This window comes from Paenibacillus sp. G2S3 (assembly GCF_030123105.1).
Taxonomy (GTDB): Bacteria; Bacillota; Bacilli; order Paenibacillales; family Paenibacillaceae; genus Paenibacillus_AQ.
The window spans coordinates 288,358-403,700 of sequence record NZ_CP126095.1; the positions used below are offsets into that span (position 1 = coordinate 288,358).

Below are 115,343 nucleotides of genomic sequence, written 5' to 3' on the forward strand. Positions count from 1 at the left end.
AACTTCGGCTTGAATTTAGTAATGGAAGATAATGCTCGATCCACATATTCAGGATTCCGAGTGGTATGTGCCAGAGGCGTGATGCAGAATGCAAAATACTCGCGCCACTCCGTGATGCCTCCGTCAGCGATCCGGCTGACATGCTCTTTTAGCTGCTGTTGTTGCTTTCCATCGGTTCCGACAGGTGAACTAATTGATGTTTTTGGGAGAAAAGATGCGGCCTTGGCGTTAGCTAGAACTTGTACAGACCTATTCTGTTGTTCAGCAAAACTGAGCAGCACGGCAGCCATATGCTTGCAATGACCTGAAACCGGGCAGTTACAATGACACCGAGTGAAGCTGTCCAGATCAATCGTAACGCGGTAATCCTCTCTACCTTCAACAAGTGCAGTTATCTTAGACGGCTCTGTCATGGTGAACGAGCGAATACGGCTTTGCTTATAATATTGGAACCCTCGCTTGAGGGTGAGGTCATCGAAATAATAGGCGACATTCTGGATGAGCTTACTCCACTGCGTATCATCCATAGGATAGGTTGGTTGCATACAATTGGTCTCCCGTAAGAAAAATAGTCGTTATTTGACTTTCATTATATCATTTCTTTTTGAGTAGGATGTTTTGGGTTGTAATGAATGTGAAGTTACAGGCTTGTATGGAACGTAAGAGCAAAACATATACTAATCGTACTGAATTTTGAAGTATAGATCAAACAAAGGTCAAAAAAGGTCAAAACATTAAAAATATTAAAATTTGTAGCATTAAATCAGCCGATTTGCCTGATTTTGACCGAAATTTGGCTTAAATCGGTTTTGTTATTCCTCTGGCAGAGGACTATAATAAGGTCATAGGTCAAATAAAGTCAAAGTCAATGAGAGGAGAATGGATAATGTTTGATTTGGTTCCTTTTGGTAAACGTAGAGATGATGCTTTTGGTATGCTGGCTAAGTCTTTGAATGATGTTTTTAATGATGATTTTTTTGCACCGATCAAGAGCTCCACGATGTCCTTCAGAACGGATATTCGCGAGAGTGAGCAGGCTTACCTGATTGAAGCTGAACTTCCTGGCTTTAAAAAAGAAGAAATCGACATTGATTACGCCAGCCCTTACTTGACGATTAAAGCGGTGCGGAAGGAAGAGAATGCGGAGGAGAACAAGGATCATCAAATTGTACGTAGAGAACGTCGATATGGTGAATATGTTCGCAGATTCTATGTTCAGGATATTGCAGTGGAAGAGATTCGCGCGTCTTTGAAAGACGGATTACTAAAGCTGGAAGTTCCAAAACAGCAAAAACCGCAAGGGAAACGCATTGAGATTCAAGACGGAGATTCTAGCGCTTCGCAGTCTGAATAAGCATAATTTAGGCGGTAATAGTTTCCGCTCAGCATCTTAGAAATAGGCAGCGAGCTTTTAATATAGTGTTATGAACAAAAGGCGCATTGTAGTGGAGGATTCCGGCTATGGTGCGTCTTTTCTCGGAATCGTACGATGAGTTGTATTTAATAAAGCGTTGAAGGGAGGAATCCGAGTGGCTAACAAAAGCTATTATGATGCTTTGGGCGTGAGCAAAACAGCAACTAAACAGGAAATTAAAAAGGCTTATCAAAAGCTAGCCAAAAAGTGGCATCCCGATGTGAACAAAGCCCCTGAGGCAGAGGTGAAATTCAAAGAAGCGGCTGAAGCCTATGAAGTGCTGGGTAATGAGGAGAAGCGGAAGCTTTACGATGAGGAGCTGCTTTATGGGGCTCAGCGCGGTAGAGCTGGTGGAGGTGCGTCGAGCGGAGCCTCTTCGTGGGATTCGAACTTTGGTGGAAGCTGGGGCGGCGGAACTTATTCTGCAGGAGGTTCTGGCATTTCGGAGGAAGATTTGTTCGGAATGTTTTTTGGGAATCGGGGATCGGCGGATCGCGCCGGCTTTGATTTCTTTTCTAGTAGTGGCAGTGGGCGGTCGAGCGGCAATCCATGGGGTGAGGCGCGTAGTTCGACGCAGGCGCAGCTGGATATTACGTTGGAGCAGGCCTATAAGGGAGCAACTGTAAGAGTTCAGATCGGTGATAAAACTGTGGACGTTCAAGTTCCGCGGGGATCTAGTGAAGGCACGATTTTAAAAATCGCAGGAACCACTCAGAGTGGTATAGCTCCAGGCGGCGATGTACTGCTGGCACTTCATATTCTTCCTCATGATATATACGAGCTTCGAGATGATGATCTATACGGCGTGGTTGAAGTTGCTCCGTGGCAAGCGGTATTGGGTGGAGAGGTGAAGGTTCCATTACCGGGTGGCGGTGCGGTGAAATTGAAGATTCCTGCAGGAATTCAAAGTGGCAAAACACTGCGTATCCCCGGTAAGGGCTTGAAACGTGACAATGGTGCGAACGGTGATATTTTATTTGGAATTGAGATTGTTGTCCCTGAGCCAACTAGTGAAGCGGAGAAGAACCTCTATCGTAAGCTGGCTGATTCCAGCCCTTTCGAAGCGAGACCTAAACGTCAAAGCGCTGGTGCGCAGCGCCCGAAGGCAAAAGTGGGTAATTAATAGGTAGGTAGAGGTAATTTTGTATGTTCGAGATCGACTTTGGCTGGTGAATATGGTGAATGGAATGCTAGTTGTAGAAAAGTAACTTGATTAGAAACTAACTATAGAAGTGACTTGTGCTGAAACGAAGAGTGTCGGGGGAAAAAGAAGGGCAAAAATGTTCTAAAGGTGCTGAATTCGGCTCGATGAGCGAAAAGAGGGGTAAAAATACCCTTGAATGAGCCGAATTCGGCTGATCACTCGAAATGTACGGTATTAATCCCGCTAAATTAACCTATCCCGGCCAAAACAGCCGATCCCATATATCATTCTTGAATAGAAAGGTGAGAGAGCTATGGATTTCAATAAACTTACTCAAAAGCTGCAGGAAGCAGTGGCTGCGGCGCAGTCGCTGGCTTCGGACAGCGGACATCAGGAGATCGATAATCTCCATCTGTTAAAAGCGTTACTTCAGCAGCAAGAAGGCTTGCTGCCAAGATTGCTGCAAAAGATGAATGTCCCCGTAGCTGAGATGCTGCGCAGCACGGATGAACTGCTTCAGCGCAAGCCGAGCATAAGCGGATCAGGAGCAAGCACGGTACGGCGTTATGCCTCGCAGTCGCTGATCCATCTACTGGAGCAGGCGGAGAAGGAAGCGGCGAAAATGCAAGACGAGTTTGTTTCGGTAGAGCATGGCGTGCTGGCCATGGTGTCGGATTCGAGCAGCGATAATCGTGAGCTGCGTGATCTTTTTGTTAGTCGTGGATTAACACGCGAGAAGCTGATGTCTATACTTGCTGAGATTCGTGGACATCAGCGTGTAACGAGTCGGGAGCCGGAGGCTACTTATGAGGTGCTGGAGAAATACGGACGTGATCTTGTAGCAGAGGTTCGCGCGGGCAAGATCGATCCAGTCATCGGACGTGACGCAGAGATACGCCGCGTGATCCGAATTCTGTCCCGTAAAACGAAGAATAACCCTGTGCTGATCGGTGAGCCAGGTGTAGGTAAAACAGCGATTGTGGAAGGCTTGGCCCACCGGATTGTACGCAAAGACGTACCGGAGGGGCTGAAGGATAAGACGATTTTCTCACTGGATATGAGTTCCCTTGTAGCAGGCGCGAAGTTCCGTGGTGAATTTGAAGAACGTCTGCAGGCGGTACTTAGGGAGGTTCGTGAAAGTAACGGCCGAATTATTCTTTTTATCGATGAGCTGCATACGATTGTAGGCGCAGGTAAAACCGAAGGCTCGATGGATGCGGGCAATATGCTGAAGCCGATGCTGGCTCGGGGCGAGCTGCACTGTATCGGTGCTACAACGCTCGATGAATATCGCAAGTATATTGAGAAGGACCCTGCGCTGGAGCGCCGTTTCCAACAGGTACTGGTCAGTGAACCGGATGTAGAGGATACGATCTCGATTTTGCGTGGATTGAAGGAGCGTTTCGAAGTCCATCACGGGGTCAAAATCCATGACAGCGCCCTCGTCGCTGCAGGCGTTCTATCTAACCGCTACATTACGGATCGTTTTTTACCGGATAAAGCGATCGACTTAGTCGATGAAGCTTGTGCCATGATTCGTACGGAGATTGACTCCATGCCGGGTGAGATGGATGAAGTGACTCGTCGTCTAATGCAGATGGAGATTGAAGAAGCAGCGCTCAAAAAAGAAACGGATGACGCCAGCAAACGCCGTCTGGAAATTTTACAACGTGAGCTCGCCGATCTCAAGGAGAAGCAGCTTGGGATGACGGCGCGCTGGGAGAAGGAAAAGTCTGCGATACAAGGCATCCGCGACCTCAAAAAAGGGCTGGAGCAAGCCCGCAAGGATTTGGTCGATGCACAGGAGGAATACGATCTTAATAAATCAGCCGAATTGAGCTATGGCATCATTCCTGATCTAGAGCGGCAATTGAAAGCAGCGGAAGAAGCGGCACAGCAGGATCAGGATACTAGATTATTGCGTGAAGCTGTAACCGAGGAGGAAATCGCAGATATTGTCTCGCGTTGGACGGGCGTGCCAGTTAGCCGACTGGTTGAAGGCGAACGGGATAAGCTGCTGCGTCTGGAAGAAACGCTGCATGAACGAGTTGTGGGTCAAGATGAAGCTGTCAGCTTGGTGGCTGATGCCGTGCTTCGGGCAAGAGCTGGGATCAAAGATCCGAATCGGCCGATCGGTTCCTTCCTGTTCCTCGGTCCGACTGGGGTAGGGAAAACGGAGCTGGCTAAATCGCTCGCGGTCTCTCTCTTTGATCGCGAAGATGGCATGATTCGTATCGATATGTCGGAGTACATGGAGAAGCATAGTGTTTCTCGCTTGGTCGGTGCGCCTCCGGGATATGTTGGATATGAGGAAGGTGGTCAGCTTACAGAAGCTGTACGGCGTCAGCCTTATACAGTAGTGCTGCTCGATGAAGTGGAGAAGGCCCATCCCGATGTATTTAATATTCTACTGCAGCTGCTTGATGATGGACGGCTGACCGATTCGCAGGGCCGGATGGTCGACTTCAAGAACACGATCATTATTATGACCTCAAATATCGGTTCACCACATCTGATTCAAGGCACCGATGAGAAGGGTCAGCTTACGGAGTCTGCCAAGGATAGCGTAATGAAGGAACTAACTGGTCATTTCCGTCCAGAGTTCCTGAACCGGGTTGACGATATTGTGATGTTCAAGCCGTTGACCCTGGGCGAGATCGAGAAAATCGTGGACAAACTGGTGGACGGATTACGTTTACGTCTTGCTGACCGGGAGATTGCTCTTGAGTTAACTGAACCCGCGGTACGTTTTATCGCTAAGGAAGGTTTTGATCCAGTGTATGGGGCGAGACCGCTGAAACGCTTCATCCAGCGAAGTCTGGAGACCCGTGTGGCACGTGCGATCATTGCTGGTGAAGCCGCAGAAGGTACGGTGATTCAAGTAGACGAATCCGGCGGCGGCCTGACGGTGAGCATTATAAAGCCAGATGTTGATACTATGTAAAAATAAAAGGCGTCCACAAAGCCACTAAGGTTTTGTGGACGTCCTTTTTATGATTACCCTCATTCCACCCAAGGGATTAAATGAGGGTGTTCATCCAGAATGGACAGGTATTGCTCCTTCCAGCCGTATTGGCCATCGGGATCAAGGAGCATGTAACGCAAATATTTTTCTAAACGGAATTCTGCCTTCGACCAGCCTAGATGCTTGAGTCGCAAGTTGCTTAGCTGATGGGGAAGCTCGAAGATATTCTCGGGGAATCGCCCACAGTGTTGTGGGGATTCATTCCATACATAGTTGAAGTCTTCTTTATAGCGAAGCAAAAAAGGACGGTAATTCATATGAGAGCGCCAGTAAATATCTTCTCTGTAATGGGTGGCATTCCATAAATCATAGAGACGGAAGCAGAATAGGTCGACCTCATCAGCGTACAGCAAGGGTTCGATATTTGCCGCAAAGCTCGTTTCAAAGATTTCGTCTGCGTCCAGACTCAGAATCCACTCGGGCTTCGTCTTTAGAACCTCTTCCCACTGCTGTTTTCGCAGCTCGATTTCATTACTGAATTTGGATATAGTATTGTGCACGAGATGAACGGGAATGCCTTCAAGCGCCTCCAGGCAGATAGCCGCTGAGTTATCGGTGCTGCCATCATCAATAATGACGGCCTCGTCGATGTATTTGCGATGCTCCTCCAGAACCTGTCTTAGAAAGCGCCCACTTTCATTTTTCACAACCATGGTCAGGGTTAGCTTGGGCCGCTTTCTGGCTGTGGGGACTGTCTCCTTGGAGATCTCGTTGTCTGGATGGTCTGTTGTGGGTGTCGGCATTAATGATGCAGGTACTTCGTCCGTAGATGAGCTGTTCTCAGTATCAGTGGCTTCAGCTTTGGCCTCCGTAGTTTCTTTGATGAAATCTTCAACTTTACTCAAATCACTGTCTCTATACAAGTGTAGCGCAGGATAATGGGTATCGACGAACAACGGGATGCCAAGGGCTGCGGCACGAATGCAGAAATGACGGTCTTCTCCCCAGTATGAAATGTTGCGAATTTGATTATAGCTAACTCCAGCTTTTATCGCATGCTGGCTAATCAATGTACAAGCCCCGAGTCCGCCTACCTCATAGATTCCGGGATTCCGCATCTTAGCTATGAATTCATGAAATCTGCGATTGATCTCCTCTGGTTGCAGTTTTTCACCGGGCAGCAGCTCCCACTGATTGTATTCGTCGTGCATCCATACCTGCGGCTGAAACATGGTCCCTGGCTGCCATTGCGTCCAGAATACCTCTGAAATAATATCCTTGTTCGTACCTATTAGATGTCTGAGGGTATCAGGATGGAGAATGAGATCAGAGTCAATAAGGAATAAATAATCATAGTTCAAGGTCTGGGCTCGGTTGATCATGAGATTCTTAAAATTGGCTACTTTCCAGACTAAATCGGTATTCCAGAAGTGGGTAGTATCATTGCGAATATACGCATCGTGAAAGCCGGAGCTCTGAAGGTAAATATGATCACCCATGCTTTGGAATTCCTGGAGCAGTCGACTTGACTCCTCATCATCATTATCATCAACTAGATGGAAATCCAGCTCAATATCGGCTATATTCAGACGAAGCAGGGAATTCAGAAATTCTTTCAAAACCATAGGCTTCTGGTGGATTGGACTGCCAAACAATACGCGAATCTTGTTTTCCGTCATTGCCGCCTCCTTGGGGAACGCCCCTCTTTCCTTGGATGATCCTTATGTTCTCAATATATTTACAGGAGAGCGGCAATAATCCTTATTTTTCAAAGTTCTGTAAAGTAAATGAGTGTTAGATGTATTAATTCGTAACGATCTGCTGTACAATAACCGAATAATTAGATACAGATGACAACATGAACAGTAAAGGATGAGCGCTATGGATAAATCACCGATCGATTCCCTCAATATTACATTAATGTGAAATGCTATCCATTGTAATTCCTAGTATTCCGATATAGAATATAAAAAACACAAGCAACGCAGAATATAGATTACGGGGGAGAAACTTATGCGTAGAGGATTATCTGGAGTTATTACTTTGATTTTGTTAACATTTTTGATTAGTGCGTGCTCCGGAGGGAACAACGCCACTTCCACAAATACAAATCAAACACCTGCTACTAATGATGGAACGACAGCAAGCACTGAGATAAAAGATGGAGGCAACTTGATTATTGGGGTCGCTGCTGATCCTGTTATTCTAAATCCGAACTACGCGGGTGACCGTGTCAGTCTTACGATTGACCAAGCGCTTTATGCTCCACTGTTCCAAGTAAATGATGGTAAGAAGACCTTTTACTTGGCAGACAGCCTGACCCTTTCAGAAGATAACCTGACTTATACAATGAAGCTGAAAAGCGGACTAACTTGGCATGACGGAGAAAAGCTTACAGCTGATGATGTTGTCTTCACAATCGACAGTATCCTGGATGAGAAGCAAAACAGCATGTTGAGAGCGAACTTATTTATCGGTGATAAACCCGTTAAAGCAGTTAAAGTGGATGATCTGACCGTAGAGTTCAAGCTTCCGCAGGTCAGCCCAGCTTTTGAAGCTACACTAGTGCAAATATTTCCGATTCCAAAGCATATTTTTGAGAATGAGACGGATCTAGAGAAAAGCACAAAGAATGCTAATCCGGTTGGATCTGGACCATTTAAATTTAAAGAATATAAAGCGGGCGAATATGTTACATTAGAAAGATTTGATAACTACTTCGGCGGCAAGCCACATCTTGATTCCGTAACGTACCGGATTGCTAAAGATACGAATGCTGCGAATCTCGCACTTCAGAGTGGTGAGATCAACATTAAATATCTAGATCCACAGGATGTTGGAACGATTGAAGCTTCGAATAATTTCGAAATCCTTCCTTATAGTGAAGGCCGATTGTCCTACTTGTTGTTCAATGCAAACAGCGATAGAGGTGCACTTGCTAAAAAAGAAGTTCGTCAAGCCGTGTCTCTAGCACTAAGTCGTGATGAAATCATTCAGGCTGCTTATTCCTCTAGCGAGTATGCTGACCCGGCGAAGTCATTCTTGACTCCGGATGCATTGTTCTATACTAATGACGTACCTTCTTTCGATAATGATGTAGAAAAAGCAAAAGAGCTTCTGCAATCGGCAGGGGTTAGCGATCTGAAATTGAGATTGATTGTATCGAGCGGTAATAAAGCTCAGGAAGCCATTTCACTATACGTGCAGCAAAAGCTAAAGGCCATTGGCGCTGAAGTTGAACTGCAAAATATGGATGCCTCGGCATATGGTCAGAAGTTCAGTGATATGAATTCAACAGATTTTGAACTTGCGATTGCAGGTTATATTATGGGTTACGATCCTGATGCTTACAGAATTTTGTATACGTCTACTGCTGACTCTAACTACTCGCATTATAATAATGCTGAAGTCGATAAGCTGTTCAATGAAGGTGCAGGAGAAGCAGATGTGACTAAACGTGGTGAGATCTATAAGAAGATCCAAGAAATCATTGCAGACGATGCACCGATTTATCCAATCGCTAATACTAAGACTATTGTAGCTGTCTCTAAGAACTACGGCGGTCTTGAGGAAGCAGTCTTGAAGCCTGTCGTTATTTTTGAAGATTTATCGAAAATCTACCTTAAATAAAAACGGGAAAAAGTAAGCTGGGTTATCCAGCTTACTTTTTTACCGATACAGAACTGGGAGAATAAACGTATGAGACAACTTATCGTCCGAAGATTACTGCAAACCCTGCCGATGTTGTTTTTTGTTTCGGTTGTGTGCTTTGCGATGATTAAGCTGGCTCCGGGGGATCCGGTATTATCCTTCGTTACGCCGAATATGCACGCAGATGATATTGAGCGCATCCGGCATAACCTTGGGCTGGATAAGCCAGCCTACATTCAATATTTAATCTGGATTAAAGAAATATTGCAGGGGAACTTCGGTTATTCCCTAGTGAATCATCAGCCAGTATTGGATCAAATTCTAGAACGCTTGCCTGCAACGGCAGGTTTGATGGGTTCTGCGATCGGTCTTGCCGTTTTGCTGGCGATTCCACTCGGTCTTATTGCTGGAGCAAACCGGAACCGCTGGGTAGATAAGCTGATTAATTTCTTATCCTATGTCGGAATATCCGTGCCTTTGTTTTGGCTTGCCATCTTACTGATGTATTTATTCGCGATTAAGCTGCATCTGCTCCCCATTATGGGGATGCGAACGATTGGGGTAGAATCGGCGCTTGATGTATTCAAGCACGGTATACTGCCATGCACCGTACTTGCTTTTGGATTCCTCGCTGGTTATGTGCGATATATTCGCTCTAGTACCATTGGACAGCTAAAAGAAGAGTATGTGCAGATTCAATATGCTTTTGGATCTAACAAGACAACGATTCTGTTCCGTCATGTAATGAAGCATGTCTTGCTTCCGGTAATTACATTGCTCGGGATGTCTATGGGTGATCTGGTGGCAGGTGCAATTGTAACAGAAACAGTATTTTCATGGCCAGGTATTGGCTCTTTGGGGATGACTGCAGTTAAAGGGATGGATTACCCCGTGATTATGGGAATTACTCTATTCTCCTCTTTAATGCTGATCATCGGTAATCTGGTCGCGGATATTCTATATAGCTTCGTGGACCCACGAATTAAATTAACGAGGTGACCTCATGAATCGCAGTAAATGGAAAAGTGTTGGAGATGAGCTATTTACGAATAAATTAGGCGCCCTTGCCCTCATTACTTTAATCATCTTCACACTAGGCTCTATATTTGCTTTTTTATCTGGACATGATCCGAATGCGATGGATGTTCTGGCACGTCTGAAATCGCCGGGTGCCGATCACTGGTTCGGGACGGATGACTATGGCCGGGATTATTTTGCCCGCGCATTGTATGGTGGCCGGGTGTCCCTGCTAGTTGGCTTTGCTTCAATGATCATTGCTACAGGCATAGGTGTGACGGTGGGTGTAATCAGTGGATTCTTTGGCGGATGGGTTGATAATCTTCTCATGCGGATGCTTGATGTAGTGCTGTCCATTCCTTCTTTCTTAGTTCTGCTGCTGCTTAGCGTATTTCTGAAGCCGAGTGTTGGGAATATCATCATTATTATTGCCCTATTAATGTGGATGAATATCGCCCGTGTCATTCGGGCAGAGACGATGACGATTAAGGAACGCGAATATGTACTCTATGCAAAAGCCTCCGGACAGAGCAATTTCGGAATTATTTGGCGTCATATTCTTCCGGGGCTAGTGCCTGTTGTCATTGTAGGTGCGACGAATAATATCGCTTCGGCGATAATGATGGAGTCGTCCCTAAGTTTCCTTGGGTTCGGGGTACAGCCTCCGAATGCGACTTGGGGCAGTATGCTTAACAATGCGCAGGGATATATCGCTCAAGCGCCATATCTGGCTTTATTCCCTGGATTATTGATACTATTAACGGTACTGAGCTTTAATGTTTTGGGTGATATTTTGCGGGTAGGCTTTGAACCGAAGCTGATCCGAAGATAGGAGTGTGAAGACATCATGACGGAACGGCTATTGTCTGTCGAGGATTTGAAGGTTTCGTTCCATACAAGGGACGGAGAGAATCAAGCGGTTCGCGGCGTTAGCTTTCATATAGATGCTGGTGAGACGGTAGGAATCGTCGGAGAATCTGGTAGTGGGAAAAGTGTGACTGCCAAGGCGATTATGTCGTTAATTACACCTCCGGGTAAAATTATCGGTGGAAATATTAATTTCCGTGGTGAGAATTTATCGAACCTTTCGGAAAAAGAGTGGAGAAAGCTGCGCGGTAACCGCATAGCAATGGTGTTTCAGGACCCTATGACCTCTCTTAATCCTGTAAAAAAAATCGGCCAGCAGCTTACGGAAGTCATCCGTCGGCATCGGGGTTTAAATAAGCAAGAAGCGCTTAAAGAGGCAGCGAGCATCCTGCGTCAGGTTGGTATTAATAATCCTGAACAACGGCTGCAGCAATACCCGCATGAATTCAGCGGCGGGATGCGTCAGCGAGTCATGATCGCTATGGCACTTTCTTGTAAGCCAGAGCTATTGATTGCGGATGAGCCGACAACTGCGCTCGATGTAACGATACAGGCACAAATTCTGGATCTTTTTAAAGAGTTAAAAAATAATACCAGTACAGCTGTAGCGCTCATTACCCATGACTTGGGTGTGGTCGCACAGGTATGTACACGGGTTATCGTAATGTATGGTGGACTTGTGATGGAGGAAGGCACGGTGGAGGATATCTTTTATCGCCCACAGCATCCTTACACGAAAGGTCTGCTTCGCTCGATTCCGAAGCGTGATGGAAAGTCGCGTGAACGTCTTATTCCTATTGAAGGCACACCTCCAGATTTGCTGAATCCTCCTTCAGGCTGTCCATTTATGGAACGTTGCCCTAATGCTTTTGCTCGCTGCAGCGAACGTCCTCCGGTCATCGAATTATCGCCTGGTCATCGTTCGATGTGCTGGCTAGCAGACGGTGTGCAGGAGACTCCAGCCGTAGCTGGTGTTGAAGGGAGCGGTTCTGTTGAGTAATAATAAGATTCTAGTGGATGTAAATAACCTGAAGAAACATTTCTCCAAAGGCAAGGATATATGGGGACGCGATACATCGGTGCTTAAGGCGGTTGATGGCGTAAGCTTTCAGATTCGTCAGGGGGAGACCTTTGGGTTGGTTGGAGAGTCGGGGAGTGGCAAGTCCACGGTTGGACGCTGCTTGCTGCGATTATATGACTATACAGACGGTGAAGTATCCTTTGACGGGCAGCCGCTGAGCAAGCTTGGAGAGAAGCAGCTTAAGCCTTTTCGCAGACGGATTCAATCGATCTTTCAAGATCCATATTCCTCGCTGAATCCAAGTCTGAATGTTCTTGATTTGATTAGCGAGCCCATGAAAATCCACGGGATCCACGAAGGTGACGAACGTGTAGAAGCTGTTGCGGCACTGCTGGAGAAGGTGGGTTTAAAAAGAGAGCATCTTTATCGCTTTCCCCATGAATTCAGCGGTGGGCAACGCCAGCGGATTTCGATCGCTCGAGCGTTATCTGTGAAGCCTGAATTTGTAGTATGCGATGAACCGATCTCAGCGCTGGATGTATCTGTTCAGGCTCAGGTAGTGAATATGCTGGAGGATTTGCAGTCTGAATTCGGGTTGACCTACCTTTTTGTTGCGCATGATCTGTCGATGGTACGGCATATTTCGGACCGGATTGGCGTGATGTATGGCGGTCGTCTCGTAGAAGTAGCTGAAAGTGATGAACTGTACGAGAATCCTATTCATCCTTATACGAAGGCGTTGTTATCTTCCATTTTGGAGACGGACCCTAAGCGTGCTAATCAGAGAATTATTTTAGACGGATATTCGCAAGAGTACGGCAGAGCTGAGACTTCTACACTACAGGAAGTAAGCCCGGGCCATTATGTTGCTTATGATTTCACGGAATAAGTAGAATCTATATACAGGTATGGGAGGAATCGGGATGTCAGAGAATTTGAACCGAGTGAAGTTATCCCAGTGGGATGCTTTACTGGTAGAATCACTCCGCGCTTTGGGCTGGTCCAATGAGGATATTCTTCGTAAAGTGGCGGAGGGCGATTTGCCCGTTGATGAGAGTGAATACGAATTTGATTATAAGCAGTTGGCCACTTTGCAAGCGGAGCAGCCAGAACTGTTCGAGCAAGCGGTGAAGACAGGCTATCAGATCAAGTACAACACGATTCGTGGCATTCGTAGCTGGATATGGGTTGCTCTTGGTAAAGAGGGAGAACTGGAGCTTGAAGAGGGTAAAGAAGCGGTAGAGGTGGCTTTGACTGTGGCTGAGAAGCAACGTCTGGCAGCTGTATTATCTTTTGGTTGGCAGATCGAAAGCGAGACGAAGTCAGCAGATGGTGATACTTCAGTCTACCGGATTGCCCCGATTGGACGCTAAGCTGATTAACTACAAAAAAACGATTGTTGCGAGGGAGGACTCCCTGTGCACAATCGTTTTTTTAGTGAAAATTCAATATACGTTTACTGCTGTATAAGCAACCTCATATTGTGCAGCTTCAATCCAGGTTCCTGTCTTAAAGTCTCTGCCCCGGACAAGAACTTTATCTCTATACACTTCCACATAGAAGCCTTGGCTGCCTGTCTTATGCTTATCTTCATTTGTCCAAAGGTAGGCGACAGAAGCAGCATTAAACATCGTGGCGATCTCTCCATGGCCAGGGTACATAGTGTTGTCTACCTCTAGCTCCCAATGGGTGTGTCCAGTGAATAACAAGGTCTGGGGGTATCTCGCAAGAATCTCTTTTAATTCCTTATCTTGAGTAACACCATACCAATCTTGTGATTCCAGCGATCCAGCTACTGTATCTTTAAGCGGTTGGTGCAGGAATAGAAAGATCGGTTGATCCGGTGAAGCTTGCTCCCCAAGCTTATGCTCCAGCCAATCAAGCTGCTTAGAGGAAAGATGACAGAATTTAGGCAATCCTTTTTCTGTACCTAGAAAAATAAAATGATAGCCATTAATCCAGTGATCATGATAGGGTCCAGACATTCCAGTCTGTGACGTATACATCCCTAAGCGAGACTTCCAAATCCCGAGGCCTACATCATGATTACCTAAAGTGAAAGTAATATCGGGTAAGTCAGCCTTATGTTGATTAATGATACGAAGCATTTCTTTATATTCAGCAGAAAACCCGTGGTTTGTGACATCACCGATATGCATAATCCCGCTGCTGCCTTCTCCATGTGCGGCTATATCACGGAGCGCCAGCTCAAAGTTAAGATTGTATTCATGATTTCGGTCAGCGGTAACATGCGTATCCGTGATGATCTGAAAGGTAATAACAGGCTTCTCTTCAGGTGTGTTCGCACTCATGTTTAGGCATCCCCCTTCATCGTATGAATCTATGAAACACTCTTGCTGTTCACTAGTGCGTCTTCCCGCTAATGTTCAGTCCTATGATCCCGGTTATGATAACGGCTATCCATAGTAGGGAGGACAGGGTTAGCTTTTCTTCGAAAAATAGGGCTCCTATGAAAGAAATGAGGATGATTCCCGCCCCTGACCATATCGCATAAGCAACGCCTACCTTAATAGAGGTGAGGGCATAATTCAGGGAGGTGAAGCTGGCTCCATAGAACAGGAACATGAGCACGGAAGGCCAGAGCTGAGTGAACCCCTGAGATATTTTCATCGAGATGGTCCCTGAGAGTTCGAACACAATAGCTAGCGTCAGAAACATCCATGCCCATATTCCTTCTATTTTCACAGGGAAGTAACCTCAATGCTGAGCTCAGCATAAGATCGCACAATGAGATCTGCATCCGGGAGAATATGAGACGAAGCAATACTGTCTTCATTTTCAGTGATTCCTATAGCTACCTGTACGCCCGCTGCTTTAGCCATTCGCATATCCCCATTAGTATCGCCGATAACTGCTGTGTGCGCGGGGTCTACAGCCAATCTTTCGCAGGCAAGCTGCACCATGTCGGGAAAAGGTTTACCCTGATCCACAAGGTCTGTTCCAATTACCTCGGAGAAATAATGCCGTATGCCGAGCCATTGGAGATGTTTCTCTGCGGCATCTGTTTCATCTGCGGTCACCACAGCGAGAGGGATGCCTGCACGCATACACTCATCAAGAAAACGATGAACACCTGGAAGTGAGTGAACGGGGCGTTTCTCTTCCAACATAACATCCGCTTCCAGACGACACTGATGGACAAGCTCCATAGACTCAGCCCAAGATAAACCTTGCAGATAAGCCTGCCATGACAGGATGGCATAAAGATCACTCATAGTCCCCATAGCGAGCGGTCCGTTGCGATCATAATCGGTAATGCTTCCTTGGGCATTGTGTATAGTTCCCATTAATGTAGGGAGCTGTTCTTCTGGAATCTGTAGTCCTCTTTGCTTCATATCCTTCGTGAATCGCTCTAAAAAACATTCGCCCCAGCTGCCCCAGAGGGATACGAACTGGAGCAGCGTACCATCCTTGTCGAATAGAATAGCTGCTACAGCGTATCTGCCTTGTGGCGTGATGAGCTCAGACATGAACTCCACCGCCCTTTATTTTAATTTATCAAGCGCTGCTTGCGCCGTTTCCTGTGCTTCCTTAAGTGCCTGTGCTGCAGGAATATTCTCAATTTGCACCTTATCAGCGGCGATTTTCAGCGCATCGTTGATTTTGCCGCCAGTTGGGTCTTGGAATGGTGCAGAACCGTGAGATGCTTGCATCAACGGAACCTTTATCTGTGGATTGCTTTCACTGAATGACACAAACGCCGGATCTTGCAATGCGGATTGGCGCACCGAAATATATCCAGTATTAATGGACCAGAAGGCTGTGTTCTCAGCATTTGTGAAGTAGGTTAGCCATTTCATAGCCGCTTGTTTCTCACTGTCGCTAGCTTTAGATAGAATGCCGGCCATCAGTGCTTGGGCTACGGGTTTACCTTCGCCAATCCCTGCCCAGCCTGGCTGTTCCATGGCAGAAACAATGCTAAAGTCGAGGTCACCCTGATCACCACTGGAGCCGGTGTAGCCTGCGGATTGGCCCTTCATTACATCATCAATTGTCTTGTACCAATACTCCCAGCCTTGACCTCCGGAATGAATCCGCATGATCTTATCTTCGTGAATCCACTTGCGGAACAAATCCCAGGTTTCAATCCACTCTTTAGAGTCAATCATGACTTGTTTGCCATCCTCGCTAAGAATAGTGCCTCCTTTGCTGAGCACGGCATCAATCATGTTCCCTGAACCCCACATAGGCTCCCAACCGAAGAAGGTGGTTTTGCCGCCGTCTTTCACGGTCATTTTCGCAGCTGCGGCAGCTAGGTCTTCCCAAGTCTTTAGCGTGCTCGCATCAATGCCGTTTTTCTCAAAAGCATCTTTGCGGTAGTACATAATCTGCGTTGTTCCATACATCGGCAGGAAGTATTGCTTGCCATCAACCTGGCCCTGATTTAGAAAGGTTTGGACAAAATCCTCTTTATTAAAATCTGGCTGCAATGCCATAAGCTCATCTATCGGAGCGAAATATCCTTTGCGGGCCCAATCTATATTTGAGGAGAGAGCAGCAGCAGGCACTTTTCCTGTAGCAATCGCCGCTTGCAGCTTCTGCTCGGTTTCAGTGTAGTCTGCCTGCGCGATACCTTTGACAATGACCTCTTGCTGAGAGGCATTAAATTTCTGAATCAGTGCCTCCATATTCTCACCAAGCTTACCGCCGAGACCATACCAGAACTCAATCGTTACCGGTGCATTTTGTGTAGGCGCAGCCTCTGCGGAGGGGGAGGAAGAAGCTCCATTTCCCGCTGTAACATTACCTATACTCGCATTTCCTCCACAAGCTGTTAACATTGTAAATCCGGCAACCAAAGATAGGGCGGACAGTCTCTTCAATACGTTCATCATCATTCTCCTCTTATTAAATAGAATAGTTAGCTTATCCTTTGCTGGAACCAGCGGTCATGTTGACGCTTTGCATGATCGTTTTCTGAGCTAGTAGAAATACCAGCAGCAACGGGGCGATGGTGAATGCGCTAGCGGCCATGATCAGCGGCCATTTCAATCCGTAAGCACCTCCTTGAGTGAAGAAACTACGCAGACCGGCCGAGACCAGCTGTAGATTAGGGTCTTTGGTGATGAGCATCGGCCAGAAATAGTTATTGTACTGATCAATGAAGGTGATCAGGGCTAGCACAGCAAAGGAAGAACGTGTAATGGGGACAAGAATGGTCCAGAGAATCCGCATATGCGAGGAGCCATCCACTTCTCCAGCCTCCACCAGCTCATGAGGAACCTGAAGGAAAGCTTGCCGAATTAGAAAGATCGAGAAGACACTTACACAGTTAGATAGAATCAACCCGGCATATGAATCCAGTAGGTGAAACTGGGACAATACCAGATATCCGGGAAGATAAACGGCGGTGGCAGGGACCATATAGCCGAAAAGAATAACACCTGAGAACAGCCCTCTGAAGCGAAATTTCATATGCGTAAGCGCATAGGCCATCATCCCGGAGTTTATCACCTGCAAAATAACAATCGCCACGGCGACAAATACGCTATTGCCCATATATCTGAAGAAAGGGGCTTCGTGCCAGGCGGCTGAAAAGTTACTCCACAGTGGCTCTTTAGGCCAGATCGTGGGCGGAGACTGCCAGATTTCATCATTGGTTTTTAAGGCACTGGTGATCATCCAATAGAAGGGGAAGGCCATGATCATTGCAATAGCTGCAAAAAATAAATGGCGGGCCAGTTTGCCCACTCGAACGGTCGTTGCATTCATCAGTCGTTCTCCTTTACAGCGTAGTTATTGATAATGAGTTGTCCGTTTACTAACCTCTAGTGAGACTACGGAGAGCAGCATACATATAAATACCAGAACCATTGCGACGCTAGAGGCTTCTCCAATCTGAAAGGCTTCAAAGGCAGACTGATAATACATATAGAGCAAGGTACGTGTTGATCCCGACGGTCCACCTTGTGTAAGTACGTTAATCTGGTCGTATGCCTGTAACGCACCGATGATTTGTACGATGAACAGAAACAGTGTCGTCGGCGAGATTAGCGGTAAAGTAATACGGCTGAATTTTTGCACAGCATTTGCTCCATCCAGTTCAGCGGCTTCCAACAGATCGGTAGGGACATTGCGTAGTGCCACCAAATAAAAAATCATCGCCCAGCCTACCGATTTCCATATCGTCACGAGCAGAACGCCGAGCAGTGCCCATTTAGGATCTTGAAGCCAGCCGATTTTTTCTAGACCTAATAGATCAAGTACAGTATTGGCAAGGCCGATTTCAGGTTCATAAATCCAGGACCAGACAATGGAGACCGCCACGGTCGGCGTGACCCAAGGGGAGAAAAGCAGTACCTGATAGAGAGTAGAGCCTTTCAGCTTCCCGTTCATCAGGAGTGCTAGTCCAAGTCCGATCAGAATAACGGGCAGTACACTTCCCGCACAGAATAACAAAGTTACTCTTAGTGCTTTATAGAAAGCGGGATTGCTGAACAGATCCAGATAGTTGGTTAGTCCGACAAAGGTTTTCTCGGGGCTCATGAAGTCCCATTCGGTAAAGCTGAGATAAAACACATAAAGTAATGGCGCAAGCCAAAATACAACGAATGGAATCATTGCCGGCAAGGTGAAGAGCACCGGTTTCAACTCACCTATAAATCTCGAGCGTTTCATTTTTCTGTCGATACCCCATTCCATCTTCTGTTTTTTGCGGTATAATTCTGAGGAAAGCTCCTCCGTTCAAAAAAAATTGTACACTCATCGAGCAGCTGCGTGGTCAAGTGGGCGTAAAGATCGATGCGAGATTATGTAAAAATTTAAGAGATTAGCGAAAGTAGTTGCTATTTTGTGTAAAATAGAAGGATAGATTCTAAGTAGAATGAAGGTGCAGCTATGAAACAGGTAGCCTTTGGTGAAGAGAATAGAGACTTATCTCCACGCGAGCAGCTGCTGCGTCCGATGATTGATGCGATTGCTCAGACGATGGACTTATATGGTGCCAATTACTCATTCGGACAGCTGTATGGCATTATGTTCTTTGAAGACCGACCGATGACGCTTGAAGAAATGAAGAATGTGATGAATATGAGCAAGAGTAATATGAGCTATGGGGTTCGTTCTTTGATGGCTTCCAGGATGGTGACCAAGCTGGAGGAGAAGCGGGAGCGAAAGGATCTGTATGCAGTTGAAACAGATTTCTTTCAGACCTTCAAGAACTTTTTTGGAATGAAGCTGCAACGGGAGATTGATGTCATGAGGCAAGCCTTGGATGTTGTTATTCCTGAGCTGGAGAGATTGGTTCAAGCCGTGGATACACCTGAGGAGGAGCGGCAATTCTGCCTGAAGGATCTGGAGAAGCTGGAGCATGCCATTCAATATTATGATTGGCTGCAGCAGTTTGTGGACGAGCTAGGGGAAGAAAATTACTTTGTAGACAAGAGAAGGTCCTAGACCGTCTACAATTACACATAGATGTACATAATTATAGATAGCTCTCCATTTGAAGGAGGTGTTCCTTAAGCCAGTTCAGGCTTAGGGTTCGCCTCCTATTTTTATGATAAGAAACAAAATTAAGAAGAAAATGTAACCAAAAGTAGGTGGAACTGTCACCAAATATATAGTTACATAGTGAATAAAAGATCTTTTAAGGAGATTCAGAGATTGCATACGAAAAAATATATGATACTTTTAGTCATTGTTCTGCTAATAAGTCTTGCTGCTATTTTCAACAATCAACACGAGTCTTCTGCAGTTACTATAGATGTGAACGGCCAAATCATTAAGACAGTAGCTACATATCCGGGCTCGCCTGATGAGCTAATGATTCCCAAGGCGGCTGCAGAGCAGGCCCTTAATATGCATATCGGCTGGCAGAAGCAGGGGCCACTTCCGAAAGGTATTTATTATAGAGATCATGTAGCTGTGCTGATGTACCATCATCTTTCAGAGAAGCCAATGCCGCAGTTTCCTTGGATCTTATCTGCCGATCGGTTTGATGATCAAATGAACCTGCTGAAGCAGGAAGGGTTTCATGTGATTACGATGGAGCAATATCGAGAATTTATGCTGAATGGTGGCGCGGTTCCAGACAATGCGGTGCTGCTGACTTTTGATGATGGCTATGAGAGCTTTTATGAGTTGGCCTTTCCGATCCTGAAAAAATATGGCTATACGGCAGTGAATTTCGTTATCGTATCTACGATTGATCATCCAGATCCGAATAGTGTGCCGAAACTCAACTGGGAGCAGATGCGGGAAATGAAGCGGGACGGGATGGGATTCTATAGTCATACGTACGATTTACACCATTATGGTATCGTGGATGCTGAGGGTGGGGAGCGTCCAGCTGCCAGTGCCTTGTTATATATCGACGATGAGAACAGAAACGAAATGAATACGGAGTACTACAACAGAGTTACTCGTGATTTGGCCAAGGCGGAGCAAAGGCTGAAGGAAGAGCTGGGGAATACTGACTCAGCGATTGCTTTTCCTTATGGATCATATAATGACCGATTGCTTTCCGCATGTGATTCACTTGGAATTCCGCTGACATTTAAAATCCAGGATGGGATCAATGCGAGAACAGACCGGAACGCCTCCCGAATTAACGGGGGAAGTCAGAATCTAACTGCAGTCCAAACTCTTGAGCAGGTCAAACATATAGATTCGCCCATGGAATTAACCCTGAATAATCAAAGAGTAGCTCTGATAGGAAGTGCACCCGAAATGAGGAAAGGGACCTTGATGGTTCCGTTTATGCAATTATGCAAGGATCTACATATTGATCTCAATTACGATCAGAAGAGTCGAATCGTTAAGTTAAATGCACACAACGGGGGGCTCGTGAAAGACTAAGGAAATCTATGGAATGGATATCATCTTTCCCTATGTTCATTAGGAGTTTACAAAAAGTGAGAAATTTCGCTAATTTGGGCGAATCACTAGTTGCTATAAGTGAATTCCTTACTGTAGACTATAAATAGAGTACTAATTGGTAGGCGAATGGAGAGAACAGATGGAAGTATTTAAGCGTTATTACGCGAATTTAACGGTCCGGCGTTTTTTTATTTTAGGGTTGGTTGCCCTGCTGCTATTCAGTATTAGAGATATGCTCAATTTAGTACTGTTAACATTCCTGATTGCTTATGTAATGAATAGCTTTCAAGTGCTGCTCACGAAGCGGATCAATAAATATGTTGCAGTCAACAGTAAAGTCATCATTATTATTTTATATTTAGCTCTAATTGCTCTGATCGTAGTTACCTTAGTGAATTATTTACCGAAGGTCTTTATTCAGATTAAGCAGCTAACAAATTTCCTGACCAGTTTAACCCCTGCAAACATTCCACAGAACGAAATCGTGCAGTATTTATTTGCCCAGCTTAAGGATTTGAACTACCAGTCTTATGTGAAAGATGGACTTGAATACGTCCTGAAAATAAGTAATTGGGGCACCAGCTTCGTATTATCCACCATTCTGAGCTTTGTCTTTATTCTTGAGAAGAACAGAATTGTCAGTTTCACTGCCCGTCTTAAAGAGAGCAAGATTTCCTGGTTCTATGTTGAGCTTGAGTATTTCGGTAGAAAATTCATCTCATCTTTTGGTAAAGTGATCGAAGCGCAAATTCTGATCGCGCTGTTCAATACATGCTTTACGGTGATTGGGCTCTGGATCTTAGGTTTTCCGTATCTATTCGCCTTATCGATTATGATCTTCCTGCTTAGTTTGATTCCAGTTGTAGGTTTTGTGATCTCCTTAATACCACTTTGTATTATTGGTTACAATATTGGTGGCATACCAATGACGATATATGTATTGGTTATGATCGCCATACTACATTTTGTCGAGGGTTACTTCTTAAATCCAAAACTAATGTCATCCAAAATGAACCTGCCTATGTTCTACACCTTTATCGTACTTCTTTTCTCTGAGCACTATATGGGTGTATGGGGTCTAATTCTCGGTATTCCAATTTTTGTATTCTTCCTGGATATTCTGGAGATCAATAGAGATAACAAGATAGAGACTTAGGAGTTCGGTTAAATAGCTTTGAATATACGAAGAGGGTGATCCGATAGCCATTCAATGGCTATCGGATCACCCTCTTTATTTTGGCGCGGAGAAATGTTGTACGGCCAATGTATGTATCTTTCTTAGCCGAAAGAAGTGAGAACACTCTCCGTAACGATGTCCCTCAGCTCCGCTTTGTGTGCTGTATATTGCTCGGCTGTAATACTTCCAGAAGCTAGTCGTGAATCTAGCTGTTCCGTTAGCTGGGTTACCTGTAGATCGATCACATCTTCAATATCTGTGTTTTGTTCTGATGCAATATCTTGAAGTGACTTCCCGTCATATAAGGCATCGTAAAGATCTTCATCTGTAGGTTGGTTAAGGGCTTTCAATAATAATTCGTCTTTATCCGCAGGATTTACGGTAGACCATTGGGCAGGCGAACTTGCGTTAGCGGTAAGGCTACTCCAAGCATTTCCAAAAGACATTACTATAACTACGGTTCCTACTATAATCACTCTTTTTATATCCATTAGAGTCCTCTTTTCTTGTTATACAAATAACGTTCTATGGGTTTTCGTTGAAAGTGTGCGTGATGGTTGTGGTTTAACTTACTTCTATTATAACCCGGAAAGCTGAGCTGAAGCTTAAACAATATTTAAGATAACCTAAAGATTTAACACTCAAATGATATAGCGATAATATACCCCAAGTATACTTTCCAGATGGTCTAAATTGCATATTTATGCAAAGAGGTCACAATCAAACATATGGGGAGTGTTCGGAGTTTTGAGAATAACAGCCAAAGCTAAACGTTTTCTATCCAGCGTAATTGCAAGTAGTCTGATGTTGGGGATCATGGTTCCAGCAGGATATGCTGAAGAACAGCAGCTGGATTCAGAGAAGACATCTTCCGAATTAGGGGCACATTTTGATGAACAGGTTGAGCTCAACACGCTTTTAAGTCAACCAACTGTAATGACAGATGTATATGCGACACCAACCAATCCAGGAGCACTACTGATTACAGAAGTTGTTCCGGATACTAAAAATGTAAAAGGTTCAGATGGAACCTCTGTGGATGGTTACGAATTTGTTGAGGTCTACAATAATACGGATGATCCGGTTAACTTTAAGGATTATTATTTCTTTTATAATGACCAAAATACTTGGACACCAAATGGTGATGCGGTCATACCGGCGCATGGAAATATTGTCTTCTGGATTATGAACGGCAATAATTTGAGTGTTCCTGCCGAGGATTTCATCAAAAACTTTAATCCTTCAGCATCTCTGCAGGAAGGTGTAAACCTGTTCCGTATTAACGGTGGCGGTGGTATGGCAAACACTTCTCCGCGCAACTTACAAATTAAAAGTAAAGCAGGAGATGCTCTTATTGTCTCTGCTTCTTATGGAAAAGAACAGGTGAAGGAAAATAACGGGATTTTCTATAAGTATTCGCAATCCGATAACTCTACGATGAGTCTCATGGCGATTTCGGGAACGGTTGCGGCTACACCAGGAACCGTAGAGCCAGAACAACTTCCTAAGCCAGTGCCTGGAGATAAACAGCCGGTAATTGAACATCAATCGCAGAGCAATGTTGATCCAGCCGATCTGACTATCAGTGCGAAGATTACGAATCTGGAGATTGGGCCAGATGGAGTATTACCAGTAGTGAAGCTACAGTATGGCTCCCCTTCTCAAGCAAGAGATACGGTAATCACCATGACATCAAAGGGTGAAGGTGAGTATACGGCGGTAATTCCCGCGGCTGCGTTGGAAGAGCCAGAGCTGCACTACAGCATCCGCGTAAATAATGTAACAGAGAGCTATTCTGTTCATGTGAACCTGCCTGCATTCGATTCGAATCATGTGCCGCCGCTGTTAATTACAGAGCTGCTGCCAAATTCGACGAATGTAAAAGGAACGAGCAGCGATGCTTTTGAATTCATTGAGATATATAACAATACTGATGCACCGATTGATTTTAAGAACTACAAGATCTATTATCGTTATCCTGATAAAGGTAACGCTTTCGATGTGAAGTGGCCCTCTACGAAAGAGGGTTTTGTGATTCCGGCACAGCAGTCCGTAGTGTTCTGGGTTATTAATAGTGCTAACAGTACATACACCGCTAGTGATTTTAATGCAGAATTCAACACTAATCTGATGGATGGCACAAATCTCTTTCTAATCAAAAGCGATGGAATGGCGAACTCTGGCCGCCGGGCAGTCGTAATCAAGAGTAACACGGAGAAGGAAATCTCTTCTGCGTATTATGATGCTGACCTTACCTATGATGGTGGAGCTAAAGGTGATGACACCAAAGAAAATAAAGCCCTTCTATACAAGTATCCTGTGAATGGGCAGAGTAAAATGCTCAAGATTAGCACAGGATCAGCGGTTCCGTCACCAGGGCAGGTAGATGTTGCACTGCTTCCTAACACACCGATCCATGTGGATCCGGATACCGAAAATCCGACGGTAAATGATCTGACTGCTGTAACGGAGATTGATCAGTCGATGAGTCTGGATTTGAAGGCTTTCGCGGATGACAATAAAGCCGTTACGTCTGTAGAAGTAAGGGTAGCTTCGGATAAGCAGCCTGATTTTGTCAGCCATAATCTATCCCAAGACTTTAACGATAGCTTGTATCATTATAAATTGTCGTCTGCTGATTTGATTGGCAGAAATGAAATTCAGTATTACTTCGTCGTTTCCGATGGCACAAATGAGACTGAATCTCCGGTAATGAAAGTGAGAATTACAGGTGGTCCAGATCAATCAGCGCTTCGTTTGAATGTGAAGGACGGGCAATTCATTAATGGTTCTATGACGGTAAAAGGAACCTCTGCCACCGCCAAGGCTGACGAAGTGGGCCTGAGCATCGACAATAAGGTACTGGGAAATAACGAGGCATATGCCGCGCTTGAGAATGATGCTTACTTTGTATTTGAAGCGAAGAATGTAGATTATTATTTTAAAAATGGTATCACAATGGGACCAGAAGAATTAGGGGATGCGAGTATTCTATACACCTTTATGGACCCGATTACTACGTATACGACCTTGACCTTCCCGATCTCCTCTGCCGCATTACAAGTGGGCACGGATAATGTGATCTACATTCGGGCGGGCTCTAAATCATCGCCTTTTGACCCTCGTCCCGAGGAGAATAAAGATGATTTTGAAGTAAAAAATGTGCGTCTATTACTTGCAGACGGTACTGAAGTTTGGGACCCTGCTTATGCAGAACGTGATAAAGAAATTAAGATGGGGGACAGCGCAGGTAAGCATGAATCCATCGGCTTCCGGTTCGATCTGAAATCTGATTTGTTCCGTTCGAAGGCTTATAACTGGAATACTACAGAAGTAGCGGACGGAGAACATAAAGTAACAGTGACTGACGGTGGATCAAAGGTATCGTCAAACGTAGTTGTAGACAACACGCCACCATCCATTAAAGCATCGATTGAAGATGGGAAAACTTATCGTGGTAATTTCGTAATTACTGCTGAGATCAAGGATACTTACGCAGGTGTAGATAAAGTTAGCGTGAAACTGGACGGCAATGTTATTGAACTGCCGTATGCTACTTCATCCGGAAAGCTGTCCGGTGGAGACCATACGCTTTCTATCACCGCATTGGATAAGATAGGTAATCAGGTGGAAAAGGTAATTACATTCTATGTACCGAATGAAAATCCATTTGCACCACTCCTGATCTCACCTCAGAACTGGGAGATTGGCGTGGGTACGAATCCAACTTTGAAGGTTAAGGTTGAAGATCCTAACCAGGATAAAATGGATGTTACCTTCTATAGAGGCTTCAAGTACGATGGTAACCATCCAGAACAAGGATTTACTGGATTTAAGAACGCATCCGATACAGAACCGCCGAAGCAATCCGTTCCTGCGGGCGAAGAAGCCCTTAGCAGTGAAGAATACAGCAAAATAAGTGCAGTTGACCGACAGTATTTAATTAACGATGCGGTTGAGCAATTCCCATATCAGCGCTATGAAATTAAGCTGGATGAATCGGTGAAGGCTTCAGATCGTGTGGATATTGAATGGAAGGGTAATTCACTTCCAGGTCGTAAAGTAAGTCTCTACGCGTGGAGCCCTGCTGAAGAGAAGTGGATACAGCTGGATCATTTGATTGCTGGAACTGAGGATTTTGAACTGAAATCTACAGTGACTGTTGGAGAATATGCTAATGCAAAGAGTATAGCAGTTATGGTTCAGGATGAAATTGCGTCCGTGGCTAAGACTGCACCTACAGTTACGCAGGATACGTATGATTTTTCTTTTGTATGGATGTCTGATACGCAATATTATTCTCAAAGCTACCCTTACATCTATCAGAAAAATGTAAAGTGGATTGCCGACAATAAGGATAATTTGAACTTGAAATATGTAATTCATACCGGAGATGTAGTGGACAAATCCTATCAGGAATATGAATGGGAAGAAGCCGATCGGGATATGAAGGTACTCGAGGATGCAGGTATTCCATATGGTGTTCTTGCGGGTAACCATGATGTAGGCCATCAAACCGGAGATTATACGAAATTCTGGCAATACTTTGGGGAATGGAGATTTAAGGACATGCCAACCTTTGGCGGATCCTATGACAACAACCGAGGCCATTATGATTTGGTATCTGCGAACGGAAATGATTTTATTATCGTATATATGGGCTGGGGATTGGCAGAAGAAGAAATTGAATGGATGAATGAGATCGTTGCTCGTTATCCAGAGCGTAAAGCGATTCTTTGTCTTCATGAATACCTGCTCGTATCTAATAACCGAGCACCGATTGCCGATACGATCTTTGAAAAGGTTGTAAAACCTAACAAGAACGTAATCGCAGCATTGTCCGGTCATTATCATGATGCAGAGCTTAAGGTAGATGAGCTGGATGATAATGGAGATGGCGTCGCGGACCGCAGTGTATATCAAATGCTGGCAGACTATCAAGGTGCAGAAGAGGGTGGACTTGGTTATATCCGTCTGCTTCAGTTTGATGTAGCCAACAACAAGCTTCGTGTGAAGACTTATTCGCCTTACTTGGATGATTATAATTATTATGATGAAAATGAATTTCCAGGCAAAGATGAGTTCGTACTAGATCTGGATCTGCAGCCTGTAACCAAACGTGTAGCTACCGATTACATTGGAGTTAAGGTTTACAGTGATCAGACAATCGCGGCCAATCAGCAAGTAGAGAGCGGTGCGGAGACTCAGGTCACTTGGAGTAAGCTGAATCCGGAAAGCTACTACCAATGGTATACAAAGGTCGAGGATGATCACTCCGGGAGTGTGCTTTCAGACATTTGGGGCTTCTATACTGGAAAAGAGGATGTAACACCGACACCGACGCCGGAGGAAACTCCGAAACCAGAAGTAACACCATCCCCAGAGGTGACACCTACACCAGGAGTGACTCCGGCACCAACACCAGGGGTAACAACTGCGCCTCCAGTAGTTTCACCGGTACCTACAGTGTCTCCGATTCCTACAGCTACACCTGGGGCGGCAAAAGGAAGCATTGAACTGACCTTGGGAAGTGAAGGCATTTATACCGCAGATTCAACAGCGTGGAAGAAGCTGATAGAGGAAGCTACGACAGGGGAGAATATCAAGATTAGCGTAGGCGGAGGAGCTTCGACCCAAAATCAGATTAAACTTGCACTTGATGCAGCGAGCATCCAACAGGCTGCCGACAAGAAGCTGAATTTGAATATTGTGTCTTCCAACGTTACATTGAGCGTACCGACAAGCTCTTTACCAGCGATCCCGGCCGGCAGTGACATGCTGCTGCTGAGCGTTGACACAAGTACGCTTGCGTTACAAACCAATGTTGCTGGAATGAGTCCATCCAGATCTACCGTGACGCTGAACCTCAGTACCACAGCAGGCGGTAAAGAAACGGCTATCCACCAGCTTAAAGGTGCTGTTACAATCACCTTGTCGCTGACGAAGGAACAACTCGCTAAGATCAATACAGATTTTGCGGGTGTCTATTATGTAAATGGCAACATCTTGGAGTACTTGGGTGGAGTGTTTAAAGATAATAACGTTACCTTTACAACCGATCATTTCTCTTCCTTCGCAGTGCTGGAATACCATAAGCAGTTTAGTGATACCGCTGGTCACTGGGCGGAGTCGTACATCTCCAAGCTGACGGCTAAGCATGTGATTAAGGGTATCGACGATACGCACTATGGTCCACAAGCAAATGTAACCCGTGCAGATTTTGTTACACTAGCCATTCGTTCACTCGGATTGGATGAGACAAATGACACTACGGGGAATGGTGCTTTTGCAGATGTATCAAAAGATGCTTATTATGCATCAGCGATAGACAAGGCTGTCCAGCTTGGACTCATCCAAGGCAGTGATGGCAAGTTCCGTCCTAAAGATGCGATTACCCGCGAAGAAGCGGCTGTTGTCCTGCAGAAAATGATACAATACAAAGCTGGAGCGCAATCTTCCGTTACTGCTGCTGCAAGCTTTAAGGATATGAGTAGCGTATCAGAGTGGGCGAAGCAAGCGGTAAGTGAATTGAAAGCTAAGGAAATCCTTGACGGCATGGGCGACAATAACTTCGATCCTCGTGGCAAAGTAACCCGTGCTGAAGTTGCAAAACTGTTATATGGAATAATCAATTTATAAGAATAGTATGGCAAAGGCAGGCAGAGGTAACTCTGGCCTGCTTTTTGTCATTTTTTGCACTCTATAATCCTTTTCTTCTAGCAAAGCGGGAAATTCTTACTATTCATATGATTTTTCATATATAATATTTTTGAATAAATTTTTAATAGACATAATCTAGCGGCGGTTCTTAGCGGAGAGGTTCCACCATCTTATTTTGAGAATAGAATTGTACTTATAGGGCCCTATGCTACAGGGTTTAAGGATGACTTCCTAACAGCCATGGGGATTGACTGCTGTATCTGGCAGCAATGATCTCATTATCGTACAGTCCGGAAGCGGTACTATCAGCAAGTGGAGTAATGGTGAGCTGCAGACAGTGGCTGGACAAGGTGCAGAAGGGTATATCGATGGGAAGAGTGCAAAGGCCTTGTTTAATCATCCGACGTATACCGCTGCTGACAGTAAAGGCATTATCTATATCAGTGATACCGACAATCATGTTATTCGTAAAATAAAGAATGGAGAAGTGTATACCCTCGCAGGAACGGGAGTAGCTGGCTATAAAGATGGACAACCCAATACCGCGCAGTTTAACGCGCCGGGTGGATTGGCAATAGACAGCAATGACAACGTATATGTAGCCGATACTTTGAATCATGTGATTCGCAAAGTTACACCGGAAGGTCTTGTGAGTACTTTTGCGGGTCAGCAGGGCAATAATGGCGCTTATTTGGATGGCGCAGTAGCTTCGGCCAAGTTCAATGAGCCCGTAGGTCTTGTGTTCGATGAGACCGGTAATCTCTATGTGGCTGATAGTGGGAATCAGATGATCCGATTGATTAAAGGCAGTAAGGTTGAAACTTTTGCAGGCAAAGCAACGACAGTTGATCCAGTGACTGGATATATGGCTGGAGGGTTCCATAATGGAGATCGTCTGACGGCGCTGTTCAATCGTCCTCGTGGACTGGCCTATGCCAATGGAGTGTTACTGATTGCAGATAGTCTGAATCATCGGATTCGAGCCATTCAAAAGGATGGGAAAGTCATAACAGTCGCAGGGCAGGGAACCTCGGGGGATCAGGTTGGAGCATTGGATAAAGTGATGTTTAATCAGCCTTCCGGTGTTGCGCTTGCCTCCGGGAAGTTGTATGTGACGGATACGCTGAATAACAAGCTGAAGGTATTGAATCTCGATTTGCAAGCCCTTAAGCCGCTGCGTAGCGAGGCTGATCTGCTCGATGCAGTCTCGCTGTTACCAGCGGGTAAGAATATGCAAGTATGGCTGGACGGAGTGCAGGTGAAGTTAAATAGTGCCACTCTACCACTTCAGGAGTCCGATAAAATATATTTACCGGTTAGAATGCTATTCAGCTCATGGGGAGCGGACATTCGTTGGGATGCAGCAACCAAAGAGACTGTGATTAACAAAGGGAAGTGGACACTCTCCCTAAAGCCAGACGCAAGCCTTAATGTGCAAAACATAAAGGGTACTTTGTATGTGGCAGCCGATTATCTGCCGAACATTTCATCTTTTATGCAGGTATACGATGAGGACAGTCACGCAATTGTGCTGGAAAGTGGTCAATAATCATTCAGTATATCCTTTAAATGAGTTTAGGCTGTCGAGAAATTCTCGACAGCCTATTTTTATGACGATAATCCTTCAACAACTTTATCAATATTCCATTTAATCATCTTAATGTATGTGTCGCCTTCTTCGCCTTTCTTAGCTAAAGAATCGGTGAAAATCTTGGAGTGTATCGGTACTCCTGTTTCATTGGAGATGGTCTCCATTGTTTTCGGATTAACGCTCGTTTCCAGATATAAAGCCGGCACTTGATTTTCATCAATGATGTTAATGATGTTTTTCATTTGTTCTGGCGTTCCTTGACTATCGGTATTGATTTCCCAGATAAATGCGGATTCAAATCCGTAGGCTTTTGAAAAATATTTAAATGCCCCTTCGCTTGTAACCAAAATGCGTTTCTCCTGTGGGACTTTTTCTACCGCTTCTTTTGCATATTGATCCAATTCATTAAGCTTCTTAACATATTCTGATTGGTTATTTAGATAAAATTCTTTGTTGTCCGGATCTTTTTCGATTATACGTTTAGTGATGATATCTACATATTTAATAGCATTCTGAACATCGAGCCAGGCATGAGGATCTTCTTGGGTTTCTTTGCCTTTTTCTGTTAGGTACATTGGAGTTACTTCATCTGAGACTGCAAAAGCAACATCCTTTTTATTAGTGACATCAAGAAGGTCTTGGAACCATCCCTTACCTGTTTCCAGGTTCAATCCGTTATAAAAAACTAAATCTGCGCTAGATACTTTACTTGTATCCTTAGGTAGTGGATCGTACATATGCGGGTCTGTTCCGATAGGAACCATGCTATAGACCTCGGCTTTTTCCCCTACAATGTTTTCGGTCATATCCGCGATAATGGAGTATGTGGCAACAATCTTCAACTTGTCATTGTCTGCTTCTCCGTCACTAACATTTGAACATGCGGTAAATAGTAAGATGAACATTGTCAAAGAGAGCATCTTTATTGTTTTTTTCATCCTTGTTTAACCCCTTTTCTTAGAAAATTATTTTTGGGCGAGATAATAAATGATATAGCAAACAAACTTACGCCTACTAGAACAATGGTGGCACTTGTAGGTAAATTGAATTTAAAGCTAATGATCACACCTATAATTCCAGATACAGCGCCGATGGTGGAAGCCAGGATAATCATGTGGATCAGCTTATTCGTCCAAAGATATGATGTAGCTGCTGGAATAACCAGCATTGCAATAACAAGCACAATTCCAACTTGAGATAATGAGGATACGGTAACTACGGATAGTAGCATCATCAATAAATAATGATAAAACCCCGTTTTTAAACCAAATGCCTTAGAGACTACAGGATCAAACGAACTAATTAACAGCTCTTTATACAACAATGAAATGATGGCAATAACAACAAGCATGATAATAAATGATTGCATTAACTCGGACTGCGGGACGGCCAAAATGTTACCAAATAAAATATGAGTTAGATCAAGCCCGCTCTTGGCGAAAGTGATTAAGACAATTCCTAGAGCGAAAAATGAGCTGAGAATAATTCCGATCGAGGTATCACTTTTGATATTGCTGCGACTTGTAATAAATTGAATGAGGATGGCTGCTAAAAGTCCAAACAATGAAGCTCCTACTAGAATGTTGATCCCTAAAATATAAGATAACGCTACACCTGGTAATACAGCATGAGACAAAGCATCTCCCATTAATGACATCTTTCTGAGTACAATAAAACTTCCTAAAACCCCTGAAACAATGCCAAGAATGATAGCAGACAATCCGGCATTTAGCGCATAGATCGGAATGTTTAATAACGATGAGAAATAATCAATCATTTTCGGCGCCTCCCATTCCTTTGATTACTAGGTTACCTAAGGAAGCTCCGTAAGCGTTGAGGATATTGTCGGCTGTAAAGGTATCTTTCACATCGCCAAAAGCAATAAGCTTTTTATTGAGGATGATTACTTTGTCAAAATATTCTTCGACTTCATGTAAATCATGATGGACAATCAGTATCGTTTTCCCTTCTTCACGAAGCTGTTTAAGCAGTTTTACAATGATTTTCTCACTGACTAGATCTATGCCAACAAAAGGTTCATCTAAAAAAAATACATTTGCTTTTTGTGCAAGAGCTCTAGCAATAAAAACCCTTTGAAGCTGCCCCCCAGACAAATTACTAATTTGTTTATTTGCAAGATCACTTATATCTACCATGGCCATACATTCCTCAACGCTTTGCCGCTCTTTTTTTCCCGGACGCTGAAAGATCTTCAAGTTTGGGTAGGTTCCAGTTAGCACTGTATCCTTCACTGTGATTGGAAAAGTAAGATCAATGTCATTTTTTTGCGGTACATATGCAATTTTCCGTTTATATTCAGAAATGTCTCTTCCCTCTACCTTCACCGTTCCGGTTCTCTTCTTGATTACCTCTAACAATGACTTAATGAATGTGGATTTCCCTGCACCGTTTGGCCCGATAATTCCGATGGTGTATCCAAAGGGAATATCTATATTTACATTTTCCAGCGCTGAATTACCGAAGTAATCCACGTTCAGGTTTCTAATTTCGATCATTTAAAAACTCCTCGTCTTGAAATTCATTCATTTGTTTCCTGATGGAAACATTTATTTTAATTATACAATTTGTTTCCCTAGGTAAACATTTATTCTTAGGTACAATATATTTAACAATGGGCAAAATGTCAATGAAAAAGCTTAAAGTTTATTTGATTTTGTATTGAACAAGCATTTGATCTGCGCGATTATGGGCGTAATTTTTTAGTATTAAAAATACATACTTGACAGGTAGGAATAAAGGGGTATATGATATCAGCAATAGTTAAACAGTAATTAAATGAACAGTGAAATAATTCATCCGAGCCGATTGGACCGCCAAAGGCTCCCGCACTTTTCCCTTGCCAGGGAGTTGTGCCGGGAGCCTTTTTTTGTTGACCACTTGGCCGATAGGGAGAGAGATGAGGTAGGCATGAGCGATACGTATTGGAGACAGCTGGAGGAGGCGGATTGGAAATTCCGCAAGGTCGTCCGCAGATTCGTAAAAGAGCGGGATAAGGTCACTGTGGAAGGGATCTCCTTACCAGGCATGCTGATTCTGCACAAAATCATTCGCGAGGGTGAACAGCGGCTTGGGGACCTAGCGGATGAACTGGACTTTACGTCAGGTGCGATCACCGCTTTGAGCGATAAGCTTGAGGCAGGTGGATTTACTGTACGCAGACGTAAGGAAGGCGACCGCAGGACGGTGATGCTGGACATCACAGACAAAGGCCGGGAGATGGCAGAGCTTAACAGCAACATTGGGGAACGATGTATTTCGCTTCTGTTTGAGGGGTTTACGGAAGAGGAATTGGCGCAGCAAAGTCACTTCTATCAGCGAATCATCAGTAATCTCGAAGGATTCTCAGATACCCTGCTGAAGCTGGCGAAGGAGAATGCTGAGGCTGAGGCCTCGCCAAACCTTGAACAGAAGCCACGAGCAGTCACAAAGAAAAGTAATTATCTTAGCTATTAAAATAAATCGAATATAGGAGAGATGAACGATGGGACATTCAACCATATATCCAACTGGAGCAACTGTATATAACCCGAGCAAAGCATGGAGTGGCTATACCGTATTTCAAGCGGGTGAAGAAGGTGTTGTACTGATTGATATGAACGGTAAAGAAGTACATCTGTGGAAAGGGCTGCTCGGGTTTCCCGCTAAAATCTTCCCTGGTGGTTATGTACTAGGCAGCACAGGAAGAAGAGATCCCAAATTTGGCATTCAGGATAATGTAGATCTGGTGCAGGTTGATTGGGACGGTAATATTGTATGGAAATATAACAGCTATGAACATATAGAAGATCCGGGTTATGAACCGCTTTGGTATGCCCGCCAGCATCATGACTATCAGCGGGAAGGCAATCCGGTGGGTTATTTTGCGCCAGGGCTAGAGCCAAAGGTAGACGGTGGAAACACCTTAATCCTCGCTCACAAAAATATCTACAACCACCAAATCTCCGACAAGCAGCTGCTGGATGACACGATTATCGAGGTTGATTGGGAAGGAAATATCGTTTGGGAGTGGGCCCCGAATGAACATTTTGCAGAGCTAGGCTTTGATGAAGCGGCCAAAAACGTCCTATTCCGTGATCCTAACTCACGTTCCTTCGGAAATCTGGGGGGCGGTGTGGGTGACTGGCTGCATATCAATTCAGCTTCGTATGTAGGACCTAATAAGTTTTACGATGCAGGCGATGAGCGTTTCCATCCAGATAACGTGATCTGGGATGCACGGGAAGCGAATATTATCGCAATTACAGATAAGCGTACCGGGGCCATCGTGTGGAGAATCGGTCCAGACTACTCACTGCCAGAATTGAAGCATATCGACTGGATCATTGGCCAGCATCACGCGCACATCATTCCGAAGGGTCTGCCGGGAGAAGGAAACTTACTCGTATTTGATAATGGAGGTTGGGGTGGTTACGGTCTTCCAAATCCATCTTCACCCTTTGGGCAAAAAAATGCACTCCGTGACCACTCGAGAATTCTAGAGATTAATCCCGTGACACTCGAAATTGAATGGCAGTATACCGCGGCAGAAGCAGGCTTCTCCGTTCCGACGGATTCTTATAAATTCTATAGTCCTTATATTAGCTCAGCTCAGCGATTACCGAATGGCAACACCTTAATTACAGAAGGATCTAACGGTAGACTTTTCGAGGTTACGGCAGAACATGAATTGGTCTGGGAGTATATCTCACCATTTATTGATTCCAGAAATACGAATATGGTTTACCGTTCCTATCGTGTGCCTTATGCGTGGGTACCTCAGCTGGAGAAGCCGGAAGAACAAGCAATTGAGCCGATAGATGTAACGCAGTTCAGAGTGCCTGGGGCTGCACCTAAAGGATCGGATTCCGTAGTGAACGTGGCAACCACCCTGCCGTTTGTTGAGGGAGCTGCTTGTGTGGCGACGACAGATGAAGGTAGTAGCCGCAAAGCCAATGAACAAATTTGAGGGGGATGTCGTTGTGAAAAAGTCATGGATCAGCTCAAGCCTTCTGCTCTTATCCTTATCCGTTGTTCTCCTTTTATCAGGCTGCAGCTCCAAAGGTGATGCTTCGCCCTCTAAAGATGGAGTGGCGAGCGGCAAAGAAGAGACATTGAAGATTAAAATTGCTGACATCAATACGAATCCAACCTTTCGTGTGGCGTTAGATAAAGGTATCTTTGCCAAACACGGGATAGATGCTGAATTGGTCAACTTCGGGACGCCAGCCGAGGGCGTAAATGCACTTTTTATTAAACAGGTTGATGTTGCCTTTGGTGCCGATTTTCCCTTATTGAATGCTGTGGCAAAAGGTGATTACTCCATCATCGCCTCGGCGGGGCTGGCAACAGATGCAGCGGCTGCGGAATGGAAGCTGTTCGTAAGAGATGATATCCAGAAGGCGGAGGATTTGTCGGGGAAAAAGCTAAGCTTTATGCGCGGAACCTTCCTGCCGTACCTTTGGGACGAATATTTAAAAGAGCATAATATCGTTCTCAGTGATGTGAAATTGATAGGTCAGGGGGCTTTTGATGAGGCCTATATCGCATTGAAGCAAGGGGATGTGGACGCAGCATGGTTCAGTGGCTCCGCGCTTAACGATAAGCTTACTGCCTTGAAGGGTGTACATGAGCTGACGGATATGTCCAAGACCACGGTGCGATTAGGTATGGGGATCGTGACAGGCAATGATTTTGCAACTAACCATCCACAGGGAGCAGCGAATTTTCTCGCTGCGGTGGATGAGGCAGGAACCTACGCCCAAGAACATCCGGATGAGGTTGCTGACCTGATGTTCAAAGAAGTGAAGCAGCCGAAGGAATCCACGCTAAAGGATTTGCCAAATAGTCCGTGGGATCTCGGCTTCACGCAGGAGGCCTATGATAGTCTGACGAAGCAGAAAAATTATATGGTACAAAACGGAATTATCGAGAAGGATTTCGACTTGGACAGTAAGCTGAATCTTGAACCGCTGACCAAAGCTTTGCCGGAAAAAGTCACGTATAAGAAATAGGAGGGTTCAGCATGTCATTACCTGCTAAGCAGCACACCATTCATATTGAGCAGCTTCGCAAGAGCTACAGTGAGCCAGCCGCCGGAGACGTTCATTATATTATTAAAGATGTGGATCTCATAATCAAAGGCGGAGAGTTCTTCGTTCTACTCGGTCCAAGTGGCTGCGGAAAGTCGACGCTGCTGAATATGATCGCCGGATTTGTTTCCAAATCTGGCGGTAATCTTCGGGTGGATAACGAAGAGGTGAATAAGCCTGGCAGAGATCGGGCTGTTGTGTTTCAGCAAGCAGATTCTTCTTTATTCCCTTGGCTAACGGTTCGAGAGAATGTGGAGTTTGGACTGCGAATGAAGAAAATCGCAAAGGCTGAACGGCGTACGATATCAGATAGGTTCATCGGGCTTGTAGGTCTGAACGGGCATGAGGAAAAGTTCCCGAAGGAGCTATCAGGAGGCATGAAGCAGCGCGTTCAGCTGGCACGGGTGCTCGCCAATGATCCAGCGATCCTGCTGATGGATGAACCCTTTGGCGCACTTGATGCGATGACCCGGAGGACGATGCAGAAGGAGCTGGTCAACATCTGGCAACAGACGCATAAGACGGTGATTTTTGTAACCCATGATATTCAGGAAGCCTTGCTGCTGGGGGAACGGATCGGAATTATGTCTGTAGGACCCTCCTCTAATATCACGGACATTTATGACAACACGCTGCCTTATCCACGGGACATAGCCTCACCGGAATTTTACTCGCTATACAACCAAATTCAGAGCCATTTCGAAGAATAGGATAGGGTGGGACAGATGATGAAATGGGTGGAAAAGAAATGGGTTTCCGTATCCATACTATGGATTACCGCATTCTGCATCTGGCAGCTTGGGGCAGTGATCTACGGCCCTGATGTGATCCCTGGACCCTGGAGTACGCTTAAGGGTGGACGGGAACTGCTGGAAGACGGAACTTTGATGCAATATATCGGGATTAGCTTTTACCGGGTGCTCATTGGCTGGGTACTGGGCAGTTTAATAGCGATTCCCGTAGGACTGGTAATTGGAAAGGTGAATGTGATTCGTATCTTTGCAGAGCCTTTTCTGAACTTTATTCGTTTTATCCCGCCGATTGCGTTCATTACATTGTTTCTAGTGTGGTTTGGCATTGGGGAGCAGTCGAAGATTGCGTTGATTATGTACGCTACCTTTTTTATTGTGGTGCTGAATACCTTGACTGGTGTGATGTCTGTGGAGGAGGATAAAATCCGCTCAGCCCGCAGTATGGGCGCTAGTGAGTGGCAAATCCTGATTCATGTGATCGTTCCGGCGACGATACCGTATATTTTTACAGGCATCCGGTTAGCGATGGGAACCTCGTATATGGCGATTATCGGTGCGGAAATGATTGCTTCAAACGAAGGTGTAGGTTATCTGATCTGGAATTCTCGGTTATTTTTCCGTACAGATTGGATCTTTGTCGGTTTATTCTGCCTTGGCTTTATGGGCTTCTTTACAGATCGTCTATTTGGCTGGTTCGGTAAGAAAGTGCTCTATAGATACGGCGTGGTTAGTGTGGCGGCGCGTAGAAGGTAGTATGGCTTTGATATAAACACTGGAACCGCCTGAGTGAATCAGGTGGTTTTTTGAAATATAAGAAAGTATTAGTTTAGCACCTATACTTTATGTTTTATATTTCTCGCATAAATGCATTGGGCGACCTTATAAGGTCGCCCAATGCATTTATACTTGGTATGTCTTACTTTTTATTTACAAATATTCCAATCCTCCTTAATGCCGCGAAAATAGTACACGCCTATACTGCAATTGGGTGCCTAACAGTTGGAGCATAGAGAAGCCCGCAAATAAGAAATAGGAGTGAAGGGGAAATCATGAAAAAAGGGATCAAAAATCAATTGTCGATGGGTCTAATGTTATCCTTGCTCGTCCTGTTGCTTGCTGCTTGTGGAAATTCGGCTAAGGCTGAGGAAACAACGAATGGAAATGCTGGCACCAAAGAATTAAGTCTGACCGAGATCGAGAGTAAAGCTAAAGAAGAGGGCAGTGTTATCAGTGTGGGAATGCCGGATTCCTGGGCGAATTGGAAAGATACATGGAGTGATATGAGTAGTAAGTATGGTCTTACACATTCAGATACGGATATGTCGAGCGCGGAGGAAATTGCCAAGTTTGATGCGGAAAAAGATAAGCCAACGGCTGACATCGGAGATGTAGGGATCGCTTTTGGATCGGTTGCCGTGGATAAAGGAGTAACACAACCTTATAAAACGCCCTACTGGGATGAGATCCCTAATTGGGCTAAGGATAAGGACGGAAATTGGATTGTCGGCTATCAAGGGACGATTTCGTTTCTGACAAACACCAAGCTTGTGGCTAATCCGCCGAAGAGCTGGGAAGATCTGAAGAACGGAAATTACAAAATCATCGTTGGTGATGTAACCAAAGCTGCTCAAGCGCAGATGGCTGTATTGGCCGCAGCGATTGCTTTTGGTGGCGATGAGTCGAACATTGAGCCGGGGATTGCTTTTTTCGAGGATTTAGCTAAAAAAGGACGTCTCTCCAATGCAGAAGCTTCTCTTGCCAACATTGAAAAAGGGGAAGTAGAAGTTACCCTGCTGTGGGATTTCAACGCTTTGAACTATAGAGACCAGATCAACAAAGTTGGCTTCGCGGTAGCCATTCCGAAGGAAGGCAGTGTTGTGAGCGGTTATGCAACGATCATCAACAAATATGCGCCGCATCCTAACGCTGCGAAGCTGACACGTCAATACATCCTTAGTGATGAAGGTCAGATTAATCTTGCCAAAGGGTACGCTCGTCCGATCCGTGACAGTGTAACATTGCCGGATGATGTTGCGGCTAAACTACTGCCAAAAGAGGAGTATGTTAACGCTAAGCCTGTTGGCGATTACAAGGTATGGGAAGAAACAGCGAAGACCATTCCACAGTTATGGCAGGAACGTGTACTTGTGCATTTGAACTAGAATTGTTCTTCCCCAAAAAAAAGAAACAGGGCGCCTTCGTTACGATGCCGTAAGGCGCCCTTGTTCTATTCCCGCGACAAGGAGTGAGGAAGTTGAAACAGAAAAGCCGCGGTGTGATCCTGGCACTCATTCCGTTTGCACTGATGGTGTTGGCATTTCAGCTGGTACCTGTATTGTCCATGCTGACGGGAAGTTTCCAAAAGGCAGATGGAACTGGGCTTACGCTAGGCAATTATCTGCATGCACTGCAAAGTGCCTATTACATGCAGGCAATCAAGAACAGCTTGCTGATCTCTTTAACCTCAAGTCTGATAGGGATCATTGTCGGACTTTTTTGTGCATATTGTATTACTTGGTTCACTCCGAGAGTAAGAGACAGACTCTTAATGCTGTCTAATATGACCTCTAACTTCGCAGGAGTTCCGCTGGCTTTTGCATATATTATTTTGCTCGGAAATAACGGGGTATTTACGCTCCTATTCAAACAGTGGGGCTGGAGTGTTTTTACCGATTTTGATTTATATAGCTGGTCTGGTCTGATTCTGGTGTATGTCTATTTTCAGGTTCCATTAGCCTTACTGCTCTTGTATCCATCCTTTTACGGCATTCGTGAGCAGTGGAGAGAAGCGGCGTCCTTGCTGGGGGCAGGGCCATGGCAGTTCTGGAAGACGATTGGGCTGCCAATTCTAACTCCGGCAATCTTCGGCACACTGGGGATACTGTTTGCTAATGCGATGGGTGCTTATGCCACGGCATATGCTTTGGTTGGCGGGAATTATAATCTGCTGGCGGTACGTATCGGTTCACTGGTTGCTGGAGATGTGGTTACTCAGCCAGAAATGGGGAGTACGCTTGCTGTTTTGCTGGGTCTGACTACGATTTTGGCCGTCTATTTGAATCATCTGATGGTTCGGCGTACGGAGAGATTTGGAGCTAAAGCGCTCAGTAAACCGGATGTAAAAACCAAATCTTCTCGGCGCTTGTGGACGGCAGCTAGTGAGGAGGTGGGGCAATGAATATACGTAAAGCAGGCTTCGCTCCACGCACTTTCATGCTAATGCTCATGGTGTATTTATTACTTCCACTGTTAGCAACCGGTATATATGCCTTCGCTCAGGACTGGCAGAATACCTTATTGCCTCAAGCTTGGACACTGAATTGGTTCGGAGAAATGTTTAAGGATATTCGTTTTTTGGAGGCGCTTTGGACCTCGCTGTATTTATGCCTGATCAGCGTTGTGCTGAGTCTGACCGTGATGCTGCCAGCTGTTTTTGTGATCACCATTTATTTTCCTCGCTGGGAAAGCTTTATGAAAGTGATTGTTGTTCTGCCTTACGCGGTGCCCGGTGTAGTGGCTGCGGTGGGGCTTATTCGTACCTATTCCTCTGGTCCTTTTAATATCGCTGGAACAGCTTATTTATTGGTGGGGGCTTATTTTGTGGTCATTCTTCCCTATATGTATCAGGGCATTCGCAATAGTCTGTTGACCGTTAACGCCGTAGAACTGCTGCATGCTGCGGAATTGCTGGGTGCCCGCCGTAGAACGGCTTTTGTGAATGTGATTTTGCCAAATATCTGGCCTGGCGTTATCGTCTCTGCCTTATTATCATTCTCCGTTCTGTTCGGCGAATTTGTCCTTACAAACATGCTAGTTGGCGGGCATATTCAGACGATTCAGGTGTATCTATATCAAAGAATGGGCGAAAGCGGACATTTAGCCAGTGCGATTGCTATCTCGTATTTTCTGTTTATTCTTGTCCTTTCGATGGTACTAATGAAGCTTGGCAAAAAGATGGGAGGAGGCGTTAAGGGATGAACGATTATCTGAAGCTGCAGGGTATACGCAAAATGTTCGGTGATACCTGTGTGCTAGACAATATAGATTTGGAGATTCGTGAAGGGGAGCTTGTGACGCTATTGGGCCCCTCCGGTTGTGGAAAAAGCACGTTACTTCGCTGCATAGCTGGCCTTTCGGAGCTGGATGGTGGCAGAATTCTTTTAGAGAATAAAGATCTGGCAAATCTGCCGCCCCGTAAACGCGAGGTGGGGATGGTGTTCCAGTCTTATGCTCTGTTCCCTAATCTGACAGTGAGCCAAAATATCGAGTATGGAATGAAGATGCGTGGTTTATCTAAAGCCGCCCGACGTAGCCGCTGCGAGGAATTGCTAGCTTTAGTCGATCTAGAGGAGAAGCGGGATGTCTATCCGCAGTCACTCTCCGGTGGACAGCAGCAGCGGGTAGCGCTGGCTCGTTCTCTAGCCGTGCAGCCCAAAGTATTACTGCTGGATGAACCCCTGAGTGCACTCGATGCCAAGATCCGTAAGAATCTACGTGCTGAAATTCGTGATATTCAGAAGCGCTTTAACATGACGACCTTATTCGTTACTCATGATCAGGAAGAAGCGCTGATTCTATCCGACCGCATCTGCATTATGAACGGTGGACGCATCGTCCAAGATGGAACACCGGAAGGACTGTACACCGCGCCGCGCACAGAGTTCGTCGCTCGGTTCATGGGCAGTTATAACGTATTGACTAGGCCAGAGGTGATGGCGCTGTTCCAGGGAATAGATAGTGGTATGGACAGCTTTGCCATTCGCCCTGAAGCCGTAACGTTACTGCATGAGGGAGCGGGTCAACAGGAGGCTGCTACCGGAGCACAACTGGTGAATGGAGTGATTAAGTCGGTATCTGTGCTAGGCAATATCATTCGATGTACGGTTGAGGCTGAAGGAATCCGCTTAACGGTTGATCTTTTAAATGATGGACGCTGGTTGCGGGTTGGAGAAGGGGAGAAAGTCACATTAGCGCTGAACCCTTCCGAGCTTTTACATTTAGAGCGAGAAGGAGCGTGAGTAGATTGACGGAAATGACCAATAAACTCATTGTGGTTGTCTTGGATGGACTTAGATATGATGCAGCTCGCAAATACATGGGGTATATGGAGCATCTTGTGGAGCAGGGATCCGTATCTTGTTATCGAGTACAGTCGGAGTTACCCAGTCTGTCGCGCCCGCTTTATGAAGTACTCTTGACGGGTACACCCGTGTCCAAAAATGGAATTACGGCCAACCATATTGTGAGACCAAGCCATGAAGAGAGTGTATTTCATTTGGCAGTAGACGCTAATTTGCGAACTGCTGCTGTCGCCTATCATTGGGTCAGTGAGCTTTATAATTCAGCCCCCTTTGACCCGCTGGCAGATCGCCATCAGCATAATGTGATGAAGCCAATTCAGCATGGCAGCTTTTATTTCGAGGATCACTATCCTGACAGTCATGTGTTTGCCGACGCTGTGTACTTACGGAGTGCTTATGATCCGCATTTTCTATACATTCACTCCATGAATATAGATGACGCCGGACATCGTTATGGCGGTGAGAGCAAGGAATATGAGCTTTCAGTTCGTAACGCCGATGGACTGCTAGCCACTGTTTTGCCTATTTGGATGGAGCAGGGGTATAAGATTCTGATTACGGCAGATCATGGAATGAACGCAAATGGGTACCATGGAGGGGTAACCTCTTCCGAGCGGGATGTGCCGTTATATACGTTCGGAGTAGATGTATTACCACTAGAAAAAGAGGATCAAGCAATTCCCCAGTTACGGCTAGCTCCGCTAATGTGCCATTGCTTGGGGCTTGCACCTTCGGCTGCAATGAGCAAGGAGGGATTACCTCCTTTTGTACAGAAGCAACCACATCATGAAGTGGATGAACCTGTGATTTTAGGATGAAAAATAAATAATAAAGCTGATAAAAATCATATACGGGAAAGCTGGGTTTTTGTATAATAAATAGTATATTTTACCTATTAGGAGGTTGTCTTCTGAGCGCTTCTAAAGCTATGAAATGGATTACAGGCTCGTTTGAAATTATTTTGGCAATTCCAATCTTAGGTGCTGCTATTGTGATTGGCACTTGGTACTCCGCATTGGGATTTATGTTTATTCTTCATCTAATTACTTTGATTTTATCTTTAAAGAACAACGAATCTATCTATGGTTCAGTGCTCGGAATTGTAACTTCTTTATTGGCTTGGATTCCAATAGTGGGATGGGTATTACACTTGATTACAGGGATTGTGTTGATGGTAAGTGGAGGGCAGAAGACTCGTTATCCATCCAACCATATATATCCACAATGATGTAAAATGACTTGAATACAGCCCGATTCGGACGTTTGTCCGGTCGGGCTGTATTCATGTTATAATGAGGGCACATTTTAGCATGAAGTACATGAAAGGAGGCACATCCATATGGAAGTAACAGCACAAGATGTAGCGGAATGGATGGTTAAGGAAATTCGGTTTACGGGTACCTTGTATCAGACCGCGGCGATTGAATATGTAAAAGAGAATTTTGGAGAACAATTTGTATTTGTGAATGAGAATGGCAATGCCTCACTGTCCAAGGAAGTAAAGAAAGCTTTCCGGAAGCTGCACGGCGGCAAAATCGCGTGGGATCGCGATGGATTTTTGTGGGCGTGGACTTAAGCTTGGCGCTTAAAAAACATTTACCAATCGTTCAACTTATATAATTAGATGAAAAACGGACCATTCATGTACTGCAATGGTCCGTCTTTTTGTTTTTTCTAGATATATTCTGTCATTCCTTGTTCCTTTAGAAGCTCAACGATATCTTTGACAGATTGTGCTTTGTTCTTGGGACAGATTAATAGTGCATCCCCAGTATCAGCAATGATGAACCCGTCTACACCAATGGTCGTGATAAGTCTGCCGTTTCCATAGATGATTGAATTATGCGTATCTATTCCCACATGATTGGCTTTTATAATGTTGCCCGAATCATCCGGAGGGAAGATCGACCCTAGTGCATCCCAGCTGCCGATATCATTCCAGCCAAATTGCCCAGAAAGTACTACAACTTCATCAGAGCGCTCTAAAATGCCGTAATCAATCGAAATATTCTGAAGTGTTGGGTATATGGCATTAATAACTTCTTGTTCCTGATCTGTACCCAAACAATCACTGATGGGCAGCATGGTTTTATAGAGTCGAGGAAGATAACGTTTAAAATTATCAATAATGACAGAGGTCTGCCAAATAAATATTCCACTATTCCATAGATAATTTCCGGATGCCAGATAACTCTGTGCATTCTGAAAATTTGGTTTCTCTACAAATTCATCCACATCATACACAGCTACCGGACTTGTCGCAATCGGCATCTTATCAAAGGCAATATAACCGTACCCGGTAGATGGGAAGGTAGGTTTGATTCCGATTGTTACGATTTTGTCTGACTCCATAGCAACCGTACAGGCTTCGTCCAATGTAAGACGGAATTGTTCCTCATCCGTTATATAGTGATCGGAAGGAAGGACAACCATTAAAGAATTACCATGAGACTTCTCTATAGATAATGCTGCAAAAAGAATACTCGCGGCTGTATTTCGCGCCACGGGTTCAATTAGAATATTAGCTTTCAGCACGCTACTATGCATAATACTTTCTAACAGAACTGCTTGAGTACGATTCGTAACAATAACTGTATTCTCCTGAGGAATAATCCCTTTGAAGCGTTCGATCGTATCGTTTAGCATAATGTCATTTCCGCTAATGTTCAGCAGCTGCTTCGGGATTTCTTGTCTGGACAGGGGCCAGAAACGTGTTCCGCCCCCGCCTGCCAGGATCGTAGCGTATTTATTCATGATGCATCACCAAATGGGCAATCGAGAAGGAGATGATACTTTCCGAACCTTGATTAAGATTCAAGCCTGAACTATGGATACCGTCATAGCAGGCCCCGGTTTGAGGATCAATTAAGGGTGTTTTTAATGAGTTATGACCTAAATACCATTGGTAGCATAATGAGGCTTGCTTCAGATAGGCGGGATCATGGAGTACTATTGCTGCTTCTTTACAAGCAAGCAGCATTTCACAGGCTTCTATGGGCTGTTCGTCATAAGGAGCAGCCTCTCCCTCCCGTGCCATCCATCCATGACTTCCAATTGGTTTATAATATCCTTCTTTAGTAAAGGTTCGAGAGGCTAGAAATTCTAGACTATCCTTTGCGGTGTGCTTTAAGCTGACGTTACCTGAAATTCCGTATGCTTTTAGGAGTGCCCATGGCAGCATGGAGTTTCCATAGGTAAGGCTGTCTTCGAACCAATTCCAACCGTTTCCTTTATTGAGGGTATATTGATTATGCAGTCGTACCGCCATATTCTCTATTAGATCAGTAATGAATGCTCTGGGTAGGAAAGCCGCCTCTTCCGCTGTGTTGGGTGGATGAGGATACGGAAAGGAATAAGTGAGGGCGTTAGGCGTCTCCACAAGATAACTTAATCCGATGATGGCATAGGCTTCGGCACGTGGGGAACCGAGCCTATCGATATGGGGCAATGCCTGATTGATTAAATAACGGCAAGTATTTAGTAAATTATCAGGCAATGTGGCTGAATGAGAGAGGGCGAATCCGAGCGCCCATATCGTACGTCCCTGACAATCCTCAGAACCGCTCTCCTCTAAAAAGTTACGGTTATAATCCATAAAGTTCCGGAAGTTTCCTTCTGCATTCTGCGCGTGATGAATAAAGGCGAGATAAGTGTGAATTAGTTCGAGTGAGGCTGCATCTTTAGTGCTGTTATAGAGTAAGATCGCGGCGATTAGCGCCCGTGCGTTGTCATCCGTTGTATAACCCTTCGCACGATCAGGGACTCCAAATTTGGTATGCTGAAAAATCCCTGTATCATCCGTTATGCTGTGCATATAATCGGGCTTGAACTTTTGGAGCGTGGAAATGTCCATCAAATCACACTCCTATTAGTAAGTCTGGAGATCATAATCTGTTTCTGGAATAGGGCCGCATAAGTTTTGGCAACTTCACTCCAAAGCATCGTTTTTCCAAGCTCCAGTGTGCGGTGTTCCATTTCTTTTACCATTGTAGGGTCATTGAGTAATTGTAGAATACGAGCTTCCAGAGAAGCGGAATCGCGGAATTTGGCTAGCAACCCCCTACCTTCAGCTAACATTTCCTCGGCATACCGATAAGGAGTTGAAATAATGACCCTTCCATAACCTACTCCGTAGGCTAAAGTTCCACTGACAGCTTGATCCTTACCTAGATAAGGAGTCATATAAATGTCTGACATGACAAGAGATTGAATGACCTCTTCCTGCGTCAGCAGCTTGTCGACGAAGAGAACATTACGTTCTAAATCGAGATGTTCCACAAGATCCATCAATTTTTGTCTGTAGACCTCGCCAGTTTCTAGTTTGACTACAGGATGTGTTTTTCCCCAGATGATATAAAGAGCGTCCGGATGTTGTCTGACTACTCCGTGCATAGCTTCTATGCTATATTCAATGCCTTTACCCGGGCTGAGAAAACCAAAGGTGGATAATATTTTGCGATCCGCAAATCCATAACGTTCTTTAAGCTGTACTCTCGATTCGGTCTGAACATAAGGCACGCCATGGTGAATGAATGCGATTTTGGCGGCATCGACCCCGTAGATTGAAATTAGATCTTTAACGGTGGATTGAGCCATAGTTACGACGTTAACACTTAACTCCGCAAGCCGATTGATAATAAGCCGCTGCTTGGCAGTAGGCTCGGTTAATACCGTGTGAAAAATAACGACATAAGGGATTTTGAGTTTCTCTACGAAGGGGAGTAAATATTCTCCGCTTTCTCCGCCATATATACCGAATTCATGCTGGATGACTAGTAGATCGACATCTGAGTAGTTAAGAAAATCAGCCGTATCTATATAATCTGACAGCTTGTGCTGCTCGATTTCTCTCAAGACTTGTTTTTCATAGGAATATGTTTCGTTGTTGTTATTGATGGCGATAATACGGGGGGTGTTGAAGCCTTTAAGGTGTACGAATTGATCTAATAAGTCCTGTGTGAAGGTGGCGATCCCGCATTCGCGGGGCAGACTGGTGCCCAGAAAAGCGATATTATAATTGCTGTTTGTATTTAACATTCAAAGAGCCTCCCTATGGTTTTGCAATTTTTGGAGATAAAAAAAGAAAATAAAGAGGACTTTATTTTCTATAGGGAAAGGGTATTTTATTTTCAAATAATGCAAGTTATTTAAATTATTTCCTGCACAAACTATAACATGACCATTTTTTCTTGTCAATTTATTGACTCTCCTTCATTCTGCATATATATTGATGTTGGAGGTGAATGTATGCCGGTCATACGCAGTAAATTAAGTGTGGTCATGGAGAACCATGATCCGAAACTATCTATACGAAAGCTTGCTAAAGATATTAATTATCACTTTGATTCGGTTCGCCGTATGTATAAGAATGAGATGGTACAGTATCCCAGGGATTTGCTCTTGAAGTTATGTTTATACTTTAATGTCCAGCCTGGGGAGCTCATTGGAATCGAAGATAATGAAGAAAGTGATTGTACGATAGAGGAAGCGATGGATCTTAAGGAGGACGGCCATGACAAGGAGAACGATCAAGCCGGAAACCTGTAACCAGCTATTGGATACATTTTATGCCGATTTGCGTGTAGCAAAGGTGAAGAAGTTAGCATTCTCTGGAGTTGGAAATCGCGATGTATATAATATAACAGCTCCGTTTCAATATAACGGGGAGGATGTACTCTTGGGAAGAGTTGAGGAACGGGATAGTGAGTTCTCTCAAGTCTTCTTTTTTACATGCGAGAATGAGGTTTGGAGTCCCAGGGTACATACACATACCTATAATCTGCAAGATCCATGTTATGCCCTCATTAAAGGAGAATTAATTGTTGGTGGGGTTGAGCTCCTTACGGCTGCGGATGATCCTGCAAGGATTGTCTCCTGGATCACTCAATTTTACCGTGGATTTGCGATAGATTCGTTATGTCACTTCTCCTCAGGTCCTGGCACGATGAAAGATATTCGTCTAATAGAACTTGCGGATGGCAGGATAGGCATTTTTACTAGACCACAGGGTGCCAGGGGCGGGAGGGGGCAAATTGGATTTACAATCATCCATTCGCTCGAAGAGCTTAATGAGCAGACTTTTATTGATGCCGAGGTGCTTCAAGATCAGTTTATTTCTGAGGAGTGGGGCGGCGCGAATGAAGCCCATTTATTAAGTAATGGTCATGTGGGGGTTCTTGGGCATATAGCCTGTTTTGATACAATGGATAATAAACATTATTATTCAATGGTTTTTTCGATCAACCCGGAAACGTTTGAAACCACGCCTATAAAGATCATTGCGGCCAGAAGTGATTTTCCAATCGGCCCTGGCAAAAGACCGGAGCTTAGCGATGTTATTTTCAGCGGTGGATTGATTCGTTTAGGCAACGGGCGTGCTGTATTATCTGTTGGTGTCAGTGACGCTGAGGCTTATCAGATAGATATCCCTGATCCTTTTTGCGAGTATGAGGTTAGTAGCTTAAATTGACTAGATTCTATGGTCATGTTATACTGAAAAGTGACAAGAATTTATGGTCAAAGAGAGCAGGAAATAAAAAATGAGTAAACTTATTCAATTAAACAAGCGTACTGGCGAAACAAAGTCCCAAAAGAAATTAGCGAGAGAACAGGGACGTATCCCGGCTGTATTGTATGGAGTGGGTAAAGATACTCTGAATGTAGAAGTGAATGAAAAAGAGCTGTTGGACATTTTGAGAAAGAATCCACGAGCTATTCTGCAAGCAAAGACATCTAACGATGTATCAATGCCGATCATTGTTCAGCATATTCAAAAGAATTCGCTGTCGGGCAAAATATTGCATATCGATTTCCAGCATGTGAACATGTCTGTAAATATGGATAGTAAAGTTACGATTCATTTTGCGGGTGAAGCAATCGGCGTAAAATCCGGTGGTGTACTGCAAGTGGAATTGTATGAAGTAGAAGTTCGTTGTATGCCGGGCGTTTTGCCTACTTCCATGGAAGTAGATATTAGTAAACTTGATATTGGCGATCAGCTGCTAGTTTCTGACCTGATTTTCCAAGATGGAATTGAAGTGCTGACCGATCCGAATGCAGTGATGATTCAGATTAAGACTGTACATGATGAAGTTGAAGAAGCGGTAGTAACTACAGCCTAAATATATATTAAAAAAAGCAAGTTTCCAGGGAAGAGGAAACTTGCTTTTTTGCGTGTAAATCATACGGGAACTTCTCGCTGATCCTTTGACATAGGTGAGCTGCATAGAGGGCAGGGCTTCGAGGTTAGATGGTCCTCCGCTCCGCCAGCTTTCATGCGTGTCCAACCAGGACAGCTGCTGCCCGTGCATTTCCATACCGGAACGACATGGGTTTTTGTTTTTGTTGTGGTTGTTCGACTGATCGGCAAAGATCTTGTTGTCACTGTTCTGCTCACCGTAGTCGCTGCTGTGGAAGAAACCGCTGAACGGAAGGCGGATAACATGAAGCGGGAGACCTCCGCTTTTTTACCCCGATGCTGTGCAGGTGAGCTGATAAATAGCTCCTCTCGGGCTCTCGTAACAGCCACATACGCCAGTCTCCGTTCCTCCTCTAGCGCCGCTAGACTTGAAGCTCCGCTGCTTGCAGCCGCAAGCTTGCGGTCTTTTAGCCGATCACCCTCCAGTGCAGAGCTGTGCGGAAGGATTCCCTCAGACGCTCCAATTAAAAAGACTACAGGAAACTCTAGCCCCTTAGATTTATGAATGGTCATTAATGCAATTCGGTTGCCTTGCTCTTTTGTGCCAGGTTGACGATTATGCTCGTTACGCTCCGTAACATTATCTATGAAATCAAGAAAGGCAGGGATGCTGTCGAAACGCGCCGCCGAGGATTCTAGCTCATCTAGCATTTCTTTTAACGTCTCTCGATGCAAGGTCGCTTGATGCCGTTCATTCGCTTCGATGAAATAATCGTAGAATTGGGTACGAATCTGGCGGATCGCTTGTATTGGGGTCAGTTCACGAATATTCCGTATTAGGTCTAGCCGATCTCTTAGCTTAGCCCCCTTGAAGTCTTCCATGCCAGGCATAGACAACAGATGGATTAACGGTCCTTGCTTGGGCTGTCTAGCCTCCATCTGGCGGATGTGATTCATGCCTTTTTCACGATTCATATATAGTGTAGGCAGGATATTCTCCATCGCTGCAAAATTCCGCCGATTCACGGAGAGTCGCAAATGATCCACTACCGGAGAGATCAGCCAGTGCTCGTACAATAATTGGCCTTCTCCATAGTCGATATAGGGAATATCGCGTAAAAGGAGCAGTTCGAGAACAGCCCGATTGCTGCTCGACGCCCGGTACAACATCGCGAAGTCTCTATATTCTCTTTTGCCGCTCGAAACCTCGTTTAAAATATGCTCGACCATCTGCTCGGCTTCTTCATCTGCAGTTTGCGGACGCATATACCGTGGCTGACTCCCGCTGCCTTTTGCGGCTTGCAGGGTTTTGGAACGCCGACGTGTATTGTGCTTGATAATGCCGTTGCCAAGTCCAACAATAGCTGGGCCTGAGCGGTAATTAATATCGAGCGTAATAACCCTTGCTCCCGGATAGAGCTTCTCGAACTCCAAAATGAACTCACTGCGCGCCCCGTTGAAGGAATAAATCGTTTGGTCATCGTCACCAACCACCATTAGATTATGCTGTGGGTGAGCGACCATTTTGACAAGTTCATACTGCAAGGCGTTGGTATCTTGGAACTCATCGACCATTACATACAAATATCTCATCTGCAATTCCTGCAAAAGCGCCGGACGCTCCTTCAGCATTCGATAAGCGATTAAGAGGACATCATCAAAGTCAATTTTGAAATTGTCTAGTTTCCATTGCTCGTATATTTCTAGAATGGATTTCATTTCTTTTTCGGCGGTGGTGCCTTCTGGCAAATCTTCTACCGTGCCCATGTTCATTTTGCAGGAAGAGAGCAGCGAGAGTAGGGTTTCCGGTGGATAAGCATCCTTCGGTAGTCCGAGCTCACGCATAATCTGCTTCAATAGGATGTGCTGGCGCCGTGTTTCGCTGAAAATCTCTTGCTGCAACCCCTGTCTGCGCAAGAAAAACAAGAAAAAAGAATGGAACGTACGGGCCTGCAACCGTGCGACGTCCGCTGTGCTTACTCCCGGCAGCAGCGCAATCCGTTCGCGCATTTCTGCCGCGGCTTTGCTAGAGAAAGTCAGCAATAGCAGCTGACTCGGCGAGACGCCGCGCACGGACAACAAATAACCGGTTCTGCAAATCAGAACCGAGGTTTTGCCGGAGCCTGCGCCGGCTAGTGTCAGCAGCGGTCCTTTATGATGCCGCACCGCGGCAATCTGCGGGCGGTTGAGCAGGATACCGCCTTCCTCCAGCCTACGGAAATAAGCGGAGTCTCCCTCCTCCCGCTTCACAAGCTCCTTGCTAGTCTGCGCTGAAGCTATTGCTGCTTGCGGGATGCGTTCGCCGGTTGCTCCCAGCGGAATATTATGAAATAAGAGCTTATTCAATAGATTCACCTTCATATATTTCTGTATAGAGTGAGCTCAACAAAACTAGTTGGAGAATGGTTGAGTTCATCTTAAAATGTGCCGTTTAAATAGGCTGCAAATTTAGCCAATCTACAATATACCATCCCAGCGTTTTTACTGCACAGAAAAAATGTTGGATATAGTGTGGGCGTAAGATGAAGTTTGGTTGTGTAAGTGGGGCTCGGTGGGCGAAATGTACGGTATAAATCGCCCCCTTGTCCCCCTTTTAAGTTTACAGTGAAGCCCATTCCCTTTCCTTATCCTCCTCATATCCTAAAGCAAAATCATGATATGGAGATGACCGTATGCCCTCGCCCAATAAGGTCCGTATAAGACATGCCGTTACCATAGATGTACTGATTCCGGCTATCGAGAAAGATTTGGCTACACTCCCCTATGTTATTGACGCTGTCCGAACACATGTTAAGCATCCGATAGGTCGAATTCTGATTGTTGCTCCAAAAAAGACACGAATACTGGATTTCTGCCGTAAAAAGGGCTGCACCTTTGTTGATGAGAATACGGTCCTCCCGATTACGAAAAAAGATATTCATTACCGTTCGCGCACATGGGAACGTTCTGGTTGGTTGTTCCAGCAATTGTTGAAGCTGAATGGTGACAAGCTGTGTACGGCTGACTATTTTTTAGTCATCGATGCAGATACGGTCTTAATCGCGCCTCATCGGTTCCGTGAGAAGGGAAAGACGATTTTTTACAGCCGCAATTGGAGTCAGCCTCAGTACTTTACAACCTATAAGAAGCTAATGGGTAAGAAGGCCGCATCTGCTTCCTCTTTTGTGACGCATTATATGCTGTTTGAACGCAGTCAATTGACTCAAATGAAAAGAGAAATTGAAGCAAAGCATCAGAAGCCTTGGTATTCGGCGATTATACACAGTATGAACCGCACTAAGCAATTTGCTTTCTCAGAATTCGAAACTTATGGGAATTACCTGTATTCGAAGGATCGTGGAGGGATGAAGATCCAAAAAGCTCGCAATAAAGGCCTCCATATGAATGCAGGTCAGCTGTCCAAGCAGAAGCTGAATGAGCTGGCGGAAAAATATAGATCGTTGTCTTTTCATAAACGGAAGGGGTATGTGAGAACAACAAGTAGTAAGTCTAGCGCAGGGGGGCGATAGGGTTGCAGATCGTACTCCTTTCAGGGGGATCAGGAAAGAGGCTGTGGCCGCTCTCGAACGAGATCAGGTCAAAGGCATTTTTAAGACTGCTTCCAACAGAAAATGGCGGCATGGAGTCGATGATCGAGCGAGTGTGCAGAGGGCTGGATGAGGCAGGACTGCTGGACTCAAGCTGCATTGTGACCCATCGCAGTCAGGTGGAGATTACCCGCAAGTCTGTTGGCGGTCAGATTGACTTACTGGCGGAGCCACAGAAGCGGGGAACTTTTACTGCGGTTGCGCTGGCAGCGAGTTATTTGCATTCTGTGAAGAAAATAGACCTAGAAGAGATCGTAGTGGTCATTCCGGTCGATTCATATGTGGAGGCTTCTTTTTTCAGACAGCTTCAGCAGTTTCCCAGCGTGTTGTCCGAATCACAAGCGGATATTGCCCTGATCGGTGTTACGCCTGAATTCCCATCCACACAGTTCGGATATATTTTACCGAGTGAAGGTTCAGGCGGTACGTCCTTTTTAAATGTGAAGCAGTTTGCAGAGAAACCAGATGAACTGACGGCGGCCGAGTTCATTTCCAGTGGAGGACTGTGGAACTGTGGAGTATTCTCCTGCTCATTAGGATACTTGCTTTCAAGTATGGTGGAACGGAAGCTTTCGGTGGATTACATGGAGTTATTGGAGCGTTATGACGAATTTCCAGAACGAAGCTTTGACTATGAGGTGCTGGAACGTACGCGACGAGCGGTAGTTATTCCCTATAGAGGGATATGGGCGGATATTGGCAGTTGGGATGCGCTTACCCCTCATTTGCAGGAAAAAGTAATTGGTAGGGGGAGCATTTCTGAGGATTCAAAAGGAACTTATTTAGTGAACGAGCTCTCTTGTCCCGTACATGTCATCGGTGCCCCAGGTTTGATTGTGGCGGCGGGTGCGGATGGTATTTTAGTTGCTGGGATCGAGCAGGCGAAACGGATTAAGCAGAAGCTGGAGGGTCATGCCGCGAAGCCGATGGTTGAAGAAAAGCGGTGGGGGAGCTCACGCATTCTGGATTTCTCACGAACAGCAGCAGGCATTGAGGTTACGACTTCCAAAATCACCATGCTAGCAGGGAAGCACACCAGCTATCATTTTCACAGGCACACCAAAGAAATATGGTCTTTTCTTTCCGGGAATGGAGAGTACCGTATGAACGGCGTTCTTCATGGGGTTGCAGCCGGAGACACGGTTACGGTACCTGCCGGTGCAAGACATGGTTTGCGGGCAATTACAGCGCTCGAATTGATCATCATTGAACTGGTGGCATCTCCTGATGTGGGGGATTATGTGCGTGTTTCTGCCGACTGGGAGGGGGAGGAAAGCGTCCTTGATAAGTTGTAAATCAATGAATTGAAGTAATTCAACCGGGTCTTTTTGAATCCAGCAGCATACTTGTCCCGGTTGACTTTTTGAGCGTAGGCTAGTTAACATCATCGCTTTTAGAGGAGTTATAGATCTGGGCTACCTTCGTATCTTTTGAATGGAAATCGAAATGTAACTTCCGTTCCCAGTCCTACAATACTGGTAATGGATAAGCCGTATTCTGGTCCGTACATTAGCATTGCCCGGTCATTTACATTTTTGAGTCCATAGCCTATAGACTGGGATTTAAGCAGTAGATTGAGTCGTTCTTGTGGGATGCCAACGCCATTATCCTTTACTTTGAAAATGATACACTCTTCCACCATTTCTCCAGATAGAGTAATTTTACTGCCTTCTTCTTCTCTATTCTCGATACCATGAATAATAGCATTCTCAATCAGAGGCTGAAGCATCAGGTTAGGCATGTAATAAGAGAAAATGGCCTCATCGATCTGATATTCTACCTCAAAGTTGTTGCTATGCATGTTCAGCTGAATCTGTATATAAGATTGTACATTCAATAGTTCATCCGAAACAGAAATAATATTATTCCCTTTATTCAGCGTAGTCCGATAGAACGTGGATAGAAGCTGCGCCATTTCACTAATATCTGTTGCATGGATTCGAATGGCTCTCCAATTGATAAGCGAAAGAGCATTATATAGAAAATGAGGATTAATCTGAGCCTGTAGAGCTTTCATTTCATATTCTTTTCGTGAAATTTCCTCAATATATACCTTATCGATTAACATTTTAGTCTTGTCGACCATGTTGCCAAAGCCTCTGATTAAATCCCCAATCTCATCTTTCGATGTGCTGGTGACTGTAACTTCCAGTGCCCCCTCTTCTACGGTGCGCATATTATTGCGCAGACGCTTAATTTGCGAATTGAACTTTCGAGAGAATAGATTGGCAGTTATAGCAACGGCAGCAATGCAGGCAACAATAACAAGCCCAACTGTCGAAAGGATTTTCCAAGCAGAATTCGTAATCATCTTTGTAGGTTTGCATAACATAACTGTCCAGCCTGTTATTGGAACTTCAGAATGTAATACAGTGTATTTCGTATCTTTCCAATGTAGCGTATCCAAGCTGTCTGTGTTATTGGAAGAAATATATCCTTCAATACCAGGTGAGGCATAGATCGACTTTCCATCAGCGTCTCTGACGAGAATCTCTGAACCTTGAGAGAGTAAGGCTTCAAAAGGTTTGAATAGCGAATTGTAATTCACACGTGCATACAGCACATTTTCTTTAGGATCTTTCTGTTTCGTATTAATAATGCGTCGAACAGCAAAGATCTCCTTGTTATCTGTAAACCACAGGACATCGACTGACTTCATCAACATCTCGTACCAATATTTCTGTTTAATATCATTCAGGGATCTGACGGTACTGCCGTGTGCCAAAAGATTGGTTCCTGTATACAATGTTATTTGTTCGACACCTGTATTTAGATAACGTGCCGTATTGAAATCTTGGTCAATCACATTGGTTAACTGATCATACATTTCATACATACTTGTATAGGTATGATTGGCTGAATTAATAATTTGTTGATCAAAACTCAAGAAGTTCATGAGTTTATTGTAGACATCCAGATGACTATTTAAAGCTAAAGCGCCTTGATTTAAGGCTGCTTTTAAATCAGATTTGGATTGCTTAATGAGGGATGATTTGGCTTCTTGATAGCAGAAGCTCCCCAATACAATAACAGGAATCATACTGATTAACATAAATGAAAGCATGATCTTGGTTTGAAACCTCAAGTCACGAATATTTTGCTTAAGTGTCCGCCAAAGTTGCATATTTCTCCTCCCGATATACAGAGGATTTCTGATTATACTGTCTATATTTTTCTGGTGTGTACCCATAGAAATCCCTGAAATTTTGGCAGAAGTACGAAATATTGCGATAGCCCACTGCGGTGCAAATGTTTGATATTTTTAGATGCGTATTAGTTAACAGCTCTTTTGCGTTTTGCATGCGGACATTCTTAATATATTTATTAAGCCCACAGCCTGTCTGCTTCTTGAATATGGAGCTAAGATAATGTGGAGACAAATACACTTTAGCAGCAAGCATTTCCAAACTTAGATCATCTGCATAATATTGTTCAATATATTGTTTGACGGCATCAACATCACGGTTCTGAGTAGGCTCCTGGTTTGTGGAATTCTGATCAATCCGAGCGATACCCTCAAATATGATATCTTTGATATCCCGCAAATCTTCTGATCCATATATGGTCTCGACGGCAGTCTGCAGCTCCATTTCTGATATAGGTGCAGCTTGTGTCATGATTTCCTGATAGATGGTGGAGAACATATACTTTACATACAAATGTGAATACTGTACTTGATGTACGTATTTTTGATATAAGATCTCAGTGTTTGCCCGTAAGCTAAAAACATCTTGATCCTTCAGATTATTTCGAATCTGATCCAGTAGATGGCTATCTGTAAGGTCTGGATACAGGGTCTCAGAAAAATGGAAGTCATTTTGCGTATTGAATATAAAGGTATCTGGGAGAAAAAAACGATATTCCATCAATTCTTCTAATGAAGCTAAGAGTGAACCTAAATCTTGTATCGAAGTTACTTCCTCTTTCATAGCGAGATAACAATTCACTTCATATTTATTAAGGATGCAATTATGCAGGCGTATTGCTGAATTATTATCAAACAGGGAAGAAGGGGACTCTTGCTCGGGAAACAGTAGTAGACTTTGACATCCGTTTAGATTCAAGTAATCAGCAGACGTGTCTACTAAACCAAGCACAAATTCTTCGAATTCCGAATCCACAGATTCAAAGAAAGGCTTATCAAACTCTAACAACAGCATTTTATTGTAATGGCTGGGTAATTCAATAGACAGCTCTTGAAGAGGGGGAGAGCTTCCGATGCCGTTGACTAGAGAGAAGAGTATATGTTTTTTCACATAGCTTTGCTTTCTTTGTGCCGCTTCTTCTTTTTGCTGCTGGTTCTTTAATTCCTGAATAACTTTTTCTAAAGTAGTCTGGAAGGCTTCTATGTTAACCGGTTTCAAAAGATACTCGGATACGCCTAGGGAAAGGGCTGTTTTGGCATACTCAAATTCGGCGAATCCACTGAATAAAATCACTTTTAATTTGGGGTATAGCTTTAATGCTTCCTTTGTTAGCTGCAATCCATCCATTATAGGCATCCTTACATCGGTAAAGAGAATATCGATTGAGTGTGTGCTTAAATATTCAAGTGCTTTACGACCGTTTTCTGCGACATGCAATTGGAGGGGGAAGCCAAGCTCCTTAATGAGGAAAGCAATTCCCTCTCGCTCCTCCTTATGATCATCCACCACTAATATGGATAACATTATTTCCCACCTTTCGACATGTAGTGACATTGATATTGTAGTATAACATCTCCGACCGTAGCAATTTTTCTTCGAGATTATCGGCATAATGAGTATTTTTTGGTGTAAAACATAATTATTTTGCGTTTACGATGGATAGCAAGCATCTATAAACTTAAAGGAGTAACAATATGAATTTTTTTGAAGCTGGCCGGCGCTTTGAAATCGTTTTCTAATATGAGTTTTTTTATAGAAAAGGGGAGGCTCTTATAATGAAACATAAATTGAGAAAATCAAGCTCTATAATACTAGCATCACTATTAGCTGTTGCTATGGTAGGTTGTTCGAGTTCTAATAATTCTTCAGCATCTACCACCAAGACAGATGCGAGTGATCCTGCATGGAAAGAAGCACAGACGACTCCGTTTGGCGCATATCCAGAAACGGTTACTTATTCTGTTGGACAAGTGGCAACGAGCTATTCAGCACTTGCAGGAACACCTTATGAGAAAGATAATGCCACAAACAATGTGTGGACAAGATATTTCAAGGATAAGCTGAACATTCAAAATACGACCTCGTTTGAATCCAACGATGGTACAGACTATAGTCAAAAAGTTTCGATGGCGATTGTAAGCGGTGAAATCCCAGATCTTATGGTAGTTCCTGACTACGCGACATTGCAACAGCTTTATGAGAACGATCTGATCGCAGATCTGACGGAAGTTTATGAGAATACAGCCAGCGATCGAATTAAGGAAATTTATGATTCCTACGGTGGACGTGTTCTGGATAGTGCAAAGTTCGATGGTAAGCTGATGGCTATACCAACTACTGAAATTTCACATGGTCCTGGTATTCTCTGGCTTCGCAAAGACTGGATGGACAAATTGGGCCTTGCTGAGCCGAAGTCAATGGCTGATGTCGAGAACATTATTAAGCAATTTGTAGAAAAAGATCCAGGTGGTAACGGAGCGGGCAAAACGCTAGGTCTTGTTGTTGATAATGAAAACGTTGCCGGTGTTTCTGGTGGACAATTCTCATTTAATAATATCTTTTCGCTATATGGTGCGTATCCAAAACAGTGGATTGATGATGGAAGTGGAAAGGCTGTATACGGATCTGTTCAACCAGAGATGAAGCCTGCACTGACCAAGTTGGCAGAAATGTACAATAATAACTTGATTGATCGTCAGTTTGCAGTACGTACTGGTGATGACCGCAAGGCGCTACTTACAAGTGGAAAAAGTGGTTCATTCATGGATAACTGGTGGGGAAGCTGGACTGTGGCTGACACGCTTAAGCTAAATCCAAAAGCGGAATGGATATCTTATGTTGCTCCACAATCAGAAGATGGCTCGCTTACAATGTTCACTGGAAATCCTTCCAGCAGTTATTTGGTTGTTCGCAAAGGCTTTGAATATCCTGAACTTGCAGCCAAACTTGTGAGTGTTCAATATGACTATCAGCGTTACCAAGAAAAAGATGCAAAAGCTTTGAAAGAATTTGAAGATTATAAGAGCATGAATGTTGGCGGATCTCCGCTCGCCATTAATATCGATTATTATGACGCTTTCTATCGTAATGTTGACATCATGAAAGAAGCAATAGAGACAGGCGATACCAGTAAATTAATTAGCAATGAGGATTTAAATGCTTATAACTCCTATAAGAAATTTCTTGATAGTAAGAAGAATGGAGAAACACCAGACTCTAATGCATGGGCTGGATATACTTCTAGTATTACGACAGCTAGTTTGGTGAAAGCCTCCAATATTAAAGAAGTGAATCCATTATTCTTTGGAAGTACATCATCCATGACGTTGAAATGGCCGACACTTACTAAAATGGAACTTGAAATGTACTTGAAGATCATTACAGGTGAACAAACACCTGACGCATTTGATAAGTTTGTAGATAGCTGGAATAAAACCGGCGGGGAAGTAATTACTAAGGAAGTTAACGAAGCGATAGCAACCAAATGATGTTGAAAGAGATGATCCGTAAATGAAAAATAAAAAAGATCAGACAGCATTCCATCTCATGATGGCGCCAGGCATGATTTTCCTAATTATCTTTTCGTTTATTCCAATGTTCGGTATTATAATGGCTTTTCAAAATTATGTTCCGGCTAAGGGAATGAGTGGTTCATCCTGGGTAGGTCTTGATAATTTCAAATTTATGCTCCAAATTCCGGACAGCAAACAGATTTTCAGTAATACGATCGTTATCGCATTATGGAAAATTATTGTGGGTACTTTTACATCCATCGTGTTTGCCCTGTTATTAAATGAAATTCGGGTAAAGTTTGCTAAGCGATTCATACAGACGGTTGTTTATCTTCCGAACTTCTTGTCATGGGCGATCTTGGCTACTGTGGTCATGAACATCTTCTCATATGAAGGTCCTGTTAATGCCATGTTAAGTTGGTTTGGGATTGACCCGGTCTTGTTTATGGCCAGCAATACCTGGTTTAGACCGATGCTAGTATTAACAGATGTCTGGAAAGGTTTTGGGTACGGTTCAATCATCTACCTAGCTTCCCTGACATCCATTGATCCAGGACTTTATGAGGCAGGTTCCATTGATGGCGCCAATCGGTTTAAGAAACTGTGGCACATCACGTTGCCAGGCTTAATGCCAACCATTTTGTTGGTTACAACCTTGAACTTGCCGAATGTATTGAATGCTGGTTTTGATCAGATCTTCAATCTGTATAATCCTTTGGTGTATGAATCTTCGGATATTATTGATACCTACGTTTATCGGGTGGGTCTGGTAGAAAGACAATACAGCTTAGGTACAGCAGTTGGCCTATTACGGTCAGTCGTTGGTATCGTATTGATTCTTTCTGCGAATAAACTGGCCCAAAAACTTACGGATTATCGTATTTTCTAAAGAAAGGGGGGTTCTCCCATTTACGCATCTAACATCAAGGGTCGTATTGCAGATGTTATTATCTGGGTATTTGTTCTAGCGTTTGCCTTGTCCTGTCTTATACCGTTAGTCAATTTAGTAGCCATCTCTTTCAGCGACAATGCGGCGGCTTCCGCAAATCTTGTAAGTATATTCCCGGTTAATCCGACATTTAGCTCCTATGAAAAATTATTGTCTGACAGCCAGTTTTGGCGTTCATTCATGATCTCTGTAGAACGGGTAGTGTTAGGTCTGCTTGTGAATATGGTACTGATGATTCTTACAGCCTATCCATTGTCTAAAAGTTCACGAGTATTCACGGGACAGAAGATTTATATGAATCTTGTTATCTTCGCAATGTTATTCTCAGGCGGATTGATTCCAACCTTTATGGTAGTCAAAGAGCTTAATCTTTTAGACTCTATCTGGTCATTGATCTTGCCGGGTGCAGTACCGATAGGGAATGTTATTTTGCTGATGAATGCATTCCGCGCTGTACCGAAATCTCTAGAGGAAGCTGCGAATATAGATGGAGCTTCACAGTGGAGAATACTAGGTACAATTTATCTTCCGATAGTATTGCCTACGCTCGCGACCGTTACACTCTTTACCATTGTGGGCCATTGGAATGATTACTTTGGTGCCCTGGTTTATATTAATAAGACGGCGAATTATCCATTGCAAACCTATATCCAACAGCTAAGCGTTGAGGTTCAGAACATTACAGATCCTGAAAAATTATTGGAATTAGCAAAAGTTTCGAATAAGACTTTGAACGCTGCTAAAATCGTGGTTTCTACGCTGCCATTGTTGTTGATTTATCCGTTTATGCAAAAGTATTTCGTATCAGGGATTGTCGTTGGTTCGGTTAAAGAATAAATATTATTATACAGCCGCTATGAGGTTTCATAGCGGCCTACTATTTTAAAATAGGAGGCTTACAATGAATAGTAATCAGGTTCATACATCAATACTGGATGAAATGAAGACATTTGTCTCTCAAGAAGCCAATCGGAGTATTTCATTTACGAATAAAGAGGCAGCATTTTACTTTACACAATCCCATCATACGGATCATGTGGAACATGCATTTTTTGAGGGACTTAATATTGCTAAGAATAGAATTTTCGGTGGATACACCTTATTCGTAGGTGGGCAGAAGCTAGACAATCGAACATCCGAAGTTTGGGCTTATCCTTATAAAATGGTGCGTAAGCACGCCGATCTGACAGAAGAGCTGTGGTTGTTGGATTATCATAATCTATTAGAAATTAGTCTCGCTAATGCGAAGGAAGCCATAGGCATTACTTTAAGGGGAGAGAATGTTAGCTATATAAACCAACAAGATCATATCGCGTTCTTTACCGCTATTGAGGGAGATTGGGTAATTGCAGTTAGTGCTATCAACCTTTCTCCTTTGCACATGGATAATGAAATTCTAATTGCCGATGCAACCGCTGGAGGTTATTATATCGCTGCAGGTAAGACAACTGAGGAAGCAGCAAGCTTAATCTGTAAAGCTAGGCAAGATATAAGCACTTTGAAAGATGAACGTGTTAAGCGGATGGAAGATTTCTTATACCACAATGCCCATCTAACTAGCAGTGATGATACGTTTACTTTAGCTATGAATTGGCTGAATATCACAATGGATCAGTTAGTTACTAGACAGCAGGGTGATGGTATCTATGCAGGACTGCCATGGTTTAACGAATATTGGGGACGGGATCAATTTATAGCTCTTCCGGGAGCTGTGCTAGTTACAGGGCAATTCGCAACGGCTAGAAATATTTTGCTATCATTCGCAGAGTTTCAGAATACGGACGAAGATTCTAAATACTTTGGTAGAATTCCAAATATCTTGTCTCCTGGAAAGGTGGATTACCATACAACGGACGGTACGCCGCGATTCATTATCCAGTTGCAGGATTACGTTAAGTATTCAGGAGATACAGCGATCATTAAAGAGCTTTATCACAATGTACAATATAGTATTGAAGGTTCCATAAAATATTGGGTAGATGATAAAGGGTATTTGAAGCACGCAGATAATGAAACTTGGATGGATGCCCGGGATGGCAATTTGGAGTCGTATTCTCCTCGGGATACCCGTGCCAATGATATTCAAGCACTCTGGTATAACCAATTGCTTGCTGGTGTTTACTTTGCTGAATATATGAATGACAAGGTGAATGCTGATAAATGGAAGGGCATTGCTGAAACCTTGAAGCACCATTTTGAGGTCGATTTCATTGATCAAGCGCATCCTTATTTAGCAGACAGACTGGATGCAGAAGACAAGCCGGAATTCTCCCTGCGCCCAAACCAGTTATTTGCTTTTGAAATGTTTGATGATAATGATTTTAAGGCTAGAGCGATTCGTACCGCATGGGAAGAGTTGGTCTATCCATGGGGCGTTGCTTCGCTAGATAGACATCATCCATTGTTCCGCCCATTTCATTTAACCTCTCATTATCCAAAAGACGAGGCTTACCATAACGGTGCGGTTTGGATTTGGCTGAATGGTATTGCGATGCAGCGTATGATTGAAGCAGGGCAGGAAGAAACAGCCTATCAGCTATTCAAGAATATGAACTGGCAGGCCTTGAATTTAGGGGTTGTTGGTGGACTTTGTGAGAATATGGATGCTTATCCTGAGGAAGGTAAGAGCTGGGCGAAGCTAACAGGTGCATATCTGCAAGCTTGGTCCAATGCTGAGCAGCTGCGTGTGTGGTATCAATACTTCTTGGGTATCCGTCCAGACCTGATTAACAATACACTGACAATTGCACCAAGAATTCCGCAAGAGCTTGAATCCTTGGCTTATGATGTGAATATAGGGAATGGACGTATTGAAGCCACCTATAACCGTGGACTTGAAATCACACACTCCTATACATTCAAGAATGTGGGACTGGAAGTTATGATTGATGTGTCTCCTTTTGAAACGATATCGCTTGAAGTTAAGCCAAATATGGAGCTGGTTGTAAGACAAGATGATCATACACTGGCAGTTACCTTATATGATGAAAATCGTGAAATACTCAAGGAGATTCAGTCCGAACGATGTGAATCACGTGTTATGCGCAATGAGCGGAATAACGAGTTGTTGAAAGATGTTGAGTTTGCCAAGCCGCTCAGCTTGGACAATCACCCTTGTATAAAGCTGTAGCTATAATTAGTTAAGACAATCTTAAAAAAACCTCTAACCCATCCTCAGGATGATGTTAGAGGTTTTTTTGGCAGTTTATGATTTAAGACAAGTATGTTGGCTCAGGATTTAGCCATAAGATGCTCAAGTCCTACCGCCACCCCATCTTCCTCATTACTGACGGTAACAAATTCAGCCATTTCCTTCAGAATCGGTGCTGCGTTAGCCATAGCGATTCGGTAGCCAGCCACCTCGAACATGGGCTGATCATTATAGCTGTCACCCATTACGGCTACATCTGTTAGCGGGATGCCATAGTGGGCGGCGAGCATAGCTACACCGGAGCCTTTGTTGGCGTCCTCATGGTTAATTTCGATATTATTAACATGGGAAGCTGTAATAATCAGGCCAGGAATCGCAGCGAAGCGAGTAGAAGCTTCTTTGAGCAGTTCCCGGTTTAGTGAAAAAGCTAACGTTTTATAAATTATGTTTTCTTTTTTACTCCAGACCTCTTCCATACTCTCTACGTAAGTTACAGCCGCTTGTTGAAACTGCTGATCGATCATTGCTTTTAGCAGCCAGCTGACTTCCTCGGGCACTTCTTCTTCACTTAGTGCAGATAATTTCTCTAATCTAACCCGTTTATTTAGTTCTACATACACGTTGTCCTCTGTGTATACCTCGTAATACAAATCGGGAATTTCATTCATCCAGCGTAACGCAGGAATGATGTCTTCCTTATTCAGCGGTCTACTTGCTGCGAGCGTACGGTCAGCTAGTGTAACTACTGCGCCATTCAGACTGACCACGGGGCATTCCAGATCCGCTAGCCGCAGCTGTCGTTCCGCATCCATAAAAGAGCGTCCCGTAGCAATAATTACAATGTGACCTAAACTCTGAGCGTTTATAATCGCCTCGCGGTTCTTTGGACTAATTTTTCCTTCTTCGTTCAGCAATGTTCCATCCATATCTAAAGCAATCAGCATAACGTATGATCTCCTTATCCAGTCATAGTTGTCCCCTTCGCGGGTTATGAGAACGTTACTTGTATCTTATCATTAATATTCTGAAAACCAAAAACACCTTTTCATTCCTATTCTGATCGTATATTTTTAGAAAATAGTTCAGTCGTGGTACAATAGTTGTTAAACTAATCGCCTAGCCGAGTCTATCGTCAGTTCATGTTCGTGGGACGTGATCCGCCGATATTTTTTCTGCGTAAGGACATCGGCAGCTGTGTATGTAAGGGGGACTAATCGTGAGATCCAAAAACTTGGCCACCATGTCACTAGCTTTTATGGCATGTGGGTTTCTGATTACACTATTTCTACCTGAAAATCTCGCTGTGATACTACTAAGAGGTGGCTTTGAGGCCGGGCTGGTTGGGGGGATTGCCGACTGGTTCGCAGTAACCGCGTTATTCCGCCATCCGCTGGGGCTGCGTATTCCACATACTTCATTGCTGCTCAAGAATCGGGATAAGATTATCCAGTCGTTAATTACCGCCATGGAGACTGAGCTACTGAACAAAGAGAGCATTGAGAACAAGCTGCGCAAGTTTGGCATCATGTCTATGGGTTCCAAGCTGCTGACGAAGTTCTTTAGCAAGAAGAAGGTCAGAGCCCAGCTCCTAGAGCAGCTTAGCGTATTCGTGTCACGTCTTCCGGTAGAGAAAGCTGTACCGTTTCTTCAAAAAGCAGCCTCTGACTATATTCGTAAAGCGGAGCTTGGGGTTGCGGCTGATAAAATTATCACTAAATTGATGAACGATGGAAAAGATGTAGCTGCTCTGGATTATGCGCTGGAAGGGGTATCCAACTGGAGCGGTCGACCTGAAACGAAAGCTATGCTGGGTAAGATCGCCAGTGAGAAACTGGCTGAAGTGAAGCTCGGTGGACTGAAGGGGATGGCTTTTCAGGCTTTCGTTGGGTTCATGGATGCGGATATGCTTGGTGAAATGCTGCAAGGCATGCTACAGTCCGGTATTCGCGATTTTCGCGAAGAGGATAGCCCTTATCGTGAAGAGATCATCCGAGAAATTCGGGTGGCGCTGTTCCAGATTGTTAATGATGAGGCTAGAATGACTTCTATAAAAGAATGGGCACTTAATGAGCTTGAGGGAGAAGCGGCAACCGCTTTTCTGCTTACTCAATTGGAGAACGTACGCAGCAAGGCACTCTCCTTATTAGAAGAGGACCGCTCAGCTGGCGGACGCAAGCTATTTGCGCTATACGCCCTGCTTGTGCGCCGTATTAGTAAGGAACAAGAGTGGATCGGTAGCTGGGAGGAACGAATTCGCGCTTCACTAATTGCATTTGTAGAGGCTAACCACTTCCGAATCGGTCTTTTGGTGAAAGAGAATCTGGATAGCATGGACGATGCTAGTCTAGTGAATATGCTGGAGGATAAAGTAGGTAAAGATCTTCAGTGGATTCGTGTGAACGGTGCCTTATGTGGTTTTGTTGTAGGGCTTGTACTTACGGTTGTTCAATTTATTTAAATCAAAGTAGTCCGTCTCCAGTGATTGGAGGCGGACTACTTTTTATGCTTGTAGGAATCTATTCTTGTACTAACGCAGCTTGATAAAGCCGTTCCAAATCGGTTGCAGTACGTTGCCAATTGAAGGCCTCAAGCGCATCCGCTCTTCCTTGTTTCCCGATGGTTGCTGCTAAACCCGGATTGCGGCCCAGTCGCAGCAAATTTCTAGCAAAGGGCAAGGCCTCGCGATATCGTTCCACCAGAAATCCGTTATGGCCGGAGTCGATAATTTCGCGGATACCGCCATTACTTGAAGCGATGACGGGCAGTCCCGAGGCCATGGCCTCTACATTAACAAGTCCAAAGGATTCATGATTCTGAGAAGGACATACAAAGCAGTCGGCTGCCTGATACAGGGTGTGAATATCTTCATGAGCTACATTTCCAAGGAAGGAAACGGATACGCCTAGTCGCTGTGCAAGCAGCTTCAGCTGTCGCAAATATGACGGTTTCCCTTTGCCTGCAATTACAAGATGGGCGGGAAGGTGCTTATTTAAATGGTACATAGCACGTATCAATACGGGCACCCCTTTGCGGGGAATGACTCGACCGACGAATAAGACGGTAAAGACCCTCGGGAGTCTGTAAAGTCTGCAAAGATGGTATTTTTCCTGTGTCGTTACAGGAGTGAACCGATCAAGATCTGCTCCGAGCAGGACAATACGGATTTCATTGTTTAATTGAGGGAAGCGACGGGTTAGTCTTCGCTGTAGAGAGTGGCTGTTCGCAATAATCAGATCTGCTCTAGCCAAGGCTCTAGCAGTCTTAACTGTGTCCGGTGTGAATGTAAGAGAATGCAGAAATAGAAATACCGGAAGATGAGGGAGCCGTTTCTTTACAGCAGACATAAGATTGGGGCGATTATCGATCTGAACGATATCAAATGATTCATTCTGAATGTAGTCTAATACCGAAGTACGATAATGAACGGGAGTACTTGCGGGTAACCGAATGATTCTGACTTGCTCTAATATGGAAGCATCGGGCAGTCCCGGCGCTTTTCGACTCACAATGGTAACCTTATGTTTCTTAGCCAGTCTTCTGGCAATGGCCCAAATGCAGATTTCTACTGAACCGTCTCCCGGAACCGGGAGACGTTCCGGCGCAATAATACAAATATGCATGGTTCATGCCTCCTCTGATCCGCTAATGGTTATCCTCTTCCCACCATATGCAGCTTGAGTATCTGGAGATACATCTCAGAAAGCGGAGAGGGCGTTCAACTCATGCCATTCACATAGTCGAAGCATAAAATACTAAGGCTAAGCAAGGCTATGATCATTATTCGAGTGACAGGGGAGAGGGCAATTGGGAAAGAAGTTAAATTCTGCGTTGACCAGCAAATGGATTAAAACCAAGGTGCTCATGCAAAGTTCCGAGATTTCACCGCTCATCCCAGAGACGGTGAAGTTTAGTAAAGCAAACCTAAAGACGATGTTGTTGAAATATGGGATGATTTACGTTAAACCGGAACGCGGTACTTATGGCAATGGTGTGATGAAGGTTGAACAGAGTAAGGAATCTCATGGAATAGAATACAAATACCAAAGTGGAACAAAGATAAAGACCTTTGGAACCTATGACACCTTCCATTCATCCCTCAAGAAGGCGACACGCGGACGTAGTTACTTGATTCAGAGAGGGATTGTTTTGCTGAAGCACGGAAAGCATCGCTTTGATATCCGAGTGATGGTCCAGCTCAGTCCGCGTGGCAAATGGGAAACTACCGGATTGATTGGCCGAGTCGCTGAGAAAGGCAAGATTGTTACCAACTATCATAACGGTGGTACGCTAATGTCTATGGAAAAGCTGCTGTCGCCTTATTTGAACGATGCTCAGCAAGCTCAGATGCTTAAGATATTGAGAAAGCTAGGTGAGGATACCGGACGTTTCTACCATAAGAAATATCCAGGCTTTAAACAGATTGGTGTCGATGTAGGATTAGATAACCACATGACGCCTTGGATTATTGAAGTCAATACTAGTCCGGATCCGTACATTTTCAAACATCTTCCTAATAAAAGCATGTACCGCAAAGTGCTGGCCTATCGCAGAGCAAATGAGAAGAAGAAGTCCGTTAGCTGATTTGCTTCTTCGTATTCGCAATAACAAGGGAAACCTTTTGTTCGAGCTCAATTATTTTTTGCTTATGGATTGCGAGCTGACGATAACCGGAGACTAGTGAAGATAAGGACTGGGTGGTTAACGTAAGGTTTTGTTTGCGAATTGCTGCTTTGAAGTCAGTCCAATCTGCTGAGACACGTTTGTTTAACGAGGTGATCACACTCTTGTTAGATTTGATCGTGATTTGAGGACTTTCAATGCCAGACAAGGTTTTGCGAGCTTCGGCTATCTTTTGTGAACGTGTCTTTTTCGCGGCGTTCAGCTGATTCTGCTTGTCGCTGATCTCTTGGCGTGCCAACTGAACCAAGATCTTCATAGCATTACCTTGGGCACGCAGTACGGTATTCAAGGTCTTATCCTTAAGAGTCTTGGCGATACTAATTCGCTTGTTTAGTGCACTATACTGGTCGAATAAGGGCTGATAGCGTTGCTTGGTGCTCTTAACGGAGGTTTCCAATCGGGTCACTGCTTCAAGATCAATTCCTTTAATTTGTTGACGAACCACAACTAGCGATTGCTCATTATTGTAATGAAGGCTTCGGATTTGCTCCTCGCGCTGATCATACTGCTGCTTTAAGGTGGATAAATCATTGTACAGAGAAGTCAGCTTAACCCTGGCAGGACCTTCTGCCGTTGCGGCTGTCAGATCAAAAGCCGCTTTAATAGAGGGGGTTAATTCTGTTGTAGATGCAGCAATAGCTCCTGATGATGTGCTTAGCAGTAGCAAGATCGTCAGCAGTAGTAAGGGCACTGACTTTAATGTTTTCATTTGTTCTCCTCCTATATTCGTAACTCTAATGGCAACAAAAAAAGCACCCGTAGCAAAGGCAAAAGCCTTTATTACGGGTGCTTCCGGCGTAATAGGTCACGAACGATATTATTATGTTTAATAATAGTTTGCCTCAGCCCATCGAGTCAATATTTAAAATTAAACTATTCTCTATTTAAAATGATACGCAGGACATTTCTTTACTCACTTCTCTTATCGTATACTGAAATAAGAAGGGAATAGAGGGTGCATCGTTTGCAACAAAGGAGGTCTGGCGTAGATGGATAACTCGGTAGAATATAGCACAATGTTAGAACATGCATTTATGAGGTCCCCAGAGGGAATGGCCGTACTATCTTTAAGCGATGGTAATGGCAACTGGCTGAAGGTCAATCCGGCTTTTTGCAATCTACTTGGCTTTACGGAAGCTGAGTTTCTTGCTGGGGCTATTTTTGTAGAAATGGAAGAGAAACAAGCATCTTCGAATGAGCTCTCCTATAGATTAGTGATGAACGAGCTTCAGAGTTCGCCAGCGGGCAGCTGGAAGAAGGAAGCGTACTTTCATAATAAAGTGGGTCGACCTGTATGGCTTTCCCTGACGTTCTCAGGGTTTAGGGTAGTAGAAGGACAAGCCCCCTCGTATATTATGGTGTATGCCGAAGATATTACGGCTCGAAAGATTGTAGATCAACAAATGCCAGATCATCAAGATCATCATCAGCAGATGGAGGATCAGATTCTTCAAAGCGAGCGCAATTATAGATTAATGTCTGAGAACTCGCTGGATTTAATCTCACGTCATGCAGTTAAAGACAGTATCTTCTTGTATTGTTCCTCGGCTAGCCGTACCCTGCTTGGCTATGAGCCTGAGGAATTGGTAGGCACTAGCGCCTTTAGTTATCTTCATCCAGATGATTTAGTTATGATACAAAATCTAATGGAGCGGAGCCGGAGAACTGGCATTATTCCGGCTGTGTCTTACCGCTATCGCCATAAGAGTGGCAGTTACGTTTGGTTCGAATCCAACAGTCGTTACACCTATGATCATGATGGAAATATCATGGAGATTATAGCGGTTGCACGGGAAATTACGGAGCGCAAACAGTTCGAATTCAAGCTTCAGGAGAATGAACAGCGCTATAAATCCTTATTCGAATATAATCCATCAGCTGTGTACTCAATGAATTTGCAAGGGGATTATTTAACAGCCAATGCGAATCTGGAGAAGCTGACCGGGTATTCGCTGGATGAACTGATCGGAATGTACTTTGGTCCCGTTGTGCATGAGAAGGATATGGAGAAGACGCTGTATCATTTTAACTTAGCTGCTAAGGGTCATCCCCAAAGCTATGATCTGACGCTTATTCATAAAGACGGCCATTTTGTAGAGATTAATACCACTAATATTCCGATCATTGTAGATGATCAGGTGGTTGGTGTGTATGGTATTTCCCGTGATATTACGGAACGTATACGATACACGGAACAAATTGAAAAGCTAAGCAATGAGTACACCCTTATATTAAATGCGGTTTCGGAGGGTATTTTTGGACTCGATATGGAGGAAAAGGTGACCTTCATTAACCCTGCAGGTTTGCATATGCTCGGCTATGAACATGATGAGATCATGGGCCATTCCTATCTGGATCATATTCAGCATTCAGCGTTTGATGGGATCCATTACAGGCCTGAGCAGTCTCCACTTATCAAAGCCATTAGATCAGGGCGATCTTATCAGAGTAAGGATGCGGTCTTATGGCGTAAAGATGGTACAAGCTTTCTTGCGGAATACCAGGTAACCCCGCTCTTTGATAAAGGTGAACCTAAAGGTGTTGTGGTCGTGTTCAGGGATATTACAGATGAGAAGGAGATCATTCGGGCGAAGGAATCTGCGGAAAAAGCGGACCAGGCTAAATCAGAGTTTCTAGCCATTATGAGTCACGAAATACGCACGCCTATGAACGGCATAGTGGGGATGACTGATCTGCTTGCAGAGACGGAACTAGATGAAGAACAACGGGAGTACACAAATATTATTAAGGAGAGCAGTAGCTCTCTTCTATATATTCTGAATGAAATTCTCGATTACAGTAAAATTGAAGCCGGAAAAATGATGATCGTTCATGAGCCTGTGCGTCTTCAAGAGGTGCTGGACAGTGTAACGGATTTATTTATGGCTAAAGCCTTGGAGAAAAACATCGAGCTGTCCTACAGCATGGCGCCAGGAGTTCCAACGTTCATTATGGGAGATGCAGGACGTCTGCGTCAGGTATTGGTCAATCTGGTCAGCAATGCGATTAAGTTTACTGACCGAGGCAGTGTCTGTATTTACGTAGAACAGAAAATGTCCGCAGATGCAAAGAAATCGACTTTGAAGCTTAATGTCAGAGACACGGGGATAGGTATTCCTTTAGAAAAGCAGCATCAGCTATTTCAATCGTTCTACCAGCTGCACTCCTCATTTAATCGTAAGTATGGCGGGACGGGGTTAGGACTGGCCATTTGCAAGAAGCTCGTCGAGCTAATGGGTGGAGCTATTGCGGTGGAGAGTAGCGAAGGAGAGGGCTCTAATTTCTACTTCACGCTACAGATTAATCCTGAAAGCAGAGTTGAGAGCGATGAGGACGAAATTGCTCAGACAGAGTGGAAAAGCGAACAGGAAATGGAATCAGAATCTGATTCAGAGGGACAAATAGATGTGGTTGAAAATGTGATTTTACTCCCGGAAGGCCCTGCCCTTTCAGCTTCTAATCCGGAACCAACAAAAGGTGATCCATCTGATGAAGCATAGAAAGAATGGTCTGAGTAACATACTAACGGCTGATCCATATACACAGTGGGAGGCAGGGGTTGCATCCCCGTCTTCTGCATGTGGACCGGCGACGATGGCAGCTTTAACCGAGTATTGGAATACTCAGCTAGGCATGGACTTTATTCGTGGCAAAGGTCATTTTCACTCTAAAGCAGCTCATATTAATTACATATACAGTCATCACGGAGGAACCCCTTTAGGCATGAGTGCACGTCGTTTTGTAAAGGGAATCACAGCTTATATCAATGCTTCAATCTCGCCGAAAGGGGAGCATAAGCTATCCATCACTTCTTTTAACGACTTCGATGTGTATAAAACGGAGATTGATGCAGGTCGGCCAGTGGCTGTTAAATTTGATAAATGGTTTAATTTTCGGTGGAGAGGGAATTTTGCTTACGACTACCACTGGGTATTAGGAATAGGATATGACGTGCCTGATAACGGGGATCATCCAATCCTCATCGTTCAGGATAATGGTGTGAGGTATAGGGATGGCAGGATTGCCCTTTGTAAAGAACGCCGCATCCCATATTTTGTAAATAAAGACGTCATTACGATGGTGGGAATGAATATCTTGAAAACGTCTAGTTAACCGCGGTTTGGTTAGGCAATTACCCTGGTAAAATGATCTAGTTATTTTGAGTCCAAACGTTTGCACAAATTCGAGGATCATACTATAATCCAGTTAATAACTGGAAAAGGGGATAGGTGCTTTGTCCGTACAAAAGGAAATGAAGGAACCGATTTATTATGGTGATCCTGCGACTACTAGAGGGATTTCCGTATTCGCTCGGGAGTTTGATCAGTTGTTTAGCTATGACGGGGATGATCTCGGACTTACATATTCATCGGCCTGTTCATCATTTTGCTTGTGGGCCCCTACGGCTCAGGAGGCAGAGCTAGTAATTTATGATTCATGGCAGGGAGCTGCAGAGTGCAAATATGCTATGATTCGCGATATTCGGGGAACGTGGAGAGCTACGGTTGACGGTGATCTAGATGGCAAATTCTATACCTACCGAGTGCGTCTAGGTGAACAGTGGAATGAAGCAGCTGATCCTTACGCACGGGCTGTTGGCGTGAATGGGGACAGAGGCGCTATTCTAGATTTGCGTAAAACGGACCCTGAGCGGTGGACGGAAGATAAGCCATCGTTTGAGGATCCTGTAGACGCCATTATTTATGAGCTTCATTTGCGTGACTTATCCATTCATCCAGCAAGCGGTATGGCTCATAAGGGTCAATATCTCGCTTTGGCGGAAGAAGGAACTCGCGGACCTAATGGCATTCTCACCGGACTCGATCATATCGCAAATCTCGGTGTAACCCACGTGCAGCTATTGCCTATTTATGATTATTCTACAGAGAGTGTAGATGAGACGAAGCTGGATGAACCTCATTTTAACTGGGGTTATGATCCGAAGAACTATAATGCTCCTGAAGGCTCCTATGCTACAGATCCGTATGTACCTGGACTACGTATTCAAGAGCTAAAAACAATGATTCAAGCGCTTCATGATCGTGGACTCCGTGTCATTATGGATGTTGTTTACAACCATGTGTACGACGGATATCGCGTGAATTTCACCAAACTGGTTCCTGGCTATTATTTGCGTTACAAACAAGATGGTAGCCTGTCAAATGGCTCTGGTTGTGGGAATGACGTGGCTACAGAGCGATTGATGATGTCACGCTTCATTGTGGAGTCCGTGGTCTATTGGGCCAAAGAATACCATATCGACGGCTTCCGCTTCGATTTGATGGGCTTGATGGATGTCGACACGATGCGGGAAACTCGGCGGCGTCTGGATGGAATAGATCCATCCATCATGACGATTGGTGAAGGCTGGATGATGGGGACTGAGCTACCGATGGAACGGCTTGCTCATCAGAAGAATGCCTCCCTTATGCCAGGAATCGGCCATTTTAATGATGATTTCAGGGATGCGATTAAAGGGAATATCTTCTTGTATGATCAGCCGGGCTTTATCAGTGGAATGATGGGCTTGGAGCCTGCGATCAAGGCGGGGATTGCGGGAGGAATTGACTTCAGCCCAGGAATTAAGCAATTTGCCGTGGAGCCTCAGCAAAACGTTAATTATGTGGAGTGTCATGATAATCATACGTTATGGGATAAAATCGTATTGTCCACCGAGGGGGAGACGGTTACACAGCGCCGTTCCATGCACAGACTAGCTTCTGCGATAGTGTTCATGAGTCAGGGGATTCCTTTTATCCATGCGGGTCAGGAGTTTATGCGTACGAAGGACGGGGTGGAGAACAGCTATAAATCCTCAGTCGAGATCAATCGTATGGACTGGGAGTTGTGCGCTGCGCATCAGGAAGATGTGGCGTATATGGAACAGTTAATTGCACTGCGTAAAGCTCACCCGGCCTTCCGTATGCGAACGGCAGATGACATTCGGAACCATTTGGTTTTTGAAAAAGCACCGGCAAGTGCAGTAGCTTACACGCTACGTGGCCATGCTGGAGGCGATGCAGCGAAGCATATTTATGTTCTTTTTAATGCGAATGCTGAACAGACCACTGTGGCTCTGCCGCAGCTTGGAGCATGGAAGACCATCTTTGGGGCTGATCTTATACAGGATCTTACTGGAAATAAGCTAACTGTAAATGGGATTGGGGCAGTGGTCCTGACGGCGAAATAAATAGCCTTTTACAAGATCATTATTGAAAAGCATGCGGAGTAACGTACTTTAATCAGGTACATTACACTGTGTGCTTTTTTTGTTTTTCTATCTCCTTAATTTGATTGTTTCATTTTACATAAAAAGGTGACATTACTCATTTTCGATGATGATATTGGATGTTAATATGAAGGCATTTACTTTGGCGCTTTAGAGTGGCATAAGCTTAACATCAGACAAACATAGAGCGTATTTTTCTTTTTTAACGGTTTAGAAAGTATATATCTGTGGGGTATTTAGAGAGGATGAAAGAGATGGGGAAAGCAACCGGATTTTTGGAATTTGAACGGCAGACACCTTCGGAGTGTGAGGCGCTGGAGCGGATTAAGAATTGGGATGAATTCTCGATTCCTATGGATGAAGAGAAGCTGCGCGAGCAAGGGGCACGTTGTATGGACTGTGGTACGCCATTTTGTCATGTAGGACGTCTGTTGTCTGGTATGGCTTCCGGCTGCCCTTTGCACAACTTGATTCCTGAATGGAATGATATGGTTTATCGCGGTAACTGGGAGGTTGCGCTGAAACGTCTGCATAAGACCAATAACTTCCCGGAATTTACTGGACGTGTGTGTCCGGCGCCTTGTGAAGGCTCTTGTACAGTAGGGATGAACGGCAAGCCCGTAACGATTAAGTCGATTGAAAAGTCGATTGTAGATAGAGGTTTTGAAGAAGGTTGGATTGTGCCAGAACCGCCGCTTACCCGCACAGGTAAAAAGGTAGCTGTAGTGGGTTCAGGTCCGGCAGGTCTTGCCTGTGCGGCTCAACTTAACAAGGCAGGGCATTCTGTGACCGTGTATGAACGGGCAGACCGGATTGGTGGTTTGTTGACGTATGGTATTCCGAACATGAAGCTGGATAAGAAGACGGTTCAGCGCCGAGTAGACCTGCTAGCGGCTGAAGGCATTACATTCGTAACTCGTACAGAGATTGGGAGAGATATCTCGGCATCACAACTCAAGGCGGAGCACGATGCGGTTGTCTTGTGTGGCGGTTCTACGCAGGCACGAGATCTTCCTATAGAGGGTCGTGAGCTGCAGGGTATTCATCAGGCGATGGAGTTTCTGACACTGAATACTAAGAGTTTACTGGATTCAGAGCTTGCTGATGGAGAATACTTGTCTGCGGCAGATAAGGATGTAGTTGTAATCGGTGGCGGGGATACTGGCACAGACTGTGTAGCTACGTCAATCCGCCACGGCTGTCGTAGTGTGATCCAGCTTGAGATTATGCCACAGGCTCCACTGACCCGTCAGCCTGGCAATCCGTGGCCAGAATGGCCAAAGGTTCTTAGGGTGGATTATGGCCAAAAAGAAGCGGCTTCACTGTATAAGGAAGATCCACGTCGTTATCTTGTTTCGACGAAACGTTTTGTTGGTGACGAGGGTGGAAATGTGCAGGAGCTGCATACCGTGCGAATTGAATGGACTCGTAACGAACAGGGACGGATGATTCCGGTTGAAGTACCGGGTAGTGAGGAAGTTCTAAAGGCGCAGCTGGTACTACTCGCATTAGGATTCACGGGTCCCGAAGAGACTATGCTAGGCGAGCTTGGGGTGGAACGTGATGAGCGTGGAAATGCCAAGGCGGAGTTCGGAGCACAAGCCACCAATGTAGAAGGGATATTCACTGCAGGCGATATGCGCCGCGGACAAAGCCTAGTAGTCTGGGCCATTAATGAGGGTCGTCAGACAGCCCGCGAAGTGGACCGACTCTTGATGGGATCATCGAATTTACCATAAGGATTGAGGTATTTAGACTAGGGCGTTCCTTTTGGGGGACGTCCGCTTTTGCGTTGTTGGCCTATTCAAGGTTAAAATTGTAACCTAAGAACATGATCTACTTTAGTCGAAAAGGAGAATACATGATGAAGCTAATGTTTATTTCCGATATTCACGGATCTTTATTCTGGCTAGAACGGGCTTTGGAAAAGGTAGAGGAAGAACAGCCAGACAGTCTTGTTATCGTAGGAGACTTTTTATATCACGGTCCCAGAAATCCACTGCCGAAGGGTTACGACCCACAGGGTGTTGCTAATAAACTGAATGAATATAACAAAAAGCAGCCCATAACGGCAGTACGCGGTAACTGCGATGCTGAGGTGGACCAGATGCTGCTTCAATTCCCGATGATGGGTGATTATGTCATGCTCCTGCATGAAGGCAGACGAATCTATGTTACACACGGACATGGCTTTAGCATTGAGAATCTACCGGCATTATCTGAGAAGGATATCTTTATTCAGGGGCATACCCATCTTCCGGTTGCGGATGTAAAAGAGGGCGTATACGTGCTGAATCCCGGTTCGATATCGCTGCCTAAAGAGAATAACCCGAATTCCTACGGTGTCCTTGAGGGTGGAGAATTCATCGTTAAGGATTTTGAAGGCAATGTGGTAAAAAGAATTACATTATAAGCTCATTCAGATCATATGTGTCCCGAATTCCTTCCAACATTATTAGTGTCCTAGGGAATTGAGCACTAGAACATATTATTGTATGATGAGGAAGGAGTTTTAAGGGTAGGGCTGGCTCCAAATATAATAGTAGAGGTAGTTAACACATGAATCCTAAAGAATTGAACTATACAATGCCACCGGAATGGGGCAAGCATGAACGTACTTTTATCTCCTGGCCGGTGCAGGAATCCATGTGTTTCCCAGAAAACCATGAGTCTGTGTGCCAAGGTTATGCTGAGATTATCACAGCCATTGCTGAGTTTGAACCGATTACGGTCATCGTTAACCCGGAGGACGTGGAAAAGGTAGAACGTCTGGTCGGCGGACCGAATGTAACGCTGCTGCCTATAGCGCATAGCGATGCTTGGCTGCGTGATAACGGACCTACCTTTGTTGTTAATAAAGACGGCGTTCTAGCAGGCGTGAACTGGAAGTTCAATGCTTGGGGCGGTAAATATTCACCTTGGGATCTGGATGACGAAGTGGCTCCGCAGATTCTTGAACATTCACAAGTGACACGCTTTGATGCACCGCTTGTGATGGAGGGTGGCTCTATTCATACAGATGGAGAAGGCACCTTGATTACTACTGAAGAGTGTCTGCTCAATACGAACCGCAACCCGGATTTGAAGCGCGAGGATATTGAAGAGTACGTGCACAATTATACAGGTACAGAAACTATTATCTGGCTTAAGCGTGGTCTAAGTGGTGATGAAACCGATGGCCATGTGGATAATATCGCTTGCTTTGCAGCGCCTGGCAAAGTTATTATTCAGGTCTGTGAGGACCCGCAGGATGAGAACTTTGAGATTACGCAGGAGAATCTTCGTATTCTGGAGAATGTGACAGATGCGAAAGGGCGTAAGCTGGAGATTATCAAGATTCAGCAGCCACCACGGGTGGATCATGACGGCAGCCGTCTGACGCTCAGTTACTTGAATTTCTATTTCGTAAATGGTGGAATTATATTGCCTGTGTTTGGCGGTACAGCGGTAGAAACAGATAAACTTGCTGAGGAAGTACTCGCTGGATTGTTCCCAGACCGCAAGATTCGTACAGTTAACGGTATGGCGGTCATCACCGAAGGTGGGAATGTTCACTGCACTACGCAGCAAATGCCTGCTAAGTAATAATTGAAAGAAACTAAACGTCCAAAGGGACATTTATATACAAGGAGGACAGATTCTTGAGAAATGTAAAAGTAGCTGCGACACAAATGAGCTGTTCCAGCAATATTGATGAGAATATCAGCAAAGCCGAAACATTGGTCAGAGAAGCGGCGGCACAGGGAGCACAAATTATTTTGCTGCAGGAGCTCTTCGAGACTCCGTATTTCTGCCAGAAAGAGAAAGCTGATTATTACGCATATGCGACAGAGCTTGAGCATAACAAAGCGATTAATCATTTCACAGCAATAGCCAAGGAACTACAAGTGGTGCTGCCGATCAGTTTTTATGAGAAAAAGAATTACGCGCGTTACAATTCACTAGCTGTAATCGACGCTGATGGAACGATATTAGGCAAATACCGCAAGAGCCATATTCCAGATGGTCCAGGGTATGAAGAGAAATTCTACTTTAATCCGGGAGATACTGGTTTTAAGGTATGGAACACTCGCTATGCCAAGATTGGTGTAGGGATCTGCTGGGATCAGTGGTATCCAGAAGCGGCTAGAGTGATGAGCTTGATGGGGGCTGAGATTCTCTTCTATCCAACAGCTATCGGATCAGAACCGCAGGATGGATCGATCGATTCCAAGGATCATTGGCAGACTTGTATGCTTGGACATGCAGCAGCCAACCTTATTCCAGTTGTTGCTTCCAACCGTATCGGTGAGGAGATTGATGAAGATTCGAGCATTAATTTCTACGGCTCTTCGTTCATTGCGGGCCCGCAAGGCAATAAAATTGTTGAAGCAGGCCGAGACGAGCAAACTGTGCTGGTAAGCGAATTTGATCTGGATGCTTTGGAAATCGGACGGATCGAGTGGGGCGTTTTCCGTGATCGCCGGCCAGATCTATACAAACTGATTGGTTCTTATGATGGGGATATCATACTTTAATAGAATTCACAGTTAAACGTACTAAAGGCACTGCTAGAGAGAAAGAATCTCTGGCAGTGCCTTTTTTGGTGTTCCATCGAGGAAAATGGAGGTTCTTTCAATTTGAACTACGAATAAATATCACGATACATCAATATTATGTTATATAACATTACATTATTAAGAAAACTTAATTGTCACCAAATCTTTATTCTGTTAAAATCTCTTTAAGTTATTTACAAAAAATAGGTTAAACGGAGATGATACTATGAAAAAGGGTTGGGTTATGTTAGCTTTAGTTTCATTGATGATAGTGGGAATAGTGGGTTGTGGGTCGAATAATGATGCCAATAGCAATAAAAGTGCGGCAGTAGAGAAAATTAAATTTGCCAGTGATGCTAGCTATGCTCCCATGGAGTATATGGATACGGATACGATCAAAGGGTTTGATATTGATTTCATTAAGGCGGTTATGGAAGAAGCCGGACTTAGCTATGAGGTAACCAATACTGGCTGGGACACGATGCTTACGAGTGTAAAGCAAGGCACGGAGTATCAAGCGGGATTATCTTCAGTATCGATCACGGACGAACGTAAAGAAACGTATGACTATTCTATTCCTTATTTTGAATCTACTAATATGATTATGGTCAAAGAAGGTAGTGATATCAAAAATGCCCTCGATCTTAAAGATAAAAAGGTCGCTGTTCAGGCTGCTACTACCGCAGATGAGCTAATGAGTGGAATTATGGGGATTGATAACGCAAATCTGAAGCGTTTCGACAGCAATGCGGTAGCGTTGATGGAACTGAATGGTGGTGGTGCGGATGCGGTTGTGGCGGACATTGCCATAGTTCGTGAGTACATGAAGAACAATCCGAAACAGAATTTGGTGGGCATTGTGGACACAGAGAATTTCGGAGCTGAATATTACGGCATTTTATACCCCAAAGGCAGTGAGTTAAGAGAGAAACTGGATCCTGCCATCCAAAAGGTATTGGAGAACGGAAAGTATGCAGAAATCTACAAAACATGGTTCGGCGAGGAGCCAAACCTAGATAACTTGCTTAAGGCGGAATAAGGATAGAACCGAATAGGCATGCGTAATGATTGCTATTGCGCATGCTTCTTTTTAATTATTTGTAGCCTAAAGAAAGGGAGGGGAGAGTCCTATGGATTTTAGATTGGACATCATCATTCAATATTTTCCTGTCTTATTAAAAGGGACACTACTGACGATCGGTATTTCTGTGGTCTCTATTCTATTTGGTTCTATCCTGGGCTTGGGAATTGGATTCGGAAAAATGGCACCAAAATGGTATTTTCGCTGGCCTTTTCATTCCTATATCAATTTCTTTCGAGGGACTCCGCTGTATGTGCAGATTCTAATTGTTCACTTTGGAGTGATCCCCCCGATTTACGGCAAAACCAACGCGCTAATCACTGCGTTTGTCGCTCTTTCGCTCAATTCAGCAGCTTATTCTGCGGAGATTTTTCGGGCGGGTATTCAGTCCATTGACCTTGGGCAGCGGGAGGCAGCCATTTCACTTGGGATGACAAAATGGCAGGCGATGAGATTTATTATTTTACCACAGGCGATCAAACGGATGGTTCCGGCTTTTGGCAACGAGTTTATTGTATTAGTTAAGGACTCTTCCCTTCTTGCGCTCGTAGCTGCACCGGAAATTATGTATTGGAGCAACACAATGAAAGGGCAATATTTGCGGATCTGGGAGCCTTATTTGACGGCAGCACTTATTTATTTCATTCTCACTTATTCTCTCAGTAAGCTGCTAAGCTACGTCGAACGGGGGCTGTAATATGAGTGAGCTTATGATTTCAGTGCGAAATTTACATAAATCCTTCGGAACAACTGCAGTATTGACCGACATAAGCATTGATATTTTTAGTCAGGAGGTTGTGGTGGTTATCGGCCCATCCGGATCGGGTAAATCTACCTTTTTGCGATGTCTGAATTTGCTGGAGCAGCCGCAGAGTGGTGAAATTGTGATAGAGGGTACCTCTTTGTTGGACACGAGCACTAATATTAATGCAATCCGTACAGAGCTAGGGATGGTATTTCAGCAGTTTAATCTATTTCCTCATATGAAGGTAATTGAGAACATTATGCTTGCACCGATTCAGGTGCGGAAATGGTCTCCAGATAAAGCGCGGAAAAAAGCACTGGAGCTATTACAAAAGGTAGGTTTAAGTGAAAAAGCGGAGATGTATCCAGCTTCATTATCAGGTGGTCAGGCTCAGCGGGTAGCGATTGCACGGGCGCTGGCGATGGAGCCTAAAATTATGCTTTTTGATGAACCCACCTCTGCGCTGGATCCAGAAATGGTCGGTGAAGTGCTGGCGGTGATGAAGGATTTGGCTCGTGAGGGAATGACGATGATCGTTGTGACCCATGAAATGGGCTTTGCGCGTGAGGTTGGGGATCGTGTGCTGTTCATGGAACAGGGCGAAATCGTGGAAGAAGGCAGTCCGGAGCAATTGTTCGGAAATCCTGTGCAAGATCGGACACAATCTTTTCTATCAAAAGTACTGTAAAAGTCTGGAAAAGTAGAATATTGCTATTTTATCAGGTATATTAGAAGAGTAAACCGTGATTCAGGGATCTACTATGAAAATTCTGTCGGATACGTGGAGAGGAGGCTCTGGGATATCTTTTGTTATCATAATCTTGCGGTGATAGAAGGAGAATACGATGAGCACATTTAAAAGCTGGTTGAATACAACCAAAAACGGACTAACAGATCAAGTGAAGAAATTCAAAAATAAAGATTTCATGAATGCGGTAGTTGCGGGCTGCGCCTTAGTTGCTGCTGCCGACGGTAAAATAGAAGAAGCTGAAAAGAATAAAATGGCTGGTTACATGAATATGAGTAATGAGCTTAAGGTGTTTGACATGAGAGACGTCATTACCCAGTTCAACTTTTATGTAAGTAACTTTGAGTTCTCCCCAGAAATCGGTAAGCAGGAAGCACTGAAAGCCATCGGTAAGTTTACCGGCAAACCGGATGTGGGGCGCGTAATTGTGGGTGTATGCTCAGCTATTGGCTCTGCTGATGGTGATTTTGATGACCATGAAAAAGCAGTTGTGCGGCATATCTGCGGTGTCTTGGGATTAAACCCTAGTGAATTTAGTTTATAAACGATGTAATACCATATACATGAGTTCGGATGAAACGTATTTAGTTCTTTAGCGTATCACTGATAGAACATACAAAAGCTAGACTAACAGATGGTGATTCTTTTTAGGGAATGGAGGTACGTAAAGTTGGCTGGAATTAATCTGGTAAAAGGTCAGAAGATTGACCTCACAAAAGGTAATGCAGGCTTATCTAACGTAATTGTAGGTTTGGGCTGGGATCCGGCTGAACCGGCTCGCGGATTCTTCGGTATGAAGAAACAGGCCAACGTGGATTGTGATGCTTCAGCACTGATGCTTAATGAGAATGGTAAGCTAGTTAAGAAGGGGAACCTGATTTGCTTCCATAATAAGCAAAGCCCTTGTAACTCTGTCATTCATTCCGGAGACAATCTCACGGGTGATGGAGACGGAGACGATGAGCAAATCATGGTCAACTTGAATGCCATTCCTTCCGATGTACACAAGGTTCTTGTAGTTGTGAATATTTATGATGCTACGAACCGTAAACAGGATTTCGGACTGATCAAATCAGCTTATATCCGTGTGATAAATGCTGTAGGCAACAATGAGCTAATCCGCTTCAACCTATCTGATAATTACAATGGTTATACAGCGCTTATTTGTGGGGAGCTTTACCGGCAAGGTGGCGAATGGAAGTTCGCCGCAATTGGTGAGGGCAGTCACGCGGCGCATATTAATCAACTGGCAGAACGCTACGTATAATCCAAATTAAAGAAAAGAGGAATGTTATCATGGCAATTAACCTATCCAAGGGTCAAAAGATCGATTTAACAAAAACAAACCCAGGTCTATCCAAAATCACAGTAGGTCTTGGTTGGGACACCAATAAATATGACGGCGGTAAAGATTTCGATTTGGACGTTTCTGTATTCTTGACGAATGCGAACAGCAAAGTTGAAAAAGAAACGAACTTTATTTACTTCAATAATAAACAAAACGAGAACGGTTCTGTCGTTCATACAGGGGACAACCGTACTGGAGACGGCGATGGTGATGATGAGCAGGTTCAAGTGGACCTTCTGAGTATCCCGGCGGATGTAGAAAAAATAGCTTTTACTATTACCATTTATGAAGCTGAAACAAGAAGCCAAAACTTCGGTCAAGTTTCTCGTTCTTATGTACGTATCGTAAATGATTTGAACAATGAAGAGCTAATCCGTTTCGATTTGGGTGAAGACTTCTCTATTGAAACTGGCGTTGTTGTCGGTGAGCTATACCGTCACGGTGCAGAGTGGAAGTTCAATGCAATCGGTAGCGGCTACAAAGATGGTTTGAGCGGTTTGACTCGCGATTACGGCTTGCAATAAATCTTGTAGTACACAGTGAACTGAATCTACTCAAGAAAGAAGGTTATGTCAGTGACGATCAGTCTTTCCAAAGGACAACGGATTGATCTTACCAAGACTAATCCAGGTCTAACAAAGGTAGTTGTTGGATTGGGCTGGGACACTAATAAGTATAGTGGAGGTCAAGATTTTGACCTCGATGCTTCAGCGTTTCTGCTTCATGAAGACGGCAAAGCTAAAGGTACAGATGATTTTGTATTCTATAACAACCCCAATGGTGGTGCAGGTTCTGTAGTCTATACGGGGGATAACCGTACAGGTGAAGGCGACGGAGATGACGAGCAAATTATCGTTGATTTCAGCAAAGTGCCTGCCCATATTCAGCGGATTGGTATAACTGTAACGATTTATGATTACGAAACTCGTGCACAGAACTTTGGACAAGTCTCCAATGCTTTCGTACGTGTTGTGGATGCTTCGACGGATCGTGAAGTGCTCCGTTACGACCTGGGTGAGGATTTCTCAACAGAGACGGCAGTTGTATTCTGCGAATTCTACCGCCATGGTGCGGATTGGAAGTTCCAGGCAATTGGTAGTGGTTTTGGCGGCGGCCTTAGCGCATTGTGTAAAAATTATGGGCTGGACGCGCAATAGCATCTTCCGGGCGGGGTCATCACCGATCCTGCCCTTTTTTTAATTCTTTATGGATTCCCTTACAAAGACGTGGAATAGGTCTCGAAGTATAAACTCCACTTTGTGGGGTTATTTAAAAATAAAGTATAAGTTTCATACGATACTATATGTCTTATATTTCTCGCTTAAACGCTTGCCGTCCTTATAAGGACGCTGAAGGCGTTTATGCTTGCTCCATTTATAAAGGTGGTGTAAGAATGGGTATTACAGTTGTTAAAGGACAAAAGGTTGATTTAACTAAAGGGAATCCTGGACTTGCTTCTCTGATCGTAGAGATTGGCTGGCAATCGCCATCTTCACTTGAGATCGATACTTCTGCTTTTCTGCTTGGAGCGCAAGGTAAAGTTAGCAAAGATGAGGATTTAATATTTTATAATAATCCGTCTACACCTTATATCAGATATAAGGAAATGCCAACATCAAACAGCCTCAAGCAATTTGATGTGGAACTCAATAAAGTTCCTTCTGATGTGATGAAACTAGCGTTTACACTTACCATCTATGATGGTGAGAAGCGAGGTCAAAGTTTTAGGCAGGTAAATCAGGCCTATTTTCGGATTCTGAATCAAGTAACAGGTGCGGAGCTTCTCCGATGTGATCTTGAAAATCATTTCTCCGTAGAAACGGCTATTGTGGTAGGAGAATTATATAGATATAACGGTGAATGGAAATTCAGCGCCATTGCCGCGGGTTTTGCTGGTGGCTTACAGGAACTCTGTAGGAACTTTGGGATAGAAGCGAACGATGAACCGGCACCGACACCGACACCAGTGCCTAAGCCTGCTGCTCCGCCGCGGCCAGAGCTTAAACGTCAATCAGCGCCGGTAACGGAGCCTAAGATTCAGATTCCACCTCCACCTGTAACACCTCCTCCGATCAACCTCAACCTGAAGAAGATCGAACTGAAGAAAAAAGGTGATTCGATCAACCTGAAGAAATCAGCTAGTGGTTTGGGTGAATTGCTGATAAACCTCAACTGGAACCAGAAGCAGGGTGGAGGACTTTTTAATCGTAAAAACGGTGTAGATTTAGATCTTGCGTGTCTATATGAGCTGAAGAATGGGAGTAAGGGAGTAGTTCAAGCGCTGGGCAATGCTTTTGGCTCGTTAAACCAGCCTCCTTATGTCATGCTTGATGGCGATGATCGGACAGGCTCTGTAACAACGGGTGAGAATCTACGGATTAATGGTAGTAAAATTTCCGAAATTCAACGGATTCTAATTTTTTCTTTTATTTATAAAGGCGTTACCAATTGGTCAGAAGCTGACGGTGTTGTCACGATTACCCAGAGTGGTGGACCTGATATTATTGTCAATTTGGACGAGCATAACAACCGCAAAGGCATGTGTGCGATCGCGTTGTTTCGAAATGTGGACAACGAGACATTCAGTGTTGAACGGCTGGTCCAATATTACAGTGGTCATCGGGAGATTGATGAGGCTTATGGATGGGGACTGCGCTGGGTTGCTGGCAGTAAATAAATTATTTTTCCGGAGGCGCAAGTGTAATGGATTGGTTCGCTGATTTTTTCAGGAATATTAGTGAGAACTATGGTCATTTTTTCTCATGGAGCGATGTGGTAAGTACGCTCTCTGACCCAGTTAGCTGGGGGATTATCGGAAGCTTAGTGCTGCTAGAGGGACTGCTCTCTGCAGATAATGCGCTTGTTCTCGCCGTCATGGTTAAGCATTTACCTAAAGAACAACAGAAGAAGGCGCTCTTTTACGGAATCATAGGAGCTTATGTATTCAGATTTTTGGCTATCGGTCTCGGGACCTTTCTTATCAAGTTCATGTTGGTTAAGGTTCTCGGTGCAGCCTATCTCTTTTATATCGCTTATGGCGGATTATTTAAGGGCGGTGGCGATGAGAAGATCGAGAATAAGGGGTTCTCTTTTTGGAAGACGGTTCTCCTTGTTGAGTTAATGGATATTGCTTTTAGTATTGATAGTGTCATTGCAGCCTTTGGAGTTAGTAACCAGGTTTGGGTACTCTTTATGGGTGGAATCATAGGCGTTCTGATGATGCGGGGAGTAGCGCAATTATTTTTGAAGCTCATTGATAAAATTCCGGAGCTGGAGCGTGCTGCTTTTGCACTTATTGCCATTATTGCTGGTAAAATGCTCGCGGGGGCTTTTGGGTACGAAATGCCTCATGTATTATTCTTTTCAATTATTATTCTTGTATTCGGTGGTACGATTCTTTACAGCGTATTGCGTAAGAAAAAAGAAGCCCATAGAAATGCTTGATTTTAAAGCTAGTTGAACATCGCTGCTTTCAGGTAATCGTATATGTTTATAGCGTAGGCCTTCACTTATATATGAGAGAACCGGATAGGGTATTTGTATTGCTGGTTCTGCCATTCTCTATAGGAGAGGCCTACGCTTGTTTTGCTTGGCTTCGCAAAACTTTAAGGGGGAACCATCTTGAGATACTTCGATTACCTGACGAAAGAACAAGAAATAGCCTTGTTTTATAATCCGCCGATTTCATTTAACCATAATACTACGAGTAAAGATTTGCTGGCTCATGCTGTTGGAGCTGCCCTTTATATGCCAGCGACTCGTGCTAGTGTTCCCGAAGACATTTTGAAGCTTAAAAGTGCAGGACTTGTAACCGTTATTATTGATCTGGAGGATGCGATTGGAGATAACGAGGTTGACCATGCAGAGGAGTCTCTCATTCAGCATCTTATTTTTCTCGCCGCATATGAGGAGAATGAGCCAAGCGGGAGTGATAGTCTTCCGCTTCTTTTCATCCGAGTGCGTAATCCAGAGCAGCTACGGCAGCTGATTTTTCGATTAGGATCTTTAGTTACGATGTTAACGGGTTTTGTTTTCCCTAAGTTTTCGGTCGATAACGGAATCCAATATTTTGAGGCGATAGCCGATTACAATAGAACGCGCAGCTACTCAGACCCTGTGCTGTATGGCATGCCAATCCTGGAAAGTGCGCCTATTATTTACCGGGAGAGCCGGGTAGATAGTCTTTTATCTATTCGTAATTTGCTAGGCAACTACCGCGAATATGTGTTAAACGTTAGAATTGGAGCAACGGACTTCTCTAGTTTATTCGGACTGCGCCGTAGTCCTGATATTAGCATCTATGATCTTACCCCTATTCGAGACTGTATATCGGATATTATTAATATTTTTGGCAGAGTGGAAGAGGGGTATGTAATTTCCGGACCAGTCTGGGAATATTTCGCGAATAAAGGACATCGGGTGCTCAGGCCACAGCTACGTCAGACCCCATTCGAGGACACCTATGGTAAAAATGGCCGCGACATGCGAAATAGTTATATTTCTAGCAGCATGGACGGGCTTATTCGTGAAGTGATTTTGGATAAGGAAAATGGGATCTTGGGCAAGACGATTATACATCCCTCCCACCTTAGACCTGTTCAGGCTATGTACACGGTAATGCACGAGGAATATGTTGACGCCTGCAGTATCGTAGAGAGTAACGATGGTAGCCTTGGAGTCTTCAAGAGTCAATATTCTAATAAGATGAACGAAATTAAGCCACATTTGAACTGGGCAAAACGGATTTTATTACGATCACAAATATACGGGGTGTTACATGAACAACAGCATTTTGTCGGATTATTACCCGAGAACGAATTTACACACGTATAACATAGTCGAGAACCTGCAGGTTACGGTTACTGAAACCTCTAATCCCTTTCATTTGCCTGTGGATACTTTATTCTCCATGGCAGCCCGAATTAATAAGAAACGCTCCTTTTTGTTCGTCAGCAAGGTGCTTGGCAAACATATCCCTGTTAATCCGTACACCTCTCTGCTAAGTGGTGCTGCATTAGCGCTGCTGTTATATCAGGAGATGAACGGTAATTCTGCGGATAATGATAGGATGGAAGATTTATTAGATAAAGCTGTACACGGACTGATGCACCCTGAGTCTGCCAAGGAAGCCTATGAGCATTTATTAGCCGCACGATTAGTTCTTCCTAGGCCCGTTGTCTTTATTGGTTTTGCTGAGACTGCAACTGCACTGGGTCACAGTGTGTACAACATGTTTGCCGATGCAGCATCATATATTCATACTACCCGTGAGCATATCATCGATTTGGAGTCCATTGTTAACTTCGAAGAAGAGCATTCACATGCGGTTGACCATCTATGTTACGCCTTGAACGCTGAGCTATTGTCAGGGACTGAGCCGATTATACTGGTGGATGATGAGATTACAACGGGGAATACAGCGATTAATACGATCCGTGATATTCAGTCCAAATTCCCTCGGGAGGAATATGTAGTCGTTTCTATTTTGGATTGGAGGAGCGGTCATAATCTTCAAACCTATAGCGAATTAGAACAGGAACTGGGGATTCGGATTAAGTCCTTGTGTTTGCTTCAAGGTAGTATTGAAGTGAAAGGCACGCCTTTGCTTCATGCTAGGAATGACAAAGATTTGGTCCCGTCTTCAGTGGAGTCCGAAGTGGTAACAACTTATGTGGTGGACGGTTTAGAACGTCTGCAGGCGACATCCATAGATTCATATGGTGACACCAATGCATCCCCTTATGTGAAGTACAGCGGACGTTTCGGACTGGAATCACTGAATAATGATAAGGTTGATTTGGGAGTAACCCGGATAGCTGAACAGCTTAGAGAACTAAGAGAGGATGATTCTAGGACTCTAGTGATGGGTGTTGGGGAATTCATGTACCTTCCTATGCGGATAGCGGCTGAGATGGGGGAAGGTGTTTCTTATCAGTCCTCTACTCGTAGCCCAATCCACCCTGAGCGTCGACCAGATTACGGGGTGCATAGTGGTGCTGCATATCCTTCAGCTGGCGATCCGGAAGTTACAAACTTTATTTATAATGTAGACCCTGATCAGTATGATGAAATATTCGTTTTGATTGAGCGTGATGTACCGCATGAGCGAATGAAACCCATGCTTGATATACTGAAGACACTGGCCCGCCATAAAGTGCATCTTATTGTACTAACTCCTGAAGGAAGAAGTGGAGGCCCCCAGTATGAAGGGAACAAGTAATCATAAAGTCATGGATAAAAAAATAGCAGAACCGGTTCCGCTAGGTAGCTATTCACCGTCAGATGTTACGTTTCTGCTCAAGGATCTTAGTGATGTTTCGCTGGAGCTGGCGACGGAAGAGAGGGAGGAGGCTATTCAATCGGGTGTCCATTATTCTGAGATGCTGCCTGTTGAATATCAGCCTACTGAACAGTATATTGACTTGTTTCATGAGACGTTGCAGCAATCGGCTAAGAAGGTTGCTTTAGCTGTTGCCATTGTTTCTGAGATGATTGTCGCAAGAAGAGGGCTAAGTACTGTGCTTGTCTCTTTAGCTAGAGCAGGAACACCTATTGGTATACTGATAAAGCGCTATATAGCAGAGAGATACGAAGTAGATCTACCGCATTATAGTATTTCTATAATTCGGGGCAAAGGGATAGATGAGAATGCGATACTCTACATCCTACAGAAGCATGGACTCGATGCTGATTTGCAGTTTGTGGATGGATGGACAGGAAAAGGGGCTATCCGTGGGGTGCTGATCGATTCTTGCAACACCCTCTATGAGAAGTATGGTATTCGCTTAAATGATGATCTTGCCGTATTGGCTGACCCTGGAAACTGCGCAGGCATGTTTGGGACTAGAGAGGATTATCTCATCCCTAGCGCCTGTTTAAACTCTACCGTTTCAGGGCTGATGAGCCGAACGGTGTTACACGCTGATCTCATTGGTCCTGAGGAATTTCATGGTTCAAAGTTTTATAAGGAGTGGCTGGATGCGGACGAGTCCAATGTATTTATTGATACAATTTGCCCGTATTTCCCTTCCGTGGTAGCAGAAGCGAAGCGCGTTGCCGAACAGATGCTGGAGCATCCGCCAGAAATCACTTGGCAGGGTCTTCGTGATATTCAGAGTATTCAGGAGACTTTTGGCATAGATAACATTAATCTGATAAAGCCAGGAGTCGGTGAAACAACCCGTGTATTACTGCGCAGAGTACCTTGGAAAATTCTTGTCGATACTATGGATAATCCGAATCTAAAGCATATTCTTCTCTTAGCGAAGGACCGGGGTGTTCCTGTTGAGATCTTTCCTGGGATGACGTACTCCTGCTGCGGAATAATTAAGCCGCTGAAGGGGGAGACAGAATGATATATGCTAGTGATCTAGATCGTACTTTGATTTATTCTTTAGGTGCAATAGGTGTGCCGGAGAATACCCCAGGTCTAATTCCGGCGGAAATTATAGAAGGAAAGACGAGATCTTACATTTCGCAGCAAGCATTAAATCAGCTGATGGATCTGAACACACGGATTATTTTCATCCCGGTTACTACGCGTACGATACAACAATATAAGCGTATTAATCTGTTTCAAGAAACGGTCATACCTGACTATGCGGTTACAAGCAATGGGGGAAATATCCTAATCGGTGGAGTTGTCGATAAGGAATGGAGAGAATCAATCGGTAGATTGGTCGCTCGTCATTCTGCTGGGGCTGAAGAGGTTCGATCGTATATCAAGGCGGTTGTACGTGAGGATTGGATCATTAGCGAGAATTATTGTGATGATCTATTCTATTCCTTCATGGTTTATCGGGATCAGTTACCTTTAGATGAAATCACTAATCTATCAGATCGGCTCTACAACCTCGGCTGGAGAGTTTCTTTACAAGGCCGCAAGCTGTACGCTGTGCCGGCTGCCGTGAACAAAAGCGATGCTATACTCCATTTGCGGCGCACCGTTCGCTCTGAACCTATGGTGGCCTCCGGGGATTCACTGCTAGATAAGAGTCTGCTTGAGAGTGCCGACTATGCTATTGCCCCTTGCCATGGTGAAATATTTGCAGAGCAACAGAGTGGTCTTGTAAAATCAAGATATCCATTTACGAAAGAATCAGGTGTATTTGCTGGAGATGAGATTTTGCAGTATGTAAATATGATCTATAATAATCTAACTGCATTGGGAGTGGGGCCACTATGAAAAAGGTAAATATTTATTTCAATCGTTGGTTTTCCGTGGCTTACCATTATATGAATCTCCTTCGCAATAACGAGGATGGTATACCGGTTCAAATCTTTGCAACACATCCGGATATCCGCCATATGTCGCTACAAGGTGCTGATTTTGCTGAAACCGAGCCGGCGCTGGAGGGAAAAGAATATGTTCAGTTTTGCGTAGACTTCTGTCGGCGGAATGAGATCGATGTTTTTATTCCACGGCTGCATATGCTTGATATTGCTTTACATGTTGCAATGTTTGATGCGATTGGTACGAAGGTGCTGGTCTGCAGAGATCTTGACTTGCTGGAGTCTATTATGGACAAAGGTAAATTTTACGAGAATGTTAGAGAACAAGGGATCATGACTATCCCGGATTATCACGTAGTTAGTACAGCGGAGCAATTTAAAGAGGCTTACGAGGATCTTGTTGCCAAAGGGCATCGTGTTTGCTTTAAGCCTACTGAAACAGAAGGCGGGTTAGGCTTCCGTATTATCGACAATACCCGCGATCCTCTTCAAGAGCTTTTTGGGTATGTAACTCCATTGATTACGTTTGATGATGCCTATCGTATTCTTGCAAGCAAAGAGACCTTCCCTGATTTGATGGTGATGGAATTACTGGAGGGTTACGAGTATAGTATAGATTGTCTGGCAGATGAGAACGGTAAGCTATTAGTAGCTGTGCCACGTCGAAAAGTGGGCGGTCGCCTGCGATTGATGGAGCATATTCCTGAATTGGAGGAGATTGCAGCTAGAGTTGCAGAAGTTTATAAGATCCCCTTCAATTTCAATATTCAAATGAAATACAATGGAGATACTCCAAAGCTGTTGGAAATTAACCCACGAATGTCCGGTGGACTGCATATGTCATGTCTGTCAGGGATTAACTTTCCTTATCTAGCCGTCAAAAGCGCACTCGGTGGCGAGGTTCAGCCTATGAATTTTGAAGGTGATGTATTGGCTAGCCATCTGGAGCAACCGATGATTATGAAAATAAACGGCCAATCCGTCATTCCGGATGCCGTGAATTGAGCGTTCATAAAGTCGCTCACAAGAGGTGAGAACAATTCAGTTTAAATCGAAAGTATTGCTTTACGCCGGTATCGGCTATGTTGTCGCTGTATTAACGAGCTCTTTTCTGCCTGAGTTCATCTCTCTGCTGTTGCCTTTAGCGGGTGCGGGGATAGGTGCTCTGGTAACGAGAAGTCCAAGAACCAATCTCCCAGCGGAGGTGTTGCCAGCAGGGCCTGTGACAGCACCTATTGCTCCGGCGCCCGCTGCGAATACTCCACAATTAGACAATACGACGAATGATACTGTATCAGGTAATCATAGCTATGACAGTAGAACTGAGGCTGTGAAGATTGGACCGGAGTTCGCTCCGGTTGTGGAGTATCTTAGCATTCTGGAAGATATGATTATCTCAGAAGGGCAGAAGGATACGCTAGACAATGAAATTGTCGAGAAATCACTGGCGCTCTTCGCGAGGCTTCAACGTGTAATTCCGCTGCTTCAGGAGCTGAATAACGGCGAGATTAATCATACGGTCCGCAGATTGATTTTGAAGGATTTGAATGGTGTAATCAACCCGTTCTTACGCCTAGGTGGTGAAGCGAAGACGAAGAATCGGAGAATGCTGCTGAACGGTTTAAGAGATGTCGATTCCAAAATATCGGATATCGCATCCACGATCGAACATAAAGACCTGATGGAACTTCAGACGAAGGCGGAACTGATTCATCAGCGGTACAGCAGTTCCGAACTATAGGAGGGAATCCCATGTCCACGCAGTTGATCCAATTAAAAAAAGAAGATGAACAAAAGGTAGTCGAGGAAGCCGCGCAATTGATTGAGAAGGTATCCCAAACGGATACTGTTACACTAGATTCCTTGATGGATGATATCGGTAAGCTTGGGGTTAAGACGCAGGAAAAAGCAGGACAAACCTTGAAGCTGCTGGATCGCCCAGTGAATGACCTGATGTCAGGCAAACGCGTTGAAGTGCCTAACATGATTATGAAGCTGCGGAACGAGTGTGAGAATCTGCAGCAGAGTAAGAATGTGAGCTTCTTCGGCAAGATGTTGCGCAAGAGTCCGATGAAGAATTATGTGTACAAATATCAGTCGGTCCGCACGAACATTGATGCCATAGTTACAGGGCTTCGCGATGGTAGAGATACCCTCGAAGAGAGCATTGTGAATATGCGTCAGCTGAAACGTACCTCCATGGAAGAGATTTATAACCTGCAGACCAAAATTGCCTTCGGCAATAAGCTGAAAGAGCTGTTCGAGGTGGAGATTGCGAAGCCGGAGAATGAGTTCCGTAAAGCTTATCTGGAGCGTGGTCTGCGAAAAGTAATGGTTCGTATTCAGTCGATGACAGAAATGATTCTGCTGTACAATCAAGCCATTGCTGCTACAGACATCATCAACGATAATAATGATAAACTGATTGATTCCGTAAATAATGCCATTGATAAGACTTCTAATCTAATCACAGTGTCGGCAATGATTGCGATGTCGTTAGCGGATCAGGAGAATGTTATCAACGCTGTAGAAGCGACGAATAAGACGATTGAAGATCAGTTTAAAGAAAATGCACGTCTGCTGCGTACCACTACGGAGAAAACAACCGAGTTGCTATCTAAGCCTTCTATGTCTATGGAAGCTGTGAATCAAGCGATCGGCGATCTGCTTAGCGCACTAGACACTTCAGAACAGTCCAACCGACGTATTATTGAGAGCTGCCAGGATTATACATCTAAAATGACGGCTATCAATACCCAGCTTGGCAATCGTTTAGGATTGAATGAGGCGGACAAGCCTCAGGCGCTGAAGCAAGGAGAAGCTGAGAGTCAATTGAGCAGTTTCTTGAACTAATTGTTTCTGAAATTAGCATGAATACACAGTATAGATGTAAAGCCTGTTGAATTTTTCAGCAGGCTTTTTTCATTGTTCTTTTTTCAACATTAGTTATAATATATTCCAATTTACTAAAATTTTCTCATGAGATATTATGGTAAAGATCTGATAGATTTATTGATGTTTAGGTGCACCTAAGATGAAAGGATCGGCTTTATCATGCGCTGTTTCAAGAGAAACGGGCATACCTATTGGGAGGGGTAAATGGATGGGCAGAAAGTTTAGGGGAATATTAGCTGGCGCACTGGGCGTAAATATGCTTTTTAGTTCTTTAGGGGTAGTAACAGCACAAAATAGCAATGATTACGAAGGTCATTGGGCTCAAAAAGCTATTGATAGCTGGTTAGACAGCGGCAAGTTGAAGGGGTTTGAGGATGGTTCTGTAAAGCCAAATCAAACCATAACAAGAGCTGAGTTTATGACATTGGTCAACCGTGCGTTTAATTATACGAAGCTAGCTAAGATTAGTTACGATGATGTGCCTTCTACTAACTGGGCATATAATGAGATAGCGAGAGCAGTTGAAGCCGGATATATCAAAGGATTTAACAACGAGATGCGTCCGAATGCTCCAATTAACCGCCAGGAAGCAGCAGTCATTATTAGCAGACTGTTGAAACTGGAAGGGGGTAGTGTTGATGAACTGAAGGTGTTTAGCGATGCTGGACAAATTGCTGCATGGAGCAAAGAAAGCGTTGCTTCAGCAGTTAAAGCTGGTGTTCTGAAAGGATACCCTAATGGGACTTTTGCGCCTGGACAGGCATTAACCCGTGCAGAGTCCTTGACACTGATTGATTCGGCTGAGGCTCTTACACCTGTAGTGTTGCCGACAGCTTCTCCAGTTACAACTTCTTTGCCTAGTGTTGCGCCAACGGCAACGGCAACTACAGCATCCGCTGGCGGAGGCAGTGGGGGCGGAGGTGGAGGTGGAGGTGCTGGTGGTGGTGAAATTGAGGCAACTTCTACTCCAACAGCGACACCAAAAGCCACACCGACAGCGACACCCACTGCGTCACCAACGCCAATCCCGGAACCAACAATGCCTATAAAAGAATTGCCAGCCTTAGATATTCATATTACCTCTACTTCAAATGAGTCCGTCACAAATTCCGTTTATCTGAAAGTTGACTTTAGTAAAGTTTTTGGCACAATAGTGAATCAAAATGATCAGATCACTTACTATATTACATCCGAGCCGATTAATGACAGAGATCTCCGCTGGGGCCTCACTAATCTTAACTCATATATAACTATGTCCGGTTATACAGCTCGACTTATACCCGAAATCACGGTGTCTTCTAGTTATATAGATGGAGGTGGAGATGGAGAAAAGTATGTATCGGTTGTTGTTAGAAACTTTAAAGAAGAAATCACAGGATACTACACCCAAAAGATGAACTTGAAGTTCTCACAAACGGAGCAAGCCAGTGACATTGTGAAGTTGGAAAGTGGAGTAACCATTACACAAGAAAAAATTATCTATGATGGTTGGTTAAATCCAGGGGAATATTATTCTGATGTTATTGATGTTACAAATGCCTATGCGCAGTTAAAGGGGAATGCGGTTTCTTATACAATCTCCCCTAGGTATTATCGGGATATGGACATGAATCCTCAAGCTAGCGAGATCATTACTACTCCACATATGCTGTATAAGGATACTAGGATTAGAGTGGTCGAAACTACTTATTCTTCCGGCGGGGCAACATCACCAGGGTATATTCCTATTGTTTACGAGTCCTATTATAATTATAAAACCTACAATGAAGCAGAATATATGATTGTGTTCTATGACACCAATTTGAAGGCTATCGCTTATTACGAAGGAAAAGTTCAATTAAGTGACGAATTGGCAGTTGAAGCTGCCGAGAAGAGGATTGACGATATTCCGATCAGTCTAGGGTTGAAGGAAGAGGATACTATAAATAGGGCCACTAGAGCCTATGAGGCACTTAATGAATCACTCCGTGGGAGGATTAGTGAACAGCGTAAAGTGAAACTTATGAATGCTCAAGAAACTCTTGAAAAACTTAAGAAATCAGGGCCGTTACAGAACCTCGCGCTTGTCTCTTCCTATATTGGTATTAGAGAATTTCAACTCAACGGTACGTTAGTTAATGCGTATACTATAGACTTCCCGGATACTTTAAGAAGAGAGATTGGAAGCTTTTCTTACTATATTACTAAAAATCCGATCACTGGGAACGATTTAGAGGCTCCTAGTATTTACGGTAAATATGCTTTTTCGGAGATTAATAAAATACTACTGCCTATTCGGGATAAGATAGGTGATTATAACGTAACGATAGTTTATTACGATAAGGCAGATAAGCCACTGCGCTATACGACAAAGCAGATGAACTTTTCAGCCCTTTCTCCAGCATGGGACAATTCTGCGGTTCAAGTGTTGGATGGAGTGACTATGGAACGTCATTATGGCAACGGCGGACGTGTAGACTTTATTGATGTCCAAAACTACGTACGCTCACACCGGGAGGCTGTATATTTCACAGTCACATCAAGATCAATGCTGGAAAAAGAACAAGCTTTTACGGTCGAAAATGTGGTGAAGAATTTGAATCAGGTCTATCAAGGAATGGCCGTTTTCAATTCTTCTGATCCGGCTTTAAATGGACAGACAGAAGAATATATCGTTATATTTTATGATAAAGATTATAAGGCAATGAGCTACTACACAGGGGTCCTGAAAGACTAATAAGGATTCACAGCAATCATAAAGCCCTATCCTCATACATAAGTTGTCACAAGACTACATGTGGAGAAAGTGGGGATAGGCATATGATCTTAGGGTGTTTGATACTCGTGCTTATCATCGTGGCCAGCAGTGAAAAAGCAGAAGCGATTGCCAAATTGAATGACGACAGTTAGCGGGAATTAACATCAATTCCTCTAAGGAATTCGGGGATTTTCAACCACAACTTGGTTCAAGTAATTTCCAGCGGGTTATTGGGTATAATAACTCAAGGCTGTACGATTAGCCCATAACTAGCTGGAATACCCAAATCCCTAAGGAGGTCACATGGAGAACGAGGCACTGCTACAGGTTGAACAATTAGCACTTAAGAAACAGAAGATCTTTCGGCAAAGTGTATTGCGCTATATTGCCAGAGCCATGCTGGCCAGTATGTTTATCGGCTTCGGTGTAATTGTAGCGTTCAAGACAGGTAACTACTTTTTTATGGAGCATTCACCATTTGCGTATCCAATGGCTGCGATTACTTTTGGAGCAGCGATCATCCTAATCTCATACGGTGGGGGAGACTTATTTACCGGGGATACTTTCTATTACACGTACACGGCTTTGAGACGAAAAATGAAATGGTCCGAGGTTGTACGCATGTGGGTCATGAGTTATATCGGTAACATTCTTGGTGCTGCTGCATTTGCATTGTTGATTTTTTTAACAGGATTGTTTTACAGCTCTGATGTAAATGGTTTTTTACTATATGTGGTTGAGCATAAAATGGAGGCTCCGGCAGGTCAGCTTTTTTTTCGTGCTATCCTCTGTAACTGGCTCGTTTGTATGGCTTTTTTCATTCCGATGAATATCAAAGGCGATGGGGCCAAAATGTTCGCAATGGTCTTATTCGTATTCTGTTTCTTCATTTCCGGTTATGAGCATAGTATTGCCAATATGTGTACCTTTGCGATTGCTTTGGTCCTTGACCATCCCGGGACGGTTTCGTGGGGCGGTGTGGTACATAACCTGGTGCCGGTTACAATCGGTAATCTAATTGGTGGTGGGGTTCTGATGGGGGTTATGTATTATTATGTGAACAAACCTTTTCTGGACGATACGAAGCATTAAGAAGAACGGTTAACTCGCAACTTCGCTCTTTATAAGGGCGGAGTTTTTTTGTGCTGCTATAAATTTCTTCGTCATTGGGATATTTTGATTTTTTAGGGTTCAAAAGGATTAGAGGGAAAGAAGTAGAATACATATTAGTATTACAAAATTGAAGATTCATACAGAATGGGGTAAGGCTTTGGAAAAGACAACAGGGATACTGACGGATGAGACTATTATTAAGGCTTCCAATCAGCATTGCATTAATCAAGGAATAGACCCTGAGCAGCCTCCTATTTTTCCAAAATGTTATGCTGCAGATGAACTGGGGTCACAACTCCATGCATATAGTGAAGTGATTGAGGTTATTGATTTTTTTGTGAACAAGTTTCTTTCTTCAGTAAAAGGCAATCCGATCCTTGTTACGATATCGGATGATGCAGGTTATCTATTGGCGTTCAAAGGGGATCCGACAATTATCGATCTCGTAGGGCAGGTTGGCATCAAAGAAGGTGTGCAACTGAACAAAGAAGTGGGTACAAATTCAATTGCGTTGTGTCTCGAACATCAGCGGCCTTTTCAATTGAAGGGAGAAGACCATTATCATCAAATTCTTCATCGTTTAGTGTGCTGTACGGCTCCCTTTTATAAAGAGGATGGACGTGAAATATTGGGGACGATATCATTTATGGCGGATATAGATGTGGCCCATCCCCACCTATTGCCTTTGCTTTGTACCATGGCTGACTCCATCGAACGCGAGATTTTGCTGCGTAGAGGAAATGCTGAGCTTCAGCTTTTAAATCGAATCCTATTGGATACGAATTACTTGGGTGTTATTATAACGGATGAACTCGGAACGATCGTCAATATAAATGAGAACTGCTTAACCATGCTTCATTTGGATGGTGAACATCAAGAATCTGTTATCGGTGCCAGTGTCTTCGAAATTCGGAATGTGGGCTCTTATTTTCAGCATGTCATTCTTCAGCATGAGGCATGTGCTGGGCTGGAAGTGATTCAGGAGAGCAACGGTATGTTTGAACATTATATGCTGGATGTGCTTCCGGTTTACGATTCGAATGCATGTTTGGCTCGTGTGATTGGGAGTCTTCGTAATATCACAGAGATGAAAAAAACGGAAGAAGTGCTGCGCAATACAGAGAAGCTAGTGGTCGCTGGACAGCTGGCCATGAGTATCGCGCATGAGATTCGAAATCCGCTGACCACAGTCAAAGGAATGCTTCAACTGGCCAATAAAGATTCGCAACTGCTACATTATGATCTTATTATGTCAGAAGTAGAAAGAATGAACCTCATTGTGAGCGAGTTCCTCATACTAGGTAAACCGCAGGCTGCGCATTATAGGGTAGAACAATGTAGTACGATTCTGCAGGAAGTGCTCAGCATCTTTGCGATTCAAGTGGAGATGAATAATATATCGCTGAACACGCAATTCCATTATGATGCTAAAATCGTATGTGATCGTAATCAGATCAAGCAAGTCTTCCTAAACATCCTAAGAAACTCAATGGAAGCCTTGCCCTTCGGTGGAAGCATTACAGTAGCCCTAGATGTGGAGAATGGGTATCAGACAATTACCTTCACAGACAACGGAGAGGGTATGAACCAGGAGGTACTGGAGAAATTAGGCGAGCCTTTTCACACGACCAGAGGCGACGGTAATGGACTGGGAATCATGATTGTTAAAAAGATCGTATCTGCACATAGAGGACGCGTGGCTATAGCTAGTGAAGAGGGCGTAGGTACAGTGGTTACGATTTATCTACCAATAAAATAAAGGGTTTGTCTTGGCTACTTCTTCGTCGTGCAAGCCGTAATTCCAAACAAAAGACTCTTCCGCCCAAGTAGGCCGGAAGAGTCTTTTGTTTGGAGATGGACTACCACTTGGAGCCACCGGATGAATTTCGACCAGACTTCCCTCCGCCGCCGCCCCAAGAAGAACCGCCGGAGGATCTGCCACCGCCACCGCCACCGCCCCAGGAAGAGCCACCGGAGGAGCGTCCCCCACCGAATCCACCTGATGAAGGTGGGCCAGAGGACATCCGTTTGCGGGCCTGCGCTCGACGTTGCTGTTCTCTCATTATGGCTAATTGGGCTAGCCGTTCTTCCTCTTCCTTCTGACGAACGAGTCGGTTCGCTTCATTCACAAAGGAAGTGATCTGTGAATCATAAGAATGACCTAGGGATTCCAGTTCGTCAAGATTGTAAGGCCGGGATGCCAGGCGCTGTTCCAGTGCACTGTATTCCGGCAGTAAGGATAACTCGAAGCGAATTCTAGAAGATAACCCTCTGCTATGCAACATTCGCTGGGTCGTTTCTACCCGGCTTTGCCCTTCGGAGAAGAGGCGAGTGGCCTTATCCAGTCTTTCATGGAGTGCATTTAGACTTTCTGAGACACCATCATATTGCCGGGCAGCCTCATCTTGTAACGAAAGCAAGCGCTCCAGCGCTTCGTGGGCCTTGTCATATTCTCCACGTTCATCACTGGTCCAATTCTCAATCTGTGCTACTTCACTTGCACCTTCCCGAAGGCGTGTACTCCACTCTGTCAGGATGTTCTCCACAGCTGCTACATGTTGTTCTTCAAAATATATTTTTGCTTCTGTAATTCGGTTCTGCAGTCCGTCTCGCCGCTGCTTTAATTGACTCCATACAGTCCGGAAGGTCTCTAAATCCCTGCGGTTGTTCTGCCGAAGAAGTGCTTGTTGCTCTGTCATAGCCACAGCCTCATCCAGGAGACGATCCAGATTGGCGCCGATTCTGCGTACCTCATCCATATCTCCTTTACGCAGCGGTGTTTCGAGTGTTAGTGACTCTGTGCGTGCTTGCTCCAGGCGGTCATATGGCTTTACCTTCATATTGTGCAGTGAATTCTTTTCGATGATCCCTGTGATTTTGGTACGAGCTGCAGCTAATACCGTAGGAAATTTATTTAGCTTATCATCGAAGAGATCAACATCCTTCAGATCCTGTTCGATCTTTTCCTGACGCTCTTGGGCGTCCTCAGTAAGCTCTTGTGCAGCAATGGGATCAAAAAGCTCCAATTGATCTGCCTTTGAAGTCTCCTCAGCAAGCTCTTTAAGCTCTTCCGCAATTTCTTGCAGCTCATATCCAGTTTCTTTGACTGCTCCTTGCAGTTGCTCTTCAAGATCTGGGGTATCCTCTTTCAGTTCTGTGATGCGTTGTTTAACATTGCGATCAGCTTCACTGATGACAGCAATGTTCTTCTCTTCCTCCTCAAGCGCTGCGCGGAAGGAGGCCTCTGTCTGCTGCAATTGTTCCACGGCTGCCTTAAGGGCAGTCAAACGATAAAAGGGTGGCTGTACACCATGCTCATCACTTTGCAGTGAAGAGATTTCAACGAGCTTTGCAGAGAGTCGTTTTGAAATGCCTTCTACCAGCACCTCGGTTTTCCCCTGAACGATCCCCTGAAATGGCTTTAATGACTCCAATGCTCGATTGGCCTGTACTAGCAAATCGGATAACTGCTCCTGTTGTACGCGTAGCTGTTTACGTCGACGTAGACCTGTGATTACTAAAAATAGCGCAAATAGTATTAGTACGATTCCGATTAGAATGGCGGCAATCGTAAATATGGAGCTACTGGAGCGACTTGCGGTACTGACCGAGGTCCCTGGTTTGCCAGAGGTACCGTTCCCTGTACCACTGTCCGTGCTACCAACTGCGCTACCACTCCCTGTACTTCCTCCAGCATTTCCGGTGCTCTCCCCGATGGAATGGATCGCTTTAATTAAAGCCTTCGTCCCTCCGGCAAAGTCTCCTTCTCTGGCATAAGGGATGAAATAAGTATCAAGTAACGCTGTAATGGCAGCACTTCCTGAGCTCCCTCCTTGATTCTGGGACCAGGCATTTAACGAGGTTTGAAAGCCTGGATTGTTAAAATTCAGTTCAATGGACTGATCACCAGCAGAGATCAGCAAGAGAATATCGCGGGTGGACAGCCCCCATGAGGCGTAAGTATCATCAGCGTACTTGGCGGCCGGAGTATCGTTTAAGGAATCTACGGTGAGTACATGCATAGTAACGAGATCTCCAGTGGCAGCAGCAGAAATGGACGTCGCTTCTGCGGAACTAAACATTCCAGCTTTATCGGTTACTAATCCCTGCTGAGCAGGGATTTCGGCGGCGTATACACCGGGTACCCATAACACGCTGATCAATAAGAATAAAGCTATATACTTTTTCAAGCTGACACGCTCCAATCTGAAGGACTTTGTATTCAATATATTATGCTGATAATTATACTATATCATTAACTAACAGGTGACCCGGAGATCCTCCTATTCTTACATGGTCGTGAGTCATACCAGCAAAAAAAGCCGCATTCCCTAAAAGGAATGCGGCGAATATGCAGAAAGGCTATCTTGTCGGCAGACACAGAATGTATTGCAATCTGGATTTAATTTCTTTTTGCCATTTTAAATCTCCAACTTTAACGGCAAGATTGAGCAGATCCAGATAATCGTCAACCTGTAGTGTTGTTCGAGTAGAGGTAACGTTCATGGGTGATCAGTCTCCTTTTAACTTAAATATAGTAAAGTGAATTCAATAACTTATTTAATAATGATAATCATTATCAACTTGTATCATTATTGCTATTATCCACATTTTCCATCTAAAAAGCAATATAAAAATGTAGCATCCGTAATTTTATATAATTTACAAAGGAAAGGGTTCGTCGATGGGATTTGCGTATTTTATGTGACGTGGAAAGGAAAAGCAGGGGTAATGCCATATTTTGTCGAATAACATTTAGGATATTACTGTAAATTCAGTAAAAAGGGGGGGATGAGCGATGAAGCAGTGCAGACTGTTGCTTCTGATTAGCATTCTATTTATGCTCTTACCTCCTACTGCCATTCACGCCGAAAGAAAGGAGATCGAATATCAAGTAGAGCTGGAATATCCACCTTATAAATATATAAAAGATGGGTACATGACCGGTTTTGATATTGAATTGAGTAATATGATCTTTGAGAAGCAGGATTACGATGTCCACTACAGTACAGGGAAGTGGCCTGATGTGTATAATCGGCTCGTTCAGGGAGATATCGAAACAGCGGGTCTAATGGCAGTAACGGAAGGACGAAAACAAGAGTTGTTATTTTCGGAACCTGTTTTCAAAAGCTATATTTCCATCTACGCAAGGCGAGGGCTTAAAGGTGAGATCGATTTAAATAAGCTTGGAGGTTATAAGATAGGTCTAGGAGACGGGCAGTATTCTGAAACAGTCCTGAACGGGAATTTGGGAATTAATGATTACGTAGAATTTGCTACGATTCCTGAAGCCTTGGAGGCTTTAGAAAGAGGGGAGATCGACCTTTTATTTGAGAATCAGGAGGTGGTCGATTATCTGCTCGTTGAACAGGGGAAGACGGACAGTATTATTAAGGAAATGAATAATCTTTATCCAAGGGATGTAGCTTTTGCAATCAATAAGTCTAGACCGGAGTTAGTTTCTTATATTAACGAGAGAATGGAGGAATTACAGCATTCGGGTGCTTTTGAAGAATTGTACCAGAACTATTTTTTCGTTCATTCTGATTATTATAAAGGCATGATCCACAAAAGATGGGTTTACGGAGCTATCCTTCTATTCTGTCTTCTTGTGCTGGGTGGAGTCCTGCTTAAAATGAATATTAATCGTTTACGGCGTGCTGTTTATTCGGAGCATCAATTTTTTGAGGATGTTATAGAGCATAGTGGTATGGTAGTTTGGGCGGTGCAGGCAGATAAAAAGGTAGTGCGGTTTAACAAGTTCGCTGAGAGGATGACAGGTTTAAGCGAAAAAGAGGTGCTGGGAGTAAATATTGAGGATATCGATGGTCTAAAAGGTAGTACGGCTGCAATCCGTGATCTTCTGATACGGGCAATACGGTATGAAAATGTTAGCAACGTAGAAATTAAGCTCCCAGACCAGTCATCTGAAGCGCGATATTTCTCATTCCGGACAGCCTTATTAAAAGGACTTGATAAGCAAGCAGCTGATATCTTTGTACTTGTAGGTGTGGATATCGATAATCGTAAACAAAATGAGCTGAGGCTACAGCTAAGTTATAGGGAATTGGAAGCTACATACGAAGAGCTGTCAGCGACAGAGGTCGATCTACAGGAACAATTTAATAGGCTTCAAATCAGTGAACGACGTTTCCGGCTCACCACAGAAGGCTCTGGTGCATATATGTGGGAGTTTGATTTGGAGACGAGACGTTTTAATTTATCAGATCGATGGTATGATCTCGTAGGTTACACGAAGGATGAAATCAACTCGTTTGAAGAGGGAGCGTTTAGTATTGTTCATCCCGATGACCTAGCTTCAACCTGTAAGCTTAAACATGATCACCTTGAGGGTGTTACACCTATTTTCGAAACGGAGTTCCGCATGATTACCAAAGATAATCAAATCGTGTGGTTTGAAGTTAGGGGTAAGGCTACCGTTAATCCAAAGGATGAAGTTCTGTTATTCATGGGCTCCTTAATTGATATCAGCGAGCGGAAGCAAGCGGAGCTTAAACTGAGCAACAGCTACCAAGAACTTGGGGCGACCTATGAACAGCTCGCGACCACTCAACAGGAGCTTCTAGTACAATATAATATGCTTCTAGACAATCAGAAACATATGCATCGTCTGGCTTATGTAGATGCGCTCAGTAATTTACCTAACCGTTTATGCCTGCTGGAGACCATGGAGAATTACCTAAAGCATCCGGGAGGGAAATTTGCACTACTGTTTCTAGATTCAGATAATTTCAAATACATCAACGATACCTTGGGTCATAAATCCGGGGATGTACTCATTCGGAAGGCTAGTGAGAGGTTGCAGTCACTGATGCGGGAAGGAGATATGCTCTCACGGCTAGGTGGAGATGAATTTGTTATTTTTATTAAGGATACAGAGGACCGAGAGGCTGTATTGAATCTGGCAGAGCGTATAATGAGAGCGTTCAGGCAGTCCTTTTTGATAGGAGAGAGTAATCTGTACGTCTCGTTAAGCATCGGAATTTCCTTTTACCCAGAGGATGGAGAGACGACCGAGCAAATTTTGAGCAATGCGGATGTGGCGATGTACCGTGCGAAAGAGGACGGCAAGGGAACTTATGTAGTCTATGATAAATCGATGCATACAGCGTTTAATGAACGAATGAATATAGAGAAGCATTTGCGTAGTGCTATGAACAACAATGAATTTGAACTGAACTATCAGCCCCAGATGGATATCGAGTCCGGATTCATCTCAGGCTTTGAAGCTTTAATTCGTTGGAACAGCCCATCGCTTGGTTCTGTATCTCCACTTTCGTTTATAAAAATTGCTGAGGATTCCAGACTGATCATCGATATAGGTGAATGGGTGCTTCGCGAATCTTGCGTCTTTATGAAGGGTATTCAAGATCTTACAGGTGTTCCTTATAAAATATCGGTCAACATTTCGATTATTCAGTTATTCCAGAACGATTTTATCGAGATGGTACAGGATAGTCTGGCTGTAAGTGGCCTAAATCCAAGCTGTCTTGAGCTGGAAATCACGGAGTCTATTTTTATGAAATCATTTGAGAGTATTCTGGGTAAGCTGCAGTTTCTTAAATCTAAGGGAATTAGTATCGCCTTGGATGATTTCGGAACGGGTTACTCATCACTTAGCTATTTGCAGCAATTGCCGATTTCAACGCTCAAGATGGATAAAACCTTTATTGATTCGCTCTCAGAAAAAGCTAACAGCCAGTCTTTTGTACAGTCAATTATACAGCTGGGGCATAATATGGGACTGAAAGTCGTAGCAGAGGGTGTAGAAGACGCTATTCAGATGGATTTGCTCAAGCAATTAGGCTGCGACAAGGTTCAAGGCTACCTGATTAGCAGACCTGTGCCAAAGCAGGCTGTCGTAGGGCTTTTGGAAACACAGAGGCGCTATGAGGTATAGCTGTTAGATTCAAACTTGCAGATGAACACAAACAAGCCCGTGAAAATATTCGTGGGCTTATTTGTTCAAATATAAGAATTTATAAGTCTCACGTTATATATTATCCTTATATTTCTCGCATAAACGCTTACCGTCCATTAGGGACGTCGAAGGCGTTTTTGCTTGTGTTCGGTTTTTAGCTGATTACGATTTTGTTCTTCCCTGTTTTCTTAGCCTCGTAAAGTGCATCATCTGCTTTCTGAAACGTAGAATTCTTGGAATCTGTACTTGTGAAATCGTGCATACCGATACTGACGGTTACGCTTCTGCTGTCCATTTCCGCAAAAGGGGTATCGGAGATGGCTGTTAGCATCTGCTTCATAATTTCATGAGAGTGATCAAGGGTTTTAGCAGTCAGAATGACGACAAATTCTTCTCCGCCGAAGCGAGCCGCGAAATCATCGGGACCGACATGCTCGAGGAGGATCGCTGCAACCTTTTGCAATACGATATCTCCGACAGAGTGCCCATAGGAATCATTTACTTTTTTGAAGTTGTCGATGTCCATAACGGCTAGCTGCATGGGAAATGGATTAATCTGCTGATGATCGATCAGCCACCCCAAGTATTCATGAAACGTCTTATGATTATAAAGGTCAGTCAGAGGATCGATCTTAGATAGTCGGTCCATGATTATATTCTGAATGCGGAGTTCCTGTTCTGACTTTACGGAGTTCTCCAGGGATCGCATCAAATCACGCCCACGACCGATAACTGCCAAGCCTGCTAAAGCAGTAGCTGCAAAAATAAGTGAAATAATGATAGTTTGGGTGATGGGTACGTACCCGAGATTAGATGCCTTGATGAATAAAATGATCGTGTACAGTAGACAAACAGCAGAAGAAGCTATCATATAACTACACTTCATATAGATCATGGATACAAGCAGCGGCAGCAGCATAATTAATGACTTAACATACAGTTCATCGTTGAGATTGATGATCATCAGAAGCGCAAATAAATGGCTCGTTACTGTAATCGCTAGCTCGGACCATAGGGGTCTCCATCTATAGATACATTCCAGAATAATGATTAAAGTCACTATGATGAAATCAGGAATCACCGACTGTGCAATAAACTGTCCCATGGTTAGGGTATCCGAATATTGGTCCCATAAGCATAGAGGAACAAGCATATGAATACTTAAATCCACAATCAGGATGATCCAGAATGCATTGAGAAGCACGCGATTCCAATGGGTCTGATGAGGAGTTTGAGATGTAGTATGCATAATGTGTTCCTCTTTTCCAGTGGCAATTTGCTTATATATTCGACAATAATTACGGATTCCCTCTCGACCAATTATCTCCAAATGGATAAGGGGATGTGGACTGCTCATGGAATGATTGATTAAAAAGGAATACTATAGAAAGTATTTCCTTTAATTAACTCTGCTGATATAATGTTAGAATACATAACATCAATCGAGTGGAGTGGGAATAATGATGCAGATTCGTCGAAGCCAGATTTTCGTAGTCGTCCTGTTGCTCCTTGTCAGTGTTTACAGTTTGTTGATAGACATGTTCTGGATACATAAGCTGGTAATCATCCTGCTTATGGCTTCTCTAGGCTGGGTCCTACTAAATTTATCCCGCTACGGTGATCGTAAAGAAGTGCTGCTGAAGGAATCTAAGAGTAAAGTGGAGCTGCTTGGCAATGAGATTGTAGTTACTTCGGACCGACTGCATGGTGCACTCGAAGAAATCAGTCGTCATACAGAAGAGCTGCAGCGGACAGCGGATTATTCACACGAATATGAGATGGATTTGCGGATTCGCAGTAACGAAGCTAAAGCTAACATTGAAGGTGCTTATCAGACAATGGGCGGAGTGGCATCCGTTACGGCACATATCGAAGAGTTGACGGAGAGACTGGGGTCAAATATGAAATACGCCCGTCAAGGGATGACAACCATGGTTGATTCGTTGAGCATTGCAGATGCTGTGATGAAGGATTTGCAGACGCAGAGCGAAGACATGTTAACTAAGTTCACTACCTTGAGTAATCATATTGCGATGGTAGAGGAGATCAACACACTGATTAACTCGATTGTAAATGAGACCTCCTTGCTTGCGCTGAATGCTTCTATTGAAGCGGCCCGGGCTGGGGAGCAGGGGCGCGGATTTGCGGTGGTGGCCAGCCGAATTCGGCAGCTGGCTGATCAAAGCAAGAGCTCGGTAGACCGTTCCTCTGGGATCTTGCTCGACATTAATAACGGAGTACAGCAGGTGCTGGAATCCGTTACGAAAGAGCAAGCTTCAGTGGAACGTGGGGTGAACGAGGTCGGCACTGTGAAGCTTCGACTCGATGATATCGCTTCGAGAGTCGATGAGGTAGGCAGCGCCGTGACGGAAACTATCGATGCTGCCGCGAAGCAGGGCAAGCTGATTGTAGAAGTGACGACGGAGCTGAGTGGGGCAGTGGCTATCGTAAACGAGACGATTGCCAATGTGGATCTTACGCTGGAACAGGTGACACAGCAGCGGAACCAAATCGGGCAGCTGAACGAAGTCAGCGCCAATCTGTTAGCGGAGTCGCAATCGTTGCAGCAATCGGTTACTAGCCTAGCGGGCAGAGAAGACATCGAGATGAGCCAATATGCAGCCCGGCTTCAGGAAATGAAGAATCTCTTGGAGACAATTTCAGTGAAGGAAGAGCTGTTCTCCCCGGATACTGAAATTCATCAAGGTGTTCTGACCTCTTATATTAAAAAAATTCCCGATGTACAGGCCATTTGGTCCAATCGGACGGATGGGACCTTTATCTATTCCGAGCCAGCGGCTGGCCTCTTGAATGCCAAGCGGCGTGATTGGTGGAATGGGGCTATAAATGAAGGCGAATTTGTTTCTAAACCTTATGTTTCAGCAATCACTAAGCGTTCGTGTATTACATTGTCCAGAGCGATTAAGAATGGTCAGGGAGATGTCGTTGGGGTAGTTGGTATCGATTTGGCAGTTTAATAAAACAATAAAAGCAAGCCTCTCTATATTGGGGGCTTGCTTTTTGTTATTTTAGATACTGCTGATCTGCAACTGTTTCCACGTCGCCTGCCAGTTCTTCTTAATAACACGTTGTTCATAAATAGGGAGTAAGCTCGGGTTTTCAGTAAAATGTTGGGTAGGTCGTAATACTACATGAATAACGTCGGAAATTCCGTGTGGAGCGACTAGGATGATTTTACCCGATGAATCTAGGGAGAGTCCAAGCGCTGTGGCGGTTTCCGGAAATTTGGAGATCGCATCTACAGCTGATTTATAAGGTGGGAGTTGATTTACGGTGTGCATTCTTGCTTCATTTTTAACAGACCAAGGAATAGCAGGATTCAGGCTGCGTAGTCTCGCCTCCCATTCTTTTTCTACGTCCTCTTGAATATTGCTGTCGTCATAATAAATAACATCAACATCTGGCAAAGGTGTCCGTTCTTCGAAGCCATGTAGGGTATCCCAGATTTTTGCACGTACAAAGCCAGCACAAACCCACCAATCGGGTAGCTCAAGGGATCTAGCATTTTCTAATATATCCATCATCCAGGGATCATTTTGTACAAGCTGAATGATATCTGCCTCGTGTTCTATTTTCTGCAATCCGCCCACCTCCGCATATTCGTGTTTTCAATCTGTTCATATCATACAACAAGAGTTTCGATAGAGGTATAAAAGGACAGGCTGAATGGACAGAGGCAGGAACTATCTTTATAATAAATCGACATCTAGTCCTTTGGAGGCGGAGACCGTGCAATATACGTTTACGATATTACTGCAATTATTCGAAAGAGCTGCGCTACTGCTGATGTGTCTGTTTGTGCTGACTCGTCTGCCGCGGTTTAAAGAGATTTTTCAAAAAGGAACCTACGCCCCGCAGGAGCTTGCCATAGCGACGACGATATTCAGTTTATTCGCCATCTTTGGTACCTATAGTGGGATTAATGTGGAAGGCTCGCTTGTGAATGTGCGAATTATCGCCATTGTGTCCGGTGGAATTTTGTTCGGGCCATGGGTAGGACTCATAACAGGCATCATCTCAGGGGTTCACCGTTTTCTGATTGATATCGGAGGGGTAACCTCTCTTCCTTGTCTGATTACGAGTATCACCGCAGGGATTGTATCAGGGATAATCTACCGCCGCACTTCTGGTGAACGTCGCTGGATGGCCGGTATTTTAGCTGGGATGGCCTGTGAAGCCCTGACGATGCTGCTCATTCTGGTGATGGCTGAACCGTCGTCGCTGGGTGTTGATATCGTGTCCAAAATAGCTTTTCCGATGATTATGAGCCAGATTAGTGTCGGTCTGATTGTCATGCTAGTGCAGAGTGTGGAAGGTGAAAAGGAACGGATTGCGGCGAAGCAGTCCAAGCTGGCACTGGATATTGCCAATAAGACCTTGCCTTATTTTCGCAATATTAATCCCGAGTCGCTTCGTACCATCTGCCAAATTATCAAAGAAGATATCGGCGCAGATGCGGTAGCTATTACAGATACTAGATTCATACTCGCTTACGTTGGTGTTGGAGAAGAGGATTATACTACGACCAATGAAATTATTACTGAAGAAACTAAAGTGACGTTGTCCAGTGGTGAAATTACCATCCGTAATGACGATAGTGATTATGTGAATCCGGAGATTAAATCGCTGATTATTATTCCATTGAAGGAAAAAAGCGAAGTGACGGGAGCGCTCAAAATCTATTACACCAGAGCGCACAAGATTACTTATTCTCTCCAAGCTATGGCTGTAGGTTTGTCGCAAATGATCTCTACGCTAATGGAAGTATCGCGGGTTGAGGGCATTAAAGAAATGGCGAACAAAGCGGAGCTAAAGGCGCTGCAGACCAGCATTAACCCACACTTCCTGTTCAATGCGCTGAACGCGATTGCGTCCTCGATTCGGATTAACCCGGATAAGGCGCGCGAGCTGATCGTGAATCTGTCCGGTTATATGAGATACAATCTGGAGCTGACGGATGAATTCATTGAGATTAAGCGCGAGCTGCAGCAGGTTCAACAATACGTAGAGATTGAAAAAGCGCGCTTCGGAAGCCGTCTGAACGTGCTTTATGATATTGATGAGGTTCAGGTTCGAATTCCGAGTCTGATCATCCAGCCGCTTGTAGAGAATGCGATCATACATGGCATACTGAAGGTAAGAGGGACAGGGACGGTGACCATTTCTGTTAAGGATCGAGGGGACAACGTACGGGTTGGCATTCGGGATACCGGAGCTGGCATCAGTGAAGAAACCATAGAGAAGGTCTATACTGGCGATATGCCAGAGAATAAAATCGGACTGTTTAATGTACATCAACGGGTTAAGCTAATCTATGGTACTGGACTTACGATTCAGAGATTGGATAAAGGGACGGACATCTTTTTTGATGTCAAAAAGGAGGGGCTATGAGAGCGATCATCGTAGAGGATGAAGAGCTGGCAAGACAGGAGCTGGCTTATTTAATAGAGGCACACAGCGGGATCGAAATAACGGCACAGTTCGAAGATGGACTGGATGCGCTAAAATATTTGCAGAGTGACACGGTAGATGTGATTTTTCTAGATATTAATATCCCATCGATCGATGGAGTGCTGTTAGCTCAGAATATCAGTAGATTCTCGGTAAAACCTTACATAGTATTTATTACTGCGTATAAGGAGCATGCCGCCGAGGCGTTTGAGATTGAAGCGTTTGACTATATTCTTAAACCCTACAGTGAGGTTCGCATTAAGGCAATGCTGCACAAGCTGGAAGGAGTATTCGCCGCCCGCGGCCGACAAGGGGAAGAGGAACGTAATCCGGTCAGTGATAAGGTAAACCTATGGAAAAATGAAAAGATTATCGTAGTGAATGCTGATGATATTTATTACGCCTCCGCGCAGGAGAAAAGTACAAGTGTAATGACTAAAGGTGAGGAATATAGTATGGCGCTCAGCATCAGCGATTTCTATAATAGACTGCCGGAGGATCGTTTTTTTCGCTGTCATCGTTCCTATATTGTTAACCTGTCCAAGATCAAGGAAATCATCCCTTGGTTTAACAATACGTACTTGCTGCGCCTGCATGATTTGGAGTTTGAGGTGCCGGTAAGTCGTAGCAAGGTAAAGGAATTCAGGCAGATCATGCGCCTATAAATGCAGTTCATTCTTCATTTTCGTCATCTCATGCCAGATTTCTCTCAACATCCGCTGGTTTAGCTACAATAAAGAGGCAATAGAAGCTCTTGTAGCAGATCACGAGAGGGAAAGAAGGAATAGACCATGACTTCGACGATGGACAACAAAAACGCCAAACGGTGGCTTATCGTATTAGGAACAGTAATTATGCAGATGGGTCTAGGTACCATTTATACATGGAGCTTGTTCAATGCACATCTGGTAACAAAATTCGGGTGGGAGCTTAATTCTGTTTCGATTACGTTTTCGATCACGAGCTTTGCACTCGCTTTTGCGACTTTGTTCGCAGGGAAATTGCAGGATCGTTTTGGTCTTCGTCGGTTAACTGCCGCCGCAGGGATTGTGCTTGGTCTAGGATTGATTCTTAGCTCTCAGGCGAATTCGCTTCTAATGTTCTATGTATTGGCTGGTGTAATCGTTGGTTTTGCAGACGGAACAGCTTATATCACTTCATTATCTAACTTAATTAAATGGTTTCCGAATAATAAAGGCTTAATCTCCGGTGTGTCCGTGGGTGCTTACGGAACGGGGAGCTTGATTTTTAAATATATCAATGGTAGTTTGATCGACTCGGTGGGTGTGTCTAATACGTTTATGTATTGGGGCATGATTGTTATGGTGATGATTGTAATCGGTTCCTTACTCGTCAGAGAAGCTCCAGTACAAGCGGCATCACTGGGTGCAACAGCAACATCGACTATCGCTAAACCAAAAGACTACACGGTAAAAGAAATGCTACGCACGAAAGAAGCTTATCTGTTGTTCATTATTTTCTTTACCGCTTGTATGTGTGGCCTGTATTTGATCGGTATTGTAAAAGACATCGGCGTGCAGCTGGCTGGACTTGATGTACAGACTGCAGCTAATGCGGTAGCAATGATTGCGATTTTTAATACAGCAGGACGTTTGATCTTAGGCGCCTTGTCTGACAAAATGAGCCGTTTGAAGCTGGTAGGTGCTTCGCTTGCTGTAACGGCAGCCGCTATGTTGACCCTTAGCTATGCAACGCTGAATTTCGGACTGTTCTTCACTTGTGTAGCAGCCATTGCATTCTGCTTCGGGGGTAACATTACAGTGTTCCCGGCCATTGTCAGTGACTTCTTTGGTCTTAAGAACCACAGTAAGAACTACGGGATTGTCTACCAAGGTTTCGGTATCGGAGCTCTTTCCGGTTCGTTCATCGCCGTCTTCCTGGGCGGGTTTAAACCTACTTTCGTCATCTTTGGTCTCTTGTGTCTGCTGGCCTGCATCATCGCGATTTCTCTGAAACCGCCAGTGGAGAAAGCGAAAGAGAAGAAAGCGCTTCGGCTCAAAGCTTCAGAGCGGACGGCTTAAAGGTAAAAAGACAACATAATTAAAAAACGACGTACAAACTGACATGAAGTGCACCCCTTAGAATATGCATTGGAAAAACCCCTGGGTAAATTCCGATGTAATTCTAGGGGGGCACTTCATGTCAGTTTGTACGTCGTTTTATATTGGTGGGCAGCAGTCCGTGGAGCGTGCAAAACAAAAAAACTACGGTGATCTGAATTCAAAATGAATTACTCATTGGAGAATATTACAAAAGCACGGACCGTATTGCAGCTATTATTGTTTTTTGGCTCATTTCGCTAGAGTTACGGACTGTATAGCTCTTATTAGCCTCTAAATGTGTATAATTGGAGTGAATTTGGGAGAATAGCTGCATCTGAGTCCCAATGTATGCGGAAATCATCTATTTTTCGAAAATAGGGTCTCCTCGGTCCAAAACAACCGGTAGTCAAATTTTATCTCTAGTTCGATTTACATAGGCACTTTTTTCGCTGCTCAAGTGTTATAGAAGATATAAAGGTTAAGGAGGTGCTTACATCGCCACAGGATCCGCTAGACCCAAAGGAGCTGGAAGAGTTAATCATTAGTATTCAAAAGGGAAATATCGAGCGGTATGTTTTTATCGTTAGAGTTTTCCAAACGCCGATTTACCGCTATTGCTATCGTTTGTTAGAAAACAAGCAGGACGCGGAGGACGCGGTTCAGGATATTTTGGTAAAGGGCTATCAATCTATCCATCAATACAAGTCGCAGATGAATTTTTCGGCATGGCTCTATCGTATCGCCTATCATCATTGCTTAAACCTGCTGCGCAGACGGCGTTTGCAAAAGCGAGTCATGAGTATCTTCAAGCCTGAATTTATGTCTGCAAGTCCTGAACAAGAGCTGGATGATCGGTTGTTTAATCCATCGTTGTCAACTGCATTAGCGCAGTTGTCACTGGAAGAGAGGAATATGCTTGTATTGCGAGTCTTTGAAGAGAAGAGTTATGCGGAGATAAGCGAAATTCTTGGAGTCAGTCCTAATGCACTGACAAAGAGGATGAATCGGATCAAGCTGAAGGTGCAGGAAGCTATGAAGTCGGAGGAGGAGATCAGATGGAACGAACCACAATCAGCGATGAATACCAAGATGTAATTTATGCCTCAGCTGGCAATGAACTTCTAGGTGAGATCGATGTAGAAGAGAGGGTCATGGGTCGTATCCATGGTATATCAGATCGAAAGCGATCGTTCTCGCTAAAGAGGATGAATAAAACAACGGCAGTTGCCAGTATGTTAGCGCTGTTCCTTATGATCTCAGTGACAGCTTATGCTGCATCGGAATATATCCAGATCCGCAATAGTGAAGGCGTAGTGAAGGTTCAGCATGTTGCGCCGAATGAATCGGCAGGAGTAGCCTCCTATGATAAATATGCGCAGCAAGCCGATACATTTGCTAAACCGGGTGAGCTGATCGCATATTTGGTGAACAATAAAGCGGGTGCAGAAGGCATGGCGACAGAATTGCATTTTAAGTATAAAGAGCAGCGGATAGGTGCATATTCTGATTTCTTGAAGGAAATCAAACGGACAGGGGCGCCGACGCTCCCTGCATTGGCAGCAGGGTATGCTTTTGAATATGGGGTTATAAACCCTAATCATCCGACTACGGATGCAGATAAGAAAAGTTCTCTATATCAGGAGACGTTACGAGATCTTACTGCCCAGGCAAACAAAGATAAGGGAAACAGTAATTTATTCATGAAGGCTATACCATGGTCGGAACCAGGCTGGATCAGTGCAATTTATTCGAAGAATAATGCTTTTG

General features: G+C 44.3%; 95 protein-coding genes and 1 pseudogene (2 of these 96 only partly in view). 71 read left to right on the forward strand and 25 right to left on the reverse strand.

Annotated elements, in window-relative coordinates:
- Positions 1–545: the beginning of an SWIM zinc finger family protein gene (locus QNH28_RS01335; RefSeq protein WP_283909845.1), read on the reverse strand. It extends 1,099 nt beyond the left edge of the window; the window shows 545 of its 1,644 coding nt (coding positions 1–545); it begins with the start codon at positions 543–545; its stop codon lies off the left edge, out of view.
- A 341-nt stretch (positions 546–886) separates the two neighbouring features.
- Here QNH28_RS01335 and QNH28_RS01340 point away from each other — a divergent pair, with 341 nt between their 5' ends.
- The 3 genes and pseudogenes from QNH28_RS01340 to clpB all read left to right on the forward strand — a co-directional run bounded on the left by QNH28_RS01340 (position 887) and on the right by clpB (position 5,502).
- Positions 887–1,354, forward strand: coding sequence for an Hsp20/alpha crystallin family protein (locus tag QNH28_RS01340; RefSeq protein ID WP_076299931.1), 468 nt, complete (start codon positions 887–889; stop codon positions 1,352–1,354).
- A gap of 175 nt (positions 1,355–1,529) precedes the next feature.
- Positions 1,530–2,402 (forward strand): annotated as a pseudogene (locus QNH28_RS01345) (DnaJ C-terminal domain-containing protein); the annotation flags it as partial.
- 469 nt (positions 2,403–2,871) lie between these two features.
- On the forward strand, positions 2,872–5,502 hold the full coding sequence (gene clpB, locus QNH28_RS01350) for an ATP-dependent chaperone ClpB (RefSeq protein WP_283909847.1): 2,631 nt from the start codon (positions 2,872–2,874) through the stop codon (positions 5,500–5,502).
- A gap of 59 nt (positions 5,503–5,561) precedes the next feature.
- Here clpB and QNH28_RS01355 read toward each other — a convergent pair whose 3' ends face one another.
- Positions 5,562–7,202 carry a glycosyltransferase family 2 protein gene (locus tag QNH28_RS01355; RefSeq protein ID WP_283909848.1) on the reverse strand — a complete coding sequence of 547 codons (1,641 nt, stop codon included), beginning with the start codon at positions 7,200–7,202 and terminating at the stop codon, positions 5,562–5,564.
- Between the two features lie 334 nt (positions 7,203–7,536).
- Between QNH28_RS01355 and QNH28_RS01360 the strand changes: the two genes are divergently transcribed.
- The 6 genes from QNH28_RS01360 (at position 7,537) to QNH28_RS01385 (ending at position 13,452) form a co-directional block, all read left to right on the forward strand.
- The gene (locus tag QNH28_RS01360; protein ID WP_283909849.1) at positions 7,537–9,153 is read left to right on the forward strand and encodes an ABC transporter substrate-binding protein; all 1,617 of its coding nucleotides are present in this window, start codon (positions 7,537–7,539) and stop codon (positions 9,151–9,153) included.
- Between the two features lie 69 nt (positions 9,154–9,222).
- Positions 9,223–10,173: an ABC transporter permease gene (locus QNH28_RS01365; RefSeq protein ID WP_283909850.1), complete on the forward strand. Its 951-nt coding sequence runs from the start codon at positions 9,223–9,225 to the stop codon at positions 10,171–10,173.
- Positions 10,174–10,177: 4 nt separating this feature from the next.
- Positions 10,178–11,023: an ABC transporter permease gene (locus QNH28_RS01370; RefSeq protein WP_283909851.1), complete on the forward strand. Its 846-nt coding sequence runs from the start codon at positions 10,178–10,180 to the stop codon at positions 11,021–11,023.
- 15 nt (positions 11,024–11,038) lie between these two features.
- Positions 11,039–12,058: an ABC transporter ATP-binding protein gene (locus QNH28_RS01375; protein WP_060626565.1), complete on the forward strand. Its 1,020-nt coding sequence runs from the start codon at positions 11,039–11,041 to the stop codon at positions 12,056–12,058.
- Positions 12,048–12,968, forward strand: coding sequence for an ABC transporter ATP-binding protein (locus QNH28_RS01380; RefSeq protein WP_283912008.1), 921 nt, complete (start codon positions 12,048–12,050; stop codon positions 12,966–12,968). Before QNH28_RS01375 ends, QNH28_RS01380 begins: the two co-directional genes overlap by 11 nt.
- A gap of 34 nt (positions 12,969–13,002) precedes the next feature.
- The gene (locus QNH28_RS01385; protein ID WP_283909852.1) at positions 13,003–13,452 is read left to right on the forward strand and encodes a hypothetical protein; all 450 of its coding nucleotides are present in this window, start codon (positions 13,003–13,005) and stop codon (positions 13,450–13,452) included.
- 72 nt (positions 13,453–13,524) lie between these two features.
- On the opposite strand, the gene QNH28_RS01390 is transcribed toward QNH28_RS01385, so the two are convergent.
- From QNH28_RS01390 to QNH28_RS01415, 6 genes are read right to left on the reverse strand one after another with little or no spacing between them, the layout of a single operon-like run.
- Positions 13,525–14,391, reverse strand: a complete 867-nt coding sequence (locus QNH28_RS01390) for a metallophosphoesterase family protein (RefSeq protein WP_283909853.1) — start codon at positions 14,389–14,391, stop codon at positions 13,525–13,527.
- A gap of 52 nt (positions 14,392–14,443) precedes the next feature.
- The gene (locus QNH28_RS01395) at positions 14,444–14,785 is read right to left on the reverse strand and encodes a DMT family transporter (protein ID WP_397361266.1); all 342 of its coding nucleotides are present in this window, start codon (positions 14,783–14,785) and stop codon (positions 14,444–14,446) included.
- On the reverse strand, positions 14,782–15,570 hold the full coding sequence (locus QNH28_RS01400; protein ID WP_283909854.1) for an HAD family hydrolase: 789 nt from the start codon (positions 15,568–15,570) through the stop codon (positions 14,782–14,784). The genes QNH28_RS01395 and QNH28_RS01400 overlap by 4 nt, the downstream gene beginning before the upstream one ends.
- A 15-nt stretch (positions 15,571–15,585) precedes the next feature.
- A complete protein-coding gene (locus QNH28_RS01405; protein ID WP_283912009.1) occupies positions 15,586–16,932 on the reverse strand; it encodes an ABC transporter substrate-binding protein in 1,347 nt (448 codons plus the stop codon).
- 34 nt (positions 16,933–16,966) lie between these two features.
- Positions 16,967–17,812, reverse strand: a complete 846-nt coding sequence (locus QNH28_RS01410) for a carbohydrate ABC transporter permease (protein ID WP_283909855.1) — start codon at positions 17,810–17,812, stop codon at positions 16,967–16,969.
- 24 nt (positions 17,813–17,836) lie between these two features.
- Positions 17,837–18,742 carry a carbohydrate ABC transporter permease gene (locus tag QNH28_RS01415; RefSeq protein WP_283909856.1) on the reverse strand — a complete coding sequence of 302 codons (906 nt, stop codon included), beginning with the start codon at positions 18,740–18,742 and terminating at the stop codon, positions 17,837–17,839.
- Between the two features lie 195 nt (positions 18,743–18,937).
- Between QNH28_RS01415 and QNH28_RS01420 the strand changes: the two genes are divergently transcribed.
- The 3 genes from QNH28_RS01420 (at position 18,938) to QNH28_RS01430 (ending at position 22,076) form a co-directional block, all read left to right on the forward strand.
- Positions 18,938–19,495 carry a GbsR/MarR family transcriptional regulator gene (locus QNH28_RS01420; RefSeq protein ID WP_283909857.1) on the forward strand — a complete coding sequence of 186 codons (558 nt, stop codon included), beginning with the start codon at positions 18,938–18,940 and terminating at the stop codon, positions 19,493–19,495.
- Positions 19,496–19,705: 210 nt separating this feature from the next.
- Positions 19,706–20,899, forward strand: coding sequence for a polysaccharide deacetylase family protein (locus QNH28_RS01425; RefSeq protein WP_283909858.1), 1,194 nt, complete (start codon positions 19,706–19,708; stop codon positions 20,897–20,899).
- Between the two features lie 160 nt (positions 20,900–21,059).
- Positions 21,060–22,076, forward strand: coding sequence for an AI-2E family transporter (locus QNH28_RS01430; protein WP_283909859.1), 1,017 nt, complete (start codon positions 21,060–21,062; stop codon positions 22,074–22,076).
- A gap of 122 nt (positions 22,077–22,198) precedes the next feature.
- Here QNH28_RS01430 and QNH28_RS01435 read toward each other — a convergent pair whose 3' ends face one another.
- Positions 22,199–22,588, reverse strand: a complete 390-nt coding sequence (locus tag QNH28_RS01435) for a hypothetical protein (protein WP_283909860.1) — start codon at positions 22,586–22,588, stop codon at positions 22,199–22,201.
- 256 nt (positions 22,589–22,844) lie between these two features.
- Between QNH28_RS01435 and QNH28_RS01440 the strand changes: the two genes are divergently transcribed.
- The 3 genes from QNH28_RS01440 to QNH28_RS01445 all read left to right on the forward strand — a co-directional run bounded on the left by QNH28_RS01440 (position 22,845) and on the right by QNH28_RS01445 (position 30,306).
- A complete protein-coding gene (locus tag QNH28_RS01440; RefSeq protein WP_283909861.1) occupies positions 22,845–28,736 on the forward strand; it encodes an S-layer homology domain-containing protein in 5,892 nt (1,963 codons plus the stop codon).
- A 138-nt stretch (positions 28,737–28,874) separates the two neighbouring features.
- Positions 28,875–29,030, forward strand: a complete 156-nt coding sequence (locus QNH28_RS29715) for a CHASE2 domain-containing protein (RefSeq protein WP_481858372.1) — start codon at positions 28,875–28,877, stop codon at positions 29,028–29,030.
- Positions 29,005–30,306, forward strand: a complete 1,302-nt coding sequence (locus QNH28_RS01445) for an NHL domain-containing protein (RefSeq protein WP_283909862.1) — start codon at positions 29,005–29,007, stop codon at positions 30,304–30,306. Before QNH28_RS29715 ends, QNH28_RS01445 begins: the two co-directional genes overlap by 26 nt.
- A gap of 59 nt (positions 30,307–30,365) precedes the next feature.
- Here the strand turns inward: QNH28_RS01445 and QNH28_RS01450 are convergent, their stop codons facing one another.
- Genes QNH28_RS01450 through QNH28_RS01460 form a run of 3 tightly spaced genes read right to left on the reverse strand, consistent with a single transcriptional unit; the run spans position 30,366 to position 32,861 of the window.
- On the reverse strand, positions 30,366–31,286 hold the full coding sequence (locus QNH28_RS01450; RefSeq protein WP_283909863.1) for a metal ABC transporter substrate-binding protein: 921 nt from the start codon (positions 31,284–31,286) through the stop codon (positions 30,366–30,368).
- Positions 31,283–32,125, reverse strand: a complete 843-nt coding sequence (locus QNH28_RS01455; RefSeq protein ID WP_283909864.1) for a metal ABC transporter permease — start codon at positions 32,123–32,125, stop codon at positions 31,283–31,285. Before QNH28_RS01455 ends, QNH28_RS01450 begins: the two co-directional genes overlap by 4 nt.
- On the reverse strand, positions 32,118–32,861 hold the full coding sequence (locus tag QNH28_RS01460) for a metal ABC transporter ATP-binding protein (protein ID WP_283912010.1): 744 nt from the start codon (positions 32,859–32,861) through the stop codon (positions 32,118–32,120). The genes QNH28_RS01455 and QNH28_RS01460 overlap by 8 nt, the downstream gene beginning before the upstream one ends.
- A gap of 415 nt (positions 32,862–33,276) precedes the next feature.
- On the opposite strand from QNH28_RS01460, the gene QNH28_RS01465 reads away from it, so the two are divergent.
- The 12 genes from QNH28_RS01465 to QNH28_RS01520 all read left to right on the forward strand — a co-directional run bounded on the left by QNH28_RS01465 (position 33,277) and on the right by QNH28_RS01520 (position 43,846).
- On the forward strand, positions 33,277–33,822 hold the full coding sequence (locus QNH28_RS01465; protein ID WP_283909865.1) for a MarR family winged helix-turn-helix transcriptional regulator: 546 nt from the start codon (positions 33,277–33,279) through the stop codon (positions 33,820–33,822).
- A gap of 28 nt (positions 33,823–33,850) precedes the next feature.
- Entirely contained in the window at positions 33,851–35,314 is a 1,464-nt protein-coding gene (locus QNH28_RS01470) for an aryl-sulfate sulfotransferase (protein WP_283909866.1), read from the forward strand.
- 13 nt (positions 35,315–35,327) lie between these two features.
- Entirely contained in the window at positions 35,328–36,359 is a 1,032-nt protein-coding gene (locus tag QNH28_RS01475; protein ID WP_283909867.1) for an ABC transporter substrate-binding protein, read from the forward strand.
- Positions 36,360–36,370: 11 nt separating this feature from the next.
- Positions 36,371–37,147: an ABC transporter ATP-binding protein gene (locus QNH28_RS01480; protein ID WP_283909868.1), complete on the forward strand. Its 777-nt coding sequence runs from the start codon at positions 36,371–36,373 to the stop codon at positions 37,145–37,147.
- Positions 37,148–37,165: 18 nt separating this feature from the next.
- Complete coding sequence (locus tag QNH28_RS01485; protein ID WP_283912011.1) at positions 37,166–37,942, forward strand: ABC transporter permease; 777 nt, start codon at positions 37,166–37,168, stop codon at positions 37,940–37,942.
- A gap of 296 nt (positions 37,943–38,238) precedes the next feature.
- Entirely contained in the window at positions 38,239–39,351 is a 1,113-nt protein-coding gene (locus tag QNH28_RS01490; RefSeq protein ID WP_283909869.1) for an ABC transporter substrate-binding protein, read from the forward strand.
- A gap of 92 nt (positions 39,352–39,443) precedes the next feature.
- The gene (locus QNH28_RS01495; protein ID WP_283909870.1) at positions 39,444–40,367 is read left to right on the forward strand and encodes an ABC transporter permease; all 924 of its coding nucleotides are present in this window, start codon (positions 39,444–39,446) and stop codon (positions 40,365–40,367) included.
- On the forward strand, positions 40,364–41,167 hold the full coding sequence (locus QNH28_RS01500; protein ID WP_283909871.1) for an ABC transporter permease: 804 nt from the start codon (positions 40,364–40,366) through the stop codon (positions 41,165–41,167). The genes QNH28_RS01495 and QNH28_RS01500 overlap by 4 nt, the downstream gene beginning before the upstream one ends.
- Positions 41,164–42,207, forward strand: coding sequence for an ABC transporter ATP-binding protein (locus QNH28_RS01505; RefSeq protein WP_283909872.1), 1,044 nt, complete (start codon positions 41,164–41,166; stop codon positions 42,205–42,207). The genes QNH28_RS01500 and QNH28_RS01505 overlap by 4 nt, the downstream gene beginning before the upstream one ends.
- Positions 42,208–42,221: 14 nt before the next feature.
- Complete coding sequence (locus tag QNH28_RS01510) at positions 42,222–43,088, forward strand: alkaline phosphatase family protein (RefSeq protein WP_283912012.1); 867 nt, start codon at positions 42,222–42,224, stop codon at positions 43,086–43,088.
- 110 nt (positions 43,089–43,198) lie between these two features.
- Positions 43,199–43,498 carry a hypothetical protein gene (locus QNH28_RS01515; protein ID WP_481858346.1) on the forward strand — a complete coding sequence of 100 codons (300 nt, stop codon included), beginning with the start codon at positions 43,199–43,201 and terminating at the stop codon, positions 43,496–43,498.
- A 111-nt stretch (positions 43,499–43,609) separates the two neighbouring features.
- Positions 43,610–43,846: a DUF6953 family protein gene (locus QNH28_RS01520; protein WP_042123499.1), complete on the forward strand. Its 237-nt coding sequence runs from the start codon at positions 43,610–43,612 to the stop codon at positions 43,844–43,846.
- Positions 43,847–43,944: 98 nt separating this feature from the next.
- Here the strand turns inward: QNH28_RS01520 and QNH28_RS01525 are convergent, their stop codons facing one another.
- From QNH28_RS01525 to QNH28_RS01535, 3 genes are read right to left on the reverse strand one after another with little or no spacing between them, the layout of a single operon-like run.
- Entirely contained in the window at positions 43,945–45,024 is a 1,080-nt protein-coding gene (locus QNH28_RS01525) for a mannose-1-phosphate guanylyltransferase (RefSeq protein WP_283909873.1), read from the reverse strand.
- Entirely contained in the window at positions 45,017–46,123 is a 1,107-nt protein-coding gene (locus QNH28_RS01530) for a glycosyltransferase (protein WP_283909874.1), read from the reverse strand. Before QNH28_RS01530 ends, QNH28_RS01525 begins: the two co-directional genes overlap by 8 nt.
- Positions 46,123–47,307 carry a glycosyltransferase family 4 protein gene (locus QNH28_RS01535; RefSeq protein WP_283909875.1) on the reverse strand — a complete coding sequence of 395 codons (1,185 nt, stop codon included), beginning with the start codon at positions 47,305–47,307 and terminating at the stop codon, positions 46,123–46,125. The genes QNH28_RS01530 and QNH28_RS01535 overlap by 1 nt, the downstream gene beginning before the upstream one ends.
- A 210-nt stretch (positions 47,308–47,517) precedes the next feature.
- Between QNH28_RS01535 and QNH28_RS01540 the strand changes: the two genes are divergently transcribed.
- From QNH28_RS01540 to QNH28_RS01550, 3 genes are all read left to right on the forward strand, one after another.
- Positions 47,518–47,817, forward strand: coding sequence for a helix-turn-helix domain-containing protein (locus tag QNH28_RS01540; RefSeq protein ID WP_283909876.1), 300 nt, complete (start codon positions 47,518–47,520; stop codon positions 47,815–47,817).
- Complete coding sequence (locus QNH28_RS01545) at positions 47,783–48,739, forward strand: DUF1861 family protein (RefSeq protein WP_283909877.1); 957 nt, start codon at positions 47,783–47,785, stop codon at positions 48,737–48,739. Before QNH28_RS01540 ends, QNH28_RS01545 begins: the two co-directional genes overlap by 35 nt.
- A gap of 70 nt (positions 48,740–48,809) precedes the next feature.
- On the forward strand, positions 48,810–49,391 hold the full coding sequence (locus QNH28_RS01550; RefSeq protein ID WP_283909878.1) for a 50S ribosomal protein L25: 582 nt from the start codon (positions 48,810–48,812) through the stop codon (positions 49,389–49,391).
- A 59-nt stretch (positions 49,392–49,450) separates the two neighbouring features.
- On the opposite strand, the gene QNH28_RS01555 is transcribed toward QNH28_RS01550, so the two are convergent.
- Entirely contained in the window at positions 49,451–51,763 is a 2,313-nt protein-coding gene (locus QNH28_RS01555; protein ID WP_481858373.1) for a UvrD-helicase domain-containing protein, read from the reverse strand.
- Positions 51,764–52,080: 317 nt separating this feature from the next.
- On the opposite strand from QNH28_RS01555, the gene QNH28_RS01560 reads away from it, so the two are divergent.
- Together QNH28_RS01560 and QNH28_RS01565 are read left to right on the forward strand one after the other, a co-directional pair.
- Positions 52,081–52,917: a DUF6492 family protein gene (locus QNH28_RS01560; protein ID WP_283909880.1), complete on the forward strand. Its 837-nt coding sequence runs from the start codon at positions 52,081–52,083 to the stop codon at positions 52,915–52,917.
- A 2-nt stretch (positions 52,918–52,919) separates the two neighbouring features.
- Positions 52,920–54,290, forward strand: coding sequence for a sugar phosphate nucleotidyltransferase (locus tag QNH28_RS01565; protein ID WP_283909881.1), 1,371 nt, complete (start codon positions 52,920–52,922; stop codon positions 54,288–54,290).
- A 107-nt stretch (positions 54,291–54,397) separates the two neighbouring features.
- On the opposite strand, the gene QNH28_RS01570 is transcribed toward QNH28_RS01565, so the two are convergent.
- Both QNH28_RS01570 and QNH28_RS01575 read right to left on the reverse strand, forming a co-directional pair.
- The gene (locus QNH28_RS01570) at positions 54,398–56,119 is read right to left on the reverse strand and encodes a sensor histidine kinase (RefSeq protein WP_283909882.1); all 1,722 of its coding nucleotides are present in this window, start codon (positions 56,117–56,119) and stop codon (positions 54,398–54,400) included.
- Entirely contained in the window at positions 56,097–57,665 is a 1,569-nt protein-coding gene (locus QNH28_RS01575; RefSeq protein WP_283909883.1) for a response regulator, read from the reverse strand. Before QNH28_RS01575 ends, QNH28_RS01570 begins: the two co-directional genes overlap by 23 nt.
- 251 nt (positions 57,666–57,916) lie before the next feature.
- Between QNH28_RS01575 and QNH28_RS01580 the strand changes: the two genes are divergently transcribed.
- The 4 genes from QNH28_RS01580 to QNH28_RS01595 all read left to right on the forward strand — a co-directional run bounded on the left by QNH28_RS01580 (position 57,917) and on the right by QNH28_RS01595 (position 63,732).
- The gene (locus tag QNH28_RS01580) at positions 57,917–59,629 is read left to right on the forward strand and encodes a type 2 periplasmic-binding domain-containing protein (protein ID WP_283909884.1); all 1,713 of its coding nucleotides are present in this window, start codon (positions 57,917–57,919) and stop codon (positions 59,627–59,629) included.
- 22 nt (positions 59,630–59,651) lie between these two features.
- Entirely contained in the window at positions 59,652–60,542 is an 891-nt protein-coding gene (locus tag QNH28_RS01585; protein ID WP_042184236.1) for an ABC transporter permease, read from the forward strand.
- A gap of 18 nt (positions 60,543–60,560) precedes the next feature.
- Complete coding sequence (locus tag QNH28_RS01590; RefSeq protein WP_283912014.1) at positions 60,561–61,439, forward strand: carbohydrate ABC transporter permease; 879 nt, start codon at positions 60,561–60,563, stop codon at positions 61,437–61,439.
- Between the two features lie 64 nt (positions 61,440–61,503).
- On the forward strand, positions 61,504–63,732 hold the full coding sequence (locus tag QNH28_RS01595) for an amylo-alpha-1,6-glucosidase (protein WP_283909885.1): 2,229 nt from the start codon (positions 61,504–61,506) through the stop codon (positions 63,730–63,732).
- A gap of 101 nt (positions 63,733–63,833) precedes the next feature.
- Here QNH28_RS01595 and QNH28_RS01600 read toward each other — a convergent pair whose 3' ends face one another.
- The gene (locus QNH28_RS01600) at positions 63,834–64,697 is read right to left on the reverse strand and encodes a Cof-type HAD-IIB family hydrolase (RefSeq protein ID WP_283909886.1); all 864 of its coding nucleotides are present in this window, start codon (positions 64,695–64,697) and stop codon (positions 63,834–63,836) included.
- 272 nt (positions 64,698–64,969) lie between these two features.
- Between QNH28_RS01600 and QNH28_RS01605 the strand changes: the two genes are divergently transcribed.
- Positions 64,970–66,211, forward strand: coding sequence for a DUF445 domain-containing protein (locus QNH28_RS01605; protein WP_283909887.1), 1,242 nt, complete (start codon positions 64,970–64,972; stop codon positions 66,209–66,211).
- Between the two features lie 58 nt (positions 66,212–66,269).
- Here QNH28_RS01605 and QNH28_RS01610 read toward each other — a convergent pair whose 3' ends face one another.
- Positions 66,270–67,373 (reverse strand): glycosyltransferase family 4 protein, encoded by a 1,104-nt coding sequence (locus QNH28_RS01610; RefSeq protein WP_283909888.1) that lies wholly within the window; start codon positions 67,371–67,373, stop codon positions 66,270–66,272.
- A 184-nt stretch (positions 67,374–67,557) separates the two neighbouring features.
- On the opposite strand from QNH28_RS01610, the gene QNH28_RS01615 reads away from it, so the two are divergent.
- Positions 67,558–68,334: a YheC/YheD family protein gene (locus QNH28_RS01615; protein ID WP_283909889.1), complete on the forward strand. Its 777-nt coding sequence runs from the start codon at positions 67,558–67,560 to the stop codon at positions 68,332–68,334.
- Here QNH28_RS01615 and QNH28_RS01620 read toward each other — a convergent pair.
- Positions 68,327–69,142, reverse strand: a complete 816-nt coding sequence (locus QNH28_RS01620) for a hypothetical protein (RefSeq protein ID WP_283909890.1) — start codon at positions 69,140–69,142, stop codon at positions 68,327–68,329. The two genes, QNH28_RS01615 and QNH28_RS01620, sit on opposite strands and share 8 nt — an antisense overlap.
- 280 nt (positions 69,143–69,422) lie before the next feature.
- Here QNH28_RS01620 and QNH28_RS01625 point away from each other — a divergent pair, with 280 nt between their 5' ends.
- The 26 genes from QNH28_RS01625 (at position 69,423) to QNH28_RS01750 (ending at position 99,858) form a co-directional block, all read left to right on the forward strand.
- Positions 69,423–71,933, forward strand: coding sequence for a PAS domain-containing hybrid sensor histidine kinase/response regulator (locus QNH28_RS01625; RefSeq protein WP_283909891.1), 2,511 nt, complete (start codon positions 69,423–69,425; stop codon positions 71,931–71,933).
- Positions 71,923–72,546 carry a C39 family peptidase gene (locus QNH28_RS01630; protein WP_283909892.1) on the forward strand — a complete coding sequence of 208 codons (624 nt, stop codon included), beginning with the start codon at positions 71,923–71,925 and terminating at the stop codon, positions 72,544–72,546. Before QNH28_RS01625 ends, QNH28_RS01630 begins: the two co-directional genes overlap by 11 nt.
- A gap of 121 nt (positions 72,547–72,667) precedes the next feature.
- Positions 72,668–74,623, forward strand: a complete 1,956-nt coding sequence (gene pulA, locus QNH28_RS01635; protein WP_283909893.1) for a type I pullulanase — start codon at positions 72,668–72,670, stop codon at positions 74,621–74,623.
- Positions 74,624–74,916: 293 nt separating this feature from the next.
- Complete coding sequence (locus tag QNH28_RS01640) at positions 74,917–76,401, forward strand: glutamate synthase subunit beta (protein WP_283909894.1); 1,485 nt, start codon at positions 74,917–74,919, stop codon at positions 76,399–76,401.
- A gap of 125 nt (positions 76,402–76,526) precedes the next feature.
- A complete protein-coding gene (gene yfcE / locus QNH28_RS01645; RefSeq protein WP_283912015.1) occupies positions 76,527–77,075 on the forward strand; it encodes a phosphodiesterase in 549 nt (182 codons plus the stop codon).
- Between the two features lie 146 nt (positions 77,076–77,221).
- Positions 77,222–78,247 (forward strand): agmatine deiminase family protein, encoded by a 1,026-nt coding sequence (locus tag QNH28_RS01650; RefSeq protein WP_283909895.1) that lies wholly within the window; start codon positions 77,222–77,224, stop codon positions 78,245–78,247.
- Between the two features lie 56 nt (positions 78,248–78,303).
- Positions 78,304–79,179, forward strand: a complete 876-nt coding sequence (gene aguB, locus QNH28_RS01655; protein WP_283909896.1) for an N-carbamoylputrescine amidase — start codon at positions 78,304–78,306, stop codon at positions 79,177–79,179.
- A 247-nt stretch (positions 79,180–79,426) separates the two neighbouring features.
- The gene (locus QNH28_RS01660) at positions 79,427–80,239 is read left to right on the forward strand and encodes a basic amino acid ABC transporter substrate-binding protein (RefSeq protein ID WP_283909897.1); all 813 of its coding nucleotides are present in this window, start codon (positions 79,427–79,429) and stop codon (positions 80,237–80,239) included.
- A 91-nt stretch (positions 80,240–80,330) separates the two neighbouring features.
- Complete coding sequence (locus QNH28_RS01665) at positions 80,331–80,978, forward strand: amino acid ABC transporter permease (RefSeq protein WP_283909898.1); 648 nt, start codon at positions 80,331–80,333, stop codon at positions 80,976–80,978.
- A 13-nt stretch (positions 80,979–80,991) separates the two neighbouring features.
- Positions 80,992–81,714: an amino acid ABC transporter ATP-binding protein gene (locus tag QNH28_RS01670; RefSeq protein WP_283912016.1), complete on the forward strand. Its 723-nt coding sequence runs from the start codon at positions 80,992–80,994 to the stop codon at positions 81,712–81,714.
- A 157-nt stretch (positions 81,715–81,871) separates the two neighbouring features.
- On the forward strand, positions 81,872–82,318 hold the full coding sequence (locus tag QNH28_RS01675) for a tellurite resistance TerB family protein (RefSeq protein WP_042123532.1): 447 nt from the start codon (positions 81,872–81,874) through the stop codon (positions 82,316–82,318).
- Positions 82,319–82,444: 126 nt separating this feature from the next.
- Entirely contained in the window at positions 82,445–83,041 is a 597-nt protein-coding gene (locus QNH28_RS01680) for a TerD family protein (protein ID WP_283909899.1), read from the forward strand.
- A gap of 29 nt (positions 83,042–83,070) precedes the next feature.
- A complete protein-coding gene (locus QNH28_RS01685) occupies positions 83,071–83,646 on the forward strand; it encodes a TerD family protein (protein ID WP_283909900.1) in 576 nt (191 codons plus the stop codon).
- A 51-nt stretch (positions 83,647–83,697) separates the two neighbouring features.
- On the forward strand, positions 83,698–84,279 hold the full coding sequence (locus QNH28_RS01690) for a TerD family protein (protein WP_283909901.1): 582 nt from the start codon (positions 83,698–83,700) through the stop codon (positions 84,277–84,279).
- Positions 84,280–84,515: 236 nt separating this feature from the next.
- Complete coding sequence (locus QNH28_RS01695) at positions 84,516–85,799, forward strand: TerD family protein (protein ID WP_283909902.1); 1,284 nt, start codon at positions 84,516–84,518, stop codon at positions 85,797–85,799.
- A gap of 26 nt (positions 85,800–85,825) precedes the next feature.
- Positions 85,826–86,566 carry a TerC family protein gene (locus QNH28_RS01700; protein WP_283909903.1) on the forward strand — a complete coding sequence of 247 codons (741 nt, stop codon included), beginning with the start codon at positions 85,826–85,828 and terminating at the stop codon, positions 86,564–86,566.
- 177 nt (positions 86,567–86,743) lie between these two features.
- A complete protein-coding gene (locus tag QNH28_RS01705) occupies positions 86,744–87,955 on the forward strand; it encodes an HpcH/HpaI aldolase/citrate lyase family protein (RefSeq protein WP_231573371.1) in 1,212 nt (403 codons plus the stop codon).
- Between the two features lie 76 nt (positions 87,956–88,031).
- On the forward strand, positions 88,032–89,342 hold the full coding sequence (locus QNH28_RS01710) for a phosphoribosyltransferase family protein (protein WP_283912017.1): 1,311 nt from the start codon (positions 88,032–88,034) through the stop codon (positions 89,340–89,342).
- Complete coding sequence (locus tag QNH28_RS01715; RefSeq protein ID WP_283909904.1) at positions 89,326–90,477, forward strand: cysteine protease StiP family protein; 1,152 nt, start codon at positions 89,326–89,328, stop codon at positions 90,475–90,477. Before QNH28_RS01710 ends, QNH28_RS01715 begins: the two co-directional genes overlap by 17 nt.
- Positions 90,474–91,307, forward strand: coding sequence for an HAD family hydrolase (locus QNH28_RS01720; protein WP_042184268.1), 834 nt, complete (start codon positions 90,474–90,476; stop codon positions 91,305–91,307). The genes QNH28_RS01715 and QNH28_RS01720 overlap by 4 nt, the downstream gene beginning before the upstream one ends.
- Complete coding sequence (locus QNH28_RS01725) at positions 91,304–92,359, forward strand: ATP-grasp domain-containing protein (RefSeq protein WP_283909905.1); 1,056 nt, start codon at positions 91,304–91,306, stop codon at positions 92,357–92,359. Before QNH28_RS01720 ends, QNH28_RS01725 begins: the two co-directional genes overlap by 4 nt.
- Before the next feature lie 34 nt (positions 92,360–92,393).
- Positions 92,394–93,095, forward strand: coding sequence for a hypothetical protein (locus tag QNH28_RS01730; protein ID WP_283912018.1), 702 nt, complete (start codon positions 92,394–92,396; stop codon positions 93,093–93,095).
- Between the two features lie 11 nt (positions 93,096–93,106).
- Positions 93,107–94,207 carry a toxic anion resistance protein gene (locus tag QNH28_RS01735; RefSeq protein WP_042123546.1) on the forward strand — a complete coding sequence of 367 codons (1,101 nt, stop codon included), beginning with the start codon at positions 93,107–93,109 and terminating at the stop codon, positions 94,205–94,207.
- A 250-nt stretch (positions 94,208–94,457) separates the two neighbouring features.
- Positions 94,458–96,965 (forward strand): S-layer homology domain-containing protein, encoded by a 2,508-nt coding sequence (locus QNH28_RS01740; protein ID WP_283909906.1) that lies wholly within the window; start codon positions 94,458–94,460, stop codon positions 96,963–96,965.
- 324 nt (positions 96,966–97,289) lie between these two features.
- Complete coding sequence (locus QNH28_RS01745) at positions 97,290–98,078, forward strand: formate/nitrite transporter family protein (RefSeq protein ID WP_283909907.1); 789 nt, start codon at positions 97,290–97,292, stop codon at positions 98,076–98,078.
- A gap of 148 nt (positions 98,079–98,226) precedes the next feature.
- Positions 98,227–99,858, forward strand: coding sequence for an ATP-binding protein (locus QNH28_RS01750; RefSeq protein WP_283909908.1), 1,632 nt, complete (start codon positions 98,227–98,229; stop codon positions 99,856–99,858).
- 100 nt (positions 99,859–99,958) lie between these two features.
- Here the strand turns inward: QNH28_RS01750 and QNH28_RS01755 are convergent, their stop codons facing one another.
- Both QNH28_RS01755 and QNH28_RS01760 read right to left on the reverse strand, forming a co-directional pair.
- Positions 99,959–102,289 carry a TPM domain-containing protein gene (locus QNH28_RS01755; RefSeq protein WP_283909909.1) on the reverse strand — a complete coding sequence of 777 codons (2,331 nt, stop codon included), beginning with the start codon at positions 102,287–102,289 and terminating at the stop codon, positions 99,959–99,961.
- A gap of 172 nt (positions 102,290–102,461) precedes the next feature.
- Entirely contained in the window at positions 102,462–102,605 is a 144-nt protein-coding gene (locus tag QNH28_RS01760; RefSeq protein WP_167348483.1) for a hypothetical protein, read from the reverse strand.
- 292 nt (positions 102,606–102,897) lie between these two features.
- Between QNH28_RS01760 and QNH28_RS01765 the strand changes: the two genes are divergently transcribed.
- Positions 102,898–106,020 carry an EAL domain-containing protein gene (locus QNH28_RS01765; RefSeq protein WP_283909910.1) on the forward strand — a complete coding sequence of 1,041 codons (3,123 nt, stop codon included), beginning with the start codon at positions 102,898–102,900 and terminating at the stop codon, positions 106,018–106,020.
- A 175-nt stretch (positions 106,021–106,195) separates the two neighbouring features.
- On the opposite strand, the gene QNH28_RS01770 is transcribed toward QNH28_RS01765, so the two are convergent.
- Positions 106,196–107,290, reverse strand: coding sequence for a GGDEF domain-containing protein (locus QNH28_RS01770; protein WP_283909911.1), 1,095 nt, complete (start codon positions 107,288–107,290; stop codon positions 106,196–106,198).
- Between the two features lie 211 nt (positions 107,291–107,501).
- Between QNH28_RS01770 and QNH28_RS01775 the strand changes: the two genes are divergently transcribed.
- Positions 107,502–109,019 (forward strand): methyl-accepting chemotaxis protein, encoded by a 1,518-nt coding sequence (locus QNH28_RS01775; RefSeq protein ID WP_283909912.1) that lies wholly within the window; start codon positions 107,502–107,504, stop codon positions 109,017–109,019.
- 51 nt (positions 109,020–109,070) lie between these two features.
- On the opposite strand, the gene QNH28_RS01780 is transcribed toward QNH28_RS01775, so the two are convergent.
- On the reverse strand, positions 109,071–109,586 hold the full coding sequence (locus tag QNH28_RS01780) for a nucleotidyltransferase family protein (RefSeq protein WP_283912019.1): 516 nt from the start codon (positions 109,584–109,586) through the stop codon (positions 109,071–109,073).
- A 262-nt stretch (positions 109,587–109,848) separates the two neighbouring features.
- Here QNH28_RS01780 and QNH28_RS01785 point away from each other — a divergent pair, with 262 nt between their 5' ends.
- The 5 genes from QNH28_RS01785 to QNH28_RS01805 form a co-directional block, all read left to right on the forward strand.
- A complete protein-coding gene (locus QNH28_RS01785; RefSeq protein WP_283912020.1) occupies positions 109,849–111,453 on the forward strand; it encodes a sensor histidine kinase in 1,605 nt (534 codons plus the stop codon).
- On the forward strand, positions 111,450–112,178 hold the full coding sequence (locus QNH28_RS01790) for a LytR/AlgR family response regulator transcription factor (protein WP_283909913.1): 729 nt from the start codon (positions 111,450–111,452) through the stop codon (positions 112,176–112,178). Before QNH28_RS01785 ends, QNH28_RS01790 begins: the two co-directional genes overlap by 4 nt.
- A gap of 138 nt (positions 112,179–112,316) precedes the next feature.
- Positions 112,317–113,555: an L-lactate MFS transporter gene (locus tag QNH28_RS01795; RefSeq protein WP_283909914.1), complete on the forward strand. Its 1,239-nt coding sequence runs from the start codon at positions 112,317–112,319 to the stop codon at positions 113,553–113,555.
- Positions 113,556–114,062: 507 nt separating this feature from the next.
- Entirely contained in the window at positions 114,063–114,671 is a 609-nt protein-coding gene (locus QNH28_RS01800) for an RNA polymerase sigma factor (RefSeq protein ID WP_283909915.1), read from the forward strand.
- Positions 114,632–115,343, forward strand: partial view of a hypothetical protein gene (locus QNH28_RS01805; protein WP_283909916.1) — the 5' portion only. It continues 251 nt past the right edge of the window; the window shows 712 of its 963 coding nt (coding positions 1–712); the start codon lies at positions 114,632–114,634; its stop codon lies off the right edge, out of view. Before QNH28_RS01800 ends, QNH28_RS01805 begins: the two co-directional genes overlap by 40 nt.

Bases quoted from the DNA above. Each gene is read 5' to 3' on its own strand.
- QNH28_RS01790 (WP_283909913.1), top strand. From the start codon at position 111,450: ATGAGAGCGATCATCGTAGAGGATGAAGAGCTGGCAAGACAGGAGCTG.
- QNH28_RS01390 (WP_283909853.1), bottom strand. From the start codon at position 14,391: ATGAGTGCGAACACACCTGAAGAGAAGCCTGTTATTACCTTTCAGATC.
- QNH28_RS01675 (WP_042123532.1), top strand. From the start codon at position 81,872: ATGAGCACATTTAAAAGCTGGTTGAATACAACCAAAAACGGACTAACA.
- QNH28_RS01360 (WP_283909849.1), top strand. From the start codon at position 7,537: ATGCGTAGAGGATTATCTGGAGTTATTACTTTGATTTTGTTAACATTT.
- QNH28_RS01370 (WP_283909851.1), top strand. From the start codon at position 10,178: ATGAATCGCAGTAAATGGAAAAGTGTTGGAGATGAGCTATTTACGAAT.
- QNH28_RS01480 (WP_283909868.1), top strand. From the start codon at position 36,371: ATGTCATTACCTGCTAAGCAGCACACCATTCATATTGAGCAGCTTCGC.
- QNH28_RS01505 (WP_283909872.1), top strand. From the start codon at position 41,164: ATGAACGATTATCTGAAGCTGCAGGGTATACGCAAAATGTTCGGTGAT.
- QNH28_RS01665 (WP_283909898.1), top strand. From the start codon at position 80,331: ATGGATTTTAGATTGGACATCATCATTCAATATTTTCCTGTCTTATTA.
- QNH28_RS01465 (WP_283909865.1), top strand. From the start codon at position 33,277: ATGAGCGATACGTATTGGAGACAGCTGGAGGAGGCGGATTGGAAATTC.
- QNH28_RS01775 (WP_283909912.1), top strand. From the start codon at position 107,502: ATGATGCAGATTCGTCGAAGCCAGATTTTCGTAGTCGTCCTGTTGCTC.
- QNH28_RS01770 (WP_283909911.1), bottom strand. From the start codon at position 107,290: ATGCATACTACATCTCAAACTCCTCATCAGACCCATTGGAATCGCGTG.
- QNH28_RS01470 (WP_283909866.1), top strand. From the start codon at position 33,851: ATGGGACATTCAACCATATATCCAACTGGAGCAACTGTATATAACCCG.
- QNH28_RS01355 (WP_283909848.1), bottom strand. From the start codon at position 7,202: ATGACGGAAAACAAGATTCGCGTATTGTTTGGCAGTCCAATCCACCAG.
- QNH28_RS01715 (WP_283909904.1), top strand. From the start codon at position 89,326: ATGAAGGGAACAAGTAATCATAAAGTCATGGATAAAAAAATAGCAGAA.
- QNH28_RS01745 (WP_283909907.1), top strand. From the start codon at position 97,290: ATGGAGAACGAGGCACTGCTACAGGTTGAACAATTAGCACTTAAGAAA.
- QNH28_RS01585 (WP_042184236.1), top strand. From the start codon at position 59,652: ATGAAAAATAAAAAAGATCAGACAGCATTCCATCTCATGATGGCGCCA.
- QNH28_RS01385 (WP_283909852.1), top strand. From the start codon at position 13,003: ATGTCAGAGAATTTGAACCGAGTGAAGTTATCCCAGTGGGATGCTTTA.
- QNH28_RS01540 (WP_283909876.1), top strand. From the start codon at position 47,518: ATGCCGGTCATACGCAGTAAATTAAGTGTGGTCATGGAGAACCATGAT.
- QNH28_RS01405 (WP_283912009.1), bottom strand. From the start codon at position 16,932: ATGAACGTATTGAAGAGACTGTCCGCCCTATCTTTGGTTGCCGGATTT.
- QNH28_RS01520 (WP_042123499.1), top strand. From the start codon at position 43,610: ATGGAAGTAACAGCACAAGATGTAGCGGAATGGATGGTTAAGGAAATT.
- QNH28_RS01600 (WP_283909886.1), bottom strand. From the start codon at position 64,697: ATGCTGATTGCTTTAGATATGGATGGAACATTGCTGAACGAAGAAGGA.
- QNH28_RS01340 (WP_076299931.1), top strand. From the start codon at position 887: ATGTTTGATTTGGTTCCTTTTGGTAAACGTAGAGATGATGCTTTTGGT.
- QNH28_RS01650 (WP_283909895.1), top strand. From the start codon at position 77,222: ATGAATCCTAAAGAATTGAACTATACAATGCCACCGGAATGGGGCAAG.
- clpB (WP_283909847.1), top strand. From the start codon at position 2,872: ATGGATTTCAATAAACTTACTCAAAAGCTGCAGGAAGCAGTGGCTGCG.
- QNH28_RS01490 (WP_283909869.1), top strand. From the start codon at position 38,239: ATGAAAAAAGGGATCAAAAATCAATTGTCGATGGGTCTAATGTTATCC.
- QNH28_RS01435 (WP_283909860.1), bottom strand. From the start codon at position 22,588: ATGGATATAAAAAGAGTGATTATAGTAGGAACCGTAGTTATAGTAATG.
- QNH28_RS01400 (WP_283909854.1), bottom strand. From the start codon at position 15,570: ATGTCTGAGCTCATCACGCCACAAGGCAGATACGCTGTAGCAGCTATT.
- QNH28_RS01415 (WP_283909856.1), bottom strand. From the start codon at position 18,742: ATGGAATGGGGTATCGACAGAAAAATGAAACGCTCGAGATTTATAGGT.
- QNH28_RS01685 (WP_283909900.1), top strand. From the start codon at position 83,071: ATGGCAATTAACCTATCCAAGGGTCAAAAGATCGATTTAACAAAAACA.
- QNH28_RS01640 (WP_283909894.1), top strand. From the start codon at position 74,917: ATGGGGAAAGCAACCGGATTTTTGGAATTTGAACGGCAGACACCTTCG.
- QNH28_RS01525 (WP_283909873.1), bottom strand. From the start codon at position 45,024: ATGAATAAATACGCTACGATCCTGGCAGGCGGGGGCGGAACACGTTTC.
- QNH28_RS01430 (WP_283909859.1), top strand. From the start codon at position 21,060: ATGGAAGTATTTAAGCGTTATTACGCGAATTTAACGGTCCGGCGTTTT.
- QNH28_RS01375 (WP_060626565.1), top strand. From the start codon at position 11,039: ATGACGGAACGGCTATTGTCTGTCGAGGATTTGAAGGTTTCGTTCCAT.
- QNH28_RS01500 (WP_283909871.1), top strand. From the start codon at position 40,364: ATGAATATACGTAAAGCAGGCTTCGCTCCACGCACTTTCATGCTAATG.
- QNH28_RS01575 (WP_283909883.1), bottom strand. From the start codon at position 57,665: ATGTTATCCATATTAGTGGTGGATGATCATAAGGAGGAGCGAGAGGGA.
- QNH28_RS01420 (WP_283909857.1), top strand. From the start codon at position 18,938: ATGAAACAGGTAGCCTTTGGTGAAGAGAATAGAGACTTATCTCCACGC.
- QNH28_RS01570 (WP_283909882.1), bottom strand. From the start codon at position 56,119: ATGCAACTTTGGCGGACACTTAAGCAAAATATTCGTGACTTGAGGTTT.
- QNH28_RS01725 (WP_283909905.1), top strand. From the start codon at position 91,304: ATGAAAAAGGTAAATATTTATTTCAATCGTTGGTTTTCCGTGGCTTAC.
- QNH28_RS01510 (WP_283912012.1), top strand. From the start codon at position 42,222: ATGACCAATAAACTCATTGTGGTTGTCTTGGATGGACTTAGATATGAT.
- QNH28_RS01545 (WP_283909877.1), top strand. From the start codon at position 47,783: ATGACAAGGAGAACGATCAAGCCGGAAACCTGTAACCAGCTATTGGAT.
- QNH28_RS01710 (WP_283912017.1), top strand. From the start codon at position 88,032: ATGGCAGCCCGAATTAATAAGAAACGCTCCTTTTTGTTCGTCAGCAAG.
- QNH28_RS01660 (WP_283909897.1), top strand. From the start codon at position 79,427: ATGAAAAAGGGTTGGGTTATGTTAGCTTTAGTTTCATTGATGATAGTG.
- QNH28_RS01580 (WP_283909884.1), top strand. From the start codon at position 57,917: ATGAAACATAAATTGAGAAAATCAAGCTCTATAATACTAGCATCACTA.
- QNH28_RS01735 (WP_042123546.1), top strand. From the start codon at position 93,107: ATGTCCACGCAGTTGATCCAATTAAAAAAAGAAGATGAACAAAAGGTA.
- QNH28_RS01620 (WP_283909890.1), bottom strand. From the start codon at position 69,142: ATGAAAACATTAAAGTCAGTGCCCTTACTACTGCTGACGATCTTGCTA.
- QNH28_RS01365 (WP_283909850.1), top strand. From the start codon at position 9,223: ATGAGACAACTTATCGTCCGAAGATTACTGCAAACCCTGCCGATGTTG.
- QNH28_RS01530 (WP_283909874.1), bottom strand. From the start codon at position 46,123: ATGGACATTTCCACGCTCCAAAAGTTCAAGCCCGATTATATGCACAGC.
- QNH28_RS01625 (WP_283909891.1), top strand. From the start codon at position 69,423: ATGGATAACTCGGTAGAATATAGCACAATGTTAGAACATGCATTTATG.
- QNH28_RS01595 (WP_283909885.1), top strand. From the start codon at position 61,504: ATGAATAGTAATCAGGTTCATACATCAATACTGGATGAAATGAAGACA.
- QNH28_RS01740 (WP_283909906.1), top strand. From the start codon at position 94,458: ATGGGCAGAAAGTTTAGGGGAATATTAGCTGGCGCACTGGGCGTAAAT.
- QNH28_RS01610 (WP_283909888.1), bottom strand. From the start codon at position 67,373: ATGCATATTTGTATTATTGCGCCGGAACGTCTCCCGGTTCCGGGAGAC.
- QNH28_RS01550 (WP_283909878.1), top strand. From the start codon at position 48,810: ATGAGTAAACTTATTCAATTAAACAAGCGTACTGGCGAAACAAAGTCC.
- QNH28_RS01785 (WP_283912020.1), top strand. From the start codon at position 109,849: ATGTGTCTGTTTGTGCTGACTCGTCTGCCGCGGTTTAAAGAGATTTTT.
- QNH28_RS01450 (WP_283909863.1), bottom strand. From the start codon at position 31,286: ATGAAAAAAACAATAAAGATGCTCTCTTTGACAATGTTCATCTTACTA.
- QNH28_RS01455 (WP_283909864.1), bottom strand. From the start codon at position 32,125: ATGATTGATTATTTCTCATCGTTATTAAACATTCCGATCTATGCGCTA.
- QNH28_RS01560 (WP_283909880.1), top strand. From the start codon at position 52,081: ATGCCCTCGCCCAATAAGGTCCGTATAAGACATGCCGTTACCATAGAT.
- QNH28_RS01515 (WP_481858346.1), top strand. From the start codon at position 43,199: ATGAAATGGATTACAGGCTCGTTTGAAATTATTTTGGCAATTCCAATC.
- QNH28_RS01670 (WP_283912016.1), top strand. From the start codon at position 80,992: ATGATTTCAGTGCGAAATTTACATAAATCCTTCGGAACAACTGCAGTA.
- QNH28_RS01535 (WP_283909875.1), bottom strand. From the start codon at position 47,307: ATGTTAAATACAAACAGCAATTATAATATCGCTTTTCTGGGCACCAGT.
- QNH28_RS01630 (WP_283909892.1), top strand. From the start codon at position 71,923: ATGAAGCATAGAAAGAATGGTCTGAGTAACATACTAACGGCTGATCCA.
- QNH28_RS01410 (WP_283909855.1), bottom strand. From the start codon at position 17,812: ATGAATGCAACGACCGTTCGAGTGGGCAAACTGGCCCGCCATTTATTT.
- QNH28_RS01765 (WP_283909910.1), top strand. From the start codon at position 102,898: ATGAAGCAGTGCAGACTGTTGCTTCTGATTAGCATTCTATTTATGCTC.
- QNH28_RS01795 (WP_283909914.1), top strand. From the start codon at position 112,317: ATGGACAACAAAAACGCCAAACGGTGGCTTATCGTATTAGGAACAGTA.
- QNH28_RS01700 (WP_283909903.1), top strand. From the start codon at position 85,826: ATGGATTGGTTCGCTGATTTTTTCAGGAATATTAGTGAGAACTATGGT.
- yfcE (WP_283912015.1), top strand. From the start codon at position 76,527: ATGAAGCTAATGTTTATTTCCGATATTCACGGATCTTTATTCTGGCTA.
- QNH28_RS01780 (WP_283912019.1), bottom strand. From the start codon at position 109,586: ATGATGGATATATTAGAAAATGCTAGATCCCTTGAGCTACCCGATTGG.
- QNH28_RS01695 (WP_283909902.1), top strand. From the start codon at position 84,516: ATGGGTATTACAGTTGTTAAAGGACAAAAGGTTGATTTAACTAAAGGG.
- QNH28_RS01720 (WP_042184268.1), top strand. From the start codon at position 90,474: ATGATATATGCTAGTGATCTAGATCGTACTTTGATTTATTCTTTAGGT.
- QNH28_RS01760 (WP_167348483.1), bottom strand. From the start codon at position 102,605: ATGAACGTTACCTCTACTCGAACAACACTACAGGTTGACGATTATCTG.
- QNH28_RS01485 (WP_283912011.1), top strand. From the start codon at position 37,166: ATGAAATGGGTGGAAAAGAAATGGGTTTCCGTATCCATACTATGGATT.